Origin of the sequence: Nonomuraea sp. NPDC049158, from assembly GCF_040648335.1 — a bacterium.
Lineage (GTDB): Bacteria > Actinomycetota > Actinomycetes > Streptosporangiales > Streptosporangiaceae > Nonomuraea.
The window spans coordinates 865428-948841 of sequence record NZ_JBEZDM010000001.1 but is presented as its reverse complement, the minus strand read 5'-3'; the positions used below and the strand labels follow the sequence as shown (position 1 = coordinate 948841).

At 70.1% G+C, this 83414-nt stretch carries 71 protein-coding genes (1 of these 71 only partly in view); 27 read left to right on the top strand and 44 right to left on the bottom strand.

The features are described 5' to 3' along the window. The first annotated feature begins 507 nt into the window (after positions 1–507). Positions 508–1548: an AI-2E family transporter gene (locus AB0B61_RS04195; protein ID WP_358427660.1), complete on the top strand. Its 1041-nt coding sequence runs from the start codon at positions 508–510 to the stop codon at positions 1546–1548. Here the strand turns inward: AB0B61_RS04195 and AB0B61_RS04190 are convergent. The 10 genes from AB0B61_RS04190 to AB0B61_RS04145 form a co-directional block, all read right to left on the bottom strand. Then, positions 1505–2272 (bottom strand): DUF6597 domain-containing transcriptional factor, encoded by a 768-nt coding sequence (locus AB0B61_RS04190; RefSeq protein ID WP_358427657.1) that lies wholly within the window; start codon positions 2270–2272, stop codon positions 1505–1507. The genes AB0B61_RS04195 and AB0B61_RS04190 overlap by 44 nt on opposite strands. Positions 2273–2331: 59 nt before the next feature. Then, entirely contained in the window at positions 2332–3192 is an 861-nt protein-coding gene (locus AB0B61_RS04185) for a hypothetical protein (RefSeq protein ID WP_358427654.1), read from the bottom strand. A gap of 100 nt (positions 3193–3292) precedes the next feature. Beyond that, positions 3293–4495 carry an ABC transporter permease gene (locus AB0B61_RS04180; protein ID WP_358427651.1) on the bottom strand — a complete coding sequence of 401 codons (1203 nt, stop codon included), beginning with the start codon at positions 4493–4495 and terminating at the stop codon, positions 3293–3295. Continuing rightward, positions 4492–5163: an ABC transporter ATP-binding protein gene (locus tag AB0B61_RS04175; protein WP_358427699.1), complete on the bottom strand. Its 672-nt coding sequence runs from the start codon at positions 5161–5163 to the stop codon at positions 4492–4494. Before AB0B61_RS04175 ends, AB0B61_RS04180 begins: the two co-directional genes overlap by 4 nt. Further along, on the bottom strand, positions 5163–6257 hold the full coding sequence (locus AB0B61_RS04170; RefSeq protein WP_358427648.1) for a peptidoglycan-binding domain-containing protein: 1095 nt from the start codon (positions 6255–6257) through the stop codon (positions 5163–5165). The genes AB0B61_RS04175 and AB0B61_RS04170 overlap by 1 nt, the downstream gene beginning before the upstream one ends. Beyond that, positions 6254–6769, bottom strand: a complete 516-nt coding sequence (locus tag AB0B61_RS04165; RefSeq protein WP_358427645.1) for a hypothetical protein — start codon at positions 6767–6769, stop codon at positions 6254–6256. The genes AB0B61_RS04170 and AB0B61_RS04165 overlap by 4 nt, the downstream gene beginning before the upstream one ends. 44 nt (positions 6770–6813) lie before the next feature. Further along, positions 6814–8202 carry an ATP-binding protein gene (locus AB0B61_RS04160; RefSeq protein WP_358427642.1) on the bottom strand — a complete coding sequence of 463 codons (1389 nt, stop codon included), beginning with the start codon at positions 8200–8202 and terminating at the stop codon, positions 6814–6816. Beyond that, positions 8199–8879, bottom strand: coding sequence for a response regulator transcription factor (locus tag AB0B61_RS04155; protein WP_358427639.1), 681 nt, complete (start codon positions 8877–8879; stop codon positions 8199–8201). Before AB0B61_RS04155 ends, AB0B61_RS04160 begins: the two co-directional genes overlap by 4 nt. 40 nt (positions 8880–8919) lie before the next feature. Continuing rightward, the gene (locus tag AB0B61_RS04150) at positions 8920–10695 is read right to left on the bottom strand and encodes a hypothetical protein (RefSeq protein ID WP_358427636.1); all 1776 of its coding nucleotides are present in this window, start codon (positions 10693–10695) and stop codon (positions 8920–8922) included. Beyond that, complete coding sequence (locus AB0B61_RS04145) at positions 10692–11753, bottom strand: MoxR family ATPase (protein ID WP_358427633.1); 1062 nt, start codon at positions 11751–11753, stop codon at positions 10692–10694. Before AB0B61_RS04145 ends, AB0B61_RS04150 begins: the two co-directional genes overlap by 4 nt. Before the next feature lie 229 nt (positions 11754–11982). Here AB0B61_RS04145 and erm point away from each other — a divergent pair, with 229 nt between their 5' ends. Further along, positions 11983–12804 (top strand): ErmE/ErmH/ErmO/ErmR family 23S rRNA (adenine(2058)-N(6))-methyltransferase, encoded by an 822-nt coding sequence (erm, locus tag AB0B61_RS04140; protein ID WP_358427630.1) that lies wholly within the window; start codon positions 11983–11985, stop codon positions 12802–12804. Here the strand turns inward: erm and AB0B61_RS04135 are convergent. Further along, complete coding sequence (locus AB0B61_RS04135) at positions 12793–14184, bottom strand: hypothetical protein (RefSeq protein WP_358427627.1); 1392 nt, start codon at positions 14182–14184, stop codon at positions 12793–12795. The genes erm and AB0B61_RS04135 overlap by 12 nt on opposite strands. 117 nt (positions 14185–14301) lie before the next feature. Here AB0B61_RS04135 and AB0B61_RS04130 point away from each other — a divergent pair, with 117 nt between their 5' ends. Beyond that, complete coding sequence (locus AB0B61_RS04130; RefSeq protein WP_358427624.1) at positions 14302–15885, top strand: molybdopterin-dependent oxidoreductase; 1584 nt, start codon at positions 14302–14304, stop codon at positions 15883–15885. Here the strand turns inward: AB0B61_RS04130 and AB0B61_RS04125 are convergent. The 3 genes from AB0B61_RS04125 to AB0B61_RS04115 form a co-directional block, all read right to left on the bottom strand. After that, on the bottom strand, positions 15882–17537 hold the full coding sequence (locus tag AB0B61_RS04125; RefSeq protein WP_358427621.1) for a carbohydrate binding domain-containing protein: 1656 nt from the start codon (positions 17535–17537) through the stop codon (positions 15882–15884). The two genes, AB0B61_RS04130 and AB0B61_RS04125, sit on opposite strands and share 4 nt — an antisense overlap. Before the next feature lie 126 nt (positions 17538–17663). After that, positions 17664–19352, bottom strand: a complete 1689-nt coding sequence (locus tag AB0B61_RS04120; protein WP_358427618.1) for a carbohydrate-binding protein — start codon at positions 19350–19352, stop codon at positions 17664–17666. Between the two features lie 402 nt (positions 19353–19754). After that, positions 19755–21587 (bottom strand): M14 family zinc carboxypeptidase, encoded by a 1833-nt coding sequence (locus AB0B61_RS04115; RefSeq protein WP_358427615.1) that lies wholly within the window; start codon positions 21585–21587, stop codon positions 19755–19757. A 221-nt stretch (positions 21588–21808) separates the two neighbouring features. Between AB0B61_RS04115 and AB0B61_RS04110 the strand changes: the two genes are divergently transcribed. Then, positions 21809–23392 carry a CocE/NonD family hydrolase gene (locus AB0B61_RS04110; RefSeq protein WP_358427612.1) on the top strand — a complete coding sequence of 528 codons (1584 nt, stop codon included), beginning with the start codon at positions 21809–21811 and terminating at the stop codon, positions 23390–23392. Here AB0B61_RS04110 and AB0B61_RS04105 read toward each other — a convergent pair. Beyond that, positions 23365–26799 (bottom strand): BTAD domain-containing putative transcriptional regulator, encoded by a 3435-nt coding sequence (locus AB0B61_RS04105; RefSeq protein ID WP_358427608.1) that lies wholly within the window; start codon positions 26797–26799, stop codon positions 23365–23367. The two genes, AB0B61_RS04110 and AB0B61_RS04105, sit on opposite strands and share 28 nt — an antisense overlap. Before the next feature lie 417 nt (positions 26800–27216). Here AB0B61_RS04105 and AB0B61_RS04100 point away from each other — a divergent pair, with 417 nt between their 5' ends. The 4 genes from AB0B61_RS04100 to AB0B61_RS04085 all read left to right on the top strand — a co-directional run bounded on the left by AB0B61_RS04100 (position 27217) and on the right by AB0B61_RS04085 (position 30996). Beyond that, complete coding sequence (locus AB0B61_RS04100) at positions 27217–28083, top strand: hypothetical protein (RefSeq protein WP_358427605.1); 867 nt, start codon at positions 27217–27219, stop codon at positions 28081–28083. Between the two features lie 70 nt (positions 28084–28153). Then, positions 28154–29359, top strand: coding sequence for a serine hydrolase domain-containing protein (locus tag AB0B61_RS04095; RefSeq protein ID WP_358427602.1), 1206 nt, complete (start codon positions 28154–28156; stop codon positions 29357–29359). Between the two features lie 47 nt (positions 29360–29406). Then, complete coding sequence (gene leuE, locus AB0B61_RS04090) at positions 29407–30105, top strand: leucine efflux protein LeuE (RefSeq protein ID WP_358427599.1); 699 nt, start codon at positions 29407–29409, stop codon at positions 30103–30105. Between the two features lie 261 nt (positions 30106–30366). Continuing rightward, positions 30367–30996 (top strand): VC0807 family protein, encoded by a 630-nt coding sequence (locus tag AB0B61_RS04085; RefSeq protein WP_358427596.1) that lies wholly within the window; start codon positions 30367–30369, stop codon positions 30994–30996. On the opposite strand, the gene AB0B61_RS04080 is transcribed toward AB0B61_RS04085, so the two are convergent. Further along, positions 30904–31881, bottom strand: coding sequence for a hypothetical protein (locus AB0B61_RS04080; protein WP_358427593.1), 978 nt, complete (start codon positions 31879–31881; stop codon positions 30904–30906). The two genes, AB0B61_RS04085 and AB0B61_RS04080, sit on opposite strands and share 93 nt — an antisense overlap. A gap of 437 nt (positions 31882–32318) precedes the next feature. On the opposite strand from AB0B61_RS04080, the gene AB0B61_RS04075 reads away from it, so the two are divergent. From AB0B61_RS04075 to AB0B61_RS04040, 8 genes are all read left to right on the top strand, one after another. After that, positions 32319–32936, top strand: coding sequence for a DedA family protein (locus AB0B61_RS04075; RefSeq protein ID WP_358427590.1), 618 nt, complete (start codon positions 32319–32321; stop codon positions 32934–32936). A gap of 36 nt (positions 32937–32972) precedes the next feature. Continuing rightward, on the top strand, positions 32973–33776 hold the full coding sequence (locus tag AB0B61_RS04070) for a DMT family transporter (protein ID WP_358427587.1): 804 nt from the start codon (positions 32973–32975) through the stop codon (positions 33774–33776). A 99-nt stretch (positions 33777–33875) separates the two neighbouring features. Beyond that, the gene (locus AB0B61_RS04065; RefSeq protein ID WP_358427696.1) at positions 33876–35084 is read left to right on the top strand and encodes a glycosyltransferase; all 1209 of its coding nucleotides are present in this window, start codon (positions 33876–33878) and stop codon (positions 35082–35084) included. Continuing rightward, positions 35081–35791 carry a DUF998 domain-containing protein gene (locus AB0B61_RS04060; RefSeq protein ID WP_358427584.1) on the top strand — a complete coding sequence of 237 codons (711 nt, stop codon included), beginning with the start codon at positions 35081–35083 and terminating at the stop codon, positions 35789–35791. The genes AB0B61_RS04065 and AB0B61_RS04060 overlap by 4 nt, the downstream gene beginning before the upstream one ends. 83 nt (positions 35792–35874) lie before the next feature. Beyond that, positions 35875–36672 carry a cytochrome P450 gene (locus tag AB0B61_RS04055; protein ID WP_358427581.1) on the top strand — a complete coding sequence of 266 codons (798 nt, stop codon included), beginning with the start codon at positions 35875–35877 and terminating at the stop codon, positions 36670–36672. Further along, positions 36669–37421: an isocitrate lyase/phosphoenolpyruvate mutase family protein gene (locus AB0B61_RS04050; protein WP_358427578.1), complete on the top strand. Its 753-nt coding sequence runs from the start codon at positions 36669–36671 to the stop codon at positions 37419–37421. Before AB0B61_RS04055 ends, AB0B61_RS04050 begins: the two co-directional genes overlap by 4 nt. Positions 37422–37500: 79 nt before the next feature. Next, positions 37501–40305: a BTAD domain-containing putative transcriptional regulator gene (locus tag AB0B61_RS04045; RefSeq protein ID WP_358427575.1), complete on the top strand. Its 2805-nt coding sequence runs from the start codon at positions 37501–37503 to the stop codon at positions 40303–40305. A gap of 35 nt (positions 40306–40340) precedes the next feature. Next, entirely contained in the window at positions 40341–41861 is a 1521-nt protein-coding gene (locus AB0B61_RS04040; RefSeq protein WP_358427573.1) for an MFS transporter, read from the top strand. Positions 41862–41874: 13 nt separating this feature from the next. Here the strand turns inward: AB0B61_RS04040 and AB0B61_RS04035 are convergent, their stop codons facing one another. Genes AB0B61_RS04035 through AB0B61_RS04005 form a run of 7 tightly spaced genes read right to left on the bottom strand, consistent with a single transcriptional unit; the run spans position 41875 to position 49610 of the window. After that, on the bottom strand, positions 41875–42747 hold the full coding sequence (locus AB0B61_RS04035; protein WP_358427570.1) for an alpha/beta hydrolase: 873 nt from the start codon (positions 42745–42747) through the stop codon (positions 41875–41877). 45 nt (positions 42748–42792) lie between these two features. Then, positions 42793–44187 (bottom strand): FAD-dependent oxidoreductase, encoded by a 1395-nt coding sequence (locus tag AB0B61_RS04030; protein WP_358427567.1) that lies wholly within the window; start codon positions 44185–44187, stop codon positions 42793–42795. A gap of 36 nt (positions 44188–44223) precedes the next feature. Further along, a complete protein-coding gene (locus AB0B61_RS04025) occupies positions 44224–45009 on the bottom strand; it encodes an ABC transporter permease (RefSeq protein WP_358427564.1) in 786 nt (261 codons plus the stop codon). Further along, positions 45006–45857 (bottom strand): ABC transporter permease, encoded by an 852-nt coding sequence (locus AB0B61_RS04020; protein ID WP_358427561.1) that lies wholly within the window; start codon positions 45855–45857, stop codon positions 45006–45008. The genes AB0B61_RS04025 and AB0B61_RS04020 overlap by 4 nt, the downstream gene beginning before the upstream one ends. Positions 45858–45860: 3 nt before the next feature. Continuing rightward, complete coding sequence (locus tag AB0B61_RS04015; RefSeq protein WP_358427558.1) at positions 45861–47054, bottom strand: spermidine/putrescine ABC transporter substrate-binding protein; 1194 nt, start codon at positions 47052–47054, stop codon at positions 45861–45863. Positions 47055–47093: 39 nt separating this feature from the next. Continuing rightward, a complete protein-coding gene (locus tag AB0B61_RS04010) occupies positions 47094–48161 on the bottom strand; it encodes an ABC transporter ATP-binding protein (RefSeq protein WP_358427555.1) in 1068 nt (355 codons plus the stop codon). A gap of 15 nt (positions 48162–48176) precedes the next feature. Then, on the bottom strand, positions 48177–49610 hold the full coding sequence (locus AB0B61_RS04005; protein ID WP_358427553.1) for a gamma-aminobutyraldehyde dehydrogenase: 1434 nt from the start codon (positions 49608–49610) through the stop codon (positions 48177–48179). A 265-nt stretch (positions 49611–49875) separates the two neighbouring features. Between AB0B61_RS04005 and AB0B61_RS04000 the strand changes: the two genes are divergently transcribed. Then, positions 49876–50370, top strand: a complete 495-nt coding sequence (locus AB0B61_RS04000; protein WP_225290547.1) for an Lrp/AsnC family transcriptional regulator — start codon at positions 49876–49878, stop codon at positions 50368–50370. A gap of 36 nt (positions 50371–50406) precedes the next feature. Here AB0B61_RS04000 and AB0B61_RS03995 read toward each other — a convergent pair whose 3' ends face one another. Genes AB0B61_RS03995 through AB0B61_RS03950 form a run of 10 tightly spaced genes read right to left on the bottom strand, consistent with a single transcriptional unit; the run spans position 50407 to position 61580 of the window. Next, positions 50407–50631: a hypothetical protein gene (locus tag AB0B61_RS03995; RefSeq protein ID WP_357656423.1), complete on the bottom strand. Its 225-nt coding sequence runs from the start codon at positions 50629–50631 to the stop codon at positions 50407–50409. Beyond that, positions 50624–51496, bottom strand: coding sequence for a hypothetical protein (locus tag AB0B61_RS03990; RefSeq protein WP_358427550.1), 873 nt, complete (start codon positions 51494–51496; stop codon positions 50624–50626). Before AB0B61_RS03990 ends, AB0B61_RS03995 begins: the two co-directional genes overlap by 8 nt. Before the next feature lie 37 nt (positions 51497–51533). Then, the gene (locus tag AB0B61_RS03985) at positions 51534–54212 is read right to left on the bottom strand and encodes an alpha-mannosidase (RefSeq protein WP_358427547.1); all 2679 of its coding nucleotides are present in this window, start codon (positions 54210–54212) and stop codon (positions 51534–51536) included. After that, the gene (locus AB0B61_RS03980; RefSeq protein WP_358427544.1) at positions 54209–55300 is read right to left on the bottom strand and encodes a Gfo/Idh/MocA family oxidoreductase; all 1092 of its coding nucleotides are present in this window, start codon (positions 55298–55300) and stop codon (positions 54209–54211) included. Before AB0B61_RS03980 ends, AB0B61_RS03985 begins: the two co-directional genes overlap by 4 nt. A 34-nt stretch (positions 55301–55334) precedes the next feature. Continuing rightward, positions 55335–56228: a TIM barrel protein gene (locus tag AB0B61_RS03975; protein WP_357656429.1), complete on the bottom strand. Its 894-nt coding sequence runs from the start codon at positions 56226–56228 to the stop codon at positions 55335–55337. Beyond that, a complete protein-coding gene (locus tag AB0B61_RS03970) occupies positions 56219–57403 on the bottom strand; it encodes a CehA/McbA family metallohydrolase (protein ID WP_358427541.1) in 1185 nt (394 codons plus the stop codon). The genes AB0B61_RS03975 and AB0B61_RS03970 overlap by 10 nt, the downstream gene beginning before the upstream one ends. Further along, the gene (locus AB0B61_RS03965) at positions 57400–58470 is read right to left on the bottom strand and encodes an ABC transporter ATP-binding protein (RefSeq protein WP_358427538.1); all 1071 of its coding nucleotides are present in this window, start codon (positions 58468–58470) and stop codon (positions 57400–57402) included. The genes AB0B61_RS03970 and AB0B61_RS03965 overlap by 4 nt, the downstream gene beginning before the upstream one ends. Continuing rightward, positions 58470–59288, bottom strand: coding sequence for a carbohydrate ABC transporter permease (locus AB0B61_RS03960; RefSeq protein WP_358427535.1), 819 nt, complete (start codon positions 59286–59288; stop codon positions 58470–58472). Before AB0B61_RS03960 ends, AB0B61_RS03965 begins: the two co-directional genes overlap by 1 nt. After that, entirely contained in the window at positions 59285–60211 is a 927-nt protein-coding gene (locus tag AB0B61_RS03955; protein WP_358427532.1) for a sugar ABC transporter permease, read from the bottom strand. Before AB0B61_RS03955 ends, AB0B61_RS03960 begins: the two co-directional genes overlap by 4 nt. Continuing rightward, positions 60186–61580 carry an extracellular solute-binding protein gene (locus AB0B61_RS03950; RefSeq protein WP_358427529.1) on the bottom strand — a complete coding sequence of 465 codons (1395 nt, stop codon included), beginning with the start codon at positions 61578–61580 and terminating at the stop codon, positions 60186–60188. The genes AB0B61_RS03955 and AB0B61_RS03950 overlap by 26 nt, the downstream gene beginning before the upstream one ends. Positions 61581–61838: 258 nt before the next feature. On the opposite strand from AB0B61_RS03950, the gene iolC reads away from it, so the two are divergent. From iolC to iolD, 4 genes are read left to right on the top strand one after another with little or no spacing between them, the layout of a single operon-like run. Then, complete coding sequence (gene iolC, locus AB0B61_RS03945; protein WP_358427526.1) at positions 61839–62762, top strand: 5-dehydro-2-deoxygluconokinase; 924 nt, start codon at positions 61839–61841, stop codon at positions 62760–62762. 5 nt (positions 62763–62767) lie between these two features. Beyond that, a complete protein-coding gene (locus AB0B61_RS03940) occupies positions 62768–63664 on the top strand; it encodes a deoxyribose-phosphate aldolase (protein WP_358427693.1) in 897 nt (298 codons plus the stop codon). Then, on the top strand, positions 63661–64497 hold the full coding sequence (iolB, locus tag AB0B61_RS03935) for a 5-deoxy-glucuronate isomerase (protein ID WP_358427523.1): 837 nt from the start codon (positions 63661–63663) through the stop codon (positions 64495–64497). Before AB0B61_RS03940 ends, iolB begins: the two co-directional genes overlap by 4 nt. After that, positions 64494–66350, top strand: coding sequence for a 3D-(3,5/4)-trihydroxycyclohexane-1,2-dione acylhydrolase (decyclizing) (gene iolD, locus AB0B61_RS03930; protein WP_358427520.1), 1857 nt, complete (start codon positions 64494–64496; stop codon positions 66348–66350). The genes iolB and iolD overlap by 4 nt, the downstream gene beginning before the upstream one ends. A gap of 58 nt (positions 66351–66408) precedes the next feature. On the opposite strand, the gene AB0B61_RS03925 is transcribed toward iolD, so the two are convergent. Then, positions 66409–66957 carry a DivIVA domain-containing protein gene (locus AB0B61_RS03925; protein WP_357656443.1) on the bottom strand — a complete coding sequence of 183 codons (549 nt, stop codon included), beginning with the start codon at positions 66955–66957 and terminating at the stop codon, positions 66409–66411. A 142-nt stretch (positions 66958–67099) separates the two neighbouring features. Here AB0B61_RS03925 and AB0B61_RS03920 point away from each other — a divergent pair, with 142 nt between their 5' ends. The 3 genes from AB0B61_RS03920 to AB0B61_RS03910 all read left to right on the top strand — a co-directional run bounded on the left by AB0B61_RS03920 (position 67100) and on the right by AB0B61_RS03910 (position 69247). After that, a complete protein-coding gene (locus AB0B61_RS03920; RefSeq protein ID WP_358427517.1) occupies positions 67100–67798 on the top strand; it encodes an ATP-binding cassette domain-containing protein in 699 nt (232 codons plus the stop codon). Then, a complete protein-coding gene (locus AB0B61_RS03915) occupies positions 67795–68466 on the top strand; it encodes a hypothetical protein (protein WP_358427514.1) in 672 nt (223 codons plus the stop codon). Before AB0B61_RS03920 ends, AB0B61_RS03915 begins: the two co-directional genes overlap by 4 nt. Before the next feature lie 79 nt (positions 68467–68545). Further along, the gene (locus tag AB0B61_RS03910; RefSeq protein ID WP_358427511.1) at positions 68546–69247 is read left to right on the top strand and encodes a GDSL-type esterase/lipase family protein; all 702 of its coding nucleotides are present in this window, start codon (positions 68546–68548) and stop codon (positions 69245–69247) included. A 24-nt stretch (positions 69248–69271) separates the two neighbouring features. On the opposite strand, the gene rlmN is transcribed toward AB0B61_RS03910, so the two are convergent. Further along, positions 69272–70372: a 23S rRNA (adenine(2503)-C(2))-methyltransferase RlmN gene (rlmN, locus tag AB0B61_RS03905; RefSeq protein WP_358427508.1), complete on the bottom strand. Its 1101-nt coding sequence runs from the start codon at positions 70370–70372 to the stop codon at positions 69272–69274. Positions 70373–70504: 132 nt separating this feature from the next. On the opposite strand from rlmN, the gene AB0B61_RS03900 reads away from it, so the two are divergent. Continuing rightward, positions 70505–71527, top strand: a complete 1023-nt coding sequence (locus tag AB0B61_RS03900; protein WP_358427505.1) for a suppressor of fused domain protein — start codon at positions 70505–70507, stop codon at positions 71525–71527. A gap of 13 nt (positions 71528–71540) precedes the next feature. On the opposite strand, the gene AB0B61_RS03895 is transcribed toward AB0B61_RS03900, so the two are convergent. The 6 genes from AB0B61_RS03895 to AB0B61_RS03870 all read right to left on the bottom strand — a co-directional run bounded on the left by AB0B61_RS03895 (position 71541) and on the right by AB0B61_RS03870 (position 76798). Continuing rightward, on the bottom strand, positions 71541–72380 hold the full coding sequence (locus AB0B61_RS03895) for a phosphatidate cytidylyltransferase (protein WP_358427502.1): 840 nt from the start codon (positions 72378–72380) through the stop codon (positions 71541–71543). A 68-nt stretch (positions 72381–72448) separates the two neighbouring features. Then, positions 72449–73006, bottom strand: a complete 558-nt coding sequence (gene frr / locus AB0B61_RS03890; protein WP_358427499.1) for a ribosome recycling factor — start codon at positions 73004–73006, stop codon at positions 72449–72451. A 43-nt stretch (positions 73007–73049) separates the two neighbouring features. Next, a complete protein-coding gene (pyrH, locus tag AB0B61_RS03885) occupies positions 73050–73748 on the bottom strand; it encodes a UMP kinase (RefSeq protein WP_225290523.1) in 699 nt (232 codons plus the stop codon). Between the two features lie 123 nt (positions 73749–73871). Further along, positions 73872–74705 (bottom strand): translation elongation factor Ts, encoded by an 834-nt coding sequence (gene tsf, locus AB0B61_RS03880; protein WP_358427497.1) that lies wholly within the window; start codon positions 74703–74705, stop codon positions 73872–73874. A gap of 299 nt (positions 74706–75004) precedes the next feature. Continuing rightward, positions 75005–75970 (bottom strand): 30S ribosomal protein S2, encoded by a 966-nt coding sequence (gene rpsB / locus AB0B61_RS03875; protein ID WP_358427494.1) that lies wholly within the window; start codon positions 75968–75970, stop codon positions 75005–75007. Between the two features lie 219 nt (positions 75971–76189). Next, on the bottom strand, positions 76190–76798 hold the full coding sequence (locus AB0B61_RS03870) for a winged helix-turn-helix domain-containing protein (protein ID WP_358427491.1): 609 nt from the start codon (positions 76796–76798) through the stop codon (positions 76190–76192). Positions 76799–77211: 413 nt separating this feature from the next. Between AB0B61_RS03870 and AB0B61_RS03865 the strand changes: the two genes are divergently transcribed. Next, positions 77212–78495 carry an MFS transporter gene (locus AB0B61_RS03865; RefSeq protein ID WP_358427488.1) on the top strand — a complete coding sequence of 428 codons (1284 nt, stop codon included), beginning with the start codon at positions 77212–77214 and terminating at the stop codon, positions 78493–78495. Positions 78496–78749: 254 nt separating this feature from the next. Here AB0B61_RS03865 and AB0B61_RS03860 read toward each other — a convergent pair whose 3' ends face one another. Beyond that, entirely contained in the window at positions 78750–79226 is a 477-nt protein-coding gene (locus tag AB0B61_RS03860) for a GNAT family protein (RefSeq protein WP_358427485.1), read from the bottom strand. A 129-nt stretch (positions 79227–79355) separates the two neighbouring features. On the opposite strand from AB0B61_RS03860, the gene AB0B61_RS03855 reads away from it, so the two are divergent. Next, positions 79356–80663 carry a peptidoglycan DD-metalloendopeptidase family protein gene (locus AB0B61_RS03855; protein WP_358427482.1) on the top strand — a complete coding sequence of 436 codons (1308 nt, stop codon included), beginning with the start codon at positions 79356–79358 and terminating at the stop codon, positions 80661–80663. Positions 80664–81267: 604 nt separating this feature from the next. Here the strand turns inward: AB0B61_RS03855 and AB0B61_RS03850 are convergent. Together AB0B61_RS03850 and AB0B61_RS03845 are read right to left on the bottom strand one after the other, a co-directional pair. After that, positions 81268–82164: a tyrosine recombinase XerC gene (locus tag AB0B61_RS03850; protein ID WP_358427479.1), complete on the bottom strand. Its 897-nt coding sequence runs from the start codon at positions 82162–82164 to the stop codon at positions 81268–81270. Between the two features lie 783 nt (positions 82165–82947). After that, positions 82948–83414 carry the 3' portion of a cellulase family glycosylhydrolase gene (locus AB0B61_RS03845; protein WP_358427476.1) on the bottom strand. The gene runs 1096 nt beyond the window's last position, so the window shows 467 of its 1563 coding nt (coding positions 1097–1563); its start codon lies off the right edge, out of view; it ends in the stop codon at positions 82948–82950.

Sequence of the window (83414 nt, the reverse complement as noted above, 5' to 3'; positions counted from 1 at the left end):
GCCAGCGTTCGTCCTGAGCCAGGATCAAACTCTCCAAACAATGTCTGAAGGGAAAGAAATCCCAACCATATAAAAGGAATCCACCACATCCACACCAATAAAGGCGCAGACATGACGGGGTTGTGCATCATGCACTGGCTTTTAACACACTGTTGAGTTCTCAAGAAACGGACGCGTACTCCCCAACCTGCGAGAGGCGTTCATTTCGTTTTCTGTTTTCGTTGTGTCTTTATCTTTTCAGCCGCCCGGCCCGGTGTCAAATTGACCCGACCCGCTCCGACCTGCTGGAATAAAGACCGCCCCGTTTCCGGGACAACCCCTCTAACTTACCAGACCATCCTGAGTGGTGCTAACACCATCCGAAAGGATCTGTGTGGAGGTTGTCCCCGAGTGAGACCGACGATCATCGCCGTCCTCGCGGGACTGGTGAACTCTATGTACGGCTCCCGGAACCGTCAAATCAACCGCCCGCCGGTGTCATCCCCCACCCACGGGTAGGAAGCCACTGTGCCCCGAGCCCTCACCATCCTGCTGGGTATCGCCTGCGCGGTGATCGTCCTGTTCGGCATGCGCGAGGTCGCGTCGATCCTGGGCCCGGTCGTGCTCGCGCTCGTGCTGGTCATCGCCGTCGCCCCGGTACGGAGCCGGCTCGCCCGCGCGGGCGCTCCCGGCTGGGTGCAGGTCGCCGTGCCCTTCCTCATCGTGCTGTTCGTGCTGCTGGGCATGGTCGCGGTCCTGACCGTCTCCGTCACCCAGCTCGCCTCACTGCTCCCCGCGTACGCCCCGCAGTTTCAGCAGTTGCTCAACGACGCCCAGAACTTCGCCACCACCCACGGCGTCAGCAACGCCCAGCTCGACAAGGCGATCCAGGCCTTCGATCCGGCCAAGGTGCTCGGGCTGGCGCAGAGCCTGTTGTCGAGTCTGCTGGGGATCTTGTCCAGCTTGTTCCTCATCGTGGTGCTGCTGCTCGCGATGTGCCTGGACACCCCGGCCACCGCCCGGATCATCGCGTCGGGCAAGGAGGCCAAGCCGCACCTGGTGGCGGCGTTCGGCACGTTCGCCCACAAGACCAGGCGCTATCTCATCGTCTCCACGATCTTCGGTCTCATCTGCGCTGCACTGGACGTCTTGGCCCTGTCCATCCTGGGTGTGCCGTTGCCCCTTCTCTGGGGTGTCCTGGCGCTGATCACCAACTACATCCCGAACATCGGCTTCGTCCTCGGTCTGATCCCGCCCGCGACGCTGGCGCTCCTCGACGGCGGCATCAAGCAGATGCTCCTCGTCATCGCCGCCTACATCGCCATCAACGTGGTGATCCAGTCGTTCATCCAGCCCAAGTTCCTGGGTGACGCGGTGGGGCTGTCGACCACGATGACGTTCCTGTCACTGATCGTCTGGGCGTTCGTCCTGGGGCCGCTGGGCGCCCTCCTGGCGATCCCCCTCAGCCTGCTCACGCGGGCGCTCCTCGTCGACAGCGACCCCAGCGCGGGCTGGGCGGCCGCTCTCATCTCCGGAGCTCCGCCAGAGTCACGCCGCTCAGGCGCTTGACCTCGTTGGCCAGGTGCGCCTGATCCGCGTATCCCGAGACCACCGCCACCTCCGCCGGCGCCACCCCCGCGCGAGCCAGTTTCAGCGCCCGCTGGAACCGGACGACCCGCTGCAGGACCTTCGGCCCGTATCCGAACGAGGCCAGACTGCGCCGCAGCAGCTGCCGCTCGCTGAACCCCAGCGCCCAGGCCACCTCTCCCACGCTCCGCCCCGCCCGGAGCGCCTCGGCTATCGCGGGCGCCGCGGCGTCGGCGGGCGCGGTGGCCCGCAGCCGGGCCACGACCGCGGCCCGCATGCTCGCGAGCCGCCCGCCGATGTCGGCGGTGGCGTTCGCGATGGCGGGCGCCATCGCCACATGCCGCCATGCGGAGAACTCCTCATCGGACGTCGCCACCTGCCGCCAAATGGAGCACGACAGGGAGAACCCCAGGTCCGCCAACGGCACCCGCTGGTCGCGCAGGGCGTGCACCGGAACGCCGAACACGTCTCCGACACCGCCCGGCTTGAACCGGATCCCGGTGAAGGCATCGCCCGCGCGCACCCGCACCGGCATCGGCATCGGCCCGGTGTCCGGCCCGGCCACGAACGCCCCCGAAGGTCCCCAGATGAGGTCCACGCATCCGTCGGGCACCACGAGTCGCGTGCTGTCGGCGTCGTTCAGCTGCCGCCACACGCAGGTGACCCGGCCGTCGAAGCCGTCCCCGGGAGGCCGCTCTTCGTACATGCCTCCAAGCTACGCACCCCCACCGACAAGAAGCCACAGCCGCCCGTACGCCCAAGCAGTCACACCCGCCCGTACGCCTGGAGCGTCCGCAGTCGGTGCACGGTGATGAAGCCGCCCCACTCGTGCTCCACCACGGGCGTCCAGATCAGCCAGTTCCCCTGCCACCCGCCCTCCTCCGACTGGGCGGCGGCGAGCGCGTCGAGGTGCCGGTCCAGGACGTCCCGCGCGAACAGCGGCAGCCGCAGCGGCGACGGAGCGAAGTCGAGGGGGAAATGCACCTCGCCGGACGCGTCGGGGTCGAAGGTGACCGTGGCCAGCAGGGCCTCGCGCAGCCGGGCGAACTCCGCCTCGGCCCGTGCCCGGTCGGGGACGAGGTCCAGGAACTGGACGACGGCCCGTGCCTCGTACGGGGTCGTGTCCGAGATGCCGGCGATCGCCGACCAGCAGAAGTCGGTGGCGGGCCCGAGCCATGGATGGGCGACACCGTGCTTGTGCAGGAGTCCGGCGATCGACGCGGTGGGGATGAGGTTGCCCGGCGGCTCGTCGCCGGTCTCCCACCAGGGCGCCCGCGGCGTGTCGCGGACGCTCGGCAGCGCGAACGGCACGCCGCCGTCCTTGGCCGTGATCCCCAGGAGGTAGTCGCAGGCGGCGGCCACTATCGGATCGTCGAAGGCGTCCAGCTCGTCGAGGATCCAGAACGCCACCTCCACCGGCTCCGGCTGGCTGCCCGCCCCGCGCAGGTCCGGTTCGAGGGCGTTGCCGAAGCCGCCGTCGTCGTTCCGGTAGCAGCGCAGGGCGTCGAGCACGCGCGTACGGGAGGCACCCCTGAACAGGGCCGCGAACCTGAGCCTGTCGATCAGCCGCCCGTGCAGCAGCAGGTACCTCTCAGCGCGGGAGACCGCCCGCGAATTCAGCTCCATACCGGCGAAGCTATCCCCGCCTGGCCAGGTTCTTCTTGTAAGAAACGGACACGTCCAAGCGCGGGACGGCGGGGGTGCGCGCCGCACAGGCGTCTGATCGTCACGGCGTGGCCAGAGCCTCCGTGGGTGACATGCGGGCGGCTCGTACGGCCGGATAGAACCCGGCGATCCCGCCGATGACCAGGGTGGCGAGCACGCCGCCGAGCATGGCCCAGACCGGCACGATCGCCGGCCAACCCTGGAAGCTCGCGTAGCCGGCGGTGACGCCGATGCCGAGCACGACGCCGCCGACGCCACCGATGGCCGACAGAAGCAGCGATTCGGCTAAGAACTGCAGCCGGATCTGCCCCCGGGTCGCGCCCAGCGAGCGGCGCAGCCCGATCTCGGAGCGCCGTTCGAGCACCGAGATCACCATCGTGTTGGCCACGCCGACCCCGCCGACCAGCAGGGCGACGCCACCGAGGCCGAGCAGGAGGGCGTTCAGCGTGGTGTCGGTGGCCTGTTTGGCGGCCAGCGCGTCCGACGGTCTGGAGACCTCGACCTCGTTGGGCTTCTCCGGGTTGGCGGTGGGGCCCAGCACATCGCGTACGGCGACGACGGACGCCTCCTCGGCCCTGGCGTAGATCGTGGTCGGGTAGCCGTCGAAGTCCAGCCGCTCCTCGGCGACCGGCCAGCCGATCAGCGCCGCGGTGTCGAGTTCGGGGGCGAGCGGCGCGGGGCCGAGCACGCCGACGACGGTGAACCACTGCCCGCCCAGCCAGACCCGCTGGTCGGGGCCCGCCCGCACGACGCCGAGCCGGTCGGCCGCCTTGGCACCGAGCACGGTGGCCGGGTACCGCTGGGTGGCCGCGTTCAGCCAGGTGCCGCTGACGACCTGGGCGCCCACGTCGTGCGGCAGGTCGAGGCGGGCGGCCGTGACCGAGATGCTGCCCGACTCGGCCACCGGGATGTGGTCGTTGCGGTAGACCTTGGCGGGCGTGGTGCCCGTGGCGGTGACCGAGGTGACGGGTGCGATCCGCTCGATCATGCCCTCCGCCTCGGCGGGCAGGTGGGAGCTCTCGCCGAAGAGGGTCTGGCCGGGTGAGACGGTGAGCAGGTTCGTGCCGAGTGCTTCGAGCTGGCGGTTCAGGTCCTCCTGGCTGGAGGCGGAGATGCCGACGACGCCGAGCATGGCCGCGATGCCGATGGCGATGCCGAGCGCCGACAGGAACACCCGCAGCGGCCTGGCCCGCAGGCCCGCGCCGCCGACCCTGATGACGTCGCGCGGTCGCAGCCGGGCGGAGGTGAGGATGGCGGCGGTCATGCTCTGACCCCGTCCACGAGGTCCACCACGAGGCCGTCGAGCATCTCGACCTGCCTTGGGAGCGAGGCCGCGATGTCGCGGTCGTGGGTGATGACGACCACGGTGGTGCCGCCGGCGTTCAGCTCGCGCAGCAGGTCCATGACGCCCGCGCCGGAGCGGGAGTCGAGGTTGCCCGTCGGCTCGTCGGCCAGCAGCAGTCGCGGTCCGCCGACCACGGCACGGGCGATCGCCACCCGCTGCCGCTCGCCCCCGGACAGCTCGTGCGGGCGGTGGCCGAGCCGGTGCCCGAGTCCGACCCGTTCGAGGGCCTCGCCCGCGCGCAGGCGGCGTTCGCGCAGGGAGGGACCCGCATAGAGGAGACCGTCGGCGACGTTGTCCAGCGCGGGGACCCCCGCTGCGAGGTGGAACTGCTGGAAGACGAAGCCGATGACGTTCGCCCGCAGCGCGGACAGCCGCTTGTCGTTGAGGGTGAGCACGTCGTGCCCGGCGATGTTCACGGTGCCGCTCGACGGGCGGTCCAGGGTGCCGATCATGTTGAGCATGGTCGACTTGCCGGAACCCGACGGGCCGACGATGCCGACGAGTTCGCCGTACTCGATGCCCATGGAGACGCCGCGCAGCGCGGCCACCTCGCCGTACTCCTTGCTCACCTCGCGCAGCTGGACGATCACTTGGGCACCGCCACGGTCGCGCCCTCCTGGACGCCGCCGACCTCCACTTTGCCGCCGGCGAACATGCCGATGTCGACGGCCGCGTACTGGGTGGTGCCGCCCTCCACGATCTGCACGCCGTAGCCGCCCTCCACGAGGGCCAGGAGCGCTCCGACGGGTACGGCCAGCACGTTCTCGCGCTGGGCCGACACGATCGTGACGTCGACCGGGGCGGCGTCGAACGGCTTCTTCAGACCGCTCACCGACACCTTGACCTCGATCGTGGTGGTGGCGTCGCCGCCCGTGCCCGTCTCGGTCGCGACCTTGCCCACGCTGGTGATCTTGCCCTTCACGGTGGCGCCGTCGGGCAGCTCGACCGTGGCGTCGAGGCCCTTCTTGACCAGGTGCGCGTCGGCCACGTCGAGATTGACGAGCACCTGGCGGGTGGTGCCTGTCGCGGTGAGCACGGGTCCCGTGCCGCCGGCGCCGAGCGTGGTCTTGAGGTCGGCGACGCGGAGCGGCCCGCGCTCCACGACCACGTCGGCGGGCTGGACCTCGCCGGTGACGTCCAGGCCGAGGTCGTCCTGCCAGTCCTCGACGGCCTCGCGGGTGGCCCAGGTGAACTCCTTGTCGACGTCGAAGCCGGTGTAGCCGAGCTTGGCCAGGTTCCGCTCCAGTAACTCGACGTCCTTGCCCTCGACGCCGTCCTTGAGCACGCGGTAGAGCGGCATGCCGCCGTAGAGCAGGGGGCGGCGGTCGGCGTCGACGCTGTAGACGGCCTTGCCCCGGGTGATGGTGGCGCCTTCCGCGGGCAGCCAGGTGATCGTGCCCGGCGACTTGGCGGTGACCGTGATGGTGTCGCCGTAGCCGAGCGTGCCGTCGACGGTCTTGGTCTCGGTGAGCGTCGTGCGGGTCACCTTCGCGGTGGCCGGGGGCGTACGGTCGGCGACGGCCGTGCCCGAGCCGTCGCCGCCGAAGCCGATGGCGGCGGCCGCGACGGCGGCGGCGAGCAGGGCGGTGCCGCCGGCCCAGGCGACGGTGCGGAGCGAGCGCCGCCTGGGCCGCGGTGGCCTGCCGGGAACGACCTCGGGCTGGGACTTGACCTGCGTCATCGCGTCTTGCCCAGCTGCGGGAACTTGGCCCGGCAGACCTCATAGGCCTTCTTGAAGTCGGGGTCGTCCAGCCTGAAGCTCTTGGCGAGGTTCTGGTTGGTCTTCCCGGTGAAGTCCGGGTCGGGCAGGTCGATGCCGTTCTCGCGCATACAGGCGGCGAACTGGCGCATCTTGTCCTGGTCCGCCGGGCTCAGCTCCTTGGCGTCCCTGATCGGAGCGACGGAGCGGCAGGCCTGCATCGCCTTCTTGACCTTCCCCGAGTTCGTCTCCGACTTGGGCAGGGCCTGGAACACCCCTTCGCCGTTCGGGTCGGGGTCGGGAACGTCGAGGCCGTTCTCACGCAAGCAGGCGGCGAACTTCCTGCCCTGCTCGGCCTTGTCCACACTGGCCGAGGGCGACGGGCTGGCCGTGGTGGTCTTGATGGAGGCGACTCCGGCGGAGCTGGGCGCCGAGGCGCAGCCGGCGGCGGCCAGCGCCAGCACGCCGCTGGCGATCAGGATTTTTCGCTTCATGCCCCGAATGTGCCGAGCGCCGATCAGAGGAGCCTGGGAGCCGCCTAGGAGCCGGGTAGGAGCACGCGGAAGGTGGCGCCCCGGCCCGGTGCGGAGTCGAGTTCGATCGTGCCACCGTGGGCGTGCACGATCGCGGCCACGATGGCCAGGCCCAGTCCCGCGCCGCCGTCGGTCCTGGATCTGCCCTGGCCGACGCGGTACAGGCGGTCGAAGACGTGGGGGATGTGCCGCTCCGGCACGCCGGGCCCGGTGTCGGCCACCTCGAACACCGCCCTGCCGCGTGAGGTGCCCACCCTCACCGTCACCGACGCGTCCTCCGGGGTGTGGGTGAGGGCGTTGCCGACGAGGTTGGCGGCGACCTGGCGCAGCCGGGCCTCGTCGCCCACCACCGAGACGGGGGTCAACGTCCCGCTCACGCCGCTCAGTTTGACCTGCCTGCCGGGCACCCGGACGCGGGCGTCCCGGATGGTGTCGGCCGCCACCTCCAGCAGGTCGACGGGGTGGCGGTCCATGGGGCGTTCCTGGTCGAGCTGGGCCAGGGTGAGCAGGTCGTTGACGAGCATGCCCATCCTGGCGGCCTCCTCCTCGATCCTGCGCATCGTCTCCTGCTCGTCTCCGCCGCCCCGGCGGTAGAGCTCGGCGAAGCCGCGGACCGAGGTGAGCGGGGTGCGCAGCTCGTGCGAGGCGTCGGCCAGGAAGCGTCGCATGCGGGACTCTGAGTCGGTCCTGGCGGCGATCTCGTTCTCGACGCGGTCGAGCATGACGTTCATGGCCGTGCCCAGGCGGCCCGCCTCGGTGTGCGGGTCGGGGGCGGGGACCCGGCTGGCGAAGTCGCCCATGGCGATCTGGCCGGCCGTACGCTCCATCCTGGTCAGCGGGCGCAGGCCGAGGCGTACGACGGCGTCGGCGGCCAGGCCGAGCAGGAGCAGGATGAGCGCGCTGACGGCGAAGGCGATGGCGACGAGTGAGGCGCGGGTGGCCTCCAGCTCGCTGAGGGACTGCGCGACCACCACGGTGCCACCGCCGCCGGTCGTGATCGCCTTCAGCCGCCAGGACGGCCCCGTGGTGCCGCTCACCGTGTAGGGGTCGCCCACGTGGACGTCGTCGAGCACCGGGCCGGGGCCCGAGTCGCTCGGCAGCTCGCTGACCAGCCTGCCGTCGGCGGAGTAGATGTAGATCCTGGCCACGGAGGCGACCCGCTTGGTCAGCACCTTCTCCCAGTCCATGATCTGACCGCCGGAGATCAGGCCGGCCATCATCGGCAGCTTGCCGGCCGCGCCGCTCATCGTGTTGAGCTGGGTGTCCACCCGGCGCAGGAGATTGTCGCCGAGCAGCGCGATGCCGACCACGTTGGCCAGCACGAGCGCGACCGTGGTGAGCCCGAGTATCGCCATGACGAGCCGGGCGCGCAGCGTCCACCTGCCCGGCCTCACCGCGGGGTCCTGAGCGTGTAGCCGACGCCGCGCACGGTGTGGATGAGCTGTGGCTCGAACTTGTCGATCTTCTTGCGCAGGTAGTAGACGTACGACTCGACGATGCTGGAGTCGCCGTCGAAGTCGTAGCGCCACACGCTGTCGAGGATCTGCGCCTTGCTCACCACCCGGCCGGCGTTCGTCAGCAGGTATTCGAGCAGGTTGAACTCGGTGGGCGACAGATCGACGGGCACGCCGCCGCGGCGTACCTCGTGCGCGGCAACGTCGAGCTCCACGTCGGCGTAGCGCAGCACGTCCTTGTGCCCGGTCTCGGTACGGCTGCGCCGCAGGATGGCCCGGATGCGCAGCACCACCTCCTCCAGGCTGAACGGCTTGGCCACGTAGTCGTCGGCGCCCAGCGTGAGCCCCTTGACCCGGTCCTCGACCGTGTCACGCGCGGTCAGGAACAGCACCGGGACGCTCTCGCCGAGCCGCCTGGCCACCTCGAACCCGTCGATGTCGGCCATCATCACGTCGAGCACCACGATGTCGGGCTCGAACTCCCTGGCGGCCCGCACCGCCTCGGCGCCGGACTCGGCGGTCCTGACCTCGAACGAGACCAGGCGCAATGTCTGCGAGAGCAGGGCACGGATGTTCGGCTCGTCGTCCACGACGAGCACCCTGGCCGGTCGATCCATGGTCAAGGTCTACCCAAGCCAGTTCAATGCCAGCTCAAAGTCATCGCATGAAGAAGATCGGCCCGCGCGTCCGGAACGGCAGCGAAGCGCCCTGTGGCACGAGGAAGGCGTGGTCGCGGCGGATGCGGATCACGTCGCACTGGCCGTCGGTGATGAGCAGGATCGGCCCGTCCGTCGGGAAGTCGTCGGCCCGCTCCAGCAGGCTGACGCCGGGCTGCAGGATCGTGCCGCCCCGGCCGCGTACTCTGACCCGGTTCGCGATGTCCTCGACCGGCAGGTAGCCGGCGTCGTACGCGATCGCGTCGCAGAACACCACGCGCGCCCGCGGCACGTCGCGGACCGAGGCGTAGGAGGCGATCGCGCCGAGCGCCTTGCCGAGCAGCTTGACGTCCATCGAGCCGGAGGTGTCCAGCACCACGCCGAACGTGGCCTTCCTGACCAGTTCCTCCGGCCGCACCCGGCCGGGGCGCGGGATGTGCGGGGTGGCGGCCTGGCGGCGGGAGGCGCGGGCATAGGAGCGCCGGGTCTCCTCCGGCTGGAAGTGCTCGTCGAACCAGCGGGCCAGCTGCGCGTCCCACGGCAGCGGCGGCTGGTCGAGCGCCCGGATCTCCTGCTCCAGCCCGGCCGGCACGAAGCCGCGGCGGTTGCCCTGGTGGAAGGCCAGGCCCGTGCAGAGCGCGCTGCGGTAGTACTCGTCGAGGTCGACACCGCCGGCCGGGCGTGGTGGCCGGTCGAGGACGTCGCCGAGGCCGCGCCCGCGCAGCGTGGCGAGCTTCCGCATCCGCCGCAGGTCGGTGACGATCGTGTCGTAGACCGCCTCACCCGACATGCCGGACAGCGCCTGGTCGAACAGCAGCCCTTCGGGCATCTCGCCGACGCCCATCTCGGTCAGCCAGCCGTTGATCACGTAGTCGCAGGCGACGTTCCAGATGTACGGCTCGCGCGGGCCGACCCGCTCGCCATGGCGGAGCGCGGCGTGCAGCATCTCGTGGGCCAGCACGAACCGCCACTCCTCCTCGGAGTGCCGGGCGAGCGGGTTGACGTAGATCTCGCCGGCCTCCGCGCTGACCGCGGCGATGGAGATCCCCCAGCTCCTGGCCAGCTCCACCTCGGCGACGATCTTCATGCCGGCGGCGAGCGCGCCCAGCAGCGGATAGGAGGAGACGAACCTGCGCAACGCGGCGTCCCACGGCCCCTCGACGTGCTTGTCGGCCGTGACGCGCGGGGCGCCCGCCTGGTCGAGCGCGGTGGTGGCCGCCTCGGCGACGCCCACCGCGAACATGGACGGGAAGTCGAAGTGCTCGGCCATCTCCGCCGAGCAGACGCGGAAGTCCTCCTCGCCGAGCGGCTGGTACGTCTCGGGGATGCCGAGCCTGCGCCAGCGCTCCGACAGCGTGACCTCGTCCTGCTCGGGCAGTTCGGCGGGCAGCGGCGCGGGGCAGCGGCCGATCTTGAGGGTACGCAGGAACCGGTCGACGGCCAGGCAGCACGCGGCCCGGTAGGCGGCCTCGGGACGGTCGCCTTCGACGTCCTTCGGCGCGCAGGTGCGCGGGTCGGCGTGGCCGAAGCCGAGATGGAGCAGCAGGTGGGCGAAGATCCACGCCCACTCGGCCGCCTCGGCGCGGCGGCGGGGGTGGTGGCGGATGTCCCCGTCCTCCGTCACCACCGCCCAGGTGTCGGCCGACAGCTCCCCCTCATCCGCCGCGTAGAGCCAGCTGTGGTAGACGGAGAACAGGGGGTGCCGGTCGACGAGCTGCCAGCCCTTGCGTACCTCGGCGCGCCACGGGTCGGACTTGGCCTTGTTGCGGGGGCTCATGACCGGGCCGCCATCAGCCTGGGCACGTCCCTGCCGACCTCGACGAGGAACCAGGTGGGCAGCGCGGGCGCGCCGTTCGCGTCGGAGGCGATGACGAGCTGGGCGCACTCCAGCGAGATCTCGGCCAGCTCGACCAGCAGGGTCTTGGCGCGGAAGCCCAGGTCACGCCCTCTGGAGGAGGCGCCGCGCTTGTCGGCGGGCAGCTCCTTGACCAACCGGGCCCGGAACGCCTCGGCCAGGAAGTAGAGCAGGTCGCGCTCCTCGGGCCGGCGCGGCCACGGCGCCTCGCCCTTGATCACCGCGTTGAGGTCGTAGGCGTGCCGGACGGTCTTGACGTAGGCGCGGAAGGCGGAGGCGTGGTTGGCGGTGAGCGTGCCGAAGGCGAGCATGGCGAGCGTCTCGTCGGCGACGTCGTCGCCGTAGGAGGTCAGCACGTCGGAGAGCATGTGCCAGGCGCGCGGTGAGGAGAAGGGCTCCTCGGTCTTGGGCGGCGCGCTCCACAGGTGGTCGGGCCGCTGCACCAGGTAGTCGACGATCCACGGGTGGATGCCGTTGGCGGCGGCCCACTTGAGCCAGTCGTCGGACGAGGCCCGCAGGTGTACGTGGACCAGCCGGTTGATCAGCGCGGAGGCCATCGGGCGGGCGAGCGCGTTGTCGGTGGCCCGGTTGCCGGCGCCGATCACCACGGACCCGGCGGGCAGCTCGTACGCGCCGATCCTGCGGTCGAGGATCAGCGAGTAGAACGCCTTCTGCACCTCGGGCGCCGAGGCGTTGAGCTCGTCGAGGAACAGGCAGTAGGGCTCGGCGCGGGCGATCGACTCAGGGGGTGCGAACCGGCTGCGGCCGTCGACCAGCTCGGGCACCCCGATGAGGTCCTCGGGCGCGAGCTGGGTGCCGAGCAGGGTCACGCAGTCGAGGCCGAGGGAGTCGGCGAACTCGCGGACGAGCGAGCTCTTGCCGATGCCGGGCGCGCCCCACAGGAACACCGGCCGGACGACGGCGACGTGCAGCAGCAGCTCGGGGAGCTGCATCGGAGTCACCGTAACCGTCGCCTGCACGTCTTCAGAGTGGCGAACAGTGGCGGTGCCGCGCATCAGGTTTTTTATTGGGTTGCCGGGCCGGCTGCCGCGTTCCTAGCATCGTCGGCATGTATTGCCTCTGCTTCATGCGTCTGCGCAGCGACCGGGCTCGGGCCCGCTAGCTGACGCGGTTACGACCTAGGCGTCCGCCGGCGCGCCCCGGGCCCTTCGAGAGACCCCTACATCTCGAAGACCCGAGAGGGCGGCTGTGGCGCAGAACTTCGCGCACGGAAACTATTCACATACCCAGAAGAACGTCAGGAACAGCGGCGGTCGCACGCCCAGAGACCGGGCCAGGCGCGCCTTGTCGCAGAATTTCCTGGTCGACCGGCATGCCGTCGAGCTGGTGGTCAAGGCGGCCGCCCCCGACGGGCTGGTGCTCGAACCCGGCTCGGGTGAGGGCGTACTGACCTGGGCGCTGGCCGAGGCCGGCGCCCAGGTGATCGGCTATGAGATCGACCCGCGGCTGGCCGGCCGGCTCGCCGCGCGGACCCGTGACGATTCCCGGATCGACGTGGTCAGGGCCGACTTCACGACCGCGCGGGCGCCGGACGAGCCGTTCGCGGTCGTCGGCAACATCCCCTACTCGGTCACCTCGCGGATCGTCGCCTGGTGCCTGCGGGCACCGGGGCTCACGTCGGCGACGCTGCTCACCCAGCGGGAGTACGCCCGCAAGCGCTCGGGCGACTACGGCCGCTGGAGCCTGGTGACGGTGGAGTCGTGGCCGTGGTTCCACTGGCGGCTGGGCGACCGGGTCGGCAGGGAGAGCTTCCGGCCGGTCCCGGCGGTCGACTCGGCGATCCTGCGGATCGAGCGGCGGCCCACGCCGCTGGTCGAGGCGCGGCGCGGCTACCAGGAGCTGGTCGAGGTGGGGTTCGGCGGGGTCGGCGGCTCGGTGCGCGCCTCACTCAGGCGCCACTACGAGGGGGTGGACGCGGCCGTCGCCGCGGCGGGCATCGCTCGCGACACGGTCGTGGGGCATGTCCACCCCGACCAGTGGATCACGTTGTGGGAGCGGCTATGCCGCTGACGTGACCGTGGCCTTCCCCGCCGGCTCGACGGGCGGGGCGAGCACCTGGGCCGCCGGGGACCGGCGGCCCCAGGGCATCGCCATGAACAGGATCGGCAGCAACACGATCGACGCTCTCGACCAGTCGCGGTGCAGCAGCCACCAGGCGTTGTCGCCGAACTGGGTCATGTACAGATAGCCGTACGCCGACCACAACGAGACGCCGATGATCGCCGGCCAGGCGAACTTGGTGGGCCTGGCGATCAGGAACGGCATGAACCACAGGAGATACTGGGCGCCCAGCCGCGGGGTGACGACCATGAAGATCAGCAGGATGGCCGTGGTCATGTCGATCGGGTCGGCCCGCCGCCAGATCAGCACCGCGAGGACGACGCAGATGTAGATCAGGTAGGTGCCGATCTTGGCCAGGCCGGGGATCAGCGCCCAGTCGCCGCCGGTGAAGTGCGGCGTCCAGCCCCACTCTCCGATGATCGGCCGGATGTCCTGAATGGTCTCGATGACCGCGGGGATCTGCTTGAGCGACGTGCCGGCGAAGATCGGCAGCGTGACCAGGAAGAACACCGGCAGCGCGCCGGTCATGAACAGCGCGGCGATCCTGGCCCGCAGGTTGGGCAGGAGCAGCAGCATGCCGGGGATCAGCCAGATCGGCCAGCTCTTCGCGCACAGCGCAAGGCCCATCAGCAGGCCGGCCAGCGCGCCGCGCCTCAGATCGGCGCGGTCCATCGAGCCGGGCATGAGGGCGCGGTGGAGCATGCCGCCGCGGCCGATGATCCGGCGCAGCGACGGCCGCCAGCCGTAGGCCGCGACGCCGTGGCGTACCTTGGCCACCACCCGGGTCGTGATGCCGGCCCGCTCGGGCGAGCCGGGGCCGCGGGCCACCACGAAGGCGGCCACGCCGAAGACCAGCGCCACCGGCTCGACCTGGCCATGGATGCAGGCGACGAGCAGGGCGAGCGGGTTGAGCGCGTACTGCAGGGCGCGCAGCGACGCCTTGGGGCCGCCGGCCAGCTTGGCGACCAGCGGGATCAGCACGATGTCGGCGACCACGGTGACCAGGCGCCCGGCGTAGACCCACGGGATGCCCAGCCACAGCAGGATCCCGTAGACATAGGGGATGGTCGGCAGGAAGTGCCAGCCGCCCTCACTGGCCAGGACCGGGTCCTGTCCGTTCAGCACCGCCTGACCCGCCGGCTGGAAGCTCTCCATGAAGTCGACGGGCTGCCAGGAGTCGTGAGCCGCGGTGAACATCAGCACCACGCGTACGGCCACGCCGACCAGGACGGAGACAAGGAGAGGGGGTCGCCAGTCACGCCATTGGGCGATGAGAGCGAGCAAGACACCTACGACGAGGATCGTCCCCGTGAGAACTGCGTATTCCATGGCGGCTTCTAGCCTGCCGTACTCGTCTGAGTACTTCCACCGAGGGTTCCGATTCTTAACTCTGACATGGCGGGTCGTAACGCGATAGAACATGACCCTCTGTGCTGAACTTTTCTCATGGGGGGATCGCAGGTCAACCAGGCTCTGGTAAGGCTCTACTTCGAGGTGAAAGACGGGCTGCGTGACCCGGTCGCGGCCTGGGCGAAACTCACAGGAAATTCGCAGGTGTACCAGCAGGCCAGGGGTGGACGACGGGTTCCGCTGGATGACGGGACGGCGGCCGAGCTGACCGCCGCGGCGATCGTGCACACGGCCACCGAGCACGGCGCGGACCGGGTGGCCGCGCTGTCCACCTCGCCGCTCGCCGGGCTGGTCGGCGGCCTGGGCGGCGCGGTGCTGACCGAGCAGTCCAGCGTGCCGGACCAACTGCTCGGCCAGGGCTTCCCCGGCACGTCGCCGGCGGACTGGCCGCTGGCGGCGTATGTGCTGCTGTGGGGAGAGAACAACAGACTCGCCCGCACGCCCGGCATGCCCCCGGTGATCGCCGGGCGCTACAAGGGCCAGAAGGTCGTGGCGATCGGGCCGCATCCGACGCGCCTGTCGGACGAGACCCTGGTCGTCCGGCCGGGCACCGACGGCGCGCTGGCCATGGCCATGGGGCATGTACTGCTCAAGGAGTTCTTCCTGGAGCGGGCGGCGTTCGCCGAGCACGCGATGGAGCGTACGGACCTGCCGTTCCTGGTGCGGCTGCGCGAACACGGCGGCGCCTTCGTGGCCGGCGGGCTGACCGGGCGGCCCGCCGAAGGTCTGAGCGTGTACGGCGGCGACTCGGTGGAGGTGCTGCTGCCGCGCTTCGACGACGGGCCCGGCGTGCTGCGCCGCGGGGTGCCGGTGGTCAGGGACGGCGACGAGCCGGTGACGACGGTGTTCGACCTGCTGCTGGCGGTGTACGGGGTGGCCCGCGACGGGTTGCCGGGCTGCTGGCCCGACGGCTATGGCGATCGCGGTGAGCCGTACACGCCCGCCTGGCAGGAGGCGTACACGGGCGTGGCCGCCGCGCGCACGCTGAAGATCGCGCGGGAGCTGGGGGCGACGGCGGAGCGGACCGGCGGGCGGTGCGTGATCGTGCCCGGGCGGCTGGAGACGAACCACGCCGACACGGCCTACCGGGCGATGCTGGCGCTGCTCGTCCTGACCGGCTGCGGCGGCGGCTGGGCGCAGGCCGGGGCGGGCTCGGCCATCCCGCTCGTGCCGTACCTGTGCCTGCACGCGTGCGGCGAGGACGGCACGGACGTGGGCGCGCTGAGCTGGCCGCTGGCCGAGGGGCTGTTCGACCGGCGGTCGTCGCGGTCGATGCTGCTCGAAGCGGTGCGGGACGGGTTGCCGATGGCGCCGTCGCCCCGGGTGCTGGCCATCCCGCGTCCGATCTACCCGCTTCCGCCCGAGGTGGAGCTGCTCATCGGGCCCGACGACCGGTGCGACCTCGCGCCGCCCGACGCCTACCTGGTGGCGGACGCGGTGGCCAAGCTGACCGTCGATCACATGGAGCCCGCTCCGCCGGCTCCGGCGGTGGTCGCCGCGGGAGGGCGGATGCGGTTGCTGGTCGATCACGCGTGGATGCACGAGTACGGGGAGGCCCTGCCGACGTATCGCCCGCCAGGGCAGGGGCTCCCCGTGAAACCGACCCAGTTGGTGCGTTAGCCGGTGAACCCCTTGAAGATGCCGGTGAACTCGTACGCCGACTGGGAGATCCCGCTGCACGTCGGCGAGACGCTGCCGTTGGGGCAGCCGCCGTTGTCACGGCCTGCCGACCAGAAGCCGACGAAGCCGATGTGGTTGGCGTTGGCCCAGTCGCGCAGCTTGCGGGCGTCGGCCTGAGTGGTGGTCTGGCCCGTGTCGTTCTTGCCGATCATCGGAGTGACGCCGAGCATCCGCTTGAGCTGAGCGTCGGTCTTCGACGGCCACACGCCCTTCATCTGGCCGAGCGTCGCCTGGGCGGCTGAGACCATCGCGTCGCCCCAGTTGCCGGTGTACCCGAAGTCCATGACCATCGGGTTGACGATCACGTTCAGGCCCTTGGCGGCGGCGTCCTGGAGGATCTGCACCGAGAACGGGTCGAGCCCGTAGTCCTGTGCCTGCACGCGCAGCGTGTATCGCACGACGGTGCCGCGTTCTGACTGCAACTGCTTCAGCGCGCTGTTGACCTTGTTCACATCGATCGACGCCTCGACATCGATGTCCAGCTGGTTCGTGCCGACCGCGTCGAGCACCTTCTTGTAGGCGGCGAGCAGGGTGGCGGTGGTGCCGCAGTTGTGCTCCAGGTACGGGCCCTGGGCGCCACCGCTGGCGACGACCACCTGGCCGCCCTGGGCCTGGAGCGCCTTGACGTCGTTGATGATCCTCGCGTCGGTGAGCGGGATGACCCCGCCCCAAGCCGGGTTGCAGCCCGTGCTGTCGCCGAGCACGAAGGCCAGCGTGTAGTTCTTCACCCCGGTCGCGGCGGCGGCGCCGGTCAGGGACGGGGTGTTCATGGTGATGTCGATGTAGGGCGCGTAGCGGATGTCGCCGGTCGGCGGCGGCGTGGTGTCGTTGGTGGTCTTCCCGCTGACGGAGGCCGTGTACGCCGAGCAGTTGCCGGCGGCGTCGCACGCCCGGACGCGGAAGCCGTAGGTCGTGGCGGCGCTGAGCCCGGTGGCCGTGTAGGTGGTGCCGGTGGCCACCGTGGGAGCCGCGTTGTCCCTGGACACCTCATAACGGGCGACGCTGCCGGAGTTGTCGGTGGAGGCGGACCACGTCACGGTCAGGCTGGAGTTGGTGGCGCCGCCGACCGCCGGGCTTCCCGGCACGGTCGGCGCCTGGGTGTCCGGGGCACCGCCCGGTCCGTCGAGCACGACGTCATCGGCATAGTAGGCGCCCTGGCCGTACCATCCGTTGACGTAGATGATCACGCTCGTCACACCCGCGCCGGTGGTGAACGAGGTTTTCAGCTGCTGCCATTGACCGCCCGGGGCACCCCAGGTGCTGACGTCGATCCCGGTGCCCGTCGCCCCCAGGAAGATGTAGTTGCCCTGGACCCAGGCCGACAGCTGGTAGGTCGTGTTGGGCTGGACTGTCACGGTCTGCTGGCATCTGGCGTAGTCATTGCCCACCGGGGTGGCCCGCAGGGCCTTCGTACCGCCGTGAACGGGCTGCGCCACCGCCTGGGCGGCGGCGGAGGCCTGGCAGGTCCAGCCGGACAGGGCGGACTCGAAGCCGGGGTTGGTCAGGATGTTGGCGGCCGAGGCGGGTGTGGCGTGGAGGGCTAAGAGGCCCAGGGCGATGGCGGCGGTCGCCGCGAGTCCTCGCAGGTTCATGGAGGTCCCAAACGTTCGCGTCTTCGTGAAACTCGTCGTCGTGAAAGTGCCGCCGCGCCCCCGTGGGCCACCCGCCGCACCGGCGGCGGGACGCCGGTGCGACGGGTGCGGTGGGCCGGTTTCGGGTCAGAAGCCGGCGGTGATCCTGGTGAAGTCCCAGTTCGACTGGGCGATCCCGCTGCAGTTGGACACGACCCCGCCGCCCGGGCACGGCCGGTCGCGGTTGACGGCCCAGTACGCGAGCCTGGTCAGCCCGTTGTTCCTGGCGTAGTCACGGATCTGGGTCCAGGTGGCCGTGGAGGTGAGCTCCTGCTGGTCCGACAGACCGTTCATGCCCGAGATGCCCATGTGCGCGTACGCCGTGGCGTCCGACCAGCCGAAGGCCGTCTTGAGGGTGTTCTTCAGCCCTTCGGAGGCGTTGACCGTGCTCTGGTACATGTTCGAGCCGCCGCCGAAGTCGAACGGCATGATCGTGTAGTTGTCGATCGGGACCGCGAGCTCCTTCGAGCGGTTGATCAGGCGGGTGCCCCAGTAGGTGGGGCCGGTGGTCGAGGTGCCGAAGGTGACGACGATCTTGACGTTGGGGTTGTTCTGCTTGACGATCTTGAGGCCGTTCAGGATGCGGTCCTGGACCGCCTCGCTCTCGAACTCGTCGGTGTTCTCGATGTCGAAGTCGACGGCCGCGGGACCGACGGCGTTGATGACGGTCTGCACCGCGCCGGCGAACGCCGAGGGCGAGGAGCAGTTCGGGCCGAGCTTGTTGCCCGACCAGCCGCCGAAGGAGACCTGCACGCTGCCGCCGGCCGACTTGATGGCCGAGATCGCCTGCGCGTCGGCGCCGCCGGTGAGCGGACGGCTACCGTCCCAGGCCGCGTTGCAGCCGCCGCTGCTCAGGATGAACGCCATCGTGAACGACTTGACGCCGGTCGCGCTCATCACCGAGGCGGGCGCGGGCGGGTCGCCCCAGCCCATGTAGAGGTAGGGCGCGCCGGGCAGCTTGCTGCCGCCGCCGGTGCAGCCGGTGGTCGTCCCGGAGACCGCGGCGCTGGAGGCCGACTCGCCTACCGAGTTGTACGCCCTGACGGTGAAGGTGTGCGAGGTGCAGGTGCCCAGGGAGCCGATGGTGGCCGAGGTCCCGGTGACGGTGGCCTTGACCGTGCTGCCCTCGTACACGCGATAGCCGGTGACCGTGCCCGACGACGCGCCCCACGACAGGGAGAGGGAGCTGTTCGTGGACCCGCTGACGCTCGGCGAACCCGGCTGGCCGGGGGCGCCGGTGCCGGCCGAGGTGGTGGCAGTGACGGAGTTGCCGGCCGCGGAGAGGTTCCCGGCGGCGTCACGGGCGCGGACCGTGTAGGTGTAGCTGGTGGAGGCCGCGAGCCCGCCGTCGGTGTAGGTGGTGCCGGTGGCCGTCGTCACCAGTGTCGAGCCCCGGTACACGTTGTACCCGGTGACGCCGACGTTGTCGGTGGAGGCGTTCCAGGCCAGCGAGACGCTGCTGGAGGTGGTGCCGGTCGAGCGGAGGTTGCCCGGCACCGAGGGGGCGGTGGTGTCGCCGCCGCCGCCGGAGACGGTCTTCCACAGGGCGGGCACGGCATCCGGCGTCCAGTCGGGCTGGGAGGTGTGGGCCTGGATGCACTCGTAGTCGACGCCGTTGTAGGTGACGCGGGTGCCCACGCTGTAGGCCGTCCATGCCGTCCACGCGGGGTAGGCGAGGGCCACGGCCCCGTAGGCGCTGGTCGAGACGGTGGTGAGCCCGGCCCCCAGCATGGCCAGGGCGGCGAGTAAGGCGAGGAACATGCGGCGAAATCTCATGGCATTCCCTGGTGGTGCGGCTGTGACGGGTCATGTCCTTGTGGCGTGCCGTACGGCTCGCGCCGGGGGGTGAGAGCGCGAGCCGTACGGCATGGGCCCGCGGGGTGGCGCGGGCCGCTGGGGGGTGGCAGCAGGAGGGTTCGCTTTGCTCGGCCAGTCAGCGCCTACGCCGGAGGGTCGCTTCGACGGCCCGGAACACTCTGGCTCAGAGTGGAGGAGGGCGGCGGAGACCGGGACATGGCTTCCTGATTCATGATTTCTTTTAGGAAAGTTTCCTAAGAGTTGCCGCGATCGTAGCCTTGACACCGGAGTCTTACAAGACCCAAAGATGAGGTCCGAAAGCACGGCAACGGCGGAGCACCTGGACTCGGTGCTCCGCCGTGATGACCGACCTTAGGACGATCAGTTCTGCTGAGTGATGCGGACGTCGTCGACGCCCGCCTCGACCAGGGACGCGCCGGAGGCGTCGGCGGCGTCGATGAGGATGCGGACCGTCTGCCCCGCGTACGCGCTCAGACTGGCCGTGGCCGTGGCCCAGGCCCCGTTGCGGTTGGCCGCCGCGCCGGCCTGCTGGAAGACGGTCGTCGTGGTATTGCCGACCACCCTGACCCGGAGGTAGTCGGCGCTGGAGGCGTTCGAGCCGTGCGCCAGGTACCACGACAGCGAGAGGCTGAGCGTGCCGGTGGCGGGCAGCGTGATGGGCGGCGACTGGATCGAGGTGGTGCCGCCGTCGACGTCGAAGTCACCCGCGGCGGTGCCCGCGAGACGGCCCGTCACCAGGTCGTTGGTGCCGCTGACCGTGGTGGCGAGCTGCTTGGCGCCGGAGGAGGTGGTCGCCTCTGGGACGCCGCGCTCCCACGCACCGAGGGTGGCCGTGTCCGTGGCGCTCGCGTTGACGGTCCAGCCGGTGCCCGTCTCGAAGGTGTCGGAGTAGACGGTCACGGGCGGGGTGCCGGTGCCGCAGTACTGGGCCTCCTTGCCGATGATCCGGTAGACGCAGTCGGAGTACTCGAGGAAGCGGAGCACCGCCTCCCTGTTCCGGGTGGTCTGCGGGACGATCTGCTCGTCCGGCGGGTAGAAGCCCGGGTTGGAGCTGACGGGATACATCTCGAAGGTGAAGCTGAAGATCTTGTAGGCGCCCCACAGCCAGTCGTCGATCGTCCCGTCGGTGATGTAGAGGTCGCTGGCCTGCTCCGGGGTGTAGTTGTTGGTCGAGGCCAGGTTCCGGCCGAGCGCGGCGAAGGCGTCATGGTCGTCCTGGGTCAGGCCCGGGGCCGTGTCGTTGAAGGTGAAGCCGTAGGGCCACAGGACGAGTTCGCCGTAGGTGTGGAAGTCGATGTTCGACTTGATCTGCTGGACGCCGCCGACGACCCGGCCACGTACGAAGGTGGCCACGGCCCTGACCTCGGGCGCCGACTCGGCCGCCGCACCGCGGTAGGTCTCGCTGGAGGTGCTGCCGGAGGAGCCGCCGCAGCAGCCGAAGTTGTAGGCCCAGTTACGGTTCAGGTCGGTCCCGACGGCCGACGAGCCGCTGTTCGGCTGGCGGTTCTTGCGCCAGGAGCGGTAGGAGCCGCTGGCGATGTCGTACTCGCCCCCGTCCGGGTTCAGGTCCGGCATGATCCAGATCTCGCGGGAGTTCACCAGGTTCGTGATCCGGGTATCGGTGCCGTAGTTGTCCACCAGCAGGTGCGCCAGGTAGAGCGCCATCTCCACCGTGAGGTGCTCGCGGGCGTGCTGGTGCGCGGTGAAGAGCACCTCCGGCTCGGCCTCGTCGGTCGCGACGTTGTCGCTGATCTTGATGACGCGCATGGCTCTGCCCTCGTACGACGTGCCGTACGTGGAGACGGTCGCGAGGGTGGGATGAGCGGCGACGAGCGCGTTGATGTCGGCGTTCGCCTCGGCGTAGTTGTGGTACCCGGAGTCCGCCGGCGGGAAGTCAAAGGGCCCGACACCGTCGGACGGCGATAACGGGCGTCGCACCTCCGAGACCCGGTAACCGAGGCGCTTGATCGCGTCCACCTCGGCCGGCGTGGCGGTGATCAGGACCGACTCCGTGGCCACCTCGTCGATCGCCGCACCGGTCGCGGCGACGGCGCTGCGTTGCTGGCCGTTCGCCGGTCCCTCCACGCGATACTGCCGGTTCGGCGGCGGCTCGGCGGCGGCCCCGGCGCCGGTCATGCCGGTCAGGCAGACCAGGCCGAGGACGGCGAGCAGGATGACAAAACGGCGTTTCACCTAGTCCTCCTCGAGCGCGTGGGATGTCGTTGACACGCGCCTGAACCGAGGGTGAGGACGTTGCGGTGGTTGGGAAAGGCCCAACTTTCCGGCCCGTCCGGTGGGCCCGTTTCCTGTCGGCTCCAGAGCCTGACAGCTAAGCGACAGGTTAATGCCAGCCCTCTACCAGGGCGTTTCGACACGCTGAGCGACATGAGCATGGCTGACGACAGGAAGTTCCCATGATCAAGACCACCGAGACCATGACCACCCGCGACGGCGTCACCCTCGTCGCCACGCTCTGGCGGCCCGCCGGACCGGGCCCCTTTCCGGTGCTGCTGGCCCGCACGCCGTACGGCAGGGCGGCTCCCGGGCCGGGAGTGCACCTGGACGTGCCCCGGCTGGTGACCGCCGGATACGCGGTCGCCATCCAGGACGTGCGCGGGACCGGCGATTCGGACGGCGCGTTCACCTTCATCGCCGGCGAGGCCGCCGACGGCCATGACGCGGTGCGATGGGCGGCCACGCGGCCCTGGTCGGACGGGAAGGTCGGCATGTTCGGCGACTCCTACCTCGGCATCACCCAGCTCCTGGCCGCGCAGGAACGCCCGGCGGGCTTGCGGGCCATCGCGCCGCATGTGGCGCCCGCGTCACCGCACGAGGTGGCGTACCACTCGGGCGTGCCCAACCTCAACGTGGTCCTGACCGTCAGCGCGACCGTGCTCGCGCTCAACGAGCTGGAGCGCCGCGTCAACCGGGGTACGGCGCTCGCCGCCGACCGCGACGCCTATCTGGCGGCGCTGGGCTTCCCCGACCGGTTCCCCGAGACCATGCGGCGGCTGGCCGAGCGCCTGCCGCTCAGCGACCAGCCGCTCCTGACCGACCTCGCGCCCTTCTACGCCGACTGGATGGACCATCCCGACCCGGCGGCGGAGACGTGGCGGGGCGGCGCCGTCCGCTACGCCGAGATCGAGGTTCCGGCGCTGGTGGGCACCGGCTGGTACGACTTCTTCCGCGACGCCTCCATCGGCCACTACCAGCACCTGCGCGGCGGATCCCGGCTCGTCGTGGGCCCGTGGGCGCACTTCACGCAGGACGGCGACGTCTGCGGGCGGGACTACGGGGCCGGGGCGAGCCAGGACGCGATCGACTGGACCGGCCTGCACCTGGACTGGTTCGGCCAATGGTTGCGCGGAGAGCCGCCGGCCGACCGAGCCACGGTCACATACTTCCTGATGGGCGCAGACGAATGGCGCACCGCGACCGACTGGCCGCCGCCCGCCACCCGGCGCGTGGCCTACCACCTGGGCCCGAACGGCACGCTCGGCACCGTCCCGGCGGGCGGCGGGGGCGGCGAGTTCGTCAGCGACCCCGGCGACCCGGTCCCCACGGTGGGCGGGGCGGTGATGACGTTCGACGCCTTCGGGCCACTCGACCAGCGTCCGCTCGACGAGCGCGGTGACGTGCTGCGTCACCAGAGCGAACCGCTCGACGCCGCGCTGGAGGTGACCGGGGACGTCGAGCTGGTCGTGCTCGTGTCGTCCACCGCGACCAGCGCGGACGTCGCCGTCAAGCTGATCGACGTGCACCCCGGTGGCCGGGCCGAGCTGCTGACCGACGCCATCACCCGGGTGACGGACCTGACGCCCGGCGAGGTACGTGAGGTCAGGGTCGAGCTGGGCGCGATCTCGAACCTCTTCCGCCCCGGACACCGGATCAGGATCGACGTGGCGGGATCGAACTTCCCCAGGTTCGCCAGGAACCCCCAGAAGGGCACGACCACGGTCCACGAGCCCTCCTACGCGATGCTGCCGATCATCTCGTAGACCTCCTGCCTGGTCTTGGCGGCGCCCTTGCCGTACAGGTCGTCGTAGCGCGCGTCGCCGAGCGCCGCCTTGGCCGACGCCGTCCCCGCGACGGTGTCGGCCGACGCGTCCGGCGGCTCGACGGCGGCCGACGCGCCGAACAGGACGGCCGCGCGTTCCGGGTCACCGCCCGACAGCTCGGCCAGCGCGCACCCGGCCAGCACGATCGACAGGTACGGCAGATCCGGCGTGGGTCCCAGCAGGCCGAGCGCCAGGCGGTGCTGTTCGAGCGCGGCCGCGGGGTCGCCACCGATCGTCAGCGCCCTGCCGTAGCCGGTGTGCGCCGCCACCGCGACCTGCGGAATCGGCGGCGCCTCGGCCAGCAGCGGGAACAGGTCGCGGTAGGTGGCCAGGCTCTTCTCGACATCGCCGAGCCGGTAGGCCAGCGCCGCCTCCCCCAGCCCAAGCTGGATGAGGGTGAACGCCGAGATCTCCGCATCCAAGCCGAGCCGGGCACCGGCCGGGTCGGCGGCCCGGCCGGCAACGCCGTCGTCGGCCCGATCGGTGGTTCCGTCAGCGGCTCCGGCGGCGGCTCCGGCGGCGGCTCGGCCAGTGATCCGGTCGGCGCCCCGGCTGGTGATCCGGTCGGCGGCCCGGCTGGTGATCCGGTCCGCTGTGACTCCGCGTCGGGCCCTGGCCAGGTCGGCGGCGGCGCCGTCGAGGTCGCCGCTCTGCGCGCGGAGCGTCGCCAGCCGCGTCAGCGTCGAGATCGTCTCCTCCGAGCTCACCCACTCGCTGGTGAGCGACTGGGTCTCGGCGATCAGATCGTCCGTGGGCGCGCCGCGCGCGGCGCGCAACGCGGCCAGATTCAGCAGCGCCTCGCTCAGCCCCCACCGTTCGCCCAGCTTCCTGAACCCGGCCACCGCCTGCTCGAGCCGCTCTTCGGACGGGTGCGGGCCGCCGATCATCTTGGCCGAGCTGGCCAGCCAGAGGTCGTCGCTCTCGGCGAGGTGATCGAGCACCGCGGCGGCCCGCTCGTCCTGCCCGGCCGCGCTCGCCATGATGGCCCGGCTGATCAGCAGCAGCGGGTGGACGGGCCCTTCCCGCTCCGCCGCCGTGATCAGCTCGTCCATCCGCACCGACAGGACCCGCATCGCCGCCCGATCGCTGACGATCGCGGCGAACCGGCTCACCCCATCCGCGAACAGGCAGGCCACGTACGCCCGCACCAGGCCCGGAGGCGGGGTGTCGCCCGCCAGGTCGAGCACCTGCCGCGCCCAGCTCGCGCTCTCGTGCCGGTAGCCGCACATCCACCAGTACCAGTTGAGTGCCGCGCAGAGCCGCAGCGCGATCTCCACGTCGCGCTCGTCGAGCGCCCAGCGCAGCGCCACCGAGCAGTCGTCGCGCTCGGCCGAGAGCCGCTCGATCCACTCGATCTGCGCGCCGGTCCGCAGCTGGGGAACCGCCCGTTCGGCGAGATCGAGCAGGTGTACGGCATGGCGCCGCCGGTACGCCGCCATCTCCCCGGACTCGGCCAGCCGGTCGGCGGCGTACGCGCGGATCGTCTCCAGCATCGAATAGCGGCCCGCCGGCGACACCTGGACCAGCGACTTGTCGGCCAGCGCGCCCAGCACGTGGGCGGTGCCACCGCACACCGCCTCGACGGATTCGAGTGTGGCGCCGCCGGCGAAGACCGCGAACCCGCGGGCCAGCTCGCGTTCGGCCTCGTCGAGCAGGTCCCAGCTCCACTCCACCACCGCCCTGAGCGTCTGCTGGCGGGGCAACGCCGTACGGCTGCCGCCCGTCAGGAGCCGGAAGCGATCGTCGATGCGGTCGGCGAGCTGGCGCGGCGTCATCGTCCGCAGCCGGGCCGCGGCCAGCTCGATGGCCAGCGGCATGCCGTCCAACCGGCGGCACAGGGCCACCACGGCCGCGACGTTCCCCTCGTCGAGGGCGAACGCGGGCCGGGCGGCGGTGGCGCGGTCGAGCAGCAGGCGTACCGACGGGTATTCGGCCGCTCGGATCGCGCTCACGCCGGTCGGGGGCGGCTCCAGCGGCGGGATGGGCGTCAGCCGCTCCCCCGGCACGCCGAGCGGCTCCCGGCTGGTGGCCAGCACGTGCAGGCCGGGGCAGCCGGCCAGCAGGTCGTCGGCCAGGCGCGCGGCGGCGTCGACGAGGTGCTCGCAGTTGTCCAGCACGATCAGCACCCGGCGCTCGCCCAGCGCCTCGACCACCTGCTGGAGCGGCCCGCTCCCGCCAAACCGGCCGCCCACTCCTGGTCCCCCGGCCCCTCCTGGTCGCCCTGCCCCTCCCGGTCGCCCGTCCGTCCACGCGCCCGACGTGTCCGGCGTGTCCGGCGGCCCTTGGCGCGGATAGCCGGTCGCCTCCGGCGAGTGATGCGTGTAGCCGGGCCCGTCGTCGCGCAGGCCGAGGGCGTCCAGCACCGCGCCGGGCACGGCCGCGGGGTCGGTGACGGAGGCCAGCTCGACCATCCACGTGCCGTCGAACCGCGTGCCCATGCGCAGGGCCGCCTCGGCGGCCAGCCTGGTCTTGCCCGCGCCGCCCGGCCCGACGATCGTGACCATCCGGGCGTGGCCGAGGACGGTTGTCAGCAGGTCCAGCTCATCCTCGCGGCCGATGAACGTGGTCAGGGGGACCCGGACGTTGCCTTTGGGCAGGCCCTTGGGAGCGTCCTGCCGTACGGGAACCTCGCCCGACACGACGGCCAGGTGGGCGGCGCGCAGCTCGGGCCCCGGGTCGACGCCGAGCTCGTCGGCGAGCGTCCGGCGGGTGCGCTCGAACAGGGCCAGCGCGTCGGCCTGCCGCCCGGCGGCGGCCAGCCCGCGCATCTCCAGCGCGCACAGCCGCTCGCGGAGGGGGTGCGCGACCACCTCCGCCGCCAGATCGGCCGACAGCCCGGCCGCCAGCCGCGCCTCGGCGCGGGTCTCGACGGCGGCCAGCCGATCTTCCTCCAGCCCGGCGGCCACGTTGGCCAGGTACGGCACGGCACCGAGACCGGCGAGCGCGGGCCCACGCCAGAGCGCGAGCGCCTCATCGAGCTTCGCGAGGCCGGTCGGATCGGGCTTCGCGAGGCCGATCAGATCGAGCTTCGCGAGGCCGATCAGGCGGCGAAAGCGCAGCGCGTCGACCTGGTCGGCGTCGACGGCCAGCACATAGCCACCCGCCCGGCTCTCCACGATCTCGTACGGCCTGAGCGCCACGCGCAGCCGCCTGACCAGCGTCTGCAGCGCGTTGGCGGCGTTGCCCGGCGGCTCCTGCGGCCAGAGCATGTCGATGAGCCGCTCCGAGGTGACCGTCCGCCCGGCTTCGAGGGCGAGGACGGCCAGGAGCGCCCGTAACCGGAACCCGCCGACCACGATCGGCTCCGCGCCGGTCACTTCCAGTGTCCCCAGGATGGATATCCGCACGAAACCCATCCTGCCGCTTTCCCCCGGATGACCGCTCAAGTGGTACGGCTCGCGCGACCACCCCTAGCCACGCGAGCCGTACCCACTCTCAAACGGCGAACCCGCCGAGCAACAGCGCGGCCAGCCCCAGCGCCAGCAGCAGGTTCACCGCCGTCGCGGCGGCGAAAACGCCGACCGGACGCCAGCCCGCCTCCCTGAATGAGGAGAGGCAACTCCAGCCCGATGCTGACGAACGCCAGAATCAGGAAGCACACTCGCAGCTCGTTCACCACCGCGATGGTGGCCTTGTCACCGCCCAGCCCTCGTCGATCAACCGCACATTTCCACACTAAACCTACATAGAATAAAGGTAAACCACTGGGGCCTCCGAGTCAATTTTCCGAAAACTCTGCGTAGTTGTTCGATAACATTCTGTACATGGTCACCGCCCAACACGAGGCACTTCACCGGATCTTCCAGGAAGACCCCTCTCTGTTCGCCCGTACCTTCGAGCGCCTCCTCGACATCCCCCTCCCCGCCGACTGTGCGGTCTCCGTCATCGACACCGACCTCACCGAGCTCTCCCCCATCGAGCGCCGAGTCGACACGGTGCTTCAACTGAAGACCGACCTCGGAGACCACCTGGTCATCATCGAGGCCCAGACCGGCGCCAAACCCAAGAAGTCCAGCAGCTGGGCTTACTACGTGAGTTACCTGCATGCCAAACACCACTGCCCCGTCATCCTGGTGGTGGTGTGCCTGGACGGGATCACCGCCCGCTGGGCCCGGCGCCCGAAGACGATCGGCCTGACCGACAGGCCGACCCTGACGCTCAAGCCGATCGTGCTGGGTCCCGACAACGTCCCGGTGATAACCGACGTGGCCGAGGCGTCGGCCGACGTATGGCTCGCCGTCTTTTCGGCACTCACACACGGGCGTTCGCCAGAGGTCGCTGACATACTTGAAGTCCTGGCCACAGCCCTGGACACGATCGACCCCGGCACCGCCGGCTACTGCGCCGAACTCACCGAAGTGGGCCTCGGCGACACGGACGCCCGACAACTCTGGAGAACACTGATGTCGACCAAGACGTACCGCTATCAGTCCGAGTTCGCCCAGCAGCTCCGCGCAGAAGGCCATGTAGAGGGCGAGGCCAAGATGCTGCTACTGATCCTCGACCGCCGAGGCATCACCATCTCCGAGGAGGCCCGCGAGCGCATCCGTACCTGCACCGACGTAGCCGTCCTCGAATCATGGGCCCACCAGGCCCTGACCATTGATTCCGCTGACGAGCTCTTCGCCTGACAGAACCTCAGACCCGTGGCCATCGGGGCAGTCGGTTTACACCGGTCGGCTTTCGTGATGGATTCGGGCAATGACCGTACAAGGGACGTGCGACCCCAGGTTCTCCCAGGTCGCGGAGGAGTTCGATCGCAACCTCGCGCTTCGCGGCGAGGTCGGCGCGTCGGTGTGCGTGGTGCTCGACGGCGAGGTCGTCGTCGATCTCTGGGGCGGCCAGGCCGCGCCCGGCGTCCCCTGGCTGCACGACACCATCGGCCATGTCTGGTCATGTACGAAGGGCGCCACGGCGCTCTGCGCTCACATGCTGGCCGCGCGTGGTGAGCTGGATCTCGATGCCCCCGTCGTCCGCTACTGGCCCGAGTACGGCGCCCACGGCAAGGAATCGACGCTGGTCAGGCATCTGCTCTCGCATCAGGCGGGGGTGCCGGTGTTGCGCGAGCCGCTGCCGCCGGGCGCGTTCTACGACTGGAAGGTGATGGTCGACCGGCTGGCCGGAGAGCGGCCGTTCTGGGAGCCGGGCAGCCGGCACGGCTATCACGCGCTGACGTTCGGGTTCCTGGTCGGCGAGGTCGTCCGGAGGGTGAGCGGGCGCTCGCTCGGCACGTTCTTCCGCGAGGAGGTGGCCGAGCCGCTCGGCCTGGACTTCTGGCTGGGCCTGCCCGAGGAGCAGGAAGGCCGGGTGGCGCCCACGATCCCCGCCGATCCGCCCTCGGATCCGCCCATGTTCTACGTCAAGGCGTTCACCGATCCCGCCTCGATTCCGGGGCTGCTGCTGGCCAACGAGGGCGGCTACATGACGACGCCCGGCGAGTCGGACAGCCGGGAGGCGCACGCGGCGGAGTACGGCGCCGTCGGCGCGGTGACGAATGCCCGGGGGCTTGCGGGCATGTACCGGCCGCTGTCTCTCGGGGGTGGCGAACTCGTGACCGAGGAGCAGGTTGCCGTGATGGGGCTGACCGCCTCGGCGGGGACCGACGCCGTGCTGGCCGTGCCGAGCCGGTTCTCGACCGGCTTCATGAAGGCGGTCGACAACAGGTACCTGCCGCCCGCCGACAGCGAGGGCGCGCTGCTGTCGGCGACCGCGTTCGGGCACGCGGGCATGGGCGGCTCGCTCGGCTTCTGCGACCCGGCGGCCCGGCTGGCCTTCGGCTACACGATGAACAAGCAGGGCATCGGACTGGGTGTCAACCCACGCGGCCAGGCACTGGCGGACGCCACTTATCGGGCGCTCGGCTACCAGCAAGCCCATGGAGGAATTTGGTACGCGCCGAGGGATTAATCGCGCGATACCCTGGCTTGTCATTACGCATTCCAGGAGCGAGCGGCATGTTCTTCGGTATCACGGATCTCTCGACCTACGTCCTCGGTGCCTTCCTCATCATCCTGCTGCCGGGCCCCAACTCCCTGTACGTCCTGAGTGCGGCGGCCCAGCACGGAGTGCGGCACGGCTACCGGGCCGCGGCGGGCGTCTTCGTCGGCGACACGGTCCTGATGGCCCTGGCGGCCGCGGGCGCTGCCTCCCTGCTGCGCTCCAGCCCGGTGCTGTTCAGCATCGTCAAGTACGCGGGCGCCGGCTACCTGGCGTGGATCGGCTTCCAGATGCTGCGGAGCGCCTGGCGTGCCTGGCGCTCCCGGCCCGGCATCGCCGAGACCGCCGACGCCGGCACGGCCGAGACCGCCGCCTCGGCCGAGACCGCTGACGCGGAAATCCCGGGCAACCGTCTCCGCCCCTTCCGCAAGGCGCTGACGATCAGCCTGCTCAACCCCAAGGCGATCCTCTTCTTCGTCTCGTTCTTCATCCAGTTCGTGGACCCGGGCTACAGCGCGCCCGTGCTGTCGTTCCTCATCCTGGGCGCGATCATCCAGGTCTTCAGCCTGCTCTACCTCACCGCGCTCATCCTCGGGGGCACCTTCCTGGCCACCCAGTTCCGCGCCCGCAGAAAACTCAGCGCGGGCTTGACCTCGGGTGTCGGCGCCCTTTTCCTCGGTTTCGGCGCCAAGCTGGCGACCACTTCACTGAGCTGAAACCGCGTCTACGGCGGGGCGCAAGCGAGCTCTGGTTGAGTGACGATCGGCGGCGGCGCGCCACCCGCGCCGCACCGAGTCGGACAGCCACAAACTCATGGAACGTGGCAAAAGAGGCAGTGGCATACCGATTCGTCGGGTACGGTAAGCCACCGGCAGACCCGGAGTAACCAATTCGTAATCTCCACCGGTCCGTCCGGGAAGCCTGGTCTCCCGAAGCTCGGGTAGTTCGCTGATCGTCGGCCAATTTGCGGAGCAGTCGTGAATCACCCTCCCGTAACCCTGCCGCGTCTGACCGCTCTTGTGCGACAGGCGGTGCCCCGTCTGCTCGAAGGCGTGGTCGCGCCGCTCGCCGTGTTCTACGCCGCCCTGGCCGTGCTGGGGCTCAACGGGGCGCTGGCCGCGGCCGTGTCCTGGGTCTACCTCGGCGTCGCCTGGCGGTTGATCAGGGGCATCCGGGTGCCCGCCACGATGATCCTGGCCGCGATCGCGATCACCGCGCGCGCCGCCGTGGGCTTCTGGACCGGCAGCTGGGTGGTCTACTTCATCCAGCCGGAGCTGGGCACACTCTGCATCAGCATGGCCTTCCTGGCCTCGGTGCGGCTCAACAAGCCGCTCGTGCAGAAGCTCACGCTCGACTACATCCACCTGCCGTCGGCGGTGCTCAAGCATGAGCGGGTGCGCAGGTTCTTCGCCAGGATCACGCTGCTGTGGGCGTTCGTGCTGATGGCCAACTCGACGGTGAGCATCTGGCTCGCGCTGCACGAGTCGCTCAGCACGTTCATGCTGCTTCGCACGTCAGCGGTGGCCGTGATCAGCGGTCTGGCGATCGCCTTCTCGATCTTCGCCTTCAAGCGCGTCCTGCGCCGCTTGCACGTGGCTCACGCCTGACCGTTCGGCCAGCAGGAACGCCCCGCACATCGCCATCACCAGCCCGGTCAGCGTGCCGAACAGCTCCACCAGGCCCTCCGCGCCGGTCATCTTCGCGCCGAGCGGCCCGGCGGTGACCGTGAGGGTCATCGCGTAGAGCCCCCAGGCGAACATGACGCCCGTGCCGAGCCAGCCCACCACCAGCGGCGGCCAGAACGCCCGGGTGCCCCGGCCTCTGACGAGGAGGACCAGCGCGATCCCCGCCCCGAGCGTGAGCAGGCCCTTGAAGCCGTCCTGCAGCACCTGCTCCGGCGCGGGGTTACCGGCGGCCCAGTACAGGCGGGTCCCGCCGAGCAGCGCCGACACCGGCAGCGCCCCTCGGGCGACGACGGTCTGGAACGGCCTGGTCGGGCTCGCGTAGCCGTACCCCAGAGCCGTGGAGAACACCACGGGCCACCGATTCCTGGCGTACAGCACGAACGCCACGATCAGCCCCACGCCCTGCCCGATGAACCCGCCGTAGACCATCATGTAGACCCAGGGAGCGATGGGCCCGCCCGTCACGAAGACCGACGGGCCGGAGACCAGGACGCTGGCCGGCACCGTGACGATCACCACGGACAGCAGGCCGGTGCCGACCCAGAGGGGCAGCAGCACCAGCCAGGCGGGCAGCCGCATGCCCTGCCGCGTGGTGAACGCCAGCGCCAGGAGCAGCGCGACCGCGTCCATGCCGAACGTCATCACGTTCAGCCCGACCATCGCCGGATCGTCCATGAACGCGGGGTCGGAGACGCCCACCGGACGGCCGGTCAGCCAGAAGATCTTCAGTGTCAGGTACGGGAGCATGGCGGCCATCGCCACGACCGCCGCCGTGATGCGGCCGATTCCGGCCTTCTGGGGAGTCATGTGCCAACAGTGCGCCTCCCCACCCCGGTCATCCCTCCCGCAGCGGAGGGATCCGCCTCACCCGTGCGGGGGAACCCGGCGTCCGGATGGGAGTAGGGGACTTCCCTGACGAAAGTCAGGGTGGTGCTGGATAAACCATCCCCGGTAGTGCTAACCCCACCCAAAAGCCGCCCACCCACACTCCTGTGCTGGTAGCCGCGACCCGCTTTGATCGAAGAGCGTCGCCCGGAGGTCGTATGACCGCCCCTGACGAAAGTCGGGGGTCATGTGTGCCGATCGACTGATGTGCCGTGACCTGCGGAGTTTCTAGCTTCAAAAGGTGCGCGCCCTGACCCCTATCGGGGTGGGGCACGCGTTCGACCGGGGTGATCCCCGATGTCCCACGGCACCTCACACAGACACGCTGTGAGGGCGCCCCAACGATCGGAGTACACGCAATGTCGCACGCCATTCTGGATCTGGTCCAGCAGGTGATGTCGTCACCTTGGCTGTACGTGGCGCTGTTCGCGCTGGCACTGCTCGACGGGTTCTTCCCGGTCGTGCCGGCGGAGACCGCGGTGATCACCGCGGCCGTCTTCGCCGCCTCCGGGCAGACGAACCTGGCGTTGGTGATCGTGGTGTCCGCTCTGGGCGCCTTCGCGGGTGACCACGTCTCCTACCTGATCGGCAAGAAGTCGGGCGGGCGGCTGCGGCACCGCAAGGCGTTCGTGTGGGCCGGGAACGCACTGGCCGAGCGCGGCGGGATGATCCTCGTGGCCGCTCGCTACATCCCCGGCGGGCGTACCGCGACCACGCTGACCATGGGCGCCGTACGCCATCCGCTGCGCTCCTTCACCTTCTTCGACGCGATCGCGGCCGCCTCGTGGGGCCTGTACTCCGGCCTGATCGGCTTCTTCGGCGGGATGGCCTTCGAGAACGACCCGATCAAGGGACTGCTGCTCGGCCTGGGCATCGCCCTGTCCGTCACCGGCCTCGTCGAGGTCATCCGGTGGGCGCGGAAGCGACGCGCCACCCAGGCTTCCCCGGAGCGCCTTCCGGTGGACACGTCTGTTTGACCTCGCCCGGTAACCATCTGTTTGAGAGGAGTGGGCATGACTGTCCTGGCCGCCGTTATCGCCCTGGTCGGTTCCCTGTTCTTCGCGCTCGGCGCCGCGCTTCAGCAGTTCGAAGCGGCCGGTACGACCAAGCCCACCCTGCTCATGCTGTTGCGGAGGCCGCGCTGGCTGCTCGGCGGCCTGTCGATCCTGTCCGGCGGCGGCCTGCACATCGTCGCCCTCGGCCTGGGTCCGCTGACCGTCGTGCAGCCGATGGGGGTGGCGAGCCTGCTGTTCGCGCTGCCGATCGCCGCCGCGCTGCACGGCCGCCGGCCCTCCCGCAAGGAGCTGAGCGCCGCGGGTCTGGTGGCGGCCGGGCTGATCGGTCTGGTCCTGCTGGTGCCCGCGGCCGAAGGCCCGACGTACCTGAGCCCGAACGGCGTACTGACGTTGCTGGCGGTCGCCGGCATCGCGTCGGTGCTGCTCTGGGCGGGCTCGAAGATCGCCTCGCCGGCGGGCCGGGCGGCGCTGCTGGCCACCAGTTCGGGCGTGTTGTACGGCGCCACGGCCACGCTCATGCGGGCGCTGGTCGACGGCTCCTGGAACTGGTGGTACCTGCTGGCGATGCCGGTGCCCGCGCTGTTGGCGCTGATGATGCTCCAGCGGGCCTACGCCGTCGGCCACTTCGGCGTCTCCTTCGCCTCGCTGCAGATCGCCGACCCGCTCACCGCGGTCGCCTTCGGCGCGCTGCTGCTCGGCGAGCCGCTGCCCTCCGGACTGGCCCCGATCGCGGCGGCGGCGCTGACCGCGGCGGGAACCCTCGCCCTGGCTCGCACCACTCCGCTGGAGGCGCGCCATTGACCTGCCCCTGAACCACCTACCCCCCACCACCTACTCCCGCACCGGCCTTCCCCAGCCGGTCGGCGATCACCCTTTCGACTGGAGTCCCCTGTCATGGTCATGCCCCTGCGCACCACCACCGCCCAGCGCCCAGAGCTCGCGCCCGTCCCCACGCGGCCACGGCGCATCCTGATCTCCACCGACACCTATCCGCCCGACGTCAACGGCACCGCCGTCTTCACCTACCGCCTGGCCACCGGCCTGGCCGCGCGCGGCAACGAGGTGCACGTCGTCTGCCAGTCGGACCAGGGCCCGGCCACGGCCGACGTGGTCGACGGCGTCGTGGTGCACCGGCTGCGCTCCGCGCCCCTCCTGGTCCACCCCACCATGCGGGTCACCGTCCCCACCCGGCTGGACCGGCTGATGAACGCCGTACAGCCCGACGTCCTGCACTCCCAGGGCCACTTCGTCGTCGGCCGGGCCGCCATCGCCGCCGCCCGCCGCCGCCAGGTGCCCATCGTGGCCACCAACCACTTCATGCCGGACAACCTCTTCCAGTTCGGCCACATCCCCGACCGGCTCCGGCAGAAGGCCGGCCAGCTGGCCTGGCGCGACTTCGCCCGGATCTTCAACCGCGCCGACCACATCACCACGCCCACGCCGCTGGCCGCCAAGCTGCTGGCCGACCAGGGTTTCGCCCGCGAGGTGGAGTCGGTGTCGTGCGGCATCGACCTGGCCCGCTTCTACCCGCACGCCGAGCCCAAGGCGTGGGCCCGCAAGCTGTTCGACCTGCCCGACCGCCCCACCGCCCTGTTCGTCGGCCGCCTGGACGAGGAGAAGCGCCTCGACGATCTCGTCCGCGCGCTGCCGTACGTGCTCAACGACACCGACGCGCAGATCGCGCTCGTCGGGCAGGGCAACCAGCGGCCGGAGCTGGAGCGGCTGGCTGAGCGCATCGGGGTCCGCGAGCGGGTGTTCTTCCTCGGCTACGTGCCCGACGAGAACATGCCGCAGGCGTTCGCCGCGGCCGACCTGTTCGCCATGCCGAGCATCGCCGAACTGCAGAGCATCGCGACCCTGGAGGCCATGGCCAGCGGGCTGCCCGTGGTCGCGGCGAACGCCATGGCCCTGCCGCACCTGGTGGCGGACAACGGCTACCTGTTCGAGCCGCGGGACGTCATGTCGCTGGCCCGTCACATGACCACCATCCTCACCGACGAGGACCTGCGCACCCGCCTCGGCAAGGCGAGCCGCGACCTGGCCCTCACGCACGACCACCAGAACTCTCTGGCCCGCTTCGAGAAGATCTATGACGAGGTGGCGCGATGAGCCAGACGAACCTCCCAGCTCACGGCATGGAGCCGGTTTCGGTGACGGTGCCCGTGGTGAGTGCCGTGGCCGGCGCGCTGGCCGCCGTCGCCGCGCTCGGCTACGCGCAGTTCGCGCTGCCCGGCCAGCCGCTGCTGAGCGACTACGCGCTGATCCCCGGCGGGATGGCGCCCGTGCTGATCGGCATGCTCGCTCTGGCCGGTGCCTGCCTGTCCCTGGCGTACGCGCTGGCGACCCGCGAGCCCGGCCGCAGCGCGGCCGCCCGGGTGCTGCTGCTGGCCGCCACGGCCGGGTTGATGCTGAGCGCGGTCTTCCCCACCGACCCCGGCGACGCGGCGGTCGGCTCGCTGGCGGGTGAGATCCACCGCTGGTCCTCGGCCGTCATCTTCACCACCCTGCCCGTGGCCGGCTGGACCCTGGCCAGGGGCCGCGCGCCCCTGCCGAAGTGGAACCGGGTCAGGGCGCTCAGCGCGACCTCGGTGGTGGCGCTGATCGCCTATCTGGCCGCGCACCCGGCCGCCTTCACCTCGCCGCTGATCGGCGGCGGCTCCTACTACGGGCTGCTGGAACGAGGCGTGGTACTGGCCGACATCGCGCTGGTCGTGTGCATGGCCGTGACCGCCGTGGATCGGCGCCCCACGGTCCGGCCGGCGGCCCAGCCCGGCTCGGCCGAACACCCCGAACATCCCGAACGCCTAGCGGCCTGATGCCTGGTGGCCTGACCGCCTGGTGGGTCTGACGCGCCGATACTTCGCTCGGCGTCGAAGGGATTCCGGCCTAGCGTGGTCCCATGCTCATCACCCGCCATGCCGATGCCGTCTCGGTGCTGGCCGACACCCGTTACGTGCCGCCTCCGGTGCCCCAGGACGCGCCCTCCGGGACGCTCGCCTGGCTCCGTTCCCAGGTGTCCCGGTTCAGCACCGGCGAGGTCCACGCCGACCGTCGCCGTCTGGTCACCGAACGACTCGCCGCGCTCGACCCGGCCGCGCTGAGACAGTCCGCCACGGCGAAGACGCTGGAGCGGGGCGGCGACTGGCCGGGCGTCCCGACGGCGGTGCTCGGCGCCGCGCTCGGGATCACCGACGAGAAGCGGCTGACAGGAGCGGTGACGGCCGCCGCCGCCGGCTACCTGTCGGGCGAGGCCGGGCCCGAGGCCGACGCCGCGGTGGCCGACCTGGTCGAGCTCCTGTCCGGCGCGGGCGACCCGATCCCCGGGATCACCATCCTCCTGCAGGCCCACGCCGCCACGACGGCCCTCATCGCGAACGCGCTCACCCACGCCGAACCCGGCGCCGACACCGGCGCCGACACCGACGACCTGCTGCACGAGACGCTCCGCCACGATCCGCCGCTCAAGGCCAGCCGCCGGCTCGACCGCCAGACGGGCGAGGAGGTCACGATCGACCTGGTGGCCGCCAACCGCGACCCGGCCGTCTTCCAGCAGCCCGAGCGGTTCGACGTCTCGCGCGGCCCGACACCCCACCTGACGTTCGGCTCGGGCGTGCGCCCCTGCCCCGCCTCCGCCCACGCGCTCGCCCTGGCGGCCGGCGTGCTGGAGGCCATCCTGCGACCGGAGGACACCCGATGAGCACACAGTTCCGCGACCTGCACCGGCCGGGCGACCCGCTGCTGCTGCCCAACGCCTGGGACTACGGGTCCGCCGCCATGCTGGCCGCGCAGGGCTTCCCGGCGATCGGCACCACCAGCCTCGGCGTGGCCGCCGTGCACGGCAAGCCGGACGCCGCGGGCGCCACCAAGGCGGAGACGATCGAGCTGGCCGAGCTGCTCACGAACCTCGGCGTCCTGATCACCGTCGACATCGAGGGCGGCTTCAGCGACGATCCCGCGCGGGTGTCCGACCTGGTCGCGGCGCTCGCGGCCCTGGGCGTCGCGGGCGTCAACCTGGAGGACGGCCGGCCCGACGGCACGCTGCGGCCGATCGAGCTGCACCAGCGGATCATCGAGGCGGCCATGGGCCACGGCGTGTTCGTCAACGCCCGGACCGACACCCACTGGCTGAAGACGGGCGACACGCGCGAGCGGGTGAACGCCTACGGACACGCCGACGGTGTCTTCGTCCCCGGCCTGCGCGACCTCGGGGAGATCGCCGAGGTGGTGGCGAGCACGCCGCTGCCGGTCAACGTGCTCTTCCTGCCCGACGGGCCGACGCTGGCCCAGCTCGCCTCGGTGGGCGTCGCCAGGGTGAGCACCGGGTCGCTGCTGTACCGGGCCTCGCTGCACGGGGCGTTGTCGAGCCTGCTGGCCGTACAGGGGAAGGCGGCACCACCGGCGCCGACGTACGCGGAGATCGTCGCGATGCTGCCGGAGCCGCGCTAGCGGGCGTGCGCGGAGATCGTCGTCATGCCGACGCGCCCGGAGATCGCCGCGATCTTCGCGGGGCCGCGATAATCGAGGTATGCGCTTCGAAATCCTCGGCCCGGCACGGGCGCTGGGCGAGGACGGCGAGCCGGTCGCGCTCGGCGGCCCCCGGGTGCGGGGGCTGCTCACGCTGCTGGCGCTCGACGCGGGCCGGGTCGTCGGCGCCGAGCGGCTGGCCGCCGCCCTCTACGGCCCGCAGCCGCCCGAGGGCGTGGCCAACGCGCTGCAGGCGCAGGTGTCGAGGCTGCGCCGGGCGCTGGGCCGGGACCGGGTGGAGTTCCACCCGGCGGGCTACCGGCTGGCGGCCGACCCGCAGGACGTCGACGCGCACCGGTTCGAGCGGCTGGTCGGCGACGGCAGGCGGGCTCTCGGCGGCGACCCCCGCCGCGCGGCGGCGCTGCTGCGCGAGGCGCTGGCGCTGTGGCGCGGCGCGCCGCTCTCCGACGCCCCGTACGCGCAGGCGGCCGCCGCCGGGCTGGAGGAGCTGCGCCTGGCCGCCGTGGAGGACCGCATCCAGGCCGACCTGGAGCTGGGCGCCCACCGCGAGCTGGTCGCCGAGCTGCGGCGGCTGACGGCCGCCCACCCGCTGCGCGAGCGGATGCGGGCCCAGCTCATGCGGGCCCTGTACGGCAGCGGCCGGCAGGCCGAGGCCTTGACGGCCTACGCCGACGCCCGGCGGATCCTCGACGAGGAGCTGGGCGTCGAGCCGGGAGCCGAGCTGGCCGCGGCGCACCTGGCCGTGCTCAGGGCCGATCCGTCGCTGGCGGCCACGGCGGCGGCCGTGAGCAGGCAGGGCCTGCGCGCCCAGCTCACCAGCTTCGTCGGCAGGGCCGAGGAGCTGCGGCAGGTGGGGGCCCACTTAGAGGCGGCCAGGCTCGTCACGCTCATCGGACCCGGCGGGGCGGGCAAGACCCGGCTCGCGATGGAGGCCGCCGAGCGGACCACCGGTGACGTCTGCGTCGTGCAGCTCGCGCCCGTGAGCGACCCCGCCGACGTGCCGAAGGCGGTGCTGGCCGCGCTCGACATCCGCGACACCCGGCTGTCCGGCCATGACCGGCCCGCCGTCGATCCCGTCGCCCGCCTGCTCGCCGCGCTCGCCGACCGCGGGCTGCTGCTGGTGCTCGACAACTGCGAGCATCTCGTCGCGGCCGCGGCCGAGCTGGCCGACCTGCTGCTGGCCTCCTGCCCCGCGCTGCGGGTGCTGGCGACCAGCCGCGAGGCCCTGGGCATCACCGGCGAGTCCCTGCTGCCCGTGGCGCCGCTGCGGCTGCCGCCACCCGACGCCGCGAACCCCCTCGACTACCCCGCCGTCCGGCTGTTCGCCGACCGGGCGGCCGCGGTCCGGCAACCGGTCGACGAGACGAACCTGGCCCAGGTGGCCGGCATCTGCCGGGCGCTCGACGGGCTGCCGCTCGCGATCGAACTGGCGGCCGCGCGGCTGCGCACGATGTCGGTCGGCGACGTCGCGGCGCGGCTCGACGACCGGTTCCGGTTGCTGGCCCGCGGCAGCCGTACGGCCCTGCCCAGGCACCAGACGCTCCGCGCGGTCGTGGCGTGGAGCTGGGACCTGCTCGACGAGCGGGAGCAGCGGATGGCCAGGCGGCTGACGGTGTTCGTGGGCGGCGCCACGCCCGGGTCCGCGGAGCGGGTGTGCGGGCTGCCGGAGGAGGTGCTGTTCTCGCTGGCCGAGAAGTCGCTGGTCGAGGCCGTGGACGGCCGCTACTGGATGATGGAGACGATCCGGGCGTTCTGCGCCGAGAAGCTCGCGGAGTCGGGCGAGACCGAGGCGGTGCGCGAGGCGCACGCCGACTGCTATCTGGCGCTGGCCATCGAGGCGGACGGCCACATGCGCAAGGCCGAGCAGCTGGAGTGGCTGGCGCGTCTCGACGAGGAGAGCGACAACGTGGCCGCCGCCGTACGCTGGTCGGCCGAGACCGGCAGGCAGGCGCTGGGCCTGCGGATCCTCGCCTACTCCGCCTACTACTGGTGGATGCGCGGCCACCGGGGCACCAGTGCGAGCCTGGCCGACGGGCTGATCGCCGATATGGGCAGCACCCCGCCCGACGGTCTTGAGGAGGAGTACGCCATGTGCGTGCTGGTCGCGGCCTGGGGCAGGCAGCCGGGCGACGAGCTGCGTGCCCGGCTGGGCAGGCTCCGCCGCCTGATGCCGGTCGCCTACCTGCCGACGCGGCTGGAGTCCCTGACGATGATGCTGCCGATGTTCACCGGCCCGCCCGACGACTACGAGGGCGTCCAGAAGCTGGTGGCCCACTATTCCGGCAGCCTGTCGCCCTGGTCGCGGGCCTTGATGCACTGCGGCTTCGCGTTCATGCTGGAGATCATCGGCCGTGGTGACGAGGCCGGGGCCGAGTTCGAGCGGGCACTGGCCGCGTTCCGGGCCCTCGGCGAGCGCTGGGGCGCCACGCTGGCGCTCAGCGGGCTCAGCGAGCTGGCCTATGAGCAGGGTGACTACGCGACCTCGCGCGACCTGGCCGACCAGGGCCTGCGGACGTCCGGCGAGCTGGGCGCGAAGGCGGACATGGCCGAGTGCCTGTGCCTGCGCGCGGATTCCATGGCCCGCCTGGGCGACCTCGACGGGGCGCGGGCCGACTATCTGCGGGCCGCCGAGATGGCCCGCCGGATCGGCTCGGGCGACACGATGGCCAGGGCGCACGTGGGGCTGGGCGAGCTGGCGATGCTCCGCGGCGACCGCGACGAGGCCCGCGCGCTCATGGAGCAGGCCCTGGCCGAGTGCCCCGGCGACTGGTACAGCGCGGGCGAGGTCCGCGCCCGCATCCAGGCCGGGCTGGCCGAGCTCGGGGAGATCGTCAGCGAGCGGTAGGCGATCGGTCAGCGCCTCCGATCATGGTGGTCCGCATGCGCACCATCAACAGCAAATGGGCCTGTCTGGCCGTCGCGTGCCTGGCCAGCCTCCTCCTCTCGCTCGACATGACGGTCCTGCACCTGGCCCTGCCCAGGCTGGTCGGCGAGCTCGGCGCGAACGCCACGCAGCTCCTGTGGATCGGCGACATATACGGCTTCGCGCTCGCGGGCCTGCTCGTCACCATGGGCAACCTCGGCGACCGCATCGGCCGCAAGCGCCTGCTGCTCATCGGCGCCGCCGCGTTCGGGGCGGCCTCGGCGGTGACCGCCTACGCCCCCAACCCGGAGCTGCTCATCGCGGCCCGGGCGCTGCTCGGCGTGGCCGGGGCGACGATCATGCCGTCGACGCTGTCGACCCTCCGCAACGTCTTCACCGATCCCAGGGAGCGGACCGCCGCCGTCGGCCTCTGGAGCGGGATGAGCGCCGCCGGGTTCGCCGTGGGGCCGGTCATCGGCGGGCTGCTGCTCGACCACTTCTGGTGGGGCTCGGTCTTCCTGATCAACGTGCCGATCATGGCGCTGGTGCTGGTCGGGGGCGTTCTCGTACTGCCGGAGTCACGCAACCCCGAGGCCGGCCGCGTCGACCTGCCGAGCGTGGCGCTCTCCTTCGCCGGCATCGTGACGGCCATCTACGCGATCAAGGAGGCCGCCCACCAGGGGTTCGCGCACGCCAGTGTGCCGGTGGCGGCCGTGCTGGGCGTGGCGTGCCTGGGGCTGTTCGGGTGGCGGCAGACCAGGCTGGCGGAGCCGCTGATCGACGTGCGGCTGTTCAGGAACCGGGCCTTCAGCGCGTCGATCGGCACCAACCTGCTGGCGATCTTCACGATGACCGCCATGTCGCTGATGTCCGCCTGGTACTTCCAGCTCGTGCTCGGCTGGACGCCGCTTCAGGCCGGGCTGGCGAGCCTGCCGGGCGGGCTCAGCGGCGCGATCAGCGGCATGCTGGCGGGCCGGGCCATCGGGCGCCTGGGCAGGAACGGCGTCGTGGCGCTCGGCCTGGCGATGGCCGCGGGCGCGTTCCTCTGCTACAGCACGTTCGGGCTCGACACGAGCCTGCTCGTCATCCTCGCTCCGCAGTTCCTCAGCGGGATCGGGATCGGGTTCGCCTTCACCGTCAACCACGACAACGTGCTGGCCACCGCGCCCAAGGAGCGGGCCGGGGCGGCGGCCGCGGTGTCGGAGACGGCGTTCGAGCTGGGCGGGGCGCTGGGCATCGCCATCCTGGGCACCCTGCTGAACAGCTCCTACAGCGCCGGCCTGCGCCTGCCCGCCGGAGTGCCGGGCCAGGCCGCCAGGGAGTCGATCGCGGGCGCGCTGCACACGGCCGAGACGCTGCCCGCGGCACAGGCCGGGCAGCTCATCGAGGCGGCCCGGGTCGCCTACGTCGAGGCCGTCCACGTCACGGCGCTGTCCACCTCGGCGATGCTGGCCGTGGTGGCGGTGCTCGCGCTGGTGGGGCTGCGCGGCGTGCCCAAGGTCATTCCCGAGACCGTGTCCGAGACGGTCAGGGTCTGACGTGGTCAGGCGGTCACAGGTGCTCGCGCAGGAAGTCCGCTGCCGCGTCGACGGCCTGCGTGACGTACGGCTCCTGGTCGTAGAGGTCGATGTGCTGCTTGGCGTCGACCCAGACGAGCTTCTTGGGCTGGTCGAGCCGCCGGAACGCCTCCTCCGCGCCCTCCGGCGAGCAGAACCGGTCCACCACGCCGTGCACGATCAGCGCCGGTTTGGGCGACAGGAAGTCGGCGCCCATCACGTTGTCCATGGTGATCAGCTCGCGCACGCTGGCCCGGGTGACCTCGTTCGCCCAGGTCTCCGACGCGGCACGCGCGCCACCGTAGTAGGCGTACGGCTCGTCGCCGGGCATCGCCGCCTCCCCCTCCTCCGCCACGGCGGGCAGGTATTCCACCGGCCCGCCGAGGTCCTGACGCTCCAGCACCTCGGTGAAGGAGGCCAGGGCCGCCTGGTAGTCCATGCCCGAGCGCATCGCGTAGGGGTTGTTGTAGGCCCCGGCGATCCCGGCGAAGACCTTCACCCGGGGATCGAAGGCGGCGAACCGCAGCGCGTATCCCCCGCCCAGGCAGATGCCGACCGCGCCGATCCGCGCCGCGTCCACCTCGGGTCGCGACCGCAGCAGCGACACCGCGGCCCGCAGGTCGCCCAGCTTGCCCTGCGGATCCTCGTGGCGGCGCGGCTCGCCACCGGACTCGCCCCAGTTGCGATGGTCGAAGGCCAGCGTCACGTAGCCCCGCGCGGTCAGCCGCTCCGCGTAGAGCCCGGTGACCTGGTCACGTACGCCGGTGAACGGCCCGGTGAACACCAGACCGGGCCACGGGCCCTCTCCTTCGGGCACCCGCAGGTCCCCGGCCAGCATGATCTCGTCAGCGGTGAACTCAACCCTCATATGTCGATGATCCCGCCCTTGATGGGTTATGAGCCTTCGACCGGGCTATGAGTCGAAGCCGAGGCCCATTCGGTCGAGGGCGCGCAGCCAGAGGTTGCGCCTGCCCTCGTGCTGGTCGGCCTGGGCGATCGACCACCGGGTGAACTGGATCACCCCGGACCGCACCGGCTCCGGCGGGAACGGGATCGGCTTCTCGCGTACCATCCGCAGGTCGGTCCGCTCGGTGCGCTCGCCTGAGAGCAGGTCGAGCATGACGTTCGCACCGAAGCGGGTGGCACCGACTCCCATGCCGGTGTAGCCGACCGCGTAGGCCAGCCGACCGGCGTGCGCCTGGCCGTAGAAGGCGCTGAAGCGGCTGCAGGTGTCGATCACGCCGCCCCAGCGGTGCGTGAAGCGCACATCGGCCAGCTGCGGGAACGTGGTGGCGAAGTGCCCGGCGAGCTTGACGAAGGTCTCGTCGCGCTGGTCGTACTCCGGCTTGACCAGGCCGCCGTTGTAGTAGACGGCGTCGTAGCCGCCCCACAGGACGCGGTTGTCGTCGGTCAGCCGGTAGTAGTGGAACTGGTTGGCCCCGTCGCCGACGCCCTGCCGGTTGCGCCAGCCCACCTCGGCGAGCTGCGCCTCGGTCAGGGGCTCGGTCATGAGCGCGTAGTCGTACACCGGCACCACGAAGTGCTTGAGCCGCCGCAGCAGCGGCGGGAACACGCCGGTGCCGAGCGCGACGCGGCGGCCGGTGGCGACGCCGTGCGGGGTACGCAGGCTGATCGTGACGCCGTCGTCGATCAGCGAGCGGACCGGGCTGCGCTCGTAGACCCGGACGCCGAGCGACACGCAGACCTCGCGCAGCCCCCAGGCCAGCCGGGCGGGGTCGAGCATGGCGCAGCCGCTGCGGTCCCAGACCCCGCCCAGGTAGGTGGGCGAGTTCACCTCGGCCCGCACCTGGTCCTGGTCGAGAGCCACGTAGTCCAGGCCGAGCTCGGAGACGAGATCGAGGTGCTCACCGAGCGCGTCGAGCTGCCATGGCTCGGTGGCGACGTTCAGCTCGCCGGTGCGTTCGAAGGAGCAGTCGATGCCGTAGCGCTCCAGCGTCCGCTCGATCTCGTCGAGGTTGGCCACGCCGAGGCGTTCGAGCCGGTCGATCTCATCGGGCCAGCGTTCGAGGCCGTTGGGCAGGCCATGGGTGAGGGTCGCCATGCAGAAGCCGCCGTTGCGGCCGGAGGCCGCCCAGCCGATCCTGCGGCCTTCGAGCAGGACGACGTCCTGGTCAGGGTCGCGTTCCTTGGCCAGCAAGGCGGTCCACAGCCCCGTGAAGCCGCCGCCGACCACGACGAGGTCGGCGCTGGTGTCTCCGAAGAGCCGCGGTCGCGGCTCCGGTCTGGCCGGACTGTCCAGCCAGTACGGCTTGCGCTCCGCGTCAGCAAGCGCCTTCAGCGGATCCACACATTCCACTTCCCCACGGGTTCGGTTCGAGGACGTTCAGGCACGACGGCGAGCCGTGACCGAGGTGGCGATGGCGATCAGTACTCCGACGCCGAAGATCAGCGTACCCATGACGTTGACCTGCGGCGGGATGCCGGTCTTGACGGACCCGACGATCCACAGCGGGAAGGTGACGGTGGAGCCGTTCACGAAGCTGGTCACCACGTAGTCGTCGATCGACAGCGCGAACGACAGCATCGCCCCCGCCAGCACACCCGGCAGGATCGACGGCAGCGTCACCTGCCGGAAGGTTCCCCAGCTGGTCGCCCCGAGATCCTTGGCCGCCTCCTCGAGCGAAGGATCCAGCACGATCACCCTGGCCCGTACGGTGACGACGACGAACGAGAGCGAGAACAGCACGTGCGAGACGATGATCGTGTTCGCGTCGCGCGGCACGTTGCCCGAGACGAACAGCGACAGCAGCGACGCCCCCATGACCAGCTCGGGCGTCGAGATCGCGGCGAACACCAGGAAGTTCGTCACCCCCTGGCCCCGGAAGCGATAGCGGCCGATGGCCAGTCCCAGCATGGTGCCGATCACGACCGTGATGAGCGTGCTGACCAGGGCGATCACCAGCGAGTTGCGCAGTGCGACGGTCAGGTCGGAGATGTCGAAGAGCTGGTGGTACCACTTCAGGGTGAAGCCCTGCCAGGTGGTGTTCGACTTGCTCTTCTTGTCGTTGAACCCGAACAGGATCATCACCGCGATCGGCGACGACAGCCAGACGATGATCAGCCAGGTGTAGGCGTGCAGCAGCCGGTCCCCGAGCCCGCGGCCCCTCATCGAGCCGCCGCCTCGAGGACGTTCTCGGTGCCGAGCGCCTTGGCGTAGATGAAGATGCCCACGAGCAGCACGGCCATCAGTGTGAACGACAGCGCCGAGGCCGTCGGGTAGTCGAGGTTCGTCAGATACTGGGTCTGGATGATGTTGCCGATCATCGTGTTGGACGTGCCGCCGAGGATCTGCGCGTTGACCGGGTCCGCCGTGGCGGGCACGAACGTCATCAGCACCCCGGCGAACACCCCCGGCAGCGACAGCGGCAGCACCACCCGGCGGAAGGCCGCCGTGCGGGAGGCGTACAGGTCGTAGGCCGCCTCGATGATCCGCGGATCGACCCGCTCCAGCGCCACGTAGATCGGCAGGATCATGAACGGCAGGAAGTTGTAGGTCAGCCCGCCCACCACCGCGAACGTCGTGGCCAGCACGTGGAAGCCGACGGGCAGCACGCCCCAGCTCTTCAGCGGGCCGAACAGGACGCCGTCGTCGGCCAGCAGGAAGCCCCACGAGATCGTCCGCAGCACGAACGACACGAAGAACGGCAGCAGCAGCAGGAACAGGTACATCGACTTGCGCGCGCCGCCCTTGAAGGCGATCCAGTAGGCCACGGGGTAGCCGATGACCAGCATCGCCACCGTGGCGAGCCCGCCGTACAGGAGGGAGCGCAGGAGCTGCGGGCTGTAGCGGCTGAGCGCGTCGGTGTAGTTGGAGAAGCTGAACGTCATGGCGAAGCCGTCGATCGCGTTGCCCGTCTGCAACGACACCGACGCCATGGCGGCCATCGGCACGACCAGGAAGATTCCCAGCCACATCCAGCTCGGCAGCGCCAGCAGGTAGGGGGTGAGCCGCCTCATCGGCTACGCCTGCGTGATCGACTGGAAGATCGGGTTGAACACCTGCTCCTGCTTGGTGGTCAACTTGGTGTAGGTGCGCAGCTTGGCGTAGTCGGCCTCCGACGGGAACATCAGCGGGCTGTCCACCATCTCCTCCAGTGACTTCTTCGCCTCGCCCTTCGCCTTCGCGGCGTTCTCACGCAGCAGATCCTGTACGGCCGGCACCGGCGTGACGTACTGGATGAACTCATCCAGCTCGGCGGCGACGGCCGGCTGGTAGAGGTAGTCCATGAGGATGAGCGCGTCGAGCGGGTTGGCGGCGTTCTTGGGGATGAGCATGTTGTCGGTCCAGATCGTGCCGCCCTCCTCGGGCACGACGAACTTGACCGGCTCACCGGCGAGCTGGCGCTGGAAGACGTCGCCCGACCAGGCCATGCTGATCCAGACGTCGCCCTTGGACACGGCATCGATATAGCTCTGGTCGTAATATTTCCGGACAATTCCGGCGTCGCGTTGGGCCTTGAGCTTCGCCCCGGCCTTCTGCCAGTCGGCCTCGGTCGACTTCTCCGGGTCCAGGCCCAGGGCGAACATGCCGAAGTTGGCGATCTCCTGCGCGTCACTCATCATGCCGACCCGGCCCTTGTACTTCGGGTCGAAGAGCGCCTCGATGCTCTTGGGCTCGTCCTTGACGTACTTGGTGTTGTAGGCGATCCCCGTCACGCCCGACGTGTACGGCATCGTGTAGACGTTGCCGGGGTCGTAGGCGCGATCCTTGTACTTGTCGCCGACGTTGGCCAGGAAGTTCGGCATCTGCGAGTGGTCGAGCGCCGTGACGTAGCCCAGGTCGATCATGTGCTGGAGCTGGACGCCGTTGGTCATCACGACGATGTCGAAGCCGAGCGACTGGCCCGCCCTGAGCACGGGGTCGGCCTTGCCGAAGAACTCGGCGTTCTCCTGGATGACCTCCTTGTACTCGTAGGAGATGCCGGTGGCCTGCTGGAACTTCTTCAGCGGCGCCTGGTTCTCGGGCATGTACTCGGGCCAGTTGGCGAAGACCACCCGGCCGTGCTTGGTCTGCTTGGCCCAGAACTCCTTGACGGCGTCGGCCTTGGGCGGCGCCGCCTTCTTACCCTGCACGCCGCAGGCGGCCAGGGCGAGCCCGGCGGCGGACAGGCCGGCGATCCTGAAGGCGTCTCGACGGGTACGGGCTTGGGTCATGCCCCTCAGGAGGGCTGGGTTGATCGAGGGGTCCATGAATCAACTTCCGATCGCATAAGAGTGCTGCGCCCTCCACGACAGCCAGACGGGATCGCCCCGCTCCGCGGTGGTCGTCGAGTCGAGCGCGTTCTGCTGGAACACCGTGATCTCGGCCCCGTCCGCGAGGCTCACGGCGTAACTGTTGTAGGTCCCCAGGTAGACCACCTCGGCCACGGTGCCGGGCACGGCGCTGACGTCGCCGTCGGGCTGCTCCGTCGAGATGGTGATCTTCTCCGGCCGGACGGTCACGGTGACCTGGCCGTTCTGCTCGGGCACCAGCACCCGGCCGCCGCCGACGGTCAGCACGCCGCCGGCCGCCGTGCCCGCCAGCAGGTTGGAGGTGCCGATGAACCCGGCTACGAACGCCGTCGCCGGCCGCTCGTAGATCTCGCGCGGCTTGGCCAGCTGCTCGACCAGGCCGTCGTTCATGACCGCGATCCGGTCGCTCATGGTGAGCGCCTCGCCCTGGTCGTGCGTCACGTACACGAACGTGATGCCGACCTCGCGCTGGATGCGCTTGAGCTCGATCTGCATGGCCTGGCGGAGCTTGAGGTCGAGCGCGCCGAGCGGCTCGTCCAGCAGGAGCGCCCGCGGCTTGTTGACCAGGGCGCGGGCCAGCGCCACCCGCTGCTGCTGGCCGCCGGACATCTCGCGCGGCCGGCGCTTCTCCCGGCCGGTGAGATCGACGATCTCCAGGATCTCGCCGACGCGCTGCCTGATCTCCGCCTGCGGGACCTTGCGCTGCTTGAGCCCGAACGCCACGTTCTCCCACACGCTCATGTGCGGGAACAGCGCGTAGGACTGGAAAACCATGTTCACGTCACGCTTGTTCGGCGGGACATCGGTCACGTCCTTGCCGTGCAGCCTGACCACGCCACGCGAGGGGTCCTCGAACCCGGCGACCATCCGCATGGTCGTGGTCTTGCCGCACCCGGACGGGCCGAGGAGCGAGAAGAACTCCCCCTCGGCGATGCCCAGCGTTATGCCCTTCACGGCCTGGACGACCTCGCCGTGCGAGAGGTACTCCTTGACGACGTCATCCAGTTCGATCGCGTTCAAATCGGCCATGTCCCGGCACAGTCCTTAGTCGCCGATGTAGTGCATGACATGCTTGACCCGGGTGTAGTCATGCAGACCGAACACCGAGAGATCCTTGCCGTACCCCGAGTGCTTGAAGCCGCCGTGCGGCATCTCCGACACGAACGGGATGTGCGTGTTCACCCAAACCACGCCGAAGTCGAGCCTGTTGGACATGCGCATGGCGCGGCCGTGGTCGGAGGTCCAGACGGAGCCGCTCAGGCCGTACCTGACGTCGTTGGCCTTGGTCAGCGCGTCGGCCTCGTCGGAGAAGGTCTGGACGGTGATGACCGGGCCGAACACCTCGTTCTGCACCATCTCGTCGTCCTGCTTGAGCCCGTCGACGATCGTGGGGGCGAAGAAGTACCCCTTCTCGCCGACCCGGTGACCGCCGGTGAGCACCTTGGCGTGCGCCGGGACGCGCTCGATGAAGCCCTGCACCCTGGCCAGCTGGTTCTCGTTGTTGAGGGGGCCGTACAGCGCCTCGTCGTTGGACAGGTCACCGGTCACGGTGCCGGCGGCGGCCTCGGTGAGCGCGGCGACGAACTCGTCGTGCACGCTCTCGTGGACCAGCACGCGGCACGCGGCCGTACAGTCCTGGCCGGCGTTGTACAGGCCCGCGGTGGCGATGTCGCCGGCGGCCTTGCGCAGGTCCCTGACGTCCTCGAAGACCACGACGGGCGCCTTGCCGCCGAGCTCCAGGTGCACCCGCTTGAGGTCGTCGGCGGCGGTCTTGGCCACCGACATGCCGGCGCCGACGGAGCCGGTGATGGCGACCATGGCCGCGGTCGGATGGCCCACGACGAGCGCGCCGGTCTCCCGGTCACCCGTCACGACGTTGAAGACGCCGGCGGGCAGCACCTCGCCGAGGATCTCGGCCAGCTTGAGCGTGGAGGCCGGGGTGGTGTCGGACGGCTTGAGCACGATCGTGTTGCCGGCGGCCAGCGCCGGGGCGATCTTCCAGACCGCCATCATCATCGGGTAGTTCCACGGCGTGACCTGACCGATCACACCGATCGGCTCGTGCCTGATGACGCTGGTGTGCTCGGCGAGGAACTCACCCGAGGTGGGGCCCTCCAGCGTACGGGCCGCCCCGGCGAAGAAGCGGAAGTGATCGGAGGCGACCGGAGTCTCGTCCTCGGCCATGCGGGCCCGCGGCTTGCCGGTGTTCAGGCACTCCGCCTCGTTGATCTCGTCGGCGCGGGAGTCGATGGCGTCGGCCACCTTGAGCAGCAGGTTGGCCCGCTCCCCCGGGGTGGTCCGGCCCCACGACTCGAACGCGGCAGCCGCGGCGGCGTAGGCGGTGTCGACGTCCTCGCCGCCCGAGATCGGGGCCTGAAGGTAGGCCTCGCCCGTGCAGGGGTCGATGACATCGGAGAATCGGCCGCTCTTGGCGTCCACATACTCACCGTTGATGAAGTTCTGCAGACGGGTCGTCATGCGCTCTCCTTCGTCGGTCGCCTGACCAAGGTGCTGTGCCTATGGATGACCTCGACAAGCTCGGTCATATGACCTCCTGGTGAGGTGGCTGAGATGCCGAGACTCTTACAGAGCACACGCCTCACGACAAGGGATTTCGTGGCGAATATACCAAATTGCTACGAATTCGCTTGACAGAGCGATCAGAACTGACACCATGTCGCACCAGGACGGCAACACCGCGGGAATGCGCCCGCAACGCCGGACCGCTAGGAGGATCCTCGCAATGTCCACGCCGCCCCGCGTACGACGCAACAGTGACGCGCCCTCTGGGCCGTTCGTGCTCGACGATCTCTCCAAGCAGATCATCGAACAGCTGCAGAGCGACGGGCGCATGCCGTACGCGGCGATCGGCAAGGCCGTGGGCCTGTCGGAGGCGGCGGTCCGGCAGCGGGTACAACGCCTGCAGGAGGCCGGGGTGATGCAGATCGTCGCGGTCACGGACCCCCTGACGCTCGGCTTCCCGCGACAGGCGATGATCGGGGTCAACTGCGAGGGCGACCTGGAGTCGGTCGCGGACGAACTGGCGGCCATCGACGAGATCGACTATGTCGTGCTGACGGCCGGGTCGTTCGACGTGATCGTCGAGGTGGTGTGTGAAGGGGATGGGCACCTGCTGGAGATCCTCAGCAAGATCCGGGCCATCCCGGCTGTGCGGGCCACCGAGTCGTTCGTGTATTTGAAGCTGCGTAAGCAGACTTACTCGTGGGGGACGCGCTGAGCTGACTGTAGGCGGGGTCTGTACGCCCGCCTACAGTCATCGTCGTTTACATGTGGGGCAGACGAAGAGCTCCTCCACCGTGGAGACCAGAGCTACCCGATCCAGCCACAGCTCAAGCCGCGCAACGTTACCGCAGGTCGCGATGCGCTCACGGTCACTATCGGACAACGCAACCCCGCGGGCCTCGAGTACCCTGAGGATCACTTTGACCATGCCCTTGATATCGCTCACGGTGAACCGATAGGGATCGGTCTCAGGCAAAGATTTCCTCCACCGTGGAGGCCAGAACCGCCCGCTTCATCCACAGCCGGAGGCGTGCGATGTCACCACAGGTCGTGATGCGCTCACGGTCACCGTCGGACAGCGCCATCCCTCGAGTCTCGAGCACCATGAGCAGGCACTCGATATCCTCCTCGACGCGCCCCTTGGCCACGCCCTTGGCGAGCAGGCTCTGTGCGTACTCTCCCTGGTAGACGTAGGTCTCTGTGGCCATGAGTCGCTCCATTTCCTTCTGCGCGTTGCCTGTCAGCGCCACGGTGACATATTCAGCGTAGCGTCGGGCCACGTCCGAATCGAGGCTGTCCAAAGCCTCCGTCAGGGTGGCGAGGATGTCCGCTATCAGCGGATGCTTGCTCTGCGTGATCGCGGAGATGGCCGCCAGGCCGATGTTGCCGACGGCTTCGGCCACATCCGTGATGACGGGAGTGTTGTCGGGCCCGATCACCAGCGGGGTGAGAGTCAGGCCCGGATGGCCGGTTTCGATGGGAAGAGCCGCCCACTCGGCGGTCCTTCGCTTGGGGCAAATGACGACGAGGCAGACGGGACACTTATCGCGGGCGCGGAGGTTGGCGATGTAGGCGAGCCAGGACAACCGCTTCCTCTCGTCCTGCTCCAGTTGAACCTCGGCGATGACCCCCAGCTCGGCTTTCTTGGGGTCATCGCCGTACAGCAGTGCCGCGTCCGCCCGGTAGACGGCCGGTACGCATTCCGACAAGTCGCAGGACACCTGGGCGCCCTTGGACTCCTCGGGTATCGGGAGGGCGAACAGCTCGCGCAGCATCCGCGCCGTAAGTTCGGGGTCGAGAGTGGTGATCCCGACCAGCCCCTCGTGCAATGGGGTGATCATGGCCGAGATATTACTCTACGTAGTCATGTAAAGACTCTCAGTTTCCAAGCTGGATGGTGGCGATCTCCCAAGGGCGCAGGGGAAGGTGGACCGTGCCGGAGGAGACGGGGATCGGGTCGCCTGGGCGGCCGCGGAGGTCGGCGTGGCGGGCCTGAGTGAACGTGCCGGAGATGATGGCGTTCGTGGGGGTTTCTGAGTACGCCACGACGCGGAGTTCGTGTCGGCCGTCGCGGACCCTGAGCGAGGTCATGACCACGCCGTCGCCCGTCACCGACAGGCCGGAAGCCGCCGGGGGCAGGGCGAGTGACGGGTCGCCGGTGCCGGGCACCGCGAGGAGATCGTGCCGGAAGGTCTCGGCCGCCGGCGGGACCGCCGCCCACGACTCGCCGTACGGCATGAGCGCGAGGCTGACCGAACGCAGGCCGCGCGACTGGGCGGCCGGGGTCGGCAGCTGGGGACCGGCGGGCTCGGGGCGCATGACGTGCAGGTTGCGGGAGAGGTAGCCGACCGAGCGCAGCAGGGTGAGGGCCAGCTCCGCGCCGTCGTCCACCAGCTCGTACTCGGTGACGTGCTCCAGCAGCGCCGCGACACCACCGGCGGCCACCCACCCGGAGGCCGGGAACGTGGGCAGCGGCTCCTCGCCGCAGCCGCCCTCCGAGGACAGGCCGCGGGTGACGACCGCGAACTGGCCCTCCGCGTGCGAGGCCGCCGCCCGCGTGGGCAGCGGTACGTGCAGGCGTACCCGGTGGTCGGAGCAGCGGTTGTCGAACGAGACGTGCAGTCTGACGTACGGCTCTCCGGCCCGCAGTTCGACCCGCGTGTCGACGACGATGTCCTCGGTCGCCTCGGTCCTGGCGGCGGCCGGGATCTCCGGGGTGCCCTCGATGCCCTGGCCCGCGGCGGGCCAGCGGTAGGTGCGGCGGACGTCGAAGGCGGCCACCAGCGGGCCCGAGCAGACCGGCGTCAGCTCGACCGACACCGGGTCTGACACGATCCGGTCCTCGGCCGGGGGCGCGTAGTTGTAGGTGTCGCCCACGTCGCCGCCGTCCACGATGCGCCCGGCGCCCGTGAGGGTGATCCCGTCGGCGCCGGTCAGCGCCAGTGTCCCGTCCGCCGCCACCTCGACGCGCAGCAGCCCGTTGTCGAGCGCCCGCTCCTCGGCCCGCACCCCGACGACCGGCGCGCTCACCGCGGATGAGGCACCGGACGCCGGTCGGATGCTGGTGCGTCCCAGGGGTGGCGTCTCGACGAGGGCGGCGACGGTACGGCGGGCCTCGGCGACGATGCGTACCCGGGTCACCCCGTCGAGCGCCCCGCGCAGCTGCGCCACGTTGAAGGCCGTCGCCGACTCCCGCGCCACCGTGAACGTCAGCGTGCCGTCGTCCACCGACCAGCCGGTGATGTGCTGCCCGTACAGCTCCGTGCCGTGGATGAACGTCAGCGCGGTGGCCGGGTCCATCTCGGCGTCCAGCAGCAGCGTGGGCGCGTACTCCAGGGTCTGCGCGGGCACCCGCGCGCCGGTCGGGTCCACCAGGGGATCCCGGCCCGCCACGTCCACCAGCACGACGCCGCGCCGCGTGGCGGGCGTCGGGTTGACGACGAGCACCCCGTCCGAGGGGACGGCGGCGGACAGCCGGGCGGTCACCATGTCGCGTACGGCCTGCCCGAGGTGCTCGGCTTCGGCGATGCGCGCGGCGACCTGCTGGGCCGTGTCGTCGACGCCGCAGCCGGTCACCGAGTCGTGGCCGCTGGCGTCCACCAGCCGCCACCACGCCATGTCGAGGAAGCGGCCGGGCCAGTCGCCGCCCCAGAGGGTGGCCAGCGGCTCGGCGTAGCGCTCGACCATCCGCTCGGCCCGGCCCATGGCCTGCTTGACGTGGGCGCGGACGGAGATGACGCCGGGCAGGATGTTCGCGCGGGCGTGGGAGCGCAGCTCGCCGGAGACCCGGGGCAGCCCCTCCACATCACCCGAATAAGCACCGATATATCCGGACAAGGTGTCCATGCGGGCGCCGATGTCCGCCACCATGCCGGGCAACCCGCGCACGGGGGCCGAATGGTCGGTCCCGTACATCGCCAGCAAAGCCCCCTCGGGCCCGTGCCACTCCCGCATCCGCTCGGTGAACTCGGCGGCCCGCTCCGGCAGATGCGCCGGATCCTCGAAGAGGTGCGCCCCATTGCCGTAGCCGCCGGCCGGCAGGTACTGGGTCCGCAGCGCCGTGCCGTCGGGCGCGACCCAGGCGAAGGCGTCGGTCACTACGGACGACGGCACACCCCGGTAGACGCAGGCGTGCAGCAGCCCGGCCCGCCGCAGAATCTGTGGCATCTGCGCCGTGTGCCCGAACATGTCGGGCAGGTACCCCACCGGCATGGCTCCGCCGAGCTTGTCGGCCCGGTTCATGCCGAGTTCGAGGTTGCGCACGATGTTCTCGCCCGAGCACAGGAACTCGTCGAGCAGGATCTGCCACGGCCCGACCGCCAGCCGCCCGGACTCGACCAGCGCGGCGATGCGGTCGCGGTTCTCCGGCCGCACCTCCAGGTAGTCGTCCACGCAGGCCAGCTGCCCGTCGAGGGTGAAGTGGTAGTCGGGCTCGCGCTCCATCGTGTCGAGCACCTCGTCGAGCAGCGCCACCAGCCGCAGCCGGAAGCGCTGGAAGGGCTCGTACCACTCCCTGTCCCAGTGCGTGTGCGGGACGACGACGATTTCGGCGCTCACGCGGCTTCCCCTCCGATGGGCAGGTCATGCTGTACGGCATAGCGCGCGGCGATGCTCTGGGCCGTGACGATGTCGGCCAGCCCGCCGGCCGCGGCGGTGAGCGGCGGCTCGTCCTCGGTGACATAGGCGTGGAAGGCGGCCAGCTGCACCTCGAACGCCTCGGTCACGTCACGCCACTCGGCCCGGCTCTCGCCGCCAGAGCCGTCGCCCGAGACCACGGTCAGCGTCGTGGGCGCGTTCATGAGGTAGGGAGAGGGGAAGACCAGCTCCAGCGAGCCCTTGTCGTGGTGAATGACCACGGTCTCCCGGTAGGCGGGGTAGTCCTCCAGATAGTGCCACCGGATCGAGAACCGCCCGCTGACCGGCAGCGTCCCGGAGATCTCGACGGACCCGGGCCCCGGCCCCCACGTCTCAACAGCCGAAATTTCGGCAGGCGACCCGCTAAATCGCCGAAGGAGCGACAAATCGTGGCATATCGAGCCGAGTGCTACCCCGTAGAGGGCCCGTACCGAGTCGGGAGCCGACTCCCCCAGCGCCCGGGAGACCAGCGAACGCTCCGCCGCGCGCAGCGAGGCCAGCAGTTCGGGGCCGACGTCGCGGGCCGGCGTCAGGCTCGCGAAGGCCAGCTGCGACTCGGCGCTCGGGTGCAGCACGGTCACCTCGACCGACCGGATCGCGGCCGGGCCGCCCAGCTCGGCCAGCAGCGCCTCGGCCCGGCGCACGGCCGGGTCGTACTGCTTCATGTAGCCGACCATCAGCCGCCCCTCGGGCAGCGCCTCGACCTCGGCCCTGGTCAGCGCGAGCGGCTTCTCGCAGAGCACGGCGTAGCCCGCGGCCAGCGCCCGGCGTACCGGCTCGCCGTGGGAGCCGGAGGCGAGGATGAGCACGGCGTCGAACCCGCCCTCGGCCAGCATGCTCTCCACGGCCGTGAAGCGGCCTGGCGCGCCGAGCCGGTCGCCGACGACGTCGGCGAGAGCTCGCGACAGGTCACAGACGGCGGTCACTTCGAACAGGTCGCGGCGCCTCGACAGCAGCGGCACGTACACCGCCTGCGTGACGGCGCCACATCCGACAAGCGCGATCTTCAAAACCCGATCCTCCAGCGTGGGGTCAGCTTGGGGGTCACAGTCCCAGTTCTCTCAGCTTCTCGCGGTTGGCGGCTTGATCGGCGATGTTCCGCTCAACCGACCTTCGGCCGGGCAGGGTGTCCTGCTCGATGATGATCCAGCCCTGGTAGCCGATCTCGTCGAGCGCGCGGACGACGCCCGGCAGATCCAGCTCGCCCTCGCCCAGCGGCGCGAAGCCGCCCCGGCCCATGAGCTCGCGCAGGTCCACGCCGTCGGCGAGGGCCTGGCCGAGTATCGCGGTGTCGCCGTCCTTGACGTGCACGTGGCCGACCCGGTCCGACCAGTCGCGCAGGGCGGTCACCGGGTCGCCGCCGGCCAGCAGCAGGTGGCCGGTGTCCAGGCAGAGCTGTACGTCGGTCAGCTCCAGCAGCCGCTCGACGTCCTCGGGCGTCTCGACGTAGGTGCCGAGATGGTGGTGGAAGGCGGGCTCGAAGCCGCGTTCGCGACAGCGGTCGGCCGCGATCTGGACGCGGGAGGCGTAGCCGGGCCAGTCGGCGGCGGCCAGCCCGGGAGCGTTCCCGCCGGGCCTGGCGAACCTCGCCGGAGAGCCCGAGCAGCCGAGCGTGGGCCGGGGCGCCAGGTGCTCGGGGGCGGCCGGCGCGGCGGCGAACACGTCGAGCGTCGCGTCCAGCGCGGTCAGTCCCTTCTCGAACTCCACGGGGTCGCTGTAGCGCAGGTCGGCCCAGCCGCCGGCGAGCAGCAGCCCGTCGAGGCGTTCCACCAGGTCGGCGCCGGTGCCGAGATAGCCGATGGGCCCCAGGTCGATGCCCGCGTAGCCGGCGTCGGCGAGCGCGCGGACCATCTGGTCGGCGCTCAGCGGGGGCGGCGCGTCGGCCAGTTCGAACACGCCGAAGCTCACGGGGGCGTTGGCGACTCGTGTCACGCGCATATGGCGATCACCTCGTTCTCGTACGTTTCCAGGCGGTGCCGTCCCTCTCCCGCGGGGACCAGTACCCGCTCGCCGCGGATGACCTGGCGATCGCCGCCGGGGCGCACCAGGACGAGGCCGTCGGCGTCGAGCGCGAGCAGCTCGTCGCCCAGCCTGAGCAACAGCGGCTCGCCGGGGCCCGCGGAGATCGCGGTACGGCCCGCGGCGACGGCATCGAAGATCGTGCTGGTGTCCTCGGCCAGGACCCAGGTGGTCGGCGCGCCCGGCAGGCCGTCGTCGCCGACGCGGTGGAAGTCGCTGGCGCCGATCGCGACCAGGTCGGGTCCCCATGCGTCGGCCCAGGCCAGGGGCGCGCCCCAGCGCCGGTCCCACCAGCCGGAGTGCCAGACCTCGGCGATCCGCGGTCGCTCGCTCAGCGGCTGGAGCCAGGCGCAGTCGCCGCCGAGCGGGTGGTTGATCGACATCAGCCCGCCCTCGCGCGCGGCGTGCCGGACCCAGGAGTCGGCGGGCTGCCGGAAGTCCACCCAGCCGACGTCGCCGAACACGTTGGCGTGGCCCCGGTCGGTGGTCACCTCCTGGCCGGGCAGCAGGGCGATGCCGCGGTCGTCGCCGAGCCAGGGGTGGTGGCTGACGGTGTTGTGGTCGGTGACGACCAGGAAGTCGAGGCCGCGGCCCTTGGCCAGCTCGGCCAGCTCCGGGATGGTCAGCACGCCGTCGCTGTGGACGGTGTGGGAGTGGAAGTCGCCCGCGAACCAGCGCAGGCCGTCGACACCGGGCAGGTCGCGGCGCGGCGGCCGGTCCCCGTGCGGCGGCTCCTCGATCACCGGCCGTGGGAGCGCGGCGGCCGCGGTGCGGATCTCCAGCGTGTAGTCGAGGCCCTGCGGCGGCACCCGGTGCAGCCGCAGCCACACCTGCCACGTCCCCGGCTCCAGCGCGCCGGGCAGGTAGCCGGGGGTCGCCCAGTCGGCGGTGATCGTGTACTCGTCGCGCGCGCCGCCCGACCAGCCACGGAACCCGTCGGGCGAGCCGCAGCCGAGGTCGAGCACGCCCTGTGACCGGTCGAAGCTCAGCCGTACGGTCAGCGCGCCGGTGCCGGCCGGCACCTCGAAGGGCACCTCGCGCAGGATCCGCTCCAGCCGGTCGTCCAGGCTCCAGTGGCCGCGGATCACGGTCATGCCGACACCAGCTCGCCGTCCCGGTAGACCAGGGCCCGGTCGCGGCGCGGCGCGGCGAAGCCGTCGGCGCCGATCGAGGGCTCGCCGCCCTCGGGCACGACCGCCTGCACGAGCACCTCGCCGACCTCCAGCGTCACCAGGTGGGACGCCCCCAGGTTCTCCACGATGACCACCTTCCCACCCAGCGAGCCCTCGACGGGCTCGGCCGAGTAGGTGTTGTACTCGGGTCGCACGCCGTACACGACCCGTTCGCCGTCGGTCAGCAGGCCCTCGGCCGAGACGGGGACCGGCACCTTGCATCCGGCCACCTCCAGCGTGTCACCGTGGACGGTCCCGTGGAGCAGGTTCATCGGCGTCGAGCCGATGAAGCCGGCGACGAAGGTGTTGGCGGGCCGTTGGAACACCTCGGCCGGCGTCCCGATCTGACGGATGTGCCCGGCTTCCATGACGGCCATCCGGTCGGCCATGGCCAGCGCCTCGGCCTGGTCGTGGGTGACGAAGACGGTGGTGACGCCGAGCTCGCGCTGCAGCTTCTTCAGGAACGTCCGGGCCTCCAGGCGGAGGCGGGCGTCGAGGTTCGACAGCGGCTCGTCGAACAGGAACGCCTGCGCCTGCGTCGCCATGACGCGGGCCAGCGCGACCCGCTGCTGCTGGCCGCCGGACAGCTGGCCGGGGCGCCGGTCCATGAGCTGGTCCAGGCCCAGCCTGGCGCCGACCTCCTCGGCCTTGCGCTGCCGGGCGGCCTTGCCGACCTTCTTGATGCGCAGCGGGTAGGCGATGTTGTCGGTGACGTCCATGTGCGGGAACAACGCGTAGTCCTGGAAGACCATCGCGATGTCCCGGCCGCCCGGCTGGACGCCGGTCACGTCGCGCTCGCCGATGACGACGGAGCCGCCGGTGGCGGTCTCCAGCCCGGCGATCGTGCGCAGCAGCGTGGTCTTGCCGCAGCCGGACGGGCCGAGCAGGGCGAAGAACTCGCCGTCGGGGATGGCCAGGTCGAGCGAGTCGAGCGCTTTGACTCCCCCGGGGTAGACCTTGGTCAGGGCTCGCAGTTCGATTGCGGCCATCAGCGCTTGATCCCTCCGTGGAAGCGGAAGCCATACTTCTTGCTGACGAACAGGTACATGAGCACCACGGGGACCGAATAGAGCAGGCCGAACGTGGACAGCAGGGTGAGGTTGGCCTGGCCGCCCTCGGTGTAGAGCGTGTACATGATGACCGCCGCGGGCTGCTTCTCGACATCGCTGAGCAGCAGGTACGGCATCAGGAAGTTGCCCCACACGTTGGCCACGGCCCACACCGCGATCGTCGCCAGCCCCGGCCGTACCAGGGGGACGACCACGTGGCGGACGATCTGCAGCGGTGAGGCCCCGAAGACGCGCGCCGACTCCTCGTAGGACTTCGGCGTGGAGTCCATGAAGTCCTTGAGCATGAAGATCGCCGCGGGCAGCAGGCCGCCGGTCAGGATGAGGATCACCCCGAACTGCGAGTCGATCAGGTTCAGCTCGACGGCCAGCTGGAACAGCGGCACCATCGCGGCCGTGCCGGTGATGATCGAGGACAGCAGCAGCAGCGCGTAGAGCAGCGCGTCGCGGCCCGGCAGCCGCACCCGGCTGAGCGCGTACGCGGCCAGCGCCGCGAAGACCACCACGAGCAGGGCCGTGCCGACCGCCAGCACCAGCGAGTTCAGGAGCGACGGAAGCGCGTACGGGTGCTCCAGGATCGCCCGGAAGTTGTCCAGCGTGAAGTCGGGCACCCGGACCTCGTAGGTGGGGTCCGACGTGAGCGGCGCGGCGACCAGCCACAGCAGGGGGATGGTGAAGAAGGCCAGCAGCACCGCGATCAGCGTGTAGAAGCCGATCCGGCCCAGCACGAACCGCGTCATTTCTTACTCCTGAGCAGGCGCAGGTAGAACACCGCCACGACCAGGTTGATCAGCAGGATGACCGTGGAGACGGCCGCGCCGTAGCCCAGCTCCTGGCCCAGCATCGCCACCTTGTAGACGTGTACGGCCAGCACCTCGGTCTTACCGTCGGGCCCACCCGCGGTGAGCATGAACGGCGTGAAGTCGTTGAACGTCCACAAGCTGATCAGCAGGAGGTTCGTCAGGATGTGTCCCCTGATGTGGGGGAACACCACGTCACGTAACTGCTGCCAGCCGGAGGCCCCGGCCAGGCGGGCGCTCTCCAGGTGCGAGGGCGGCACGTTCCCGAGCGCGGCGCCGTACAACATCATCGAGAAGGCGGCGCCGCGCCAGGTGTTGAAGATGACGATCGACAGCATCGGGTGGTCGAGCAGCGGCGCGAATCCCGGGACGTGCAGCAGCGCTTGGAGTGTGCCGCCGTCGCGGTCGAGCAGCGCCACCCACAGGAACGAGACCACCGCGCTGGGCAGGATCCAGGCCAGGATGACCAGGCCCTCGACGGTCCGTTTGAGCGGTCCGGTGCGATCGCGCATCAGCCAGGCGATCGTGAACCCGAGCACGACCTGGCCGATGACGGCCGAGCCGAGCACGAACTGGACGGTCAGCCAGGTCGAGTTCCAGAACGCGGGATCGGAGACCGCCTTGACGAAGTTGTCCAGGCCGACGAACTGGGGCTCGACGGCGGCGGTGCCCGTGAGGCGGTAGTTGGTGAGGCCGAGGTAGAGGACCCAGAGCGCGGGGAAGACCAGGAACACCGCGATCAGCGCCAGCGCGGGCGCCACGAACGCGCCCGCTCTCAGCCTGCCCAGGCCCGCCGCATCGGAGCTGAAGCGGCGGGCGGGCGCGTCGTCAATGACCTCAAGAGGCGATGTTGCCTGCGCCACCGACGATTCCTTCGAGCTTCTTCTGGTAGTCCGCGGCGGCCTGGTCGGGTGCCGTGCCCCCGACGACGGCGGCCGTGGCCTCCTGGAGCGCGGCCGACACCTGCGGATAGACGGCGACCGGCGGCCGGTAGGCCGTCAGCGGCAGCACCTTCTCCGAGATGAACGTCAGCAGCGGCTCCCCGGCGAGGATCTCCTTGTTGACGTCGGTGCGCGGGGTGATGCGCACGTTGCCGTCCTTGGTCTCCTCCTTCAGGGCGTCCGGCGAGAGAGTGAAGGCCAGCAGGTCGAAGGCCTCCTTCGGATGCTTGCTGTTGGGGTTGACGGTCCGCAGCGCGCCGCCCGACATGCTGACGAAGTCCTGGCCGCGCAGTCCCTTGCCGGGCTCCATGGCGGGGATCAGGGCGTAGCCGACGGTCTGGTCACGGTCGGCCATCTTGGCCACGCCGTCCTTGGGGTTGACCACGCCGCGCCAGAAGTAGTCGCCCTCCATCAGGATGCCGATCTTGCCGCCGGCGAACTGCTGGAAGGACTTGTCGCGGCCCTTGGCCTCCTGCTGGAGCTTGGGGTCACCGAGGCCGCTGCCGCCGTAGATCTTCTGGTAGAGGCCGAGCGCGTCCTTGAGCGGCTGGGAGGCGCCGGTCCACTTGCCGTCCTTCTGTACCTCGCCGCCCGCGCCCGCCAGCAGCGGGAGCACGCCCTGCATCGAGGTGGCCTCGCCCATCGCGGTGCCGGCGTTGATCTGGATCGGCACCGGTACGCCCGCCGTCTTCAGCTTGGCGCCCGCGTCGAGGATCTCCTGCCAGCTCTTCGGCTGCCAGTCGGCGGGCAGCCCGGCCTTCTGGAAGAGCGTCTTGTTGAAGTAGAGCACCCGGCCGTCCGTGCCGACGGGCAGGGCGTACTTCTTGCCGTTGAAGGTGGCCAGCCCCTGGACCGATTCGGGGATCTGCTGCCAGCCGTCCCAGCTGTCGGCGCTCGCCCCCACCAGATCGGACAGCGGCTTGATGTAGCCCGCCTCGGCGAACTCACCGGCCCAGATGCCGTCGAGGTCGATCACGTCCGCGCCCTTGCCTGACTTCAGGTCGAGGGAGAGCTTGGTCTTGTACTGCTCGTCGTCGACACCGCTGGGGATGAACTTGACCTTGACGTCCTTCCCCTTCGCCTTCTCGGCCGCCTCGAACTTGGGGGCGACCCAGTTGGCGAGGAAGTCGGCCGCCGCCGCGTTCTTGCCGCCCGCGATGGCGTTCTGGGCGATCGTTAACTCGATCGTGCCACCGGAGTCGCCGCCGGACGACTGGCCGCACGCGGCGAGCCCCAGCGTGGACACGGCGAGGACCGCGACCGCGCCTACCGACCTTTTCCGCAATCCCATGCAAACCCTCCGACATGTCCTTAAAGCCAGGAACCCGGCCAATATGTCATGACATCCAGATGACGTAAAGGCCTGCCGATATTTCGGGAGTGTGTCCGCATGCTGCATCTTTGTCACGAGGAGGTCTCGGCGGCGGTCCAACCCTAGACGATCCACTTACTGGGGTTTCGGTCAGGGAAGAAAGACCGGCATAGCGGACATCCGAATGTCATGACAATATGCCATAGTAGGCACGAAGGCTCCGTCACTGGAGGTGCGTTGTACGACCTGATCACGATCGGCCGCTCCGGGGTCGACGTCTATCCGCTGCAGACCGGCGTGGGCCTGGCCCATGTCGAGACCTTCGGTAAGTTCCTCGGCGGGAGCCCGACAAACGTCGCGGTCGCGGCCGCGCGCCACGGGCTGCGCGCCGCCGTGATCACCGCGGTCGGCGCCGACCCCTTCGGGGAGTACGTACGGCAGGCGATCCGCGGTTTCGGCGTGGACGACTCCTTCGTGGCCACCGTCCAAGGTCCCCCGACGCCCGTCACGTTCTGCGAGATCTTCCCGCCGGACGACTTCCCGCTCTACTTCTACCGGGGCGAGCATCCACCGGACCTGCAACTGACCGCCGAGTCGCTGGACCTGGCCGCGATCCGGGACGCGAAGCTGTTCTGGTTCACCGGCACCGGCCTGAGCCAGGAGCCCAGCCGAGCCGCGCACGCCGCCGCCCTGGCCGCGCGCACGTCCGGCTTGACCGTCTTCGACCTGGATCACCGCCCCATGCTGTGGGAGTCGCCCGAGGCTTCCCAGGAGGCGGTACGCCAGGCGCTTCCGTACGCCAACGTGGCCGTCGGCAACCTCGACGAGGTGGAGAACGCGGTGGGCACCCGCGACCCGGAGGCGGCCGCGCAGGCGCTGCTCGACGCCGGGATGCGCGTCGCCATCGTCAAGATGGGCCCCAACGGGGTGCTGGCCCGCAGCCGGGAGGAGTACGTGGTGGCGGAGCCGGTCAAGGTCGACGTGGTCAACGGCATCGGCGCGGGCGACGCCTTCGGCGGCGCCGTCTGCCTGGGGCTGCTGCGCGACTGGCCGCTGGAGCGGACGATCCGCTTCGCCAACGCCGCCGGGGCCTACGTGGCCGCCCGCCTGGCCTGTGCCGACGCGATGCCCACGACTGACGAGGTGCAGGCACTCCTATGAGCGACATGACGCTGCCCCGAACCGCCCGCTACGACCACCTGACCGACATCCGGGCCACCAGGCCGGACGAGATCGAGCGCGCCGCCGCCCGCCGGCAGCGCCGGGGACTGCCGGGCGAGGGCGAACGCCTGCTGATCATCGCGGCCGACCATCCGGCGCGCGGGTCGCTCGGCGTCCGCGACCGGCCACTGGCCATGGCCAGCCGCCCCGACCTGCTCGACCGGCTCCAGACGGCGCTGGCCAGACCCGGCGTGGATGGCATCCTGGCCTCCCCCGACGTGCTGGAGGACCTGCTGCTGCTCGGCGCGCTGGAGGAGAAGCTGGCCTTCGGCTCGATGAACCGGGGCGGTCTGCAGGGCTCGGTGTTCGAACTGGACGACCGGTTCACCGGCTTCGACGCGGCCGCCATCGACGCCATGCGCCTGGACGGCGGCAAGATGCTCTGCCGCATCGACCCGGCCGACCACGCCACCGTCACCACGCTCGAGTCGTGCGCCCACGCGGTCAGCGACCTGGCCCGCCGGCGACTGCTGGCGATGGTCGAGCCGTTCTGGGCGGCGCGTACGGAGACGGGCGTCCTGCGCAACGACCTGTCGCCCGAGGCGGTCATCCGGTCGATCAGCGTCGCCCAGGCACTCGGCACGACCTCCGCCTACACCTGGCTGAAGATCCCCGCGGTCGCCGAGATGGAGCGCGTCATGGCCGCCACCACGCTGCCCGCGCTGCTGCTCGGCGGCGACCCGCCCGACATCGACGCGGCCTACGCCGACTGGGATCGCGCGCTGCGCCTGCCAGGGGTGCGCGGGCTCGTCATCGGGCGCGCGCTGCTCTACCCTCCGGACGACGACGTGGCCGCCGCGGTGGACGGCGCGGCCGCTCTGGTTCGAGAGGTGCGCTCATGACATACCTTCCGTACGGCAAGGCCGCCGGCGGGTCGTGGTCGGTGGAGATCACGCCCGCCTTGGCCGGTTGGACCTACTCGGGGCTGCGCGTGGCCGACCTGGGCGGCTCGGTCTCCTTCTCGACCGGGGAGGAGGAGATGCTGGTCCTGCCGTTGTCGGGTTCGTGCACGGTGATGTGCGGTGGCGAGCGGTTCGAGCTGACAGGCCGCGCGTCGGTCTTCGCTGGGCCTTCTGATTTCGCCTATATCCCGATTTCTACGGATGTGACGGTCGAGGGGTCGGGCCGCATCGCGTTCCCCTCCGCTCGGGCGACCCGGCGACTGGCCCCACGGTACGTCCCGGCCTCGGAGGTGCCGGTCGAGATCCGGGGCGCGGGCCAGGCCAGCCGTCAGGTGAACAACTTCTGCGCCCCCGGCGTCTTCGAGTGCGACAAGCTCGTGGCCGTGGAGGTGCTCACGCCGAGCGGCAACTGGTCGTCCTATCCCCCGCACAAACACGACACCCCCAACGAGGGCGAGGCCGTGCTGGAGGAGATCTACTACTTCGAGGTGGCCGGCGACGGCCTGGGCTACCAGCGCGTCTACTCCTCCGAGCGGGGCCAGATCGACACGCTGGCCGAGGTCTCCTCCGGTGACGTGGTGCTGGTGCCCTATGGCTATCACGGCCCGTCGATGGCCGCGCCCGGCTACGACCTGTACTACCTGAACGTCCTGGCCGGTCCCGCCGAGGAGCGGTCGATGGCGTTCTGCGACGACCCCCGGCACGCCTGGATCCGCTCTTCCTGGGACGGCCAGGCCATCGATGCGAGACTGCCGTTCGGGAGGACTTCATGACCCGTTTGACCGTGGCGCAGGCCGTGGTGCGCTTCCTGGCCCACCAGTGGAGCGAGCGCGACGGCGTCGAGCACCGGCTGTTCGGCGGCTGCTTCGGCATCTTCGGCCATGGCAACGTGGCCGGGCTCGGCCAGGCGCTCGCCACCTCGACCGAGGACCTGCCCTACCACCTGAGCCGCAACGAACAGGCCATGGTGCACGCGGCCGCCGCCTACGCGCGGGCCGCCAACCGGCTGTCCACCCTGGCCTGCACCACCTCGATCGGCCCCGGCGCGACCAACATGATCACCGGCGCGGCGGGCGCGACGATCAACCGGCTGCCCGTGCTGCTGCTGCCTGGCGACGTGTTCTCCACCCGGGTCGCCAACCCGGTACTCCAGGAGCTCGAAGACACCCGCTCGTACGACATCTCGGTCAACGACTGCTTCAAGCCGGTGTCGCGCTTCTGGGACCGGATCAACCGGCCCGAACAGCTCCCATCGGCGCTGCTGGCCGCCATGCGGGTCCTCACCGACCCGGCCGAGACGGGCGCGGTGACGCTGGCGCTGCCGCAGGACGTCCAGGCCGAGGCGTACGACTGGCCGCAGGAGCTGTTCGAGCACCGCCTCTGGCACGTGCCGCGACCACGCCCCGAGCGGGTGGCCCTGGCGCGGGCGGCCGAGCTGATCAAGTCGGCGAGCCGGCCGTTGATCATCGCCGGCGGCGGGGTGATCTACAGCGAGGCCACGGCCGAGCTGCGGGCCTTCGCCGAGGCGTACGGCATCCCGGTCGCCGAGACGCAGGCGGGCAAGGGCGCGCTGCCCTACGGGCACCCGCTCGCGATGGGCGCGGTCGGCGCGACCGGCACCACGGCGGCCAACGCGCTGGCCCGCGAGGCCGACCTGATCATCGGCGTCGGCACCCGCTACAGCGACTTCACCACGGCCTCCCGCACGCTCTTCTCCGCCGAGACTCGGTTCGTCAACCTGAACATCACCGGCTTCGACGCCGCCAAGCTGTCGGGGCTCCAGCTCGTGGCCGACGCCCGCGAGGGGCTGACCGAGCTGACCGGGGCATGCGCGGGCTGGAGCACCCCGGAGGCATACCGCTCGCGCGCCGCCGTGCTGACCGCGGCCTGGGACGCGGTGGTGGACGAGGCGTACGCGCTGGACGGCCGGCCGATGCCGCAGTCGGCCGTGATCGGCGCGGTCAACGCCGCGGCCGGCGACGACGGCGTGGTGGTCTGCGCGGCCGGCTCCATGCCCGGCGACCTGCACAAACTGTGGCGGCCGAGCGGGCCTGGCAGCTATCACGTGGAGTACGGCTATTCCTGCATGGGCTACGAGATCGCCGGCGGGCTGGGCGTCAAGATGGCCGTCCCCGACCGTGAGGTGTTCGTCATGGTGGGCGACGGGTCCTACCTGATGATGGCCCAGGAACTCGTCACGGCCGTCTCCGAGGGCGTCAAGCTGATCGTGGTGCTGGTGGACAACTCCGGCTTCGCCTCGATCGGCCGCCTGTCGGAGAGCGTCGGCGCCCAGCGGCTCGGCACCTCCTACGCCTACCGGGGCACCGGCCGTTACGACGGCGACGGCCTGCCGGTGGATCTGGCCGCCAACGCCGCCAGCCTCGGCGCCACCGTGCTGCGGCCCGACACGCTGACCGACTTCCGCAAGGCTCTGGAGGCGGCCCGCGCCGCCGAGGAGACGACCGTGATCTATGTCCGTGCCGACCCCATGCTGGACAGCCCATCGTCGGAGGCGTGGTGGGACGTCCCGGTCGCCGAGATCTCCACGGCTCCTGAAGGCCCTATGGTGCGCGCTTCGTACGAGTCCGAGAAGAGCGCCCAGAAGCCGCACATCACGCCCACCTGACAGAAGGAGCGCTACTCCACGCCCGCTGCTCCACGCCCGCTGCTTCAGGCCCGCTGCTTCAGGCCCGCTGCTTCAGGACATCGGCGATGCCCGCCAGGAACGAGTCGACGTCCGCGATCAGGTAGCCGGGCCGCAGCAGCACGGTCGAGAACTTCGCCTCGCGGACGTCCTTGGCCGTCACCGGGTAGTCGGTGGTGCCACGCAGCGTGGCCACGATCCGATCCAGGAAGGCGTCGACCTCGTCCTCGTTGTAGCCCGTGCCCATCCGCCCGGGCCGGAAGGCCACCCGCTCCACCCGCGCCGCCTGCGTCTCGAACCACTCCTCGCGCAGCATCTCACCGGTCGGCTCGGTCATGGCCAGCCGTACGGGACTCTTGGCCCGCGTCTCCAGCGCCACCACGAACGCCTCCAGCGCGAAGTCCACCGCGGTCTCCTGATAACCGCCGCGCCTGGCCCGGAACGTCGCCCTGCGTACGTCGTCGGCCGTGACCTGCTCGATGTCGCGCGGCCCCCTGCCCAGTGTCGCCTCGATGCGCCCGATCAGGGCGTCGACCTCGACCGGGTCGTAGCCTGAACGCATACCCATGACGCGTGGAAAGCGGTTCAAGCTCACTCCTTCTGCGGTGTGCTGGGGGGCTGCTCATATTGTGGGGCTCTTTATCCTGACAATGCGAACTGAGATATACCGTTACCGCACCATGCGATTGACCAAGGTCTCTTTCCGTTATCGAAGACGTGATCCTTCTGTCATGAAGGACGTGGACGCGCACCTTGATCCTGGCGACGTGATCGAGGTCGCCGGCGTCAACGGTGCGGGCAAGTCCACCCTGCTCCGCCTGCTGGCCGGGCTCACCAAGCCGTCGTCGGGCACCATCACCGACCGCCCGGCGGTGGTCGGCTTCGCTCCGGACCGCTTCCCGCTCGAGCAGCCCTTCACGGTGTCCGGCTATCTGCGCCATATGTCCCGTGTACGCGGGGGCGCCCGCTGGGAGCCTTGGGCGGAGCGCCTCGGCATGGCTCACCTGCTCGGCCTGCGGCTGAGCGAGTTATCGAAGGGCAGCGCCCACAAGGTCGGGCTGACCCAGGCCCTGATGTGCGGGCCCGGTCTGCTCATCCTGGACGAGCCGTTCGCGGGGCTCGACGCCGACACCCGCGAGGTGCTCCCGTCCATCGTCACGGAGCTCTCCGAGGGCGGCGCCATCGTGGTCGCCAGCGACCACCAGGGCGGCCTGCGCCACCTTTCCTCCATCCGGCACTGGACGGTGGTGGACGGCCTGGTCAAGGAGGGTACGGCGGGGCAGCGGGCGACCGTGCGGGTGGATCTGCCGGTGGACGAGGTCCGGTCGTTCGTGGCCAGGATGCGTGACGAGGGCTACCAGGTCCAGGACGTGTCAGTCACCACCTCCGCCACATCAGCGGTCACGGACGTCACCGAGGAGCAGCGATGATCGCGCTGACCGTTTTCCGCGTCGAGGCCTACATCCGGTCCCACCGCATTTTCCAGGCGCTGCTGCTCATGCTCGCGCTGATCGCGATCCTCTACGGCAGCCGCGCGCCCAAGGGCGCCGAGACCGAAGTCCTCACGGACGCCGCGGTGCTGGTGATCCCGATCCTGGCCTGGTCCAGCAGGAGCCTGCTCGACACCGAGCCGGATCAGCAGCGCGCCATGTCGGCGATCAGTGTGGGCAGCCGGTTGCGCGAGCTGAGCGCGGGCCTGCTGGCGGCGCTCGCGACGTCCCTGGTGCTCATCGCGCTGGCCCTGGGCTGGGGCCTGGTACTGGGCGTCAGCGCGGTCCCGCGGCCTGAGGAGTTCGCCGCGGTCCTGACGTTGTACGGCCTCGCGACGCTCGCCGGAGTCACGCTCGGCGCGCTCACCAGCCGGGCGATCCTGCGCTCCCCCGCGATCTCCATCATGTCGCTGCTGCTGGGCTTCCTGGTCATGCTGATGCTCAGCGCCTCGCCGCTGTACTGGCTCACGGTCCCGGTCATCACCTGGATGAAGTCCGCGAACTCCGCCGAGCTGACCGCCCGGCTGCCCGAGCTCGCGGCCATCTCGCTGGCGTGGTGCCTGCTCGGCCTGGGCTGTTACGCCTGGCTGCGCCGTACCCGACCCTGAAAACAGGAGGGAACGTCACGCGCGCCCCTTTTTGCCGCTAGGTTAGTGAGTACTCACCCACCTATGAGGAGCGGGCGTCATGAAGGTGATCTGTGTCGGCGACAGCATCACGCGCGGTCAGGTCAGCGCGAACTACGTGAAGGTGCTGGAGTCCAGGCTGCCGGGCACCACGGTGATCAACGCGGGCGTCAACTACGACGTCTCCGCCCATGTGCTGGACCGGCTGTCCGAGGTCGTCGACCAGGATCCCGACGTGGTCACCGTACTCATCGGCACCAACGACGCCACTGCCACGCTGGGCGAGACGACCGCCCGCAAGCTGCGCGACCGGTGGAAGCTGGCCGAGGACCCCAGCCCCGACGGCTACGCGGCGAACCTCTCCGCCATCGCCACCCGGCTCAAGGACGAGACCCGGGCCCGCATCGCGCTGATCTCGCCGCCGGTGCTCGGCGAGGACCTCGACTCGGTGGCGCTGCGGCGGACGTCGGAGTTCGGGGAGATCGTCCGCAAGGTGGCGGCCGAGCAGTTCGTGCAGTATCTCCCGCTCAACGAGCAGATGGTGGCGCACCTGGAGAAGGCGGAGGGCAAGCCGCGCGTCCACTACCGGGCGGACAGCCTGCTGGCGCCCACCGCCGCGATGCAGCACTTCTTTCTCGGGCGCGGCTTCGACGCGATCGCCAGGAGCCGCGGACTGCTGCTGACCACGGACACCGTCCACCTGAACAGCCGCGGCGCCGCGATGATCGCGGACCTGATCGAGGGCGTCGTGCGCTCTTCCTGAGCTTTCCTGGAGCTCTTCCCCGAGCTATTCGGCGGCGGCGAGCTGCCCGCAGGCGCCGTCGATCTCGCGGCCTCGGGTGTCGCGGACGGTCACCGGCACACCGTGGTATTCCAGCCGCCGCACGAACGCCCGCTCGTCCTCCGGCCGGGAGGCGGTCCACTTGGAGCCGGGCGTCGGGTTGAGCGGGATCAGGTTGACGTGCACCAGCTTGTTGCGTACGAGCTTGCCGAGCAGGTCGGCCCGCCACTCCTGGTCGTTGATGTCCTTGATCAGCGCGTACTCGATCGAGATCCGCCGCTTGGTCTTGGCCGCGTACGCCCAGGCGGCGTCGAGGACCTCCGACACCTTCCAGCGCGTGTTGATCGGCACCAGCGTGTCGCGCAGCTCGTCGTCGGGCGCGTGCAAGGACAGGGCGAGCGTGACCGGCAAGCCCTCGTCGGCGAGCTTGCCGATGGCGGGCACCAGGCCGACCGTGGAGACCGTGACGCCGCGCGCCGAGATGCCGAGACCGTGCGGGGCGGGCTCCACCATCCGGCGTACGGCCCCGATGACCTGCTTGTAGTTGGCCAGCGGCTCGCCCATGCCCATGAAGACCACGTTGCTCACCCGCCCGGGGCCACCGGGCACGTCGCCCGCGGCCAGCGCGCGGGCACCGGAGACCACCTGCTCGACGATCTCGGCGGTGGACATGTTGCGGGTCAGCCCGGCCTGACCCGTGGCGCAGAACGGGCAGTTCATGCCGCAGCCGGCCTGTGACGACACGCACATCGTCACCCGATCGGGGTAGCGCATCAGCACCGACTCGACCAGCGCGCCGTCGAACAGGCGCCACAGCGTCTTGCGGGTGGTGCCGGCGTCGGTGGTCTGCTCCTTGACCGGAGTGAGCAACGACGGCAGCAGCACCGACAGCTTGTCGCGGGCCGCCGCGGGCAGGTCGGTCATCGCGTGCACGTCGGCGTTCAGGCGCTCGAAGTAGTGCCGGGACAGCTGGTCGGCGCGGAACGCCTTCTCGCCGAGCTCCGTCACCGCCGCGCGGCGGTCGGGCATGGACAGGTCCGCCAGGTGCCGAGCCGGCTTGGCCCTGCGCGGCGCGACGAAGGTGAGCTGACCTGGCTGCTGGGACACGTTCCTGCCTTTGCTTGGGTGGATACCGACCAGGTTAGTGAACGTTCGGCTCCCAGGTGTCATTCCATGAGGGAGCTCCGGGTGGCGATAGCTCTCGCATGAGGGTAGGGGCCGATCTAGAGTGCATCTCGTATGGCGATTTTCCGGTCGGCTTCTGGCGAGGGGCAGACCGAGGTCGTCCTCACCGCCGGCAACCCGTACGGCAGCCGAACGCTCGTGGTCGAGCGGGACGAGGACGCCTCGGTAGCTTACCTGTGCTCGCCTGACGGCGCCGTGCACGGCGCCGTGTGGCTGGCCAACCACCGTCCCGCCCCCGAGGTGGTCGATCTGGCCAGGCTCAACTCCGGGCTGCCGCCGCTCATGCCCCGGCCCAACACCACGCACCCGGCCGGCCGCCGGCCGCTCGGGCAACTGACGGCGCTGTGGTTCGAGGAGGGCGACGGGGTCGCAGTCTATGAGGACGACGACCTGCTGGCGGTCATCCCCGGGTGGGCCGACATGAGCAGGGGGATGCCCGGCTACGCCCGTGACGCCGTGGGTGAGACGCCGTTCGCCTGGGCGCTGTCCGAGGCGCTAGAAGGGCTGCGTCCGCGTATCTCCAACGCCAGGTCCTACTGGCGCTGGCGGCATGGGGAGGGGGCCTGGGCGTCGTTCCAGGAGTTCGTCATGGGACATCTGGAACGGGGACTCGGGCCGGCCGGGCGCTACTGGGACGTGAGCGGGGAGCGGCTGCCGGCTGTCGGCATCACCGAGCGGCCGCCGTCCGGGCGCCGGGGGTTCACGGTGTTGTCGACGGTCGGGATGAGCTGCCAGCGGATGCCCACCGTCGAGCAGTGGATCGACCGGCCGGGGGCGTACGCCAGGATCGAGCTGGCCGTGGCCACCCGCGAGGATCCGCGCGAGGCGGCGCTGCTGCTCGTGTGGCTGTCGCAGTATCCGTGGCACTCGGTCACGTGGCTAGGGCACGGGCATACCGCCAAGTGGTATCACGAGCCGTCCACGTTCCCGCTGGGCCCGCAGTACGCGGGGGTCATGATGGTCGCCGACCCACCCGCCATGCCTGATTTATCAGGATTCGCCTTTGGCGGTGAGGCCGTCCGCTGGCTCTGGCTCCAGCCGGTCACCATCGAGGCGATGGAAGAACACCGCCACTAGCGCTCGGGAGGCGTTAGAAGAACAGCGTCATCAGCAGCCAGACCGGCACCAGTGTGGTCACCAGCGAGTCGAGCCGGTCCATGAGACCGCCATGGCCCGGCAGAAGCGTGCCCAGGTCCTTGATGCCGAGATCCCGTTTGATGATCGACTCGATCAGGTCGCCGACGGTCGCCAGCACCGCCACGAGCGCGCCGATCAGGGCGCCCTGCCAGAGCTGCCCGTCCATGAGCCAGCTCACCAGCCAGGCGCCCACCGCCACGCACGCGATGATGGACCCGGCCATCCCCTCCCAGGTCTTCTTCGGGCTGATGACGGTCATCTGGTGCTTGCCGAACAGCACGCCCGCGATGTAGCCGCCGATGTCGCTGGCCACGGTCACCGCGATGAAGATGACCACCCGATCACGGCCGTCGCCGGGCGCCAGCAGCAGCGCCGCGAACCCGGCCAGCAGCGGCGGATAGACCAGGATGAACACCGAAGCGGTCGTGTCGCGTACGTAGCCGTCCGTGCCGTCGCTGAACATCCGCCAGATCAGCAGGACGAAGACGACCACCACGAACGCGCCGAGCAGCCAGACGGGCCCGCCCCAGTAGGCACCGGCGAACATCGCGACCATGCCGCCGAGCAAGGGCACGGTCGGCACCTTGATGCCACGGCTGCCGAACGCCTGGGTCAGCTCCACCACCCCGACGCCCACGGCCCCCGCCAGCACCAGGAGAAAGAGTTCTTTGACGGTGTAGAGCGTGCCGATGACCAGCGCGCCCAAGCCCAGGCCCACCGCTATGGCGGCAGGAAGGTTCCGTCCGGTACGGCTGCCGCCGCTCGGGCTGGTGCCAGCCGTACTTTCGTCCACAGATCTCTTCCTGGGTCTCCCATGAGCCACGGCCCCCGCCACCGGGCGAGGGCCGTGCGGCGCGCCGCTCAGACCTCGAGCAGCTCGGCTTCCTTGTGCTTGAGCAGCTCGTCGATCTTGGCGACGTGCTTCTGGGTGATGTCGTCGAGCTCCTTCTCCGCGCGGCGGACCTCGTCCTCGCCCGCCTCCCCGTCCTTGATCATCTTGTCGAGGATCTCTTTGGCGGTACGGCGGATGTTGCGCACGGACACCTTGGCGTGCTCGCCCTTGTTCCTGGCGACCTTGATGTACTCCTTGCGCCGGTCCTCCGACAGCTCGGGGAACGACACGCGGATCACCGCCCCGTCGTTGCCGGGGTTGACGCCCAGGTCGGAGTCACGGATCGCCTTCTCGATCGCGGCCATCGAACCCTTGTCGTAGGGCTGGATGATCACCATGCGGGCCTCGGGCACATGGAACGAGGCCAGCTGCTGGATCGGGGTCGGCGTGCCGTAGTACTCGGCATTGATCTTGTTGAACATCGAAGGGGTGACCCGGCCGGTCCGGATGCCCGCGAAGTCGTCCTTCGCGACCGTAACGGCCTTGTCCATTTTTTCCTCGGCTTCGAGGAGGGTTTCGTCGATCACAGCGGCTCCCTGTCTTCTAGCTGGCGATGTCGGGCGCGCTCCCTCATTTGCCTGCGGGACTCACCAGCGTGCCGATTTTCTCACCGCGGACCGCTCGCAGGATGTTGCCCTCGCCCATCAGGTCGAAGACGACGATCGGGAGGTCGTTGTCCTTGCACAGGCTGATCGCGGTGGCGTCCATGACCTGGAGGTCGCGGATCAGCACCTCGCCGTAGTCGAGGTGGTCGAACCTGACCGCGTCGGGATTCTTCCGTGGATCGGAGTCGTAGACCCCGTCCACCTGAGTGCCCTTGAGCAGCGCCTCGGCGCCGATCTCCAGGGCGCGCTGGGACGCCGCGGTGTCGGTGGAGAAGAACGGCGAGCCGAGCCCGGCACCGAAGATGACCACGCGCCCCTTCTCCAGGTGCCTGATCGCGCGGCGCGGCAGGAACGGCTCGGCGACCTGCTGCATGGTGATGGCGGTCTGCACGCGGGTCTCGACACCGCGCCGCTCCAGGAAGTCCTGCAGCGCGAGACAGTTGATGACGGTGCCCAGCATGCCCATGTAGTCGGCGCGGGCGCGGTCGATGCCCTGCTCGGACAGCGCCGCCCCGCGGAACATGTTGCCGCCGCCGACCACCACCGACACCTGCACACCCTCGCGTACGGCCTCGGCGATCGAGTCGGCCAGGTGATCGACCACCAGCGGGTCGATCCCCAGCGGGTCGCCACCGGCGAACGCCTCACCTGACAGCTTCAGCATGACCCGCTTCCACCGGAGCGGATTCTGATACGAAGAAGCCGCCGACGTAGCTGGCTCCTGGTTCTCCTGCACGGCGGCGGCCTCCCTCTTAGGCGGTTCGATGGGCTGGAATTTCGTTCAAGCCTAAGCCTGGCCGACTTTGAAGCGAACGAAGGCCAGCACCTCGGCGCCGTTCTCCTCGGCGTACTTGCCGACGGTCTTCTTGTTGTCCTTGACGAACGCCTGCTGGAGCAGGGTGAAGTCCTTGTACCAGCCGCTGACGCGGCCTTCGACGATCTTGCCGATGGCAGCCTCGGGCTTGCCCTCCTCACGCGTCATCTCCTCGAAGAGCTTGCGCTCCTTCTCGACGACGTCAGCGGGAACGGCAGCGGCATTGAGGTAGTGGGGGGCCATCGCGGCGGCGTGCTGCGCGATGTCCTTGGCGACTTCGGCGTTCGGCTTGTCGAGCTGGACCAGCACGCCGACGGCCGGCGGCAGCGCCGGGTCGGTGCGGTGCATGTAGGCGCCGATGTAGCCGCCCTCCAGCACCGCGAACCGGCGGATCTCGATCTTCTCGCCCAGCGCGGCGTTGGCCACGTCGAGGTGCTCCTTGACGGTCTTGCCGTCGATCGAGGACTCGAGCAGCGTCGCCACATCGGCCGGCCTGGTGGCCAGGATGTGCTCGACGACCTGGCCGGCCAGCTCCTGGAAGCGCTCGCCCTTGGCCACGAAGTCGGTCTCGCAGTTGAGCTCCAGCAGCGCCGCGGCGGAGTCGCCGTCCTGCTTGAGCGCGACCAGGCCGTTGGAGGCGGTGCGCGCCTCGCGCTTGCCCACGTCCTTGGCGCCCTTGAGGCGCAGCAGCTCGATGGCGCGGTCGATGTCGCCGTCAGCCTCTTCGAGCGCCTTCTTGCAAGACATCATTCCGGCCGCGGTGATCTCGCGAAGCCGCTTGACGTCGGCCATGTTCACGGAAGCCATTGCTTTTTTCCTTGTGGGATTTCGTCGTGGATCGGGTGGGCGCCGACCTTCCGGCACCCACCCTATGGTTCGAACGGCCGGCGGCTGCCGTACAGGAGCTCAGAGTCTTACCTGGTGAGCAGCCCTGCCTTCGCGGCCTTCCCGGCTCTTCCGGCCTTGCCCGGCGGCGGGGGTATTGCCCCCCGCCGCCGGGCTCAGCGTCTGCGATGTCCGCTCGGCCTCGCTTGCGGGTCACTCCACGGAGCCGGGCTCAGTGCGCGACTGCTCGCCACCTCGGTCTTTACCCGAGGTGTGAGCGGTCAGGCCTGCTGCTGCTCGGTCTCGCCCTCAGCGGCGGCCGGAGCGGCCTCAGCCTCAGCGGGAACCTCAGCCTCAGCCGCGACCTCGGCCGGAGCCTCGACCTCAGCTGCGGGAGCCTCGACCTCAGCCTCGGGGGCAGCGGCCTCGGCAGCGGCGGCCTCGGCAGCCGGCTCGGGGGCGGCCTGCTCGGCTGCACCCTGCTCGATGAGCTCGCGCTCCCACTCGGCCAGCGGCTCGGCGGCAGCGGGCTTCTCGTCACCACGGGCGGCACCCGAGCGGGCCATCAGACCGGCCGCGACACCGTCGGCGACGACCCTGGTCAGCAGGCCGACGGCGCGGATGGCGTCGTCGTTGCCGGGGATCGGGTAGTCGACCTCGTCGGGGTCGCAGTTGGTGTCGAGGATCGCGACGACAGGGATGCCAAGCTTCTTGGCCTCGCTGATCGCGATGTGCTCCTTCTTGGTGTCGACGATCCACACCGCGCTGGGCACGCGGCCCATGTCACGGATGCCGCCGAGCGTGCGCTCGAGCTTGTCCTTCTCACGCCGGCGCATGAGGAGCTCCTTCTTGGTGAGCCCCGAGGCGGCGACGTTGTCGAAGTCGAGCTCCTCGAGCTCCTTCAGACGCTGAAGCCTCTTGTGCACGGTGGAGAAGTTGGTGAGCATGCCACCCAGCCAGCGCTGGTTCACGTACGGCATGCCGACGCGAGCCGCCTGCTCGGAGATGGCCTCCTGCGCCTGCTTCTTGGTGCCGATGAACAGGATCGTGCCGCCGTGGGCGACCGTCTCCTTGACGAAGTCGTAGGCACGGTCGATGAACGACAGCGACTTCTGCAGGTCGATGATGTAGATGCCGTTGCGCTCGGTGAAGATGAAGCGCTTCATCTTCGGGTTCCAGCGGCGGGTCTGGTGCCCGAAGTGAACGCCGCTCTCGAGCAGCTGTCGCATGGTGACGACGGGGGCCATGTGCTGGTCCTCCAGGTCTGGGCGCCCGTGCGGGCGGGCGCAGTTCTCGGTTGTGCCGCGGCAGCCCACTGGCTGTCGCCCTGATGCCCCGAAACGCTCCAGCCGAGCCGTGGCTCGGACCGATGGCGCGGTCCGCGATGGGGCATGCGAAGTCGGCCTGTGATGCACAGGCCACCCAAAAGTCTACCTCCCACGCCGCCCCGGCCTGACCGTCTCGGGTCAGCCCGCGTCGTGGTCCTCCGTGGGCAGCCCCGGCGCCGCCCTCCTCACATGCGGGAAGAGATTGACCTGGGCCTCGGCGACCCTGGAACCAGGCGGCGCCGCCCGCTCATCGCGATTGCGCGCCAGGTAGGGCTCGAACAGCTTCTCGACCTCGACATTGAGCCGCGCCATCTCCTCGGCGTCGAGCCGCAGCATCAGGCGGCTGAAGCGGGTCACCTCGCGCCACTCCTCGGGCTCCTGGTCGATGTTCTCCAGCGCCCGCCGGGCCTCCTCGTCCGCTTCCCGGCGAAACGCCTGGATCAGCAGGTTCTTGGCCTCACGTACCTCCGGCTGATCGCCCGGCTGCACACCGACCGACAGGGGCGTACTCGCCGGCTTCCAGACCCGCTCCCGCCCGTCGCCGCGCGGCGGCGCATCCTCCACGAAGCCGTACTTGGCCAGCATGCGCAGGTGATAACTGGCGGCACTCGGAGTGATGCCGGCGACCTCGGCGACCTCGGTGGCGGTGGCGTTGCCATCGACACCCAGCCGGTTGAGGATCGCCAGCCGGGCCGGGTGCGCCAGGGCCCGCATCGCCTTGGGGTCACTGAGGCTCTCCCGCGTCATGGCACCAAGGTACCCGGAAGTGATGTGAAGCATTGCCTTCACAACTCTGAAGGGTTACTTTCATAGTTATGAAGCGATCCCTTCACGAATCGGCGCCTGGGCCTACCCCTGTCCCACGCGGCTCCACCAGTTCCCCCCAAACCACTTACATCCCACCCAGATCTTCTCTTCCACCGAGCGACGTCCCACCCACGCCGTCTCTCTCGCCCAACGCCACTCCGGCGACCCTCCGCTCGCCCCACACCACACCGGCGGCCGCTATCTCCGCACCTCCACCTCGTTCTGCCTCCACACCTCGTTCTGCCTCCACACCCCGCTCTGCCTCCACGCTCCGCTCTGCCTCCACGCCCCGCGATCCGATCCCTCCGGGCGACGCGACCTCACCTGGAGACGCCCCACAGGAGCTAGACCAGGTGCCAGTCCTCACCCCTCTCCTCAAACAGCGCGACTATCGACTGCTCTGGACCGCGCGCACCATCTCCATCACCGGCTCCGAGGTGTCCAAGCTGGCCGTGCCGCTGACCGCGGTCACCCTCCTCGCCGCCTCCCCCATGCAAATGGGCCTGCTCACTGCCGCGGCCTCACTCCCCGCTCTGCTCTTCGGCCTCCAGTCGGGCGCGATCGCCGACCGCCTCTCGCGCCACCGCCCCCTCATGATCGCCTGCGAACTCGTCTCCTGCGTCGCCGCGTTGACGGTCCCTGTGGCCTGGCTCCTGGGCGTACTCAACGCGTTCTGGCTCATCGTCGTCGCTCTGGTCATCGGCTCGGCCGGCGTCCTCTTCAGGGCCGCGAACTTCCCGCACGTGGCCGCGATCGTCTCCCCCGAACAGCGAACGGAGGCCATGGCCGGCTTCCACGCCTCCTATTCGGTGGCCTCTGTCGGCGGCCCCGGCCTGGCCGGGCTCCTCGTACAACTGCTGACGGCCCCGCTGGCGGTGCTCACAGAGGCGCTGTCGTTCCTGGCTTCGGCACTGCTGCTGCGCTCGATTCGTACCCCGGAGAAGAACGAGCCGGCCCCCTCCCGCGGCATGTGGCGAGACGTGACCGAAGGGCTCCGCGCCAGCACCACCCATCCCGTACTCCGCGCCCTCCTCGGCGCGGGCGTCACCATCAACTTCTTCGCCATGGCCTATACGGCCGTCTACATGCTGTACATGGTGAACACCCTCGGCATCCCCAGGGGCCTCATCGGCGCCCTCATCGCCCTCGGCGGCGTCGGCGGGCTCATCGGCGCCTGGATCACCACCCGCGCCGCCAAACGCTATGGCGAGAACCGCGTGCTAGTCGTCTCCGTGCTCTTCTTCCCGATCGAAATCCTGGCAGTGGGCCTGCTCAGCGGCCCCCTCTGGTGGAAGCTGGCTCTGCTCGCGCTCACCGGCATCGTCACGGGTGGCGTCGTAGTCGCGTTCGCCACCTGCATGGGCGCGATCGTCCTGCGCGAAACCGCCCCCGAACTCCGTGGCCGTGTCAATGCCACCATGACGTTCGCCGTACAGGGTGTGATGGCCCTGGGCGGCCTCGTGGGTGGCGTACTGGCCGAGTTCGCGGGCCTGCGTCCCGTCATCCTCATCTCAGCGGCCGGCATCGCACTCAGTACGATCTGGATCTGGGCCTCTCCTCTGCGCCCCGGCCGCCGCTTCGCGGCCCCCAGGGACCTGGCATCAACCCAACCCTCACCAGAGCCCTCGAAGTCCTGACCCTTCGAGAACACCTCGTCCAGCGCCATCCCCTGACGTTTCCCATCGAACCGACACACCGTGGCAACCGACGTTCACCGTCTACGCCACGCGCCATGGCGACCGAACATCAACCCGACGGCCAAGCTCTGCGAACACCTCAGCATGGAGCATCCAGCGCCACCATCCGTGACATGCGGCTCAGGCAACTACACCCCCGGCCTCAGCCCTTCGAGCACAGGCCTTCGCTCGACCAGACACGGCCCCTCGCTTGGCTAGATCAACTCGCCCGCCAGTAGATCCATAAGCAACCCGTCGTGAAACTCTCCAGTCGCCGGATCCCGCTCATAGGCCCGCATAATCCCCACCCGCTTGAACCCCACCCGCTCGTAGGCATTGATGGCCACCGTGTTGTGCGCCGCAGGATCGATGGTCAGCCGGTGATGCCCCCGCTCCTCGATCAACCATCGCGCCAGCGTACGAACGGCTTCCTGACCGAATCCGCGTCCATGCCACCGCGGTCCGAGGAAGATATCGATCCCCGAGCTGCGATACATCGGATCCTCGACCTCCTCGTACTGAATCGCCCCGATCACCTCACCGCCGACCGTAATGGCGAGCATGTCGTCGAACTCATCGACCGGCCCCCACCACCTGGCCACCTCCGGTGCCCCCGCGATCTCCCGCAGTCGCGCCTCGTCATCCCGTACGACGTCCCGCAGGATCACCCGGGACCCACGCAGCTCAACCATGCCGCCTCCCCAAACCTGCCCGCGCCACGATGCCAGCAGCTATCCACAGGCTTACCGACCCGCGCCCCCTTTTCCACAGAATTACGTTCGCCCCACCAACGGCCCCCACCGCTCCCGCAAACTCACCGCATGCCCATCCACCCCACCCCCCACTGCCCATCACCTCTTGTCACCCACTCCAGCCCCACCCCTCCAGCACCGCTTCACTCTCATCCGGCCCCTCCCAACAGCCACTCCAGCCCCAATTCCTCTCGCCCCTTCGACCCCGATTCCCCGCATCCCTTCGGCCATCAAAACCCCACAACTCACCCTCATTCCTTCAACCACCAAAACCCCACAACTAACCGCCACCACCCCTTCAACCACCAAAACCCCACAACTAACCGCCACCACCCCTTCAACCACGAAATCCCCACAATCCACCGGCACCCCTGCGACGGCAGCAGGTCAACCCATCCCCCGCCAACAAAGCCCCTTCGGCGAGGAGCGCCCTCACGCCCGGCGACGCTTCTGGCCGCCCTCCTCGCCTTCGCCATTCCCCTGATTCCCTTGGCACTCGCAAGCCCTGCCGCTGCCGCCAACCGCCCTACGTGGCGATGGCCAATGGACGGACACCCCAGGGTCCTCCGCCATTTCGCACCCCCACCCGAGCCATGGCTGTCGGGCCATCGCGGCATCGACCTCGCCGCCGCACCCAGCACCCCGGTCGTAGCCGCAGGCCCAGGAACCGTCCGCTTCGCCGGCCCCCTCGCGGGCCGGGGCGTGGTCACCATCGAGCACACGGACGGCCTACGCACGACGTATCTGCCGGTCAACGCATCAGTACGCCAACACCAGCACGTAGCGCCCGGCACCCGCCTCGGAGTCATCGAACGCCCAACTGGCCACTGCCGAGAATCCTGCCTTCACTGGGGCCTCCTGCGCGGCTCCCACTACCTGGACCCCTTGCTCCTCCTCGGCCGAGCCCACATCCGCCTCCTCCCTTACTGGAACCTGGACGCCCTAGACACCGCCGCCCTCTCGACAGACACCGCCGCCCTCTCGACGCACTCACCACCATCAAGCACCGAACCCCTCCAACAAGCACCCGCCGACATGGCTCCCTCTGCGGAAACACCAGCAACTACCCGATTGCTGACATCGCCGCCTCGATCAAGCAGCACTCCTGCTCCCGCCCCCACCGTTTCGACCGGAACCTCCTCGCCCCCCACGACCAACCGGGCCTTCCACATCTCGGCACGTTCCGCCTCAACGCCCGCCATCTCAGTCATCAGCGTGGGGGCGCTGTTCAGCGCATTACTGCTGTTCACCCTGACCCGCCGCCATCGAAGAACGCGCCCCCAGCAACCCTGCATCTCCCGAGGTCAGCACCGCAAACAGCAACGCAGGCGGCTCCCACGAAAGCGCCGACGCAGAGCCAAGCCCACCAAGCGATAACCCAGGACGGCCACCTACCAGGCGTTTGGCCAGCGTCCCACTGTGTGGTGGATCCACGATCTCGCTGCATGGCTCCTACCAGGGATGATCAGAGCCAAGTAACCGAGAAGCCACAAACCGCCCTGCGGGACGTCATCCAAGCCTTGCCACGCAGGACCCCATCTGGGGACACGACCATGAGGCCAGCCGCCCCGAGCAACCCGCAAAATCCCACCGCGCAGAGTCGCTCGTATACCTCGTAGATCACGCACCAGACCCACCCGCTGGATCCCAACCTCGTCCCCGCTGACCCCGAAACCCTGCCGCCTTTGAGCCGGGAACCAAACCCGCCGCTGAACCCCAACCCCAGCCGCCATCGGTCCCAGGACCTAGCCTCCACAGGATCCGCAGGCCAGCCGCCCGCTGAACCTAAACCCCGCCCCTCATTGGACCGGAACCCAGCCGCCATTGGCCCCGGAACCAGCCCCCGCTGGATCTGGAGGCCAGCCCCCACTGAAAAAAGCCCCACTCCCCGTTAGAGCCGGAACTCAGCCCCGCTGAACCGAAACGCCGCCCCCGTTGGACCCGAAACGCAATCTTCATGGACCCCAAACCAAATATCCGGTCACGCCCTGGGGTGTGCCTGACGGTATGCCGTGCGGAGGCGCTCGATCGAGACATGCGTGTAGATCTGGGTGGTGTGCAGCGATGCGTGTCCGAGAAGCTCCTGGACGCTACGCAGGTCGGCGCCGCCCTCGAGCAGGTGCGTCGCCGCAGTGTGTCGCAGCCCGTGCGGGCCCATGTCCGGTGCTCCCTCGACCTCTCGCAAGCGAGCGTGCACCACCCGGCGCACCGTACCCGCGTCGATCCGCCCGCCTCGTACCCCAAGAAACACCGCCGCCCCCGAGCCCGCGCGGATCCACCGGGGGCGTCCGTGGACACACCATCTGTCCAGAGCACGGAGCGCGGGCAACCCGAATGGCACAGACCGTTCCTTACGGCCCTTGCCCAGCACCCTGATGACGTGCCGATCCCGATCGACATCGTCGACGTCCAACGCGCACAGCTCACTCACCCGCACACCAGTGGCGTAAAGCAGCTCCAGGATGGCCTGATCCCGGAGTTCCTTGGGCTCTCCATCCGCCGGCGCTTCCAGGGCGGCCTGAGCCTGCTCCTGATCGAGCACGGCGGGCAGAGGGCGGGGAGCCTTGGCACTGCCCAACAGCAGGCCGGGGTCGTCCGGCAACCAGCCTCTGCGATGGCAGTAGGCCGTGAAGGTACGTACGCAGGCGGTCCTGCGCGCCAGCGTCGCCCTCGCCTTGCCATTGGCATGCTGCTCGGCCAGCCATTCGCGCAACGTACTGATATCAAGGCCGTGGAGCTGACCGTCCAGGTGCTCGAACAGGGCCGTGACGTCGGAGAGATAAGCACGCACGGTATGCGGGGACAGGTCCCTTTCAAACCGCAAGTACCTGCCGAATTCGGCTGTCACCTCATCCGCCCCCAGCCACCCGTCGGCCACAAGCGCCTCCCCTCTCACAGACGCCGACCGCTGCCGGAGCCGCGCGCACCAGGCGATCGACAGTCCACGGCCGGGCTTCTACCCGTATATCGCCCTACCGTCGCCTCGTTTCGTTCACCTTTGCACATTGGTCCACGACCACCAGCCGACCGATGGGTGGTGTACTCGTTGGTCGCGGATCGATGACGACCCGCAGTGTGGCGTGGTTTCTCGGTCACTCGGGCCCAATCATCCCTGGCAGAAACCAAGCCATGCGGCGAGCTCGTGGATCCCCCACTCAGCGGGACGCCACCGCCATCAGGGGCTCCGTAACAGTGCAGGTTTACTCCTTTTGCCGGAATCCGTTATCCACTACGTGGGACTCGTGATCAATCCTTCTCCCACAAATGGGCATTGCCGTCCCTTCGACGAGGAGGGAGGCCCGTGGGGGCGCCGTCCCTTTGGGGAGGGGGAAGGCCGCGGGGGTTGCCGTCCCTTGGGGAGGCGCGTTGGGGGGCCGCTGTCCTTGGGGGAAGCCCGACGGGGTTGCCGTTCCTTGAGGGCGTTGGAGTTCGCCGTTCTCGGGGAGGGCCGTTGGGGTGCTGTCCCTTGGGAGGGAAGGCGAGCGCCCGCCCTGCGGTGCTCGGTCATGGATCGCGGGGCGGGCGCTCGTTCCAGGGCCGCGGGCGGGAGCGCCTCCGCCCGCGACGGCGGGAGGGTCAAGAGCTCGCGACGGTCATAAGGTCGCCAGCCCGTGACGGTGGGGAGAGTCGGGAACCCGTGACGGTGGAGACGGTGGAAGGGTCAGGAGCAGGTGGCGTTGGTGGGCTGGGCGGCCGTGCCGTTGGCGGTGAAGCCGACGGCGACCGACGCGCCGGGGGCGAGGTTCTTGGCGTAGTCGGGGCCCTTAGCGGTCCACGTGGTGCCCGACTGGGTCACGACCGCGTTCCAGCCGTTGACCAGCGTCACCCCCGACGGGAACGTCCAGGTGGCGGTCCAGTCGCTGATCGTGCCGGTGCCGGTGTTCTTCACCGTCAGCTCGCCCTGGAAGCCGCCCTGCCAGGAGTTCGTCTGCTTGTACGTCACCGTGCACTGCCCGGGAGGGTTGGGCGTGGGCGTATCGGAGGGCTGCCCGGTGCCGCCGGTCGGCGGGATCAGGTACGGCTGGAGGATGGCCTGCTTGGCCTGGTTGACGGTGGTCCAGTCGTCGTTGAGGATGCCCCCGGTGTCACCGGAGTTCGGGTTCCACGACCAGTAGGTGAACGACATCC

What these genes read in the sequence shown, in the direction of transcription:
- AB0B61_RS04190 (WP_358427657.1), bottom strand. Translation starts at nt 2,272, where the DNA reads ATGTACGAAGAGCGGCCTCCCGGGGACGGCTTCGACGGCCGGGTCACC.
- AB0B61_RS04185 (WP_358427654.1), bottom strand. Translation starts at nt 3,192, where the DNA reads ATGGAGCTGAATTCGCGGGCGGTCTCCCGCGCTGAGAGGTACCTGCTG.
- AB0B61_RS04180 (WP_358427651.1), bottom strand. Translation starts at nt 4,495, where the DNA reads ATGACCGCCGCCATCCTCACCTCCGCCCGGCTGCGACCGCGCGACGTC.
- AB0B61_RS04170 (WP_358427648.1), bottom strand. Translation starts at nt 6,257, where the DNA reads ATGACGCAGGTCAAGTCCCAGCCCGAGGTCGTTCCCGGCAGGCCACCG.
- AB0B61_RS04165 (WP_358427645.1), bottom strand. Translation starts at nt 6,769, where the DNA reads ATGAAGCGAAAAATCCTGATCGCCAGCGGCGTGCTGGCGCTGGCCGCC.
- AB0B61_RS04155 (WP_358427639.1), bottom strand. Translation starts at nt 8,879, where the DNA reads ATGGATCGACCGGCCAGGGTGCTCGTCGTGGACGACGAGCCGAACATC.
- AB0B61_RS04150 (WP_358427636.1), bottom strand. Translation starts at nt 10,695, where the DNA reads ATGAGCCCCCGCAACAAGGCCAAGTCCGACCCGTGGCGCGCCGAGGTA.
- AB0B61_RS04135 (WP_358427627.1), bottom strand. Translation starts at nt 14,184, where the DNA reads ATGGAATACGCAGTTCTCACGGGGACGATCCTCGTCGTAGGTGTCTTG.
- AB0B61_RS04130 (WP_358427624.1), top strand. Translation starts at nt 14,302, where the DNA reads ATGGGGGGATCGCAGGTCAACCAGGCTCTGGTAAGGCTCTACTTCGAG.
- AB0B61_RS04125 (WP_358427621.1), bottom strand. Translation starts at nt 17,537, where the DNA reads ATGAACCTGCGAGGACTCGCGGCGACCGCCGCCATCGCCCTGGGCCTC.
- AB0B61_RS04120 (WP_358427618.1), bottom strand. Translation starts at nt 19,352, where the DNA reads ATGAGATTTCGCCGCATGTTCCTCGCCTTACTCGCCGCCCTGGCCATG.
- AB0B61_RS04110 (WP_358427612.1), top strand. Translation starts at nt 21,809, where the DNA reads ATGATCAAGACCACCGAGACCATGACCACCCGCGACGGCGTCACCCTC.
- AB0B61_RS04100 (WP_358427605.1), top strand. Translation starts at nt 27,217, where the DNA reads ATGGTCACCGCCCAACACGAGGCACTTCACCGGATCTTCCAGGAAGAC.
- AB0B61_RS04095 (WP_358427602.1), top strand. Translation starts at nt 28,154, where the DNA reads ATGACCGTACAAGGGACGTGCGACCCCAGGTTCTCCCAGGTCGCGGAG.
- leuE (WP_358427599.1), top strand. Translation starts at nt 29,407, where the DNA reads ATGTTCTTCGGTATCACGGATCTCTCGACCTACGTCCTCGGTGCCTTC.
- AB0B61_RS04080 (WP_358427593.1), bottom strand. Translation starts at nt 31,881, where the DNA reads ATGACTCCCCAGAAGGCCGGAATCGGCCGCATCACGGCGGCGGTCGTG.
- AB0B61_RS04075 (WP_358427590.1), top strand. Translation starts at nt 32,319, where the DNA reads ATGTCGCACGCCATTCTGGATCTGGTCCAGCAGGTGATGTCGTCACCT.
- AB0B61_RS04070 (WP_358427587.1), top strand. Translation starts at nt 32,973, where the DNA reads ATGACTGTCCTGGCCGCCGTTATCGCCCTGGTCGGTTCCCTGTTCTTC.
- AB0B61_RS04065 (WP_358427696.1), top strand. Translation starts at nt 33,876, where the DNA reads ATGCCCCTGCGCACCACCACCGCCCAGCGCCCAGAGCTCGCGCCCGTC.
- AB0B61_RS04060 (WP_358427584.1), top strand. Translation starts at nt 35,081, where the DNA reads ATGAGCCAGACGAACCTCCCAGCTCACGGCATGGAGCCGGTTTCGGTG.
- AB0B61_RS04055 (WP_358427581.1), top strand. Translation starts at nt 35,875, where the DNA reads ATGCTCATCACCCGCCATGCCGATGCCGTCTCGGTGCTGGCCGACACC.
- AB0B61_RS04050 (WP_358427578.1), top strand. Translation starts at nt 36,669, where the DNA reads ATGAGCACACAGTTCCGCGACCTGCACCGGCCGGGCGACCCGCTGCTG.
- AB0B61_RS04045 (WP_358427575.1), top strand. Translation starts at nt 37,501, where the DNA reads ATGCGCTTCGAAATCCTCGGCCCGGCACGGGCGCTGGGCGAGGACGGC.
- AB0B61_RS04040 (WP_358427573.1), top strand. Translation starts at nt 40,341, where the DNA reads ATGCGCACCATCAACAGCAAATGGGCCTGTCTGGCCGTCGCGTGCCTG.
- AB0B61_RS04035 (WP_358427570.1), bottom strand. Translation starts at nt 42,747, where the DNA reads ATGAGGGTTGAGTTCACCGCTGACGAGATCATGCTGGCCGGGGACCTG.
- AB0B61_RS04025 (WP_358427564.1), bottom strand. Translation starts at nt 45,009, where the DNA reads ATGAGGGGCCGCGGGCTCGGGGACCGGCTGCTGCACGCCTACACCTGG.
- AB0B61_RS04020 (WP_358427561.1), bottom strand. Translation starts at nt 45,857, where the DNA reads ATGAGGCGGCTCACCCCCTACCTGCTGGCGCTGCCGAGCTGGATGTGG.
- AB0B61_RS04015 (WP_358427558.1), bottom strand. Translation starts at nt 47,054, where the DNA reads ATGACCCAAGCCCGTACCCGTCGAGACGCCTTCAGGATCGCCGGCCTG.
- AB0B61_RS04010 (WP_358427555.1), bottom strand. Translation starts at nt 48,161, where the DNA reads ATGGCCGATTTGAACGCGATCGAACTGGATGACGTCGTCAAGGAGTAC.
- AB0B61_RS04005 (WP_358427553.1), bottom strand. Translation starts at nt 49,610, where the DNA reads ATGACGACCCGTCTGCAGAACTTCATCAACGGTGAGTATGTGGACGCC.
- AB0B61_RS04000 (WP_225290547.1), top strand. Translation starts at nt 49,876, where the DNA reads ATGTCCACGCCGCCCCGCGTACGACGCAACAGTGACGCGCCCTCTGGG.
- AB0B61_RS03990 (WP_358427550.1), bottom strand. Translation starts at nt 51,496, where the DNA reads ATGATCACCCCATTGCACGAGGGGCTGGTCGGGATCACCACTCTCGAC.
- AB0B61_RS03975 (WP_357656429.1), bottom strand. Translation starts at nt 56,228, where the DNA reads ATGCGCGTGACACGAGTCGCCAACGCCCCCGTGAGCTTCGGCGTGTTC.
- AB0B61_RS03970 (WP_358427541.1), bottom strand. Translation starts at nt 57,403, where the DNA reads ATGACCGTGATCCGCGGCCACTGGAGCCTGGACGACCGGCTGGAGCGG.
- AB0B61_RS03965 (WP_358427538.1), bottom strand. Translation starts at nt 58,470, where the DNA reads ATGGCCGCAATCGAACTGCGAGCCCTGACCAAGGTCTACCCCGGGGGA.
- AB0B61_RS03960 (WP_358427535.1), bottom strand. Translation starts at nt 59,288, where the DNA reads ATGACGCGGTTCGTGCTGGGCCGGATCGGCTTCTACACGCTGATCGCG.
- AB0B61_RS03950 (WP_358427529.1), bottom strand. Translation starts at nt 61,580, where the DNA reads ATGGGATTGCGGAAAAGGTCGGTAGGCGCGGTCGCGGTCCTCGCCGTG.
- AB0B61_RS03940 (WP_358427693.1), top strand. Translation starts at nt 62,768, where the DNA reads ATGACGCTGCCCCGAACCGCCCGCTACGACCACCTGACCGACATCCGG.
- iolB (WP_358427523.1), top strand. Translation starts at nt 63,661, where the DNA reads ATGACATACCTTCCGTACGGCAAGGCCGCCGGCGGGTCGTGGTCGGTG.
- iolD (WP_358427520.1), top strand. Translation starts at nt 64,494, where the DNA reads ATGACCCGTTTGACCGTGGCGCAGGCCGTGGTGCGCTTCCTGGCCCAC.
- AB0B61_RS03920 (WP_358427517.1), top strand. Translation starts at nt 67,100, where the DNA reads ATGAAGGACGTGGACGCGCACCTTGATCCTGGCGACGTGATCGAGGTC.
- AB0B61_RS03915 (WP_358427514.1), top strand. Translation starts at nt 67,795, where the DNA reads ATGATCGCGCTGACCGTTTTCCGCGTCGAGGCCTACATCCGGTCCCAC.
- AB0B61_RS03910 (WP_358427511.1), top strand. Translation starts at nt 68,546, where the DNA reads ATGAAGGTGATCTGTGTCGGCGACAGCATCACGCGCGGTCAGGTCAGC.
- AB0B61_RS03900 (WP_358427505.1), top strand. Translation starts at nt 70,505, where the DNA reads ATGGCGATTTTCCGGTCGGCTTCTGGCGAGGGGCAGACCGAGGTCGTC.
- pyrH (WP_225290523.1), bottom strand. Translation starts at nt 73,748, where the DNA reads ATGCTGAAGCTGTCAGGTGAGGCGTTCGCCGGTGGCGACCCGCTGGGG.
- tsf (WP_358427497.1), bottom strand. Translation starts at nt 74,705, where the DNA reads ATGGCTTCCGTGAACATGGCCGACGTCAAGCGGCTTCGCGAGATCACC.
- rpsB (WP_358427494.1), bottom strand. Translation starts at nt 75,970, where the DNA reads ATGGCCCCCGTCGTCACCATGCGACAGCTGCTCGAGAGCGGCGTTCAC.
- AB0B61_RS03870 (WP_358427491.1), bottom strand. Translation starts at nt 76,798, where the DNA reads ATGACGCGGGAGAGCCTCAGTGACCCCAAGGCGATGCGGGCCCTGGCG.
- AB0B61_RS03860 (WP_358427485.1), bottom strand. Translation starts at nt 79,226, where the DNA reads ATGGTTGAGCTGCGTGGGTCCCGGGTGATCCTGCGGGACGTCGTACGG.
- AB0B61_RS03855 (WP_358427482.1), top strand. Translation starts at nt 79,356, where the DNA reads ATGCCCATCCACCCCACCCCCCACTGCCCATCACCTCTTGTCACCCAC.